This window comes from Arthrobacter sp. NPDC080082 (genome assembly GCF_040686595.1).
Taxonomy (GTDB): Bacteria; Actinomycetota; Actinomycetes; order Actinomycetales; family Micrococcaceae; genus Arthrobacter.
Genome location: NZ_JBFBKQ010000005.1, coordinates 342,906 through 430,532, shown reverse-complemented (window position 1 = coordinate 430,532; position 87,627 = coordinate 342,906). Strand labels below are relative to the sequence as shown.

The following is an 87,627-nucleotide window of genomic DNA, read 5'->3' as shown; positions in this document are numbered from 1 at the left end:
CGTCCGGCCCGTGATGGTGAGCGTCGCAGTTTCGGTGGTGACCGGGATCGGAAGCCGTTTGGTGATCGTCCGGCCCGTGATGGTGAGCGTCGCAGTTTCGGTGGTGACCGGGATCGGAAGCCGTTTGGTGATCGTCCGGCCCGTGATGGTGAGCGTCGCAGCTTTGGTGGTGACCGGGATCGGAAGCCGTTTGGTGATCGTCCGGCCCGTGATGGTGAGCGTCGCAGCTTTGGTGGTGACCGGGATCGGAAGCCGTTCTCCGGCGGAGACAACCGCAAGCCCTTCGGCGACCGTGAGGACCGCCCGGCCCGCGGCTTCGACCGCGGCGACTCCGGCCCGCGCCAGTTCGGCCGCGACCGCGCGGAGGACCGTCCGGTCCGCCAGCCCAACGCCGCCGACCTGCGCAGCGCCAACCGCCCCGACCGGGACCGTTCGCCCGAAATCGACGAGGACGTCACGGGCAAGGAACTGGACCGCGGCACGCAGCACCAGATCAAGACCCTCGAGGACAACAGCGCCACCTGGGTGGCCCGCCACCTGGTCATGGCCGGGCGCCTGATCGACGACGAGCCGGAGCTGGCCTTCCAGCACGCCCTCGCCGCCAGCCGCCGCGGCGGCCGCCTCGCCGCCGTCCGCGAAGCAGTGGGCCTTACCGCCTACTCCGCCGGACACTACGGCGAAGCCCTGCGCGAATTCCGCACCTACCGCCGGATCAGCGGCTCCAACACCCATCTGCCCGTCATGGCCGACTGCGAACGCGGCCTGGGCCGTCCGGACCGTGCCCTCGACATGGCCCGCTCGGAGGAAGCCAAGGACCTGGACGCCCCCGGCAAGGTGGAACTCGCCATCGTGGCCGCCGGCGCCCGCACCGACCTCGGCCAGCTGGATGCCGCCGTCTCCGAGCTGGAGATCCCGCAGCTGGACATCAACCGCGCCTTCTCCTACAGCCCCCGCCTGTTCCGCGCCTACGCGGACGCGCTGACGGCCGTGGGCCGCGAAACCGAGGCCGCCAAGTGGCAGCGCCAGGCCGTGGTGGCCGAGAACGCCCTCGGCCTCGGCGTCGACGAGGAACCGGACATCATCGACCTCGGCTGGGACGAGGAAGAGGAGGCCCGCGAGGAGCAGCGCCGCCGTCGCCTCCTGAAGGAGCAGGCCGACCGCCAGGCAGGAATCACCTCTGACGAGGCCCCGCGGGCCGCCAGCGCCGCCGCGGTCGCCGGCCTGCCGGAGAACGCCGAAGGCCGGGCCGACGACGTCGACGCAGGTTCCGACGACGAGGAGACCGGCTTTTTCGAGTCCGACGACGCCGAATCCGACGAGGATTCGGTGGAAGCCGACGAGCTGGCCGGCCACGAAGACAACACCGGCCACGAGGACCACGCCGGCAACCGGGACCACACGGAGGACTAGGCCCCGATGGACCACGACTGGCTGATCTCGCGCTTCGACGCGCTCCTTTCGGACCTCGACGGGGTCGTCTACGCGGGACCGCACGCCATCCCCGGTGCCGTCGAGGCGCTGGGACGGCTGGCGGGGATCGGCGTCGGGCTGGGCTACGTGACGAACAACGCGTCGCGCAGCCCCGCCGAGGTCGCCGCCCACCTGCGTGAACTGGGCGCGCCCGCCGAGGATGAGCAGGTAGTCAGTTCCTCGCAGGCCGCCGGTGAACTGCTGGCCGCCAAGCTGCCCCCGGGCTCCCGCGTCCTCATCACCGGCGGCCCCGCCCTCGCCCGCGAGATCGAACTCGCGGGCCTGGTACCGGTCCGCAGCCAGGCCGACGAGCCCGTGGCCGTCGTGCAGGGCTTCCACCCGGACCTGGGCTGGAAGGACCTGGCCGAGGCGGCCTATGTCGTCGCCGCCGGCGCCCTCTGGGTGGCCACCAACACGGACTTGTCGATCCCGCAGGCCCGCGGCATCGCCCCCGGCAACGGCACCCTCGTGGCCGCCGTCGCCTCCGCCACCGGCAGCACGCCGCTGGTCGCGGGCAAACCCGAGGCGCCGCTCTTCCACACCGCCGCCAAGCGGCTCGCCGCGGACCGGCCCCTGGTGGTCGGCGACCGCCTCGACACGGACATCCTCGGCGGCAACAACGCCGGATTCGCCACCGTCGCGGTCCTGACCGGCGTCGACACCCGCGAGAGCATCCTCGCCGCACGGGCAGCCGAACGCCCCGGCTACCTGATCGAGGACCTCAACGGACTCTTCCAGCCCTACCCGGACATCGAGCACGACGGCGGGGCAGGGTTCCGCTGCGGCGCCGCCACCGCCGTCGTGGACGGCACTGTCCTGCGCATCACGGGGGACCCCGCGGACCTCGATGCCTGGCGCGCCGGCTGCGCCGCGTGGTGGGCGGCCACCCCGGAGGCCGCCACCGCCCAGGCGCCGGAGCTGCACTGGACCGGTCACTAGACTGGAAGGCATGATCGAATCGCCCCGCCCCGCCGAGCCCGCACCTGCGGGCGCACCCGGCGTCGGTGACATCCAGCCGGACTGGCCCGAGCGCACGGCGGACGCACCGCTGGCCGCCGACCCCGCCGTCGAGGCGCTGCTCGAACCTCTGGACACGCTCGCGCACCTGCCGGTAGCCGACCACGGCGACGTCTACGCGGCCCTGCACGACGCGCTGGCCGACGCCCTGAATGAGGACGTGACGGGGGAGGCCCGCACGTGACCCGGCTGGATCAGGCGCTGGTCAGCCGCGGACTCGCCCGCTCCCGCACCCACGCGGCCCGGCTGATCGCCGACGGCAAGGTCAGTTCGGCGGGCACCGTCCTGGCCAAGGCCTCGCAGCAGGTGGATGACGCGACCGGCCTGGACGTCGCCGCCACCCCGGGGGATGACTACGTCAGCCGCGCCGCGCACAAGCTCGCCGGCGCCCTCGACGCCTTCCCCGCCGTCGCCGTCGAGGGGAAGCGCTGCCTCGACGCCGGCGCCTCCACGGGGGGCTTCACCGAGGTGCTGCTGCGCCGGGGTGCGGCGCACGTGGTGGCGGTGGACGTCGGCCACGACCAGTTGGTCCCGCAGATTCGCAAGGACCCGCGGGTCTCCGTGCACGAGGGCCTGAACGTCCGGTACATGACCCCGGAGACCATCGGAGGGCCGGCCGCGCTCACCGTCGCGGACCTGTCCTTCATCTCCCTGACCCTGGTGGTGGCGCCGCTGGCCGCCTGCACCGAACCCGGCGGGGATCTGGTCCTGATGGTCAAACCACAATTTGAGATCGGCAAGGACCGACTGGGCCGTACCGGCGTCGTCACCTCCGAACGGGAACGGCGCCTCGCCGTCGAAAAGGTGGCCGCCGCGGCCCTGGACGCTGGACTGGAACTGGCCGGGCTGGCTCAGAGCCCCCTGCCGGGGCAGGACGGAAACGTCGAGTACTTCCTGTGGATAAAACGCGCGATCCGGGCGGACCTGCCTAAGATCGAGGAGCGGGACGCGGCCCTGGCCGCGCTCCTTGGAACCATCTGGACCTAACCAGCAGCCCATGCAGCAATCGAAGCAGTAGAAGGCGGAACCTGATGAGCAGGCGTGTCCTCATCCTTGCCCACACCGGCCGCGAGGACTCCCTCAAGGCCGCCTGGGACGCGTGCGCCATGCTGCACGCCGCAGGCATTGTGCCCGTGATGCAGAAGTCCGAACTCGGCGACATGGTACGTTTCTACGGCCGGCTGGACCAGCCCGTGGAGGTCCTGCACGACCACGTGAAGCTGCACGACGTCGAACTCGTCATGGTGCTCGGCGGTGACGGGACCATCCTGCGCGCCGCGGAACTGGTGCGCGAGGTGGACGTGCCGATGCTGGGCGTGAACCTCGGGCACGTGGGCTTCCTGGCCGAGAGTGAGCGCGCAGACCTCGCCCAGACCGTGGACTGGATCGCCAGCCGCCAGTACACGGTGGAGGAGCGGATGACGATCGACGTCCAGGTGTGGGTCCGGGGCCAGAAGATCTGGCACACCTGGGCGCTGAACGAGGCGGCGATCGAGAAGGGCAACCGCGAACGGATGCTCGAGGTGGTCACGGAGGTGGACGAACGCCCCCTGACCTCCTTCGGCTGCGACGGCGTCGTCCTCGCCACCCCTACCGGCTCCACCGCCTACGCCTTCTCCGCCGGCGGCCCCGTGGTATGGCCCGAGGTGGAGGCACTGGTCATTGTCCCGATCAGCGCCCACGCCCTGTTCGCCAAGCCGCTGGTGGTCTCGCCCCGCTCCCGGCTGGCCGTCGAGATCCTCGGCCGGACGGACGCCCAGGGCGTGCTCTGGTGCGACGGACGGCGGTCCGTGGACCTGCCCCCGGGCGCCCGCGTGGAGGTCACCCGATCCGCCACCCCGGTCCGGCTGGCACGCACCCACCAGACCCCGTTCTCCGGCCGCCTGGTCAGGAAGTTCGAGCTTCCCATCCAGGGCTGGCGCGGCCCGGTGCCGCAACCGGACGCCATCCCCACCGGCCCGATGCCCGTGGTGCGCACGCCACGGCCCATGCCGCTGCCCGACCCCACCGATCCCTCGACTGCGAAGTGACCCATGCTTGAAGAACTGCGAATCCGCGACCTCGGTGTCATCACGGACGCCACCCTCCCGCTCGGCCCCGGCCTGAGCGTGGTGACCGGCGAGACCGGTGCCGGCAAGACCATGGTGGTCACCGCCGTCGGCCTGCTCCTCGGTGCCCGGTCCGACGCCGGAGCCGTGCGCAGCGGCGCCAAGAGCGCCTCCGCCGAGGCGGTCCTCAAACTCGACGCCGGCCACGCCGCCGTCGAACGCGCCCGTGAGGCCGGCGCCGAGGTCGAGGAGTTCGACGGCGGCGCCGAGCTGATCCTGGCCCGGAGCGTCGGTGCCGACGGGCGCAGCCGCGCCTACCTGGGCGGCCGGACCGCCCCCGTAGGGGTGCTCGCCGAGATCGGTGGCGCCCTGGTGGTGGTCCACGGACAATCCGACCAGATCCGGCTCAAGAGCGCCGTGGCGCAGCGGGAAGCGCTGGATAAGTTCGCGGGGGAGCCGCTCGCCAAGACGCTCGCCGCCTACCAGCAGCTCTACACCCACTGGAAGGGCAACCAGGCCGAGCTGGACGAGCTGCGCAACGCGGCGCGGGAACGGCTCCGCGAGGCCGAATCGCTGGAGGCCGCTCTGGCCGAGATAGACGCCGTGGAGCCGCAGCCCGGCGAGGACGAGGCCCTCAAGGCCGAGGCGGTCAAGCTCGCCAACGTCGAGGAGCTGCGGATCGCCGCGAGCACCGCGCACCAGGCCCTGATCAGCGAGGACTTCGGCGAGGAAGCCGACGCCACCACGCTGGTGGACGCCGCCAAACGCACCCTGGAACACGTTGCCGAGCACGACGCCGAGCTCGGCTCCGCGGCCGCCCGGCTGGCCGAGGTGGGCTTCCTGCTCAACGACATCGCCGGCGAGCTTGCCAGCTATCAGGCCGGCCTCGACACCGAGGGCCCCGAACGGCTCGCCGAGATCGAGGACCGCCGCGCCGCGCTGGCCGCACTGGTGCGCAAATACGCGCCGAGCATCGACGAAGTGCTGGTCTGGGCCGACCAGGCGCGGGAACGCTTCACCGAGCTGCAGGACGACTCGACCCGGATCGAAGCCCTCGAGGCCGACGTCGTCCGCTCCGAGGCCGAACTGACCAAGCAGGCCGCGGCCATCAGCAAGGCTCGCAAGAAGGCGGCCAAGGACCTCGCCGCCCGTGTCAGTGCCGAGCTGACCGCCCTGGCCATGGCCGACGCCACGCTGGTGATCAATATCGAAGCCGGGGACGGCCTCGGGCCCTACGGCGCCGACGAGATCGCGTTCCTCCTCCAGCCGCACTCGGGCGCCCCCGCCCGCCCGCTCGGCAAGGGCGCCTCGGGCGGTGAACTCTCCCGGGTGATGCTTGCGATCGAGGTGGTGCTCGCCGCCGTCGACCCGGTCCCCACCTTCGTCTTCGACGAGGTCGACGCCGGCGTGGGCGGCCGCGCCGCCGTCGAGATCGGCCGCCGGCTGGCCATGCTCGCCCGGCACGTCCAGGTCCTGGTGGTCACCCACCTGCCCCAGGTGGCGGCCTTCGCCAACCAGCACATCCGTGTCACCAAGACCTCCGTCCGGGGATCCGACGGCGCCACTGCCACCGGGTTCACCTCCAGCGACGTGCAGCTACTGGACGAGTCCGAGCGCGTCCGCGAACTCGCCCGCATGCTGGCCGGCCAGGAGGACTCCGAGTCGGCCCGCGCACACGCCCAGGAACTGCTCGACGACGCGAAACTCCTGCCGCAGCAGGCGTGACCCCGCGCGCCGCTGGGATGACCATCACAGCGGCGCGATTCGGACCCTCAGAAGACCGATTTGATGATAGGCTCAAATTCCGTGGTGCAGCGATCAAATTCCCGTGTAAATTCCCGGTTCCCGGGCTCGTCCAAGACGACCAAACACATCTTCGTCACCGGCGGTGTGGCGTCCTCGCTCGGAAAGGGTCTGACGGCTTCGAGCCTCGGCCACCTCCTGCGGGCGCGCGGCTTGTCTGTAACTATGCAAAAGCTCGATCCCTATCTGAATGTGGATCCGGGCACGATGAACCCCTTCCAGCACGGCGAAGTCTTCGTGACCGACGACGGCGCCGAGACCGACCTCGACGTCGGGCACTACGAGCGCTTCCTCGATGAGAACCTCGAGGGTTCCGCCAACGTCACGACGGGCCAGGTCTACTCCACCGTGATCGCCAAGGAACGCCGCGGCGAGTACCTCGGCGACACCGTCCAGGTCATCCCGCACATCACCGACGAGATCAAGCGCCGCATGCGGCTGCCCGCCGAGGGCAAGAACGCCCCGGACGTCATCATCACCGAGATCGGCGGCACGGTCGGCGACATCGAGTCCCAGCCGTTCCTCGAGTCCGCCCGCCAGGTCCGCCAGGACATCGGCCGGAACAACGTCTTCTTCCTGCACGTCTCCCTGGTCCCGTACATCGGACCGTCCCAGGAACTGAAGACCAAGCCGACGCAGCACTCCGTTGCCGCGCTCCGCTCCATCGGTATCCAGCCCGAGGCGATCGTGATCCGCTCGGACCGCGAGGTGCCCCAGGCGATGCGCGACAAGATCGGCCGGATGTGCGACGTCGACCTCGACGCCGTCATCGGCTGCCCGGACGCTCCGAGCATCTATGACATCCCCAAGACGCTGCACTCCCAGGGCCTGGACTCCTACATCGTCCGCGCGCTGGACCTGCCGTTCAAGGACGTCGACTGGACCAGCTGGGACACCCTGCTGGAGGCCGTCCACAACCCCAAGCACGAGGTTGAGATCGCCCTGGTCGGCAAGTACATCGACCTGCCGGACGCCTACCTGTCCGTGACCGAGGCGCTGCGCGCCGGCGGCTTCGCGAACAACACCAAGGTCAAGATCCGCTGGGTCCCCTCGGACGAGTGCGACACCGAGGCCGGCGCCAAGAAGGCCCTGGCCGGCGTGGACGCCATCTGCGTTCCCGGCGGCTTCGGCATCCGCGGCCTCGAAGGCAAGCTCGGCGCGCTGAAGTTCGCCCGCGAAACCAAGCTCCCGGTCCTGGGCCTGTGCCTGGGCCTGCAGTGCATGGTCATCGAGTACGCCCGCAACGTCGTCGGCCTCGAGGGCGCCTCCTCCTCCGAGTTCGAGCCGGACTCCAAGTACCCGGTCATCGCCACGATGGAAGAGCAGCTGGACATCGTTGACGGCAAGGGCGACCTGGGCGGCACCATGCGCCTGGGCCTGTACGAGGCCAAGCTGGACGAAGGCTCGGTCGTGGCCGAGACCTACGGCACCACCAAGGTCAGCGAACGCCACCGGCACCGCTACGAGGTCAACAACAAGTACCGCGACCAGATCGCGGCGCAGGGCCTGGTCTTCTCCGGTACCTCCCCGGACGGCAAGCTGGTGGAGTACGTGGAGCTTCCGCGCGAGGTGCACCCGTACTACGTCGCTACCCAGGCCCACCCGGAGCTCAGCTCCCGGCCGACCCGCCCGCACCCGCTGTTCGCGGGCCTGGTCCGGGCCGCCCTGGACCACCAGCACGGCGACCACCAGCAGGGTACCGCCAAGCCGGCGGCAAAGGCCGCGGCGCAGGCCAAGTAACACCAACTACATCAAAGGACGGCGCGATGCCCGGAATGTCTGAGACCCATGATGCTGCACGGCAGGTTTCAGATGAGCCGAGCCCGCGCCGTCTTTTGTCGTCCGAGAAGGTCTACGAGGGCCGGATCTGGGACGTGGTCAGCGACAGCTTCCAGCTGAATGACGACGGCGACGCCCTGACCCGGGACTACATCGACCACCCAGGCGCGGTGGCCGTGCTGCCGATGAACGACGACGGCGAGATCCTCCTGATCAAGCAGTACCGGCACCCGGTGGGCATGGCGCTGTGGGAGATCCCGGCCGGGCTGCTCGACGTCGAGGGCGAGGACTTCGTGGCGGGCGCCGCCCGGGAACTCGCCGAGGAAGCCGATTTGGTGGCCGCGGAATGGAACGTGCTGGCCGACTTCTTCAACTCGCCGGGCTCCTCCAGTGAGGCGATCCGGATCTACCTGGCCCGCGGGCTGAGTGACGTGCCCGGCCACGAACTGCACGTCCGCACCGACGAGGAGGCCGAGATCGAGCTGCACTGGCTGCCACTCGACGCGGCCGTCGCGGCGGTGCTGGAGGGGCGCCTGCACAACCCGTCCGCCGTCGTCGGCATCCTGGCCGCTGCCGCCGCCAAGGCCGACGGCTTCGACCGGCTCCGGCCCGCGGACGCGCCCTGGACGGCGCACCCAAGCCAGCGCGGATGACCGGCCTGCTGGCGGCGGAGCCTCCCGCGCAGACTGCCTTCACTGCCCACCCGGCGGCACCTGCAGCCGGGGGCGCCACCATGGACGCCCCCCGGGGGAGTGCAGCCCGGCCGCCCACCGCCGTCGACCGCGCCATCACCGACTACCTGCAGCACATGGGGGTCGAACGCGGACTGGCCGCCAACACCCTGTCCGCGTACCGGCGGGACCTGGCCCGCTACGCGCGGCACCTGGCCGCCGCGGGGCGCAACCGCCCCGAGGACATCACCCGGCGAGACGTCACCGCCTTTGTCCAGGCCCTCTCCGACGGCTCCGACGGCGGGACCGCGCTGGGCGTCCGGTCTGCCGCCCGCAGCGTCGTCGCGGTCCGGGGGCTGCACAAGTTCTGGGCCCTGGAGGGCCTCACCCCGACCGATCCCGCCAGCGACGTCCACCCGCCGATGCCCGGCAAACGGCTGCCCAAGGCCATCACGGTGGACGAGGTGACCCGCATCCTGGAGGCGGCGGGTACGGACACCGCCACCGGCCTGCGCGACCGGGCAATGCTGGAATTCCTCTACTCCACGGGTGCCCGCATCAGCGAGGCGGTCGGACTGGACGTGGACGACATCGCACTGGCCGGGAGCGCTCCCGACGAGGGCGGGGGGCCGGCGATCGTGCGCCTCTTTGGCAAGGGCTCCAAGGAACGGCTGGTGCCGCTGGGGTCCTACGGTTCCCGCGCGCTGGACGCCTACCTGGTGAGAGGGCGGCCGCTCCTGGCGGCCAAGGGCAAGGGCACGCCGGCGCTGTTCCTCAACGCGCGCGGCGGACGGATCAGCCGCCAGAGCGCCTGGACCATCCTGAAAACGGCTGCCGAGAGGGCCAACATCACCAAGGACGTTTCCCCGCACACGCTGCGGCACTCCTTCGCGACCCACCTGCTGGAGGGCGGCGCCGACGTCCGCGTGGTGCAGGAACTGCTGGGGCACGCCTCGGTCACCACCACGCAGGTCTACACCCTGGTCACGGCCGACACGCTGCGCGAGATCTATGCCGCCGCACACCCGCGCGCCCTGGGCTAGTCTGCCGGGCTTTTCCAGACGTTGCGGCACTGCGCCTGATTGTCGACACGCCCGTGTGTAAGGATCCGGGCGCCCCGGGACACTGATTGGGTAGAACCACGTCATCGATTGTTCGGGGGAAACATCATGTTGGCTGCGAAGGAGCAGGCATTCATTGAGCTGCATGACCAGCACGCCGCCCGTGTCTACGGCTACATCGCCCGCCGCATCAACGACGCCCACCGGGCCGAGGAGCTCGCCGCGGACGTCTTTCGCATCGCCTGGGAGAAACAGTTGCCTGAACCGCCCGGCATCGGCTGGCTCCTGGCAACCGCACGCAACGTCCTCGGCAACGAATACAAGGGCCGCCGACGTCGGCAGGAACTGTTCGAACGCCTCGCCGAGGAGGCGCGCACCGATGACGTCACCACCGCCGGCGACCAGCGCTCCGTCGTAGCAGCCGTGCTGATGAAACTCCGGGACAAGGACCGCGACATCCTCATGCTGACTTACTGGGAGGATCTCAGCGGCGCCGAACTGGCCGCAGCCCTCGGCTGTTCGGTCTCGGCCGCCGGCGTCCGGCTGCACAGGGCCCGGCGTGCCTTCGCGAATGCCGCACCCGCCCACCTGATGACAGAACGGAGAGACTAGCCATGGACCGCATCGAACAGCTCATGAAGGACATCAAGCCGTCGGTCACGGTCCCGGACCGCGGGGTCCTCCGCTCGGAGGTGACGTCCACGGACCCGAACGTGGTCACAATGCCGCGGGCCGCCTCCGCGCACCGCGAGGCCACCCGGCGACGCCGTACCAGGATTGCCGCCGTGGCAGTTGCCGGCCTCGCCGCCGCGGCGGTGGCAGGAGCCGTCGTCGTGGGCGGGAACTTCCCGACGGCGCCCGGACCCGCGCTGCCGGTGCCGGCCGGGCCGAACATCACGATCAGTGAGAGCGCCCCCGCCACGCCGTCGCCGTCGCCTGCTTCACCGACGCCGTCGCCGACGTCTCCGGTGCCGGCTACCCCCAGCCAGACCGCCCCGCCCAGCACCGGGGGAGTGGCCTGCACGCCGGCGAACATCGACCAGCTGCGAAACGACCGACAGCCCACAATCCTGCCGATCCCCGCCGCGGAGCAGCGGTACTACACCGTGCTCGGCTGCGCCGACGGTTGGCTCGCCTACGTGATCTCCGATGAAGGCGGGCAGGCACTCAAGCTCGACGGCGGGAACGCCTGGTTCCGGCTCGCCAAACTCCAGAATGGCCGCTTCCTCTGGGATGTCCGCCAACCCTCGGCCACGGTCTACAACTGGGAGTTCCAGGCGCTGAACAACCAGGGGCTGACGGCGCAGCAGGCCATGGACAAGGAGTTTGCCGAGAAGGGGATCCCGGTCACTCTGCGGCCGCAGTTGGTCGGTGAAGGCCCGGCCGGCAAATAGAGGCGCCCGGAGAGCAGCTACTAGGCTGAAACCATGACAGCCGCACCGGTGACCCTCTGCTTCGCCCTCCGGGACACGCCCGACGGGACGGAGGTGCTGCTGGGCCTGAAGCGGACCGGGTTCGGGCTGGGAAAAATTGTGGGCATCGGCGGCCACGTCGAACCCGGGGAGACCGACGCCCAGGCTGTCGTCCGCGAGGTTTTCGAGGAAACCGGGCTGATCGTTGCCGAACCCGACCTCAGCCACGCAGGCCTCGTGGAGTTCGTCTTCCCGGCCCGACCCGAGTGGAACATGTCCTGCCGGCTCTTCACCACCCGGCGCTGGGACGGCGAACCCGCCGAGAGCCGCGAGATCACCCCGGAATGGTTCAGCACCACGGACCTGCCCCTCGAACGCATGTGGCAGGACGCCGAACACTGGCTGCCGCCGGCGCTCTCCGGCGAGACGATCGACGTCGTCGTCGTCCTGAATGACGACAACGAAACGGTGGCCTCCGTCCGCTACCCCGATGAGCAAGGGAAGGGTACGCAGGGGGCCGCCGGGGCGCAGCGCTAACACGCTTCCCGCCGGGAAACGATGCCGCCCGGCGGGGCGAGACCGGCAGTCATTCGGCGGGCCGGTAGCCTAGGCGTGAAAATGCCGGATCCGCCGGCACCTGATCCGCGCACCCTGGAGGCCCGGCATGAGCGGCAACAACCTTCACCTCCCCGGCGACGACGACGGCGACTATCCCGACTCTGCAGACCGCGGGGACTCTCCGGGCGACGCCCGACGGCGCTGGCCCTTGGCCGCCGCCGTCGTCGTGATCGCCCTGGCGGCCGTGGGAGGCGGCGTAGCCGTCGCAGCGACCATGGGGTCCAAGGCGCCCGCGGCAGCCTCGTCACCGGCGCCCTCCGAAACCCCGACGACGCCCGCCCCCGCGCTGTCCACCAGTGCCGCGGCGGCCCCGTCCCAAACGGCAACACCCACCGCCACGGCCACGACCCCGGCCGCAGCAAACACCCAGCCGCCCACGGACGCCGCCGCCGAATGGCGGACGTTCACCAGCGCCGACCGCCGGATCAGCTTCGAGTACCCCGGAACCTGGACGGCGACGCAGGCCCCGCCCGCCAATACCGGATCGACGGACGTGGAGGTCGCCGACGAATCCGGCGTGATCGTGGCATCCCTGCACTCCGGACCGTCGGGCGGCGTCGGGGGAGCCTGCGAGGGGCCGGTGCCCTACACCGTCCTCGACTCGGTCAACGTCGACATTCCGTACCAGCCGACCAAGGGGTCAGTGAGCCCGAGATTCGCCTTCCGCGCCCTGCAGGAAGCCGACCACGTCACGGCGTCCTACGGGCTCACCAGCTCCCCGGCCGGCCAAAACGGCAGCACCTGCATGTTCTACAACATCGTCAGCGGGCCCTCCGACTCGCCGCTCTTCTCCTTCGCGGACGCCTACCAGGTGAACACCGGAGTCCAGCAGCAAATCCCCGGCCACAAGGGCCCCAAGTCGTTCCCCACGATGGCCGACGCGCGGGCCTACATGCAGAGCGCCGAGTACCTCAACGCCAAGCGCATGATCACCTCGCTGAAGGTCACCCAGGGCTAGCCCCGGCGCCCCACCCGAAACTCCGCCAAACACAGCGGCCCGGCCACCCACGAAGGGGTGGCCGGGCCGCTGTCTTTGCTTTACCGCTTGAGGCGGGGAAGCGGGACGGGAGTTACGGCACGTGCCGCTCTTCCACGCCGTTGTATTCGCTCAGCGGGCGGATCAGGGAGTTCGAGTCGAGCTGCTCCATGATGTGCGCCGTCCAGCCGGTGATCCGGCTGGCGACGAACAGGGGAGTGAACGTCGGGGTGTCGAAGCCCATCAGGTGGTAGGTCGGCCCTGCCGGGTAGTCGAGGTTCGGCTTGATGGCCTTGGCCTCGTCCATGGCGGTTTCCAGCCCGTTGTACAGCCCCAACAGCTCGGGCCGACCGTAGTGCGCGATCATCTTGTCCAGCGCCGCCTTCATGGTCGGGACGCGCGAGTCACCGTGCTTGTAAACGCGGTGGCCGAAGCCCATGACCTTCTTCTTCTTGGCCAGGGCATCCTCCATCCAGGCCTTGGCCCGGGCGGCGGCCTCCTCCAGCGACTCTTCCTGGCGGATGCCGATCTCGTCGAAGGTGTGCATGACGGCCTCGTTGGCGCCGCCGTGCAGCGGTCCCTTGAGCGCCCCGATCGCCCCGGTCACGGCCGAGTGCAGGTCCGAGAGCGTCGAGGTGATCACGCGCGCGGTGAAGGTCGAGGCGTTGAAGGAGTGCTCCGCGTACAGGATCATCGAGACGTTGAACGCCTCCACGACTTCCTGGACCGGCTCCTCGCCGAACGCCATCCAGAGGAAGTTGGCCGAGTAGCCGAGGTCGTCGCGGGGCTCCACTGGTTCCTGCCCGTGCCGGCGGCGCTGGTCATACGCCACCACAGCCGGCATCGCGGCGAACAGATCCACGGCCTTGGCCATGTTGGCCTCCCGGGAGGAGTCCTCCGCCAGCGGGTGCCGGGCGCCCAGTACCGACGCCGCCGTCCGGCAGACATCCATCGGGTGCGCCGTGACGGGAAGGGCGTCGATGACGGTCTTCAGCACCGGGTCCAGTGCACGTCCGGCGCGCTCCTTGGCGGTGAACTCCGCCAGCTGCCCATCGGTCGGCAGCTCGCCGTTCCAGAGCAGGTAGGCCACCTCCTCGAAGCTGCACTTGGCGGCCAGCTCCTGGACGGGGTAGCCGCGGTACAGCAGCGAGTTGGTTTCCGGGTTGACCTTGGACACCGCGGTGTAGTCCACCACGACGCCGGCAAGGCCCTTTTTGATCTCGTTGTCAGCCATGCTGAACTCCTTTGTTCCTAACGCCTGTTGTCCGGCCGGGGCCGGCGGTCCGGTGGGGTGTCAGATGCCGGGGATCTGGAAATTGAACACCCCGGTGTCGAAGCGGTTGTAGGCCTCGTAGTCCACGAGGTCGTACAGCCGTGCACGGGTCAGCATGTTGGGAACCTGTGCCTCCTGGGTGCCGTCTGATTTGATCGTCTCCAGAGTACGCTCCGCCGCGCCCATGGCACTACGAAGCAGGGTCACCGGGTAGATGATCATGTTGACGCCGACGCCGGCCAGCTCGTCCACCGTGAACAGCGCGCTCTTGCCGAACTCGGTCATGTTCGCCAGGATCGGCACGTCCACGGCGTCGCGGATGGCCTGGAACTCGGAGAGATCCTTCATGGCCTCGGGGAAGATCGCGTCGGCACCGGCCTCCACCAGGGCCTTGGCGCGCTGCTGGGCAGCCTCCAGGCCGTCGGTGGCGCGGATGTCGGTGCGGGCCATGATCAGGAAGTTCGGGTCCCGGCGGGCGTCGGCCGCGGCGCGGATCCGCTTGGTGGCGGTGTCCAGGTCCACGACGTTCTTACCGTCGAGGTGGCCGCAGCGCTTCGGGTTGAACTGGTCCTCGATGTGCAGGCCGGCCAGGCCGGCGTTCTCGAGTTCCTGCACGGTCCGGGCGACGTTCATCGGCTCACCGAAGCCGGTGTCCGCGTCCACGATCGAGGGCAGGTCCGTCATCCGGGCGATCTGCCCGGCCCGGGTGGCCACCTCGGTGAGCGTGGTCAGCCCGATGTCCGGCAGGCCCAGGTCGTTGGCCAGGACGGCGCCGGAGATGTACACGCCGGCAAAGCCCTTCTCCTCGATCAGCCGCGCCGAGAGCGGGCTGAACGCGCCGGGGAACTGCGCGATGGTGCCGGAGGAGAGCAGCTCGCGGAAACGGATCCGCTTCTGCTCCGGCGTGGTCTTCGAGTACAGCATTAGAAGAGTCCCTTCGGTGCGGCCGCCAGGTCGATCACGCCGTCGGCGGCCTTGATGTTCAGCTGGTCCAGCTCACCGGCGGCGAGCTCGGGCAGGCGGGCGGCTGCGGCGAGGAAGCGCTCGATCTCTTCCTCGGCCACCAGGCCCGCGGCGAGGGTGCGGAACTTGTTCACGTACTGCTCGCGGGCGAACGGCCGGGCGCCGAGCGGGTGGGCGTCGGCGACAGCGATCTGGTCGGTAATGACGGTGCCGTCCTTGAGCGTGATCTCCACCGAGCCGCCGAAGGCTTTCTCGGCGATGTCCAGGCTGTGGTACCGGCGGGTCCATTCGGGATCCTCCACCGTGGTGACCTTGTGCCAGAGTTCCACCGTGTCCGGCCGGCCCGCACGCTCGGGGGAGTAGGAGTCCACGTGGTGCCAGGTCCCGTCCTGCAGGGCGACGGTGAAGATGTACGGAATGGAGTGGTCCAGGGTTTCCCGGCTGGCGGTGGGGCTGTACTTCTGCGGGTCGTTCGCGCCGGAGCCGATCACGTAGTGCGTGTGGTGGCTGGTCTTGATCAGGACGGACTCGACGTTGGCCGGGTCCGTGACCTCCGGGTGCTCGCCGTGTAGCTTGCGGGCCAGGTCGATCCAGGCCTGCGCCTGGTACTCGGCAGAGTGCTCCTTGGTGTACGTGTCCAGGATGGCGCGCTTGGCCTCGCCCTCCTCGGGCAGCGGCACCAGGTAGTCCGCGGTGGGGCCGTCCAGCATCCAGGCGATGACGCCGTCTTCGCCTTCGTAGATCGGCACAGGGGAGGTCTGGCCGCGCATGGCGCGGTCTGCGGCCTCGACGGCCATCTTGCCGGCGAACGCCGGGGCGTGTGCCTTCCAGGTGGAGATCTCACCCTTGCGGGACTGCCGGGTGGCGGTGGTGGTGTGCAGGCCCTGGCCGACGGACTGGAAGATGGTCTCGACGTCGAGGCCCAGCAGGGTGCCGATGCCGGCGGCGGCGGAGGGGCCCAGGTGGGCGACGTGGTCGATCTTGTGCTTGTGCAGGCAGATGGCCTTGACCAGGTTGACCTGGATCTCGTAGCCGGTGGCGATGCCGCGGATCAGGTCGCGGCCGCTGGAGCCGACGTGCTGGGCGACGGCCAGGATCGGCGGGATGTTGTCGCCCGGGTGGGAGTACTCGGCGGCCAGGAAGGTGTCGTGGTAGTCGAGTTCGCGGACGGCCACGCCGTTGGCCCAGGCGGCCCATTCGGGGGAGACGCGCTCCTCGATGCCGAAGACCTTGGAACCCTTGCCGCCGGTGCTGGGGCCGTGGGTAAGGGCCTGGGCACGGGCGGCCACGATCGGCGCGCGGTTCAGCGAGGCGATGGCCACGGAGGCGTTGTCGATGATGCGGTTGATCACCATGTCGGTGACCTCGTCGGTGACCTCCACCGGGTCGGCGGCGACCTTGGCGATCTTGTAGGCCAGCTGGTCCTCGCGGGCCAGGTTTTCCTCGCTCTTGTAGACGCGGACGTGGTGTTCCTTGACCATGGTGCTCCTTCTGAGGGGTCCGTACCTAGTGCGGTACGTGGGTTGCTTTGACGTGGGAAAGACTGCGGTGCAGGTGAAGCGTGGTGGCGGCCTCGGCCAGCCGGGGGTTGCCCGCGGCGATGGCCTCGGCGATCGCCGCGTGCTCGGCGGCGGCGGCGGTGAGGCGTGCGGCGTCGTCGGCAGCGAGCCGGCGCACCCGGACCAGGTGCACGCGCAGGCTGCGCATCGCCTGGGCCAGGTAGGCGTTGGAAATGGCGGCGTCGACGGCGGCATCGAGCCGTCCGACAAGGTCGTAGTAGTCGTGCCGGGCGGGGTCGGCGCCGTTGATCAGCTCCGGCGCCCGCAGCAACTCGCGCTGCAGCCCGGCGAAGACGGCCTGATCGCCGCGTTCGGCGGCCAGCGCCGCGGCCTTGCCTTCCAGGGTTTCGCGGAGCTCGAAGAGTTCGTCGATGTCCTCCAGCGAGATGTCGGTGACGACGACGCCGCGGCCGCCCGCCGTCGTCGTCAAACCCTCCGCGGTGAGCCGGCTCAGCGCCTCCCGCAGCGGGGTCCGGGAGACGCCCAGGCGCTCGGACTGCTCCACCTCGGCGAGAACCGTGCCGGGAGCCAGCCGCCACTCGATAATGTCGTCGCGGAGTGCCGCATAGGCCCTGTCGCTGGCGCGCATGTTGCTCTCCTTCCTCACCGAATCCCCACCAGTGTATACACAGACTGCTTCGCATCCAAGCATTTCGGGAGAAAATCCCGATTACCCCCGTCTCTTGTATACAAAACCCTTGTGAGCTTTCGAGCATCCGTCTAGCATGGTCTGCATCACAATGTCGTGGAACGGGAGAACGCCATGGACAACGCCGGCAACTCGGAGACCTCGGAACGCAGCTCCGACACCAGCAGCTCGGAAGAACGCAACACTTCCAGCTACGGGAGCAGCTATGCGCGCAGCATGGACCAGCCGGAGGACTTCTGGCTCGACGCGGCCCGCAAGCTCGACTGGGGCGTCCCGCCCACCCGAGCCCTGGATTCGAGCCGCGCCCCGCTGTACGCCTGGTTCCCCGACGGCGAACTGAACACCTGCTTCAATGCCCTGGACCGGCACGTGGCCGCAGGCCACGGCGACCGAACGGCGCTGATCTATGACTCCGCCATGCTGGGCCTCCGGAAGAGCTTCACCTACGCCGAGCTGACGGACCAGGTGGCGCGGTTCGCGGGCGTCCTCCGCGCCCGGGGCGTGGGCCGCGGGGACCGGGTGGTCATCTACATGCCGATGATCCCCGAGGCGGCCATCGCCATGCTCGCCACGGCCCGGCTGGGCGCCGTCCACTCGGTGGTCTTCGGCGGCTTCGCGCCCAAGGAGCTCGCCGCCCGCATCCGCGACGCCGGCCCGGCCGCCGTCGTCACCGCCTCGGGCGGCATCGAGCCTGCCCGCCGGATCGAGTACCTGCCGGCCGTCGCGGAGGCGCTGGAGCTCGCCGGAACCCCGGACACCCCGGTGCTGGTCAAGGCCCGGGACGGCTTCGCCGACACCGCCGCGAACCACGGCGGCTGGCTGGACTGGGACACCGAGCTGGCGGCCGCCGAACCGGCGGCTCCGGTCAACGTCAAGGCCACGGACCCGCTGTACATCCTCTACACCTCCGGCACCACCGGCACCCCCAAGGGCGTGGTGCGGGACAACGGCGGCCACGCCGTCGCCCTGAGCTGGACGCTGGAGAACATCTACGACGTCGGCCCCGGCGACGTCATGTGGACCGCCTCCGACGTCGGCTGGGTGGTGGGCCACTCCTACATCGTCTACGGTCCGCTGCTGGCCGGGGCCACCACCGTCATGTACGAGGGGAAGCCGGTGGGCACCCCGGACGCCGGCGCCTTCTGGCGGGTGATCCAGGAGCACAAGGTCAACGTCCTCTTCACGGCCCCGACGGCGCTGCGGGCCATCCGCAAGGCCGACCCGGAGGCGGACCTGCTGAAGAACTACGACATCTCCAGCCTGCGGACCCTGTTCGCCGCGGGGGAGCGACTGGACACGGACACCTTCCATTGGGCCACCCGGGTTCTGGAGGTGCCGGTGGTGGACCACTGGTGGCAGACCGAGACCGGCTGGGCCATCTGCGCGAACCCCCGCGGCATGGCCGAACTGCCCATCAAGGCCGGGTCCCCGAGCGTTCCGATGCCGGGCTTCCGCCTGCGGGTCCTCGACGGCGCGGGGGAGGAAGTGGAACCGGGAACGGAGGGGAACATCGTCCTGGGCCTGCCGCTGCCGCCGGGCACCCTGGCCACCCTCTGGCGCAACGACGACCGGTACGTCTCCTCCTACCTGCAGGCGTTCGAGGGCTACTACGCCACCGGCGACTCCGGCTACCGGGACGAGGACGGCTACCTCTTCGTGATGGGCCGCACCGACGACATCATCAACGTGGCCGGCCACCGGCTCTCCACCGGGGCGATGGAGCAGGTGATCGGCCAGCACCCCGCGGTCGCCGAATGCGCCGTGATCGGCCTGGCCGACCCGCTCAAGGGCCAGCGGCCCAGCGGCTACGTGGTCCTCAAGTCCGGCGTCGACATCCCCGGGGAGGTGCTGGCCAAGGAGCTGGTGGCCCTGGTCCGGCGCGACATCGGCGCCGTGGCCGACTTCAAGCACGTCACCGTGGTGGAGGCGCTGCCCAAGACCCGCTCGGGCAAAATCCTCCGCAAGACCATGCGGCAGATCGCCGACGGCGAGGACTACGTGGTGCCCTCCACCATCGAAGACGCGGGCGTAATCGAGCAGCTGCTGGACACCCTGCGGCCCGACGCTGCGCGGTCCTGAACAGCGCGGTCCTGACCAGCGCGGTCCTGAACTGCGGTTCCTAGGACGCCGGCCGGCTCCAGCGGTATTCGTTCTCCGGCCGGCCCGGCGCGCCGTAGCGGGCCGTGCGGGCCACCGTCCCGGCGTCGGCCAGGTACTCCAGATAGCGGCGGGCGGTTACCCGGGACATGCCCAGGGCCTCCATCACCTCGCTGGCGGACACGGCCCCGGCCTGGCGCTTCATAAACTCCTGCACCGACTCCAGGGTGGAGGACGAGAGGCCCTTGGGCAGCGGCAGCTCCGAGGGGGCGCGCAGGCTCGCGAACGCCTGGTCCACGTCGCTCTGCGAGGCCCCGGTCCCTGGTCCGCCGGCAGCGGGGGAGGCCAGCTGTTCGCGGAACTGCCGGTAGCTGCGCAGCTTGTCCGCGAAAGTGGCGAAAGTGAAGGGCTTGATCAGGTACTGCACGACGCCGGTGGCCACGGCGCTGCGGACGATGTTCAGTTCACGCACGGCGGTGATGGCGATGATGTCCGCGAAGAGCCCGGCGGTGCGCATCCGGCGGGCGATGTCCAGGCCGTGCAGGTCCGGCAGGTTCATATCCAGCAGGACCAGCTCCACCGGCTGGCCCGCTGCGTTGAGCTCCGTCAGCAGGCGCAGGGCCGACTGCCCGTCCGGGGCGGATCCGGCGAGGGTGAAGCCCTCCAGCCGGCCGATGTACGCGGCGTGCGCGGCGGCCGCGATCGGCTCGTCCTCGACGACGAGCACACGGATCTCATTCATGGTGTCCCTCTGCAATACCGGCCGCCGCGTTCCCCGCGGCCTGCCCCGTCGGCAGGCTGACCCGGAACAGCGCCCCGGCCGGGCTGGTGATTGTCATGGTACCGCCCAGCCGCCGGACCGCCTGCCGGACCAGGGCCAGGCCCAGCCCGCGGCCGAAGGGCCCGGGCTCCTTGGTGCTGAAGCCGTGCCGGACGACGTCGTCCACCGCCGCCGGGTCGATGCCGGGCCCACTGTCCTCCACGGTGATCTCCAGGGCTTCCGGTGCGGCGGTGAAGCTCAGCTCCACCAGCCGCGGCGGGGGAGCGTCCGCGGCGGCGTCGATCGCGTTGTCCAGCAGGTTGCCCAGGATGGTCACCAGGTCCTGCACGGCCAGTCCGGTCACGGCGGTGGAGCCGGCCGTGGTGAGGATCAGTTCCACGCCGCGTTCGTGCGCCTGGGCGGACTTGCCCATCACCAGCGCCGCCAGTACCGGCTCCTCGATGGAGCCCACCAGGTCATCGGTGAGCCGCTGGGACAGCTCCAGGTCCTTGGTGGCGAAGTCCAGCGCCTCGGCGTCCCGGCCCAGCTCCATCAGCGAGACGATGGTGTGCAGCCGGTTGGCGTGCTCGTGCGTCTGGGCCCGCAGCGCGTCCGAGAGCGTCCGCATGGTCTCCAGCTCGCTGCCCAGGGACTCGATCTCGGTCCGGTCCCGGATGGTGGCCACCGTCCCGAAGACCGGCCGCCGCGACGACCCCCGCTGCCGCCGTACCCCCCGCGATGCTGCCAGCGGCCCCGGAGCGGGACCCACCGCGGGGCCCTGATTGACCACCAGCACGCGCTCGCCGGTGAGGTGGATTTCGTCCTGGGCCACCCGCCCGGACCGGAACAGTTCCCGCAGGCTCGGCGCCAGCGGCAGCTCCGCCAGCGTGGGGGCGTCGGCCGGCCGGGCGACACCGCCCCGGTCCGCGCTGTGGTTTGCGCCGGGGTTTGCGCTGCGGGTGATGCCCAGGGCGGCACCGCCGTCGGCGTCCACCGCCGCGTCCGCGGGCCGCGGCGGCACGCCCAGCAGCGCCGCCGCCTGGTCGTTGTACATCACCACCCGGCCGCGCGGGTCGATCAGGATCACGCCCTCACGCACCGAGTGCAGCACGGACTCGTAGTAGGCAAACAGCTGGGCCAGCTGCTCCGGGCCCCAGCCCCGGGTCACGCGCCGCAGGTACCGGCCCAGCAGCCAGGACGCCACCGAGCCCCCGGCCAGCAGCGCCGCCGCGATCACCAGCAGGGCCGGCAGCCGGCCGGAGAACGCCACGTCCACCGTTCCCACGGTCACGCCCGCGGCCACCAGCGCCTTGACCGTGCCGTTGGCGTCCTTGACCGGGGCGATCGTGCGCACCGAGGGGCCCAAGGTGCCGGCCATGATCTCGGTGAAGACCCGGCCCTGCAGCGCGGCATCGATTGACCCGATGTACGGTTTGCCCAGCTCCTCGTCGCGGGGGTGGGTCCAGCGGGTCCGGTCCGGGGCCATGATCGTGATGAAGTCGGCCTGGGCGTCCCGCATCACCTCCATGGCGTACGGCTGCAGCAGCGCCGACGGGTTCGGCGCCGCGGCGGCCTGCAGGACCAGCGGGTTGTCCGCCACCGCGGTGGCGATCCCGGCCATCCGCCGACCGGCTTCCTGGTACGCGTGGTCCCGCGCGTCCACATAGGTGGCGGTCCCGACGACGGCGGTCAGCGCCAGCATGAACAGCAGATGGGCCACGAACAGGCGCCGGGCGATGCTCCAGTGGTGGATCAAAGTGCACCCTCCATGACCAATATGAACGCAACGGTGATGCGCGTCACTCCGTACCCAATGATGGAGGAACACGCAGAAAGGACGGATGCGTCCACGGACAGCATCGACGTCCAGCCTATCCAAGGAGAAATACCATGGCCTCTCAACGAGGAGAGTCAGCGGCAACGGCCGCGGCGCCGGTCAAGCGCAAGGGGCTGGACAAGTCCCACTACCTGTACATCGCGGTCATCGTGGCCGTCGTCCTCGGCGCCGTCGTCGGCCTGATGTTCCCCGAGGTCGGAAAGTCCCTCAAGCCCCTCGGCGACGGGTTCATCAAGCTGATCAAGATGATGATCGCCCCGGTCATCTTCTGCACCATCGTCCTGGGCATCGGCTCCATCGCCAAGGCGGCCACCGTCGGCAAGGTCGGCGGCCTGGCACTGGGCTACTTCATCGTCATGTCCACCTTCGCCCTGGCCATCGGGCTGGTCGTCGGCAACCTGATCCACCCGGGCACCGGCCTGAAGCTGGCCCCGTACGATCCGAACAAGAAGGCTGCCACGGACAGCACCGTCGACTTCCTGCTCGGCATCATCCCCGGCGATATCCCCGTCCTGCCGACCCTCCTCGCCGCCATCCTGGTCGGCTTCGCGCTGCAGAAGATGGGCACCCAGGGCGCCCCGATCCTCAAGGCCATCGGCCACGGCCAGGCCCTCGTCTTCCGCATCCTGATCATGATCATGTGGCTCGCCCCGGTAGGTGCCTTCGGCGCCATCGCCGCCGTCGTCGGCGCCACCGGCGTCCAGGCCATCATCAGCATGGCCACCCTGATGGTCGCCTTCTACATCACCTGCGCCGTGTTCATCGTCGTGATCCTCGGCGGCATCCTGCAGGTCGTCTCCGGCGTCAACATCTTCCGCCTGATGAAGTACCTGGGCCGCGAATACCTGCTGATCTTCTCCACCTCCTCCTCCGAGGCCGCCCTGCCCCGCCTGATCGCCAAGATGGAACACCTCGGCGTGTCCAAGCCGGTCGTCGGCGTCACCGTCCCCACCGGCTACTCCTTCAACCTGGACGGCACCGCGATCTACCTGACCATGGCCTCCCTCTTCGTCGCCAACGCCATGGGCACCCCGCTGGACTTGGGCGCCCAGGTCTCGCTGCTGATCTTCATGATCATCGCCTCCAAGGGCGCAGCCGGTGTCACCGGCGCCGGCCTGGCCACCCTGGCCGCCGGCCTCCAGGCCCACCGTCCGGAACTGCTCGGCGGCGTCGGCATGATCGTCGGCATCGACCGGTTCATGTCCGAGGCCCGCGCGCTGACCAACTTCACCGGCAATGCCGTCGCCACCATCCTGATCGGCACCTGGGTCAAGGAGATCGACGGCGGCCAGGTGGAGCGCGTCCTCTCCGGCGCCGTCCCGTTCGACGAGCAGACCATGATCGCCGGCCACGTGGCCGGCGAACCGGCCGGCGAAGCGGCCGCAGAGTCCGCCCGCCAGCAGGTGCCGGCCAACGCCTAACCGGCTGCCGCACCCGCAACGCATCACCGCGAAACCGCCCGGACGCCCCGCCGCGTCCGGGCGGTTTCGCGTCCCCGGCCCGGCCTCCCCGCGGCAACCCTCGACCTCTACCAGAAGGTCAAGGCGCGCAAAACGGCGGTTGTCAAGGTCCGTCGAATACCGTGTCGGGGGCTGTAACCTTGGGAGGAATAACGATCGCCGCCGATGAACCGCGGCGGGATCGGGCAGCAAATATCACCGTCATCGAAAGTGTGGATAGATACGTGAGCAGCGAACAGGGGTCAGCCACCCTGGAAGGCACCGGACTCGACCTGGACGACGCCGTCATGGGGCCCACCGGGCGTCCCCTGCGTGAGTTCCCTGAGCCCGCGCCGCTGTCCTCCCACGGCCCGGCCCGCGTCATCGCCATGGTGAACCAGAAGGGCGGCGTCGGTAAGACGACGTCCACCATCAACCTGGCCGCGGCCCTGGCCGAGTACGGCCGCCGCGTCCTGCTGGTGGACTTCGACCCGCAGGGTGCGCTGTCCGCCGGCCTCGGCACCAACCCGCACGAGCTGGACCTGACGGTCTACAACGTCCTGATGGACCGCAAGGTGGACATCCGCGACGCGATCCAGAAGACCGGCGTCGAGAACGTGGACCTGCTCCCGGCCAACATCGACCTCTCCGCCGCCGAGGTGCAGCTGGTCAACGAGGTGGCCCGCGAACAGGTCCTGGACCGGGCACTCAAAAAGGTCGAAGACGACTACGACGTCGTCCTGATCGACTGCCAGCCCTCCCTTGGCCTGCTCACGGTCAACGCCCTCACCGCCGCACACGGCGTCATCATCCCGCTGATCTGCGAGTTCTTCGCCCTCCGCGCCGTGGCGCTGCTGGTCGAGACCATCGACAAGGTCCAGGACCGGCTCAACCCCCGCCTGCAGGTCGACGGCGTCCTCGCCACCATGTACGACGCGCGGACCCTGCACGGACGCGAGGTCATCGCCCGGCTGGTGGAAGCCTTCGGTGACAAGGTCTTCGAAACCGTCATCAAGCGCTCCATCAAGTTCGCCGACGCCACCGTCGCCGCGGAACCGATCACCAGCTACGCCGGGAACCATGCCGGCGCGGACGCCTACCGCCGCCTGGCCAAGGAACTGATCTCGCGCGGCGGCGCGCCCTAGGCACCGTGACGGCGACGCTCACCGCGCCGGAGGAGCTGTCACCGGCGGCGAAGAAGCCCGGCTTCGAGGTCCGGCTGGCCAACTTCACCGGCCCCTTCGACCTGCTCCTGGGCCTGATCTCCAAACACCAGCTGGACATCACCGAGGTGGCGCTGGCCACCGTCACCGACGAGTTCATCAAGTACACCCGGAAGCTCCAGGAGCAGGGGGAGGACTGGGCCCTGGACGAGGCCAGCGAGTTCCTGGTGGTGGCGGCCACCCTGCTGGACCTCAAGGCCGCCCGGCTGCTGCCCGCCGGCGAGGTCGAGGACGCCGAGGACGTGGCGCTCCTGGAAGCCCGGGACCTGTTGTTCGCCCGGCTGTTGCAGTACAAGGCCTTCAAGCACGTCGCCGGCCTGCTCGGCGCCACCCTGGAACAGGAGGCGCAGCGCTACCCCCGCCAGGTGGCCCTCGAGGAACACTTCGCCGCGCTGCTGCCGGACCTGGTCTGGAAGCACACCCCGGCCCAGTTCGCCGCCCTCGCCGGCGCCGCGCTGACCCCCAAGGCCGCCGCACCCACCGAGGTGGGCCTGGCGCACCTGCACGGCAGCCCCGTCAGCGTCCGGGAACAGGCCGAGATCCTCGGGCTGCGCCTGCGGCAGGGCCGGCCGCTGACCTTCCGGGCCCTGACCGCCGACGCCGAATCCACCCTGGTGGTGGTGGCCCGCTTCCTGGCCCTGCTGGAGATGTTCCGCGACAAGGCGGTCTCCTTCGACCAGCTGCAGCCCCTCGGTGAACTCTCCGTGCACTGGACGGCCGCCGACCCCGAATGGAACAGTGCGGCCCTGAGCGAGGAATACGAGGACCAGCCATGACCACCGGACCAGAGACTCGCCCCGGACCGGCTGGCACCCCCGCCGGACAGCCGGACCCGGGAACCCCCGACGTCGCGGATCTTCCCGGCGGCGTCCGCGCCGCGCTGGAGGCCGTGCTGATGGTGATCGACGAACCGGCGACGGCGGCGCGGCTCGCCGCGGGCCTCGGCCAGCCCGTCGACGTCGTCGAGGACCTGCTCGAGGACCTGCGGCGGGAGTATAACGGCTATACTGGAAGTTCCCCGGATGTGGCCACAGCCCCCCGGGGTTTCGAATTGCGGAACATCGCCGGTGGCTGGCGGATCTATTCCCGGGCCGAATTCGCCGACGTGGTTGGCGGATTCGTGCTCGAAGGCCAGACGGCCAGGCTGACGCAGGCGGCGCTCGAAACGCTCGCCGTGATCGCCTACCGGCAGCCCGTATCCCGGGCCAGGGTCTCGGCAATTCGAGGCGTCAACGTCGACTCCGTGGTGCGGACGCTCGTGCAGCGCGGACTGATCGAGGACTCGGGACATGATCCCGAATCCGGGGCAGTCCTCTACCGCACCAGCTCGTATTTCCTGGAACGGATGGGGATCGGGTCGGTGGCGGAACTGCCCCAGCTCTCCCCGCACCTTCCCGGACTCGAGGGCATCGCGGAGTACTACGACGCCGGACGCATGTAACAGCACCACACACCAGCGGGCAGCCACGCAGCCTGCGCACAGATTTCACCATAACGAAGGACGGGTCATGACACAGGCGGGACGCCAGGGTTCACCACGTAACGGTTCGGGACGGACCGGAGCCGGCAACAAGGCCGGACACAACACACCGCGCAGCCAGGGAGCCGGCGGCGCCGGCCGCGGCCAGCGCGACGCCGGCAAGGGCGGCTTCTCCGGCGGAGCTGACCGCGGCTTCAAGCGGCCCAAGCCCCGCGAGGAAGCCTTCATTGACCCGGACCTGAACCCGGGTCCGGCGGAGCCGGGACAGCGCGGCGGCAAGCCCGCGGCGAAGAAGCCCGGAGCCCGCAAGCCCGGCGCCGGCAAGGCGCCGGGCACCCCCGGCGCCGTGAAGCCCAAGGCCCGCATCGGGGCCGGCGCCGCCAAGGCCACCGGCTCGAAGGCCTTCGGCAGCGAACGCTTCGGCCAGAACCTCGGCCCGGTCCGCAAGCCCGCCCGCAAGCGCGGCCCGCGCGGCGCCGTGCCGCAGTCCGAGCTGCACGATGCCGACGGTGTCCGCCTGCAAAAGGTCATGGCCTCCGCCGGCGTGGCCTCCCGTCGCGTCTGCGAAGAGATGATCGCCGAGGGCCGGGTCGAGGTGGACGGCCACGTCGTCACCGAACTGGGCATGCGGGTGGACCCCGCCACCTCCGTGATCCACGTCGACGGCCTGCGCATTCAGCTGGACGAAAACATGGTCTACATGGTCTTCAACAAGCCCAAGGGCGTTGTCTCCACCATGGAAGACCCGGACGGCCGGCCGTGCATCAGCGACTTCGTCCGCAACCACCACGGCGAGCGGCTCTTCCACGTGGGCCGGCTGGACGTCGCCACCGAGGGCCTGCTGCTGCTGACCAACGACGGCGAACTGGCCAACCGGCTGACGCACCCCTCCTACGAGGTGCCCAAGACCTATCTGGTCCAGGTCCGCGGCCCGTTCCCGCAGGGCGTCGGCGCCCAGCTGAAGGCCGGCGTCGAGCTGGAAGACGGCATGGCCTCGGTGGATTCGTTCCGGCTGGTCGACTCCACCCCGGGCCACGTGCTGATCGAGGTGGTCCTGCACTCGGGGAAGAACCGGATCGTTCGCCGCCTCTTCGACGCCGTCGGTTTCCCCGTGCTGCGCCTGGTCCGCGTCAAGGTCGGCCCCATCGGCCTGGGCGACCAGCGCCAGGGCAGCATCCGCAACCTCGGCAAGCAGGAAGTCGGCCACCTGCTGGCATCCGTGGGGCTGTAAGCATGTCCGCTTTCCGCACCCACGGCCGCGGGCACCTCAACGGCCCCGTGGTCGTCGTGGGCACCGGGCTGCTGGGCACCAGCATCGGGCTGGGCCTGCGCGGCCGCGGCGTCCCGGTGTACCTGACCGACCCCTCGCCGACCAACCAGGCCGTCGCCGTCGACATCGGCGCCGGCCTGCCGCTGGAGCGGCTCGAGGGGGAGGCCCCGGAGCTCGTCGTCGTGGCGGCCCCGCCGGACGTGACGGCCGACGTCGTCGCCCGCGCCCTGGCGGATTACCCGGACGCCACCGTGGTGGACATCGCCAGCGTCAAGGCGGGCATCCAGGCCGAGCTCCGCGACCGCGGGGCCGACCTGGGCCGCTACGTCGGCACCCACCCGATGGCCGGCCGGGAGAAGTCCGGGCCGGTGGCCGCGCGCGGCGAACTCTTCACCTCCATGCCGTGGGTGCTGTGCCCGACGCCGGAGACCCGGCCCGAGGCCCTCACGACGGCGCGCACGCTGGCGGGCGACCTCGGCGCCGTCGTCGCCGAATTCGACGCCCAGGAACACGACGACGCGGTGGCGCTGGTCTCGCACCTGCCCCAGGTGATGTCCTCGCTGCTGGCCAGCCGGCTGCAGGGCACGCCCCTGCACGCCCTCTCCCTCGCCGGGAACGGGCTCCGGGACACCACCCGGATCGCCGCCAGCGACCCGACGCTGTGGGTGCAGATCCTCGGCGCCAACGCCGGGCCCATGGTGGGGCTGCTGCACGGTGTCCGGGAGGACCTGAACCGCCTCATCGGCACCCTGGAGAACCCCACCGCGCCCGGCGCACGGCTGGACCTGGCGCAGCTGATCAGCGAGGGCAACGCCGGCCAGGCCCGCATCCCGGGCAAGCACGGCGGGCCGCCGCAGGCCTACTCCTGGCTCACCGTCCTGGTCGACGACACGCCCGGGCAGATCGCCCGGCTGCTCACCGAGATCGGCGAGATCGGCGTCAACCTCGAAGACCTGCGCCTGGACCACTCGTCCGGCCAGAACGTGGGCATGGTGGAGATCTCCGTCCTGCCCAACAAACACGAAATGCTCATCGAAGCCCTCAACGACCGCGGATGGCGGGTACTCCAGTAATGACCCAGGAAACAGCAGCAGTAGCGACGGACGTGGTCCGTCCCGGCAAGAGCCTCGTCGTCGCCATTGACGGGCCCTCCGGGTCGGGCAAGTCCAGTGTCAGCAAGGAGGTGGCCCGCCGGCTCCGGCTGGCCTACCTGGACACCGGCGCGATGTACCGGGCCCTGACCTGGTACTGCCTCGACGCCGGGACCGACCTGGCCGACGGGCAGGCCGTCGAGGACGCCGCCGAAGTCCTGGACCTGGACATCAGCACCAGCGCGGGGGAGGAGTACGTGCGCGTGGGCGGCGTGGACATCACCGACGCCATCCGTGAACCCTCCATCTCCGCCGCGGTCAGCGCCGTCGCCACCAACCTGGGCGCCCGCACCGAACTGATCCGCCGCCAGCGCGCACTGATCGACAAGCACCACCGCCGCATGGTGGTGGAGGGCCGGGACATCACCACCGTCGTCGCGCCCAACGCCGAGGTGCGGATGCTGCTGACCGCCAGCGAGGAGGCCCGGCTGCGCCGCCGCGGCCTGCAGCTGGGCGGCACCCAGAACGCCGAGCAGCTCGCCGCCCAGGTGACGGCGCGGGACGCCAAGGACTCCACCGTGGTGAACTTCACCCGGGCCGCCGACGGCGTGGTCACCCTGGACTCCTCGGACCTGGACTTTGAGCAGACCGTCGACGCGGCCCTCGGGATCGTGCGCCGGGTCGTTGAGCACGCGCCCTTCACCCGTGACTGAGCGCGCGGCCGCGGTCCCCGGACGCCTGTTCCTCACCGGAACCATGGCCTGGAGCCGCCCCGTGGGCTGGGCGCTGGACCACCTCGTCTACCGGACCACCGTCAGCGGACGGGCCAACGTCCCGCAGGCCGGCCCGGTGATCTTCGCCGGGAACCACATCAGCTACCTCGACGGGCCGGTGATGTTCGGTGCCGCCCCGCGGCCGATGCACATCCTGGTCAAGCAGGAGATGTTCGGCGGCGTCCTGGGCCGGGTGCTGACCGCCGCGGGCCAGCTGCCCGTGGACCGGTCCGGGGACCGGGCGGCGCTGCAGCGCGCCAAGGCCATCCTGGACGCCGGATCCTGCGTGGGCATCCTCCCCGAAGGCACCCGGGGGAGCGGCCAGGCGGCAGCGATCAACAACGGGGTGGCCTGGCTGGCGCTGAACTCGGCGGCCACCGTCATCCCGGTCGCCATCCTCGGAACCCGCACCGGCGACGAACACCTCAACACCGTGCCCCGCCCGGGCCGCCGGCTGCACGTCAGCTTCGGCCCGGCGTTGACCGCGGACCGCAGGCCGGGGGAGACCGGGCGTGCTTCAATGGACAGGGTGGGAACCGGGATCCGTGCTGCGCTGGCGCGGCACGTCCAGGACACCATCCAGGCCAGCGGACACCGCCTGCCCGACGCGGAAACAGCAAGCGCCGGATCAGCAGCACCGCAATCAGAACCACCGCATGAACGCCAGACAGCAGTAGCCGGAGAGCCGGCAGATCACCACCTAAGGAAAGTGCAATGAGCGATACGACTCAAACCTCCGGCAACTTCGGCGCCGGCGAAGACGAATACACGCCCACCGGCACGGACCAGGTGGCGGAGAACCTCGCCGCCCTGGACGACGACGAGGCCGACCTCCGCGCCGCGTCGCTGCGCGCCGGCCTGGAGGACTACGAGCTCGACGAGGACGACGCCGCCCTGCTCAGCGGCGACTTCGACGACGAGGATTTCGACGGCCCGCTGAAGCTGGACCCGGTCCTGGCCATCATCGGCCGCCCGAACGTGGGCAAGTCCACGCTGGTCAACCGCATCCTGGGCCGCCGCGAGGCCGTCGTCGAGGACACCCCCGGCGTCACCCGCGACCGGGTCATGTACTCAGCGCACTGGAACGGCCGCAACTTCACCCTGGTGGACACCGGCGGATGGGAGCACGACGCCCGCGGCATCCACGCCCGCGTCGCCGAGCAGGCCGAGATGGCCGTGGAACTGGCCGACGCCGTGCTCTTCGTGGTGGACTCCGCCGTCGGCGCCACCGCCACCGACGAGGGCGTCATGAAGATGCTCCGCAAGTCCAAGAAGCCGGTCATCATGGTGGCCAACAAGGTGGACGACTTCGCCCAGGAAGCCGACTCGGCCGCGCTCTGGGGCCTCGGCTTCGGCGAGCCCTACCCGGTCTCCGCCCTGCACGGCCGTGGCGTGGCAGACCTGCTGGACCACGTGATGGATGTCCTGCCCGAGTTCTCCACCATCGAGGGCCTGGAACGCAGCGGCGGCCCCCGCCGCATCGCGCTGATCGGCCGCCCGAACGTGGGCAAGTCCTCGCTGCTGAACAAGCTGGCCGGCTCCGAGCGCGTCGTCGTGGACAACACCGCCGGCACCACCCGCGACCCGGTGGACGAATTCATCGAGCTCGGCGGCCGCACCTGGCGCTTCGTGGACACCGCCGGCATCCGACGCCGCCAGCACATGGCCCAAGGCGCCGACTTCTACGCTTCCCTGCGCACCCAGAGCGCGCTCGAAAAGGCCGAGGTCGCCGTCGTGCTCCTCGCCGTGGACGAGGTGCTCAGCGAACAGGACGTCCGCATCCTGCAGCTGGCCATCGAATCCGGCCGGGCGCTGGTGCTGGCGTTCAACAAGTGGGACCTGCTGGACGACGAACGCCGGATCTACCTTGAGCGCGAGATCGACCGCGACCTGGCCCACGTGGCCTGGGCCCCCCGGGTGAACATCTCCGCCAAGACCGGCTGGCACAAGGACCGCCTGGTTCCCGCCCTGGACACGGCGCTGGAAAGCTGGGACAAGCGCATCCCCACCGGCCGGCTCAACGCCTTCCTCGGCGAACTCGTGGCAGCGCACCCGCACCCGGTCCGCGGCGGCAAGCAGCCCCGCATCCTCTTCGGCACCCAGGCCTCCAGCCGTCCGCCGAAGTTCGTCCTCTTCACCACCGGGTTCCTGGACCCGGGCTACCGCCGCTTCATCACCCGCCGCCTGCGTGAAACCTTCGGCTTCGAGGGCACCCCGATCGAGGTCAACATGCGGGTCCGGGAAAAGCGCAGCAAGAAGCGTTAATTCGGACACATCGGAGGGAAAAGTGCCCGTGGCGGCGGCGAAATGTCACGGGCACCCTCCGGAATCGTGTAAGCTTTTCAAGGTGGTTCGGCCGGACTGCTCAGTGAATACGGCAGGGAGAAATCCCTCCGGAGCCACGGAGCGGAGAACGACGGAACCAGCGGGCTGTAGCGCAGCTTGGTAGCGCACTTGACTGGGGGTCAAGGGGTCGCAGGTTCAAATCCTGTCAGCCCGACCAACAGAAAAAACCCCGTCCTTGCCGGAAACGGCAGGGGCGGGGTTTTCTGCTTTCCCGGGTAACCCGCCGCGGCGCGGGCTGCTCCGGGGGCCGGTTACTTCAAGAAGCGCGAGGTGCGCCTGTCCGCGAGGATTTTCCCCTTCGTCTGGCAGGTGGGGCAGTACTGCAGGGCCGTGTCCGCGAAGGAGACCTCCCGGACGGTGTCCCCGCAGACCGGGCACGCCTCCCGGGCGCGCCCGTGCACCCGCAGGTGGGTCCGCTTCGTGTCCTTGAGCTCGGCCGGCGGCTTCCCGGCGGCCTCCGCCACGGCCGCGCCGAGCACCTCATGGATCGCCCGGTAGAGGCGTTCGACGGCGTCGCGGTCCAGGGACGCGGCGATCGCGAACGGGGAGATCCGTGCCGCGTGCAGGATCTCGTCGCTGTAGGCGTTGCCGATCCCGGCCATGATGCTTTGGCTGCGCAGCACTCCCTTGACCTGCTGGGAGTGGGCGGCCAGGATCGCCGCGAGCGATTCGACGTCGAAATCCTTGCCCAGCGGGTCCGGCCCCAGCGCCGCGATCCCCGGAACCTCGGCCGGGTCCCGGACCAGGTACACGGCCAGGCTCTTGCGGGTCCCCGCCTCGGTCAGGTCCACGTCCACGGGACCGGCGCCGCCGGTCAGGGACAGCCGGACCGCGATGTGCCCGCCGCCGCGCTTGAGTACGGCCCCGGTGGGTGCCTCCGTCATCCGGACCCAGCCGGCGCGGGCGAGATGGAAAACCAGGAACAGCCCGTCCGCCTCCACCGCCACGAACTTCCCGTACCGCCGGACGCCCGTCACCGTGCGGCCCTCGAGCGCGCTGATCGGGGGATCGGCGGTCTTCAGCACGGCGAAGGAGACCACCTGGATGCCGGCGACCTCGCAGCCGGCCAGACGGGCGGCGAGGAAGTCCGCCAGCGCCGCGACTTCGGGCAGTTCAGGCATGGGCTAACACGTTCCATTCCGGTGCAGGGGCGGCCATGGCCCCATCATGCCAGAGACCTCCCGGGCCGGTGCCGATATGCCTATACTTTCAGCGGCGGCCCGTTCCTCCGGCCGCCGCATCTCCAGCGCTGGACCCAATGCTTGACCCCAGTGGATTCACCCGAAGTGCTTGACCAGTAGTGCTTGACCCGACGAAAGGCCCGTCATGAGCATCATTCCCGAAGACCTCTCCTACACCGCCGAACACGAGTGGGTCACCGCCCCCAACGCCGACGGCGTCGTCCGGGTGGGCATCACGGATTTTGCCCAGGACGCCCTCGGCGACGTGGTCTACGCCCAGATGCCGGAGGTGGGCACCAAGCTCACCGCCAATGACGTCGTCGGCGAGGTCGAATCGACCAAGAGCGTCAGCGACATCTACGCCCCGGTCAGCGGCGAAGTGGTGGCCCGGAACGAGGCGCTGGACACCGATTCGGCCCTGATTAACTCCGATCCTTACGGCGAGGGCTGGCTGCTGGAAATCAAGCTGGCCGAGGCCGACGCGGTCGAGTCGCTGCTCAGTGCATCGGAGTACGAACAGCAGGTAGGCTAAAGGCAAGGCCGCCCGGCCCTGCCGCTGGAGACAGCTGCCGGACGGCGGACCGACTACCGGATCTGCCAGGCTTTTCCGGACGGCATGCGTTGTTTGCAGGGGGGAACCTGCAACGAATCAGGAGGATTCAATGGTTGGGCACGGACAGAACGACACCGGTGAATACGGCACGGGTGGAGTGAAAGCCTCGGAGACCACCTCGATCCACCTCACCCCGGTCCGCGACGAGCCGACGATCGCCCCGAAGGTTTCGACCGAGGAGCGCACCGCGATCGAATCGCTGCCGGCAGGTTCGGCTCTGCTGATCGCGCACAGCGGTCCCAACAGCGGTGCCCGCTTCCTGCTGGACTCGGACGTCACCACCGCCGGCCGGCACCCCGACGCCGACATCTTCCTCGACGACGTCACGGTGTCCCGCCGCCACGTCGAGTTCCGCCGCACCCCCCGCAGCTTCGAAGTGGTGGACACCGGCAGCCTGAACGGCACCTATGTCAACAACGACCGCGTCGACGCCGTGGAACTCAAGTCCGGCAACGAGGTGCAGATCGGCAAGTTCCGCCTGACCTTCTACCTGAGCCCTGTCCGCACCGCAGGCAACGTCTGATATCGGAGTACTTTCCGGTGGCCATGGCACAAGCCGAACGGCGCGGACCCCAGGTTTTGAACATCGGGGAGGTCCTGGGGCAACTCAGTGACGACTTCCCGTCCATGACCGCGTCGAAAATCAGGTTCCTTGAGGAAAAGGGACTCATCAACCCGCAGCGGACCCCCGCGGGGTACCGGCAGTACTCGGAGAACGACGTCGAGCGGCTCCGTTTCGTGCTGGCGCTCCAGCGCGACCAGTATCTGCCGTTGAAGGTGATCAAGGATTACCTCGACGCGATCGACCGCGGCGAACGCCCGGACAACCTTCCGCCCGGCGTCACCGTCTCGCCGCGGATCGTCTCCGACGAGCTCGCCTCCGAGTTGAACAACCGGGTGCGCCGGCTCAGCGAGGAGCAGCTGCGGACCGAATCCGGGGCGAGCGTCCCGCTGTTGGAGTCCCTGCTGAGCTACGGGCTGATCGGCCACGTCAACGGCCAGTTCGACGAGCACGCCCTGCAGGTGGCCAAGGCCTGCGTCCAGCTGGAAAGCCACGGCCTTGAACCCCGCCACCTGCGCCCCTTCCAGGCCGCCGCGGACCGGGAGTTTGGCCTGGTGGAACGCGCCGTCGCCACCCTCACGTCCCGCAAGGACGCCGCCTCGCACGCCCGCGCCGCCGAGGCGGCCCGGGAAATCAGCGACCTCTGCCTCTCGCTGCACCGGGCTCTGGTCCAGGACCGCATCTCGAGGATGGACATCTGATGATTGAGGTCGAGATCGTAGGCGTTCGGATCGAACTGCCCTCCAACCAGCCGCTCGTGCTGCTCAAGGAGATGCATGGCGAACGGCACGTGCCGATCTGGATCGGCACCCCCGAGGCCAGCGCCATCGCCCTGGCCCAGCAGGGCGTCGTCCCGCCGCGGCCGATGACCCACGACCTGCTGATCGACGTCGTCGAGGCGCTCGACCACACGATCGTCAGCGTCAACATCGTCGCCGTGGAGGATAACGTCTTCTACGGCCAGCTGCAGTTCGAGGACGGCACCACGGTCAGCTCGAGGGCATCCGACGCCCTCGCCCTGGCGCTGCGCGCCAAGTGCCGGATCTGGTGCGCCGACGCCGTCATGGATGAGGCCGGCGTGCGGATCACCGAGCATGATGAGGGTGAGGACACGGAGCCGGGTCCCGCCGTCGACGAAGAGGGGGAGATGCGCCGCTTCCGGGAATTCCTGGACGACGTCGAACCCGAGGATTTCGCGGGCTGACCCCGCCGAAGTCTCAAGTTGAGGTCGAAACTTTCGACACGCCCCGGCTATAGCCCCAACGTCTTTGACCTGAGGGGCCGGTCAGCCTAACGTCAGAGATACAAGTTCCCATTGCAGACAACAGGTGCGCACGTCACACTGGACTGAGCAGCCGGACCCGAACGGCGCGGATCACTCCCGCGCCGGGACGGCCCGACGGCGGCAGGAAAGCGCGCTAAGGCTGTAATTCCCCGCGGGAGCTCAGAATGAGGAGGATCCACGTGAGTCCGAAAGGCGACGCAGGCGAGCTCAAGCAGGCCTCGACGGCAGGTGTTGCCGTGCCCGCTACCGGCGCGCAGGGCCTGCTCTTCACCGAGGACCTCCCCGTCCTGGACGAAGATGCCGGCTACCGCGGACCGACCGCCTGCAAGGCCGCCGGTATCACCTACCGCCAGCTTGACTACTGGGCCCGCACCGGACTGGTGGAACCCGCCGTCCGCGGCGCCGCCGGTTCCGGCTCGCAGCGGCTCTACGGCTTCCGCGACATCCTGGTCCTCAAGGTCGTCAAGCGTCTCCTGGACACCGGAGTGTCCCTGCAGCAGATCCGCACCGCCGTCGAACACCTGCGTGAACGCGGTGTGGAGGACCTGGCCCAGATCACCCTGATGAGCGACGGCGCCAGCGTCTACGAATGCACCTCTGCCGACGAGGTCATCGACCTGGTCCAGGGCGGCCAGGGCGTCTTCGGCATCGCCGTCGGCCGGGTCTGGCGCGAGGTGGAGGGCAGCCTCGCGGCCCTTCCCAGCGAGCACGCCGCCGACCAGTCCTTTCCCGACGACGAACTGAGCAAGCGCCGGGCGGCCCGCAAGACCGGCTGATTCTTTCCCTTCAGACACAGAAGCGCGGGGCCACCAGGTGGCCCCGCGCTTCTTTCGTTTAATCGGCCCCCGGCGGGGAAAGCGTCAGCGGCTGCTGCGGTCCCGGACCCGGCCCGCGCCGACGAGTTCGCCGCGGTTGCCCAGCAGGTTCGCCAGCAGTTCGTCGAAGAGGCCGGCGGCGCTCTTGGCCGAGTCGCCCGGCCAGGAGTGCACGGCGTGGGCGGCACCCTGGATCTGCTGCCAGTTGGCCTGTTCCGGGATGTGCGGGGTGAGCAGCAGCTCGCCGAACATCGAGTCCATCTCGGAGAGGCGGAAGGCGTGCTCCGCCGAGCCCGTGCGGACCCGGTTGGCAACGATGCCGGCCGGCATGAGCCCGGGGGCAAACTCCTGGCGGAACAGCTGGATGGCGCGCATGGTGCGCTCGGTGCCGGCCACGGAGAAGAGGCCGGGTTCGGCCACCAGGGCCACCTTGTCGCTGGCGGACCAGGCCATCCGGGTGAGGCCGTTGAGGGACGGCGGGCAGTCGATCAGGACCAGCTCGTACCGGTCGGCGCCGGCCAGGACGGTGGAGAGGCGGCGCAGGTCGCGGCGGCCCAGGTCCGGGCGGTCGTAGATGCCGGTGTAGGCGGAGCCGACGGCGACATCCAGAATGGATTCTTCGCTGTTGCCGGCGCGGGTTCCGGCGGTGGCGTTACCGCGCTCCAGCCAGCCGCTGGGGACCACGTTCTCGGCCAGGCGGGCGCGGCGCGGGGACTTCAGCATGCGGCCGATGTCCAGCTGCTCGCCGGCGCGGACGCCCAGGGCGGTGCTGGCGTCGGCGTGCGGGTCAAGGTCGACCACCAGGGTGGGGATGCCGGCGGCGAGGGCGGCCGAGGCCAGCCCGGTGGTCACCGATGTCTTGCCGACTCCGCCTTTGAGGCTGCTGATGCTGACTACGTGCACTTGAAAACCAATACCTAACGCCGGTTGCCGAGACTGGGTCATGCCGGCCCGTGCGTTCCTCCGGGCCGGGGCGGACATGCGCCACCCACCTACCCATCATAGGCGGCGGCGCACAATAAACCCGCCTCATCCACCCCGGCAGAGGCGGAAGTCCGGTCCCTCGGGCCGCGCCGCAGCCCACGGATGAGTCCGTGCCCCGGGCCGTGTCTTCGCTGCTCCCCGGCCGCGGAACAACCCCGTGCCGGAGGGCGGCGGACGCCGTCTGCCGCTTCCCGGGCACATGACGGATAATTCTGTGATGACGGCCACAATGATTTGTGTTGGCCGCCACCGTCTTAGAAACTGTGACCACTTACCGAACCGCCCGCGAAGATGCAGGGAGAAGTATGTTTTCCAAGATTCTGGTGGCTAACCGCGGCGAAATCGCGATCCGCGCCTTCCGTGCCAGCTACGAGCTGGGAGCCAAGACCGTTGCGGTGTTTCCCACCGAGGACCGCAACTCGATCCACCGCCAAAAGGCCGACGAGGCTTACCTGATTGGCGAGGAAGGCCACCCGGTCCGCGCCTACCTCGACGTCGACGAGGTGGTCCGGGTCGCCAAGGAGGCAGGCGCCGACGCCATCTACCCCGGCTACGGCTTCCTCTCGGAAAACCCCAACCTGGCCCGGGCCGCCGCGGACGCCGGAATCACCTTCGTGGGCCCGCCCGCCGAGGTCTTGGAACTGGCCGGCAACAAGGTCGCCGCCCTGGAGGCCGCCCGCAAGGCCGGCGTCCCGGTCCTGAAGTCCAGCAAGCCGTCCAAGGACGTCGACGAACTGATCGCCGCCGCGGATGAGATCGGTTTCCCCGTCTTCGCCAAGGCCGTCGCCGGCGGCGGCGGCCGCGGCATGCGCCGCGTCGACACCCGGGAGGCGCTGCCCGAGGCCCTGCAGGCCGCCATGCGCGAGGCGGACGCCGCATTCGGCGACCCCACCATGTTCCTGGAGCAGGCCGTCCTGCGGCCCCGCCACATCGAGGTGCAGATCCTGGCCGACGCCGAGGGCAACGTCATGCACCTGTTCGAGCGCGACTGCTCCATCCAGCGCCGCCACCAGAAGGTCATCGAGATCGCCCCGGCGCCGAACCTGGACGAGGGCATCCGCCAGGCCCTCTACCGTGACGCCGTGAAGTTCGCCAAGGCCTTGAACTACGTCAACGCCGGCACCGTCGAATTCCTGGTCGACACCGTGGGGGACCGGGCAGGCCAGCACGTCTTCATCGAGATGAACCCGCGCATCCAGGTCGAGCACACCGTGACCGAGGAAGTCACCGACGTCGACCTGGTCCAGGCCCAGCTGCGCATCGCCTCCGGCGAGACGCTCGCGGACCTCGGCCTCTCGCAGGACACCGTCCGGCTGCGCGGCGCCGCCCTGCAGTCCCGCATCACCACCGAGGATCCGGCCAACGGCTTCCGGCCCGACGTCGGAAAGATCACCGGCTACCGTTCCGCCGGCGGCGCCGGGGTCCGGCTCGACGGCGGCACCGTGTACTCCGGCGCCGAGATCAGCCCGCACTTCGACTCCATGCTGGTCAAGCTCACCTGCCGCGGCCGCGACTACCCGACCGCCGTCGCCCGCGCCCGCCGGGCCCTGGCCGAGTTCCGCATCCGCGGCGTCTCCACTAACATTTCCTTCCTCCAGGCCGTCCTGGACGACCCGGACTTCATCGCCGGCGACGTCGCCACGTCCTTCATCGACGAGCGTCCCGAGCTACTCAAGGCCCGCGTCTCCGCGGACCGCGGCACCAAACTGCTGACCTGGCTGGCCGACGTCACCGTCAACAAGCCCAACGGCGAGCTGACCGTGCACACGGACCCTGCCGACAAGCTGCCCGCGCTGCCCGATTCCGAGGCCCGCCCCGGCTCGCGCCAGCGGCTGCAGGAACTCGGTCCGGAGGGCTTCGCCCGCGCCCTGCGCGAGCAGAACGCCGTCGCCGTCACGGACACCACCTTCCGCGACGCGCACCAGTCGCTGCTGGCCACCCGGGTGCGCACCCGCGACCTCGTCGCCGCCGCCCCCGCCGTGTCCAAGCTGCTGCCCGAGCTGCTCTCGGTCGAGGCCTGGGGCGGGGCGACCTACGACGTCGCCCTCCGCTTCCTCGGCGAGGACCCCTGGGACCGGCTGACGGCCCTGCGCAAGGCGCTGCCCAACGTCTGCCTGCAGATGCTGCTCCGCGGCCGGAACACGGTGGGCTACACCCCCTACCCGGAGGAGGTGACGGTGGCGTTCGTCAACGAGGCGGCGAAGACCGGCATCGACATCTTCCGCATCTTCGACGCCCTCAACGACGTCAACCAGATGGCCCCGGCCATCCGCGCCGTCCGCGACACCGGGACCGCCGTGGCCGAGGTGGCGCTTTGCTACACCTCGGACATGCTCGATCCCGAGGAGAAGCTCTACACCCTGGACTACTACCTGGAGCTGGCGCAGAAGATCGTCGACGCAGGGGCGCACATCCTCGCGATCAAGGACATGGCCGGCCTGCTGCGTCCGGCAGCCGCGGCCAAGCTGGTCACCGCCCTGCGGGAACGCTTCGACCTCCCCGTCCACCTGCACACCCACGACACCGCCGGCGGCCAGCTGGCCACCCTGATGGCGGCCGCGGACGCCGGGGTCGACGCAGTCGACGTCGCCTCCGCCTCCCTGGCCGGCACCACCAGCCAGGTTGCCGCCTCCGCCCTGGTCGCGGCCCTCGCGCACACGCCGCGGGACACCGGCCTGGACCTGGACAGCGTCTGCTCCCTGGAGCCCTACTGGGAGGCCGTCCGCCGCGTCTACGCCCCGTTCGAGTCGGGCCTGCCCGGCCCCACCGGCCGGGTCTACCAGCACGAGATCCCCGGAGGCCAGCTCTCCAACCTGCGCCAGCAGGCCATGGCGCTGGGCCTGGGTGAGCGCTTCGAGGCCATCGAGGACATGTACACCGCGGCCGACCGCATCCTCGGCCGGCTCGTCAAGGTAACGCCCTCCTCGAAGGTGGTCGGCGACCTCGCCCTGCACCTGGTGGGCCTCAACGCCGACCCGGCTGACTTCAACGAGAACCCGCAGAAGTACGACATCCCGGACTCCGTGATCGGCTTCCTCTCCGGCGAACTCGGCGACCCGCCCGGTGGCTGGCCGGAACCGTTCCGCACCAAGGCCCTGCAGGGCCGCAGCGTCAAGGTCCGGGACGTGGAGCTCAGCGCCGAGGACAGCGCCGCGCTCAAGGGCGACTCCAAGACGGTGCAGCAGACCCTCAACCGTCTGCTCTTCGCCGGGCCCACCAAGGACTACCAGAAGAGCGTCGAGACCTACGGCAACCTCTCGGTCCTGGATACCCGCGACTACCTCTTCGGCCTGCAGCGCGGCGCCGAGCACGAGATCGAGCTGGAGAAGGGCGTCCGCCTGATCGCCTCGCTCGAGGCCGTTTCCGAACCCGACGAGAAGGGCATGCGCACCGTGATGTGCACCCTGAACGGCCAGTCGCGGCCCGTCGTGGTCCGCGACCGGTCCGTGGTCAGCAACGTCAAGGCCGCCGAGCGCGCCGATGCCTCCCAGCCGGGCCAGGTGGCAGCACCGTTCGCCGGCGCCGTCACCCTGACCGTCAAGGCCGGGGACAAGGTGAACGCGGGCGACACGGTGGCCACCATTGAGGCGATGAAGATGGAAGCCTCCATCACGACGCCGGTGGCCGGCACCGTGGCACGGCTGGCGGTCGGCGCCGTCGAACAGGTCCAGGGCGGGGACCTGCTGCTGGTCATCGGGGAGTAGGACCCACGCACCAGAAAGGGCTCCTCCGGCTGACGCCGGGGGAGCCCTTTCTGGTTTCTGGTTACCGGTTGCTGGCCACCGGCTGCTGTGGCCGGTGCGCCCGCGGCTCAGGCATGCGTGGGGCGCCTGGCCGCGTACATCTCCTCGATGACGGCGTCGAAGTCCTTGAGGACCTGGGCGCGCTTGACCTTCATCGAGGGGGTCAGGTGGCCCGAGGCCTCGGTGAAGTCCGAGGGGACGATGCGGAAGGACTTGATCGCCTCGGCCTGGGAGACCGACTGGTTGGCCCGGTTGATCAGCTCCTGGACCGCGGCGTGGACCGCCGGGAGCTCCGCGGCCTCGGCCACGCCGGACGCGGACAGGTTGTGGCGCTGCAGCCAGCCCGGGAGGGCCTCCTCGTCCAGGGTTACCAGGGCGCCGATGAACGGGCGGTTGTCGCCCACCACCAGCACCTGGGAGACCAGGGCGTCGGCCCGGATCTGGTCCTCGAGCAGTGCCGGGACCACGTTCTTGCCGCCGGCGGTGACGATGATTTCCTTCTTCCGGCCGGTGATGGTCAGGAAGCCCTGGTCATCGAGCTGGCCGATGTCGCCGGTCCGGAACCAGCCGTCGATGAACGCTTCATCCGTCAGGTCCGGCCGGTTGAAGTAGCCGCGCATCACGCAGACGCCCTTGGCGAGGATCTCGCCGTCGTCGGCGATCTTCACCGCGTTGCCCGGGATGGGCGCCCCGACGGTGCCGATCTTGATCAGCGAGGGCGTGTTGACGGTGACCGGGGCGGTGGTCTCGGTCAGGCCGTAGCCCTCAAGGATCTGCAGGCCGATGCCCTGGAAGAAGTGGCCCAGCCGGGCGCCCAGCGGGCCGCCGCCGGAGACCGCGTGGGCCACCTGGCCGCCCATGGCGTCGCGGAGCTTGCCGTAGACCAGCTTGTCGAAGAGGGCATGCTTGGCGCGCAGTATCAGCCCCACCTTCCCGTCCTGCCGGGCCCGGGAGTATGCAATGGCGGTCTCCGCGGCGCGGTGGAAGATGGCGCCCTTGCCGCCGTCCTCGGCCTTGGTCAGGGCCGAGTTGTAGACCTTCTCGAAGACCCGGGGGACGGCCAGGATGAAGGTGGGTTTGTAGCTCTGCAGGTCCGGCAACAGGTTCTTGATGTCCGGGGTGTGCGCCACGGTCACGCCGGCCGCCACGGCCAGGACCGAGATAAACCGGGCGAAGACGTGCGCCAGCGGCAGGAACATGATGGTGCGGGCGTCCTCGTTGACGGTCAGGCCCAGGGAGGTGGCCAGCACGTTGTCGGAGAGTTCCACGAAGTTGCCGTGGGTCAGCTCGCAGCCCTTGGGCCGGCCGGTGGTGCCCGAGGTGTAGATGATGGTGGCCAGGTCGGCGAGTCCGGCGCTTGAGCGGCGCTGCTCCAGCTCCTCGTCGCTGATCCCGGCGCCGGCGGCGCGGACCTCGTCCAGGGCCTCGCCCTCGAGCTGCCAGACGTGGCGGAGTGCGGTCAGGCCCTCGGAGGTGGCGGCCTGGCGGATGATGTCCTCGTGGTGTGCGGACTCGCCGAACGCGGCGACGGCGCCGGAGTCGCCGAGGTTCCAGGCGACCTGGGAGGGGGAGGAGGTCTCGTAGATCGGCACCGACACGGCTCCGGCGAACCAGATAGCGAAGTCGATCAGGGACCATTCGTAGCGGGTGCGGGACATGATGCCCACCCGGTCGCCGGCGCCCACACCGCTGGCCATCAGGCCCTTGGCGAGGGCGGAGGCGTCGGCCAGGAACTCGGTGGCGCGGATGTCCTGCCACTGCCCGGCGGCGTCGAGCCGGGAGAACAGTGCAGGGTTGGACTGCTTCGCCGCCTGGCGCAGCACCAGGTCGGTGATGTTTGTCTCCGGCGGGACGGTGACCAGGGGCGGGACAATAATTTCTCGCACGATAGCTCCTTTGATATCCGTAAACCCCCGAGGGGTACGACTAAGACTAGTACGCGGCCCTCTTACGGGTGTGGCGCACTTCACCTACTGGCCAGTAACTTTACGGCCGGCGGGGGCCTAATGCCACCCGGCGGGCCTCCCGGCGGTCCGCGCCGCCCCGGGACGGTGGGGCGGCTGGCCCTAGAATGAGGAGCGATGCACACTCCACTTCCGGGCCCGCAGCCGGCCCCGTCCCGCCGGAGCCCCATGTGGCGGCACCGGACCACACGCCGCCCGGGCGCCGAGCCGGCAGGCCGCTTCCGCGAACACCTCCGGCTGGGCCGCAAGGGCCTGGCGATCGGCATCGACATCGGCGGCACCAAGGTGGCGGCGGGCGTGGTCGACGCCGAGGGCAGGATCCTCAAGCAGGCGCGGCGGTCCACCCCCGGCAACGACCCCCGCGCCGTGGAGCAGGTGATCGTGGAGCTGGTCGAGGAGCTGGGCCAGGGGCACCGGATCTGGTCCGTAGGCATCGGCGCCGCCGGCTGGATGGACCTCGACGGCGCCACCGTGCTCTTCAGCCCCCACCTCGCCTGGCGGAACGAGCCGCTGCGGGAGAACCTGCAGCGGCTGCTGCGCCGGCCCGTGCTGCTGACCAACGACGCCGACGCCGCCGGCTGGGCCGAGTGGCGCTTTGGCGCCGGCCGCGGGGAGGACCGGCTGGTCTGCATCACCCTGGGCACCGGCATCGGCGGGGCGATGGTGATGGACGGCCGGCTGGAACGCGGACGCTTCGGCGTCGCCGGCGAATTCGGCCACCAGATCATCCAGCCCGGCGGCCACCGCTGCGAATGCGGAAACCGGGGTTGCTGGGAACAGTACGCCTCCGGGAATGCGCTGGGCCGCGAGGCCCGTGAACTTGCCGCAGCCAACTCCCCGATGGCGCAGGAACTGCTCAAGGCCGTCGGCGGCCGCGTCGGGGACATCACCGGCGTCACCGTGACCGAACTGGCCAAGGCCGGGGACCCCACCGCCCGTGAACTGCTGGAGGACGTAGGTGAGTGGCTTGGCCTGGGCCTGGCCAACCTGGCCGCCGCCCTGGACCCGGGGACCTTCGTGATCGGCGGCGGGCTCTGCGATGCCGGCGAGCTGCTCGTCGGCCCGGCCCGCACGGCCTTCGCCCGCAACCTCACCGGGCGGGGCTTCCGCCCGGCGGCCCGGATCGAGCTCGCGGCGCTCGGCCCCAACGCGGGCCTGATCGGCGCCGCCGACCTGTCCCGGGTCAGCAGCCGGATGCGGAGCTAGCGGTACCGCGCCGGGGCACGTCAGACCCGGGCGCCGTCGTCGTACTCGTCTTTTTCGTGCGGAAGCTTGGTGATCAGGTAGACCACGGACACCGCGAACGCGGCCACCATGCCGATGATCGCCAGCAGCGGGGCCGAGCGCCAGAACATCACCGAGAGCAGCAGGGCAATCGGACCGCCCACCGCGCCGATCCACGCCAGCATGGTCAACGGGTCCGTGTCCGAGAGTTTCGGCGGCTCCTCCGGCACGAACTCGCCGTCCCCGTCGTCGGCCTCGTAGTCCCGCGGCCCGCTGCCCGCCGCGCCGCCCGGTGCGGGGGCAGACCCCGGGGCTGATCCGGGTCCCGGCGCGGCCAGGCCCAGCGGGTCGAAGTCGCTAAAGCGCCGCGGCCCGGCAGGATCCCCGGCGGCTCCGGTGCCGGCGCCACCCTTGCCAAAGCCGTCTCCATCCGTCTTTTGACCGCCGGTCCCATCGGCGCCAGTTTTTCCCCCGGCTGTCTCTTCTCCGCCTGTCTTTTCCCCGCCTGCGGCGGGTTCCGGAGTCAGGCCCGAATCGGTCTGCTCCAGCCGCGCCACCAGGTCCAGCCAGACGGCATCGTCCTGGTTCGCGCCGGAATCCGGGTCCGGGGACTTGGGATCGGAATGCGTCATCTGCCGTTTCTTCCTTGGCTGCTGCTGGCGCCCGGTTCGTGGGCTGCCACGATCGAGCGGATGAATTCGGCCGTGCCGCTGAAGATCTGCGGCGCGTCGTTGTCCATGGTAGCCACGTGGTAGCTGTTCCTCAGCGGCACCACCTCCAGCGGGGCGTTGACCAGTCCACGGCGCAGCGCCGTCATGCTGGCCTCCGAGACCACGTGGTCCACCGTGGAACGGTAGACCCGCACCGGGGCGGTGACGCGGGGGAGCAGCCGCACCGTGTCCTTGAACATCTTGTTCAACTCGTAGGCGGCCGCCACCGGGGTGCGGGCGTAGGCGCCCTCGTCGACGCCTTCCTTGAGGATGTCCCCGGCGATCGCCGGTGTGCTCTTGAGGACGAAGCGCAGGAAGCCGGCCAGCGGGGCGCGGGGATCGTCGATCACCAGGCCCGGGTTGACCAGCACGGCGCCCGCCACCGGGTGGGTGGCGGCCAGCCGCAACGCCAGCGCCCCGCCCATCGAGAGTCCGGCCACCACCACGTGGTCGCATTCTTCCGCCAGTTCCAGGTAGGCGGCCTCCAGGCCGGCGTGCCATTCCTGCCAGCGCGTCCGGGCCAGCTCCTGCCAGCTGGTGCCGTGGCCCGGCAGCAGCGGCATCCGCACGGCATAGCCTTCCCGTGCGAGGGACTCTGCCCACGCCCGGACACCGTGCGGGCTGCCGGTGAAGCCGTGGGACACCACCACGCCGACGCTCGGACCCTCCCCGCTGAAGGGGTGGCTGAACGGCGAGTGGTCGGGCGCTGGCGTCATGGCTGCTCCGGGGTTCCTGAGGGGGCGGGGGTGTGGTCCTGGAAGAAGCGTAGCGAGCGTTCGAAGATCAGTGGCGCATCGACATCGAGGGTCGCCACGTGTCCGCTGTCCGGCAGCCGCACCACCTCCGGCGCGGACGGGCCCAGCCGGCGCTCGAGCAGGGCCAGCGAGGAGGCCGGCACCACGGCGTCGGTGTCCGATTTGAACACCAGGGCCGGCGCGGTGACCGAGGGCAGTTCCCGGAGCGTGGTCGAGAAGAGCTTGCGCAACTGGTGCACGGCCTGCAGCGGCGTGAGCGAGTAGTCGCCGTCGTCGGTGGCTGCCGCCGTCGACTCCGCCTCCTGCAGCGGAACGGTGGTGCGCTGCAGATATTTGAGGACGCCGACGTAGCGGACGCGCCGGTCGTAGAAGCTCAGCCCCGGGTTGACGACGGCGACTCCGGCCACCGGGTTCCGGGCGGCGGTGCGCAGCGCGATGGTCCCGCCCATGGACAGGCCCGCGACGAAGCAGGTACCGGTGGTGGCGGCCAGTTCCCGGTAGGCATCCTCGAAGGCGCCGTACCATTCCAGCCAGCTCCGGCGCGCGAGATCCCGCCAGTTCGTGCCGTGTCCGGGAAGCAAGGGAACGCTCACCGCGTAGCCAGCGGCGGCAAGGTGTTCGGCCCACGGCAGCACGCTCAGCGGGCTGCCTGTGAAGCCGTGGCAGATGGCCACGCCGGTGCGCGCGTTCGCGCCGTGGCCGGGGTAGGAGAAAGCGGCAGGCCGGGAGGAGGTACTGCTGTCGCTCATGAGCCCATCGTGTCACTGTTCGGGACAAAACTCACTAGAGTAGGGTGTCATTGAAGTCCTGGCCGGACCCGAGGAAGGGCCGGCCAGACGCCTGCCGGAGAGGTACACCACGTGTTTTATTGGTTCATGAAGACGTTCGTCCTCGGACCGGTCCTCAAGACGCTCTTCCGGCCGTGGGTCAAGGGCCTGGACAACGTTCCCGCCAGCGGCGCCGCGATCCTTGCCTCCAACCACCTCTCCTTCTCCGATTCCATCTTCATGCCCCTGATGGTGCCCCGGCCGGTAGTGTTCCTGGCCAAGTCCGAGTACTTCACCGGCAAGGGCGTCAAGGGCAAGCTCACGGCCGCCTTCTTCCGCCTGACCAACCAGCTGCCGATGGACCGGTCCGGGGGAGCGGCCTCCGCCCAGTCACTGAACGCCGGCATGGACGTGCTGAAGAACGGCTCGCTGCTGGGCATCTACCCCGAGGGCACCCGCAGCCCGGACTCGCGGCTGTACCGCGGCAAGGTGGGCGTGGCCCGGCTGGCGCTGCAGGCCCGGGTCCCGGTGATCCCGGTGGCGATGATCGGCACGGACAAGGTCCAGCCGATCGGCAAGCGGGTCCCCAACATCCGCCGGATCGGCATGATCTTCGGCGAGCCGATGGATTTCAGCCGCTACTACGGCATGGAGGACGACCGGCTCATCCAGCGCTCCGTGACGGACGAGATCATGTACGAGCTGATGAGACTCTCCGGGCAGGAGTACGTGGACGAGTACGCCGCCGTCGTCAAGCTCCGGCTCGCCGGCAAGGCCACCGAGGCACCCACGCAGGAGGCCGGCCCGGGCCCGGAGGCGCCGGGAACAGTGTGACGGGAGGGGCCCGGACTTTGACGCCCCGGCGCCGTTGAACCGCTCCCGGCGAACTATCCTAGGAGGGTGACTGAGCTATCCGCACCCTCCACGTCCCCTCTCACCTCCTCCCCGATGCCGGGCGCCCCCGTGGCCCCCGCGTTCGCTGCCGGCGCCTTCGCCGGCATCTCCCAGAGCGGGGCGGCCAACTATCCCGGGCTGGACGACTGGCGGAAGCTCCCGGCCTCCCAGCAGCCCACCTGGTCCGACCCGGCCGTCTTCGAGGCCTCGGTCAAGGAGCTCTCCGTGCTGCCGCCGCTGGTGTTCGCCGGCGAGGTGGACATCCTCCGGGAACGGCTCGCCGCCGCGGCCCGGGGCGAGGCGTTCCTGCTCCAGGGCGGTGACTGCGCCGAAACCTTCGAGGCCGCCACCGCGGACAAGATCAGCGCCCGGGTCCGGACCATCCTGCAGATGGCCGTGGTGCTTACCTACGGCGCGGCCATGCCCGTGATCAAGATGGGCCGGATGGCGGGGCAGTTCGCCAAGCCGCGGTCCTCCAACGACGAGACCCGCGACGGTGTGACCCTCCCGGCCTACCGCGGCGACATCGTCAACGGCTACGACTTCACCCCGGAATCCCGCGCCCACGACGCCGGCCGGATGCTGAAGGCGTACCACACCTCGGCGTCGACCCTGAACCTGATCCGGGCCTTCACCCAGGGCGGTTTCGCGGACCTCCGCCTGGTGCACCAGTGGAACAAGGGCTTCACCGAGAACCCCGCGCACGCCCGCTACGAATCGCTCGCCCGCGACATCGACCGGGCCATCAAGTTCATGTCCTCCTGCGGCGCGGACTTCGAGGCGCTCAAGCGCGTGGAGTTCTACGCCAGCCACGAGGCGCTGCTGCTGGACTACGAACGGGCCCTGACCCGCATCGACTCCCGCACCGGCCTGCCGTACGACACCTCCGCGCACTTCCTCTGGATCGGGGAGCGCACCCGCGAGCTGGACCACGCCCACGTGGACTTCCTCTCCCGGGTCCGCAACCCCATCGGCGTGAAGCTCGGCCCCACCACCACGGGTGACGACGCGCTGCGGCTGATCGACAAGCTGGACCCGAACCGCGAACCGGGCCGCCTGACCTTCATCACCCGCATGGGCGCCGGCAACATCCGCGAGAAGCTGCCGCCCATCGTGGAGCGCGTCACCGCCTCCGGCGCGCAGGTCCTGTGGGTCACGGACCCGATGCACGGCAACACCGTCACCTCCCCGAACGGCTACAAGACCCGCAACTTCGACGACGTCATCGACGAGGTGCGCGGCTTCTTCGAGGTCCACCACGGCCTCGGCACCGTGCCGGGCGGCCTGCACGTGGAGATGACCGGCGACGACGTGGCCGAGTGCCTGGGCGGCGCGGACCCGATCGACCAGGACGCCTTCCTGGACCGCTACGAGTCGGTTTGCGACCCCCGCCTGAACCACATGCAGTCCCTCGAGATGGCGTTCCTCGTGGCCGGATCCCTCGCCAAGCGCTAGGACACGCCCAGCTTCAACGCAAGGACCCCTGGCCGCCGGATGGCGGCCGGGGGTCCTTGCGCTTGAGTCCCCTGGGGCGGTCTTGCCGGCTAGACCACGGTCAGGGTGATGGTGGATCCCTCCGGGACACTCCGGTTGACCGGGTCCTGGGCCCGGACGGTGCCGAAGAACCCGCCCAGGATGTTCTCCACCTGCACCTTGAAGCCGAGTTTCTCCAGCGCGTCGCGGGCCTCCTTGGCCTGCTTGCCCACGAAGCTGGGCACGTCCACCATCCGCGGCCCCTTGGAGATGGTCAGGGTGACCGAGCCGCCGCGGGTGAGGGTGGCGCCGCCGGCGGGGTCCTGGCTGACGACGGCGCCCTTGGGCACCGAGCGGTCGAAGACGGGTTCGGGGGCGACGACGGGTTGCAGCCCGGCGGCCTGCAGGGCCTTGGCGGCGGCATCCTGGTCCTTGCCGCGCACATCCGGAACCGGGATGGGCTGCGGGCCCTTGGAGACTGTCAGGCCCACCGGGGTGCCGTGCTTGGCGGGCGTGCCCTTGGCCGGTTCCTGCGCCAGCACGGCACCGGCCGGGGCGGAGTCGTCGAAGGTCTGGGTGACCGGACCGAGGGCCATGCCGGCGCCGTTGAGCGCCGTCTTCGCCTCGTCCAGGGACTTGCCGGTCAGCCCGGGCAGCGGGAAGAGCTCCGGGCCCTTGGAGACGGCCAGGGAGACCGGTTCGAACTTGCGGATCACCTTGCCGGCCGGGGGTTCCGAGCCGACCACCAGGCCGGGGGAGACGCTGTCGTCGTAGACGTCCCGGGTGGTCGAGTTGAAACCGGCCGTCCGCAGCAGGGCCTGGGCCTCGGCGACGGTCTTGTTGCCCACCTGCGGCACGGTGCCGGGCGAGCCGGGACCCATCCCGAAAAACCACCCGGCTCCGGCGGCGAGCACCGCCACCAGCACCAGCACCACGATCCAGACCAGGCCGCGGCGGCGGGGGTTGCCGGGCCGCAGGGTGCGGCTGGGCTTGGCGGCGGCGCGCTGCCGGGCCTTCTCCTCGTCCCGGTCCAGCTTGCGCTGGGCGCGCTTGCTGGCCGGCGGCGCGGCGGCGTCACCGGCCCAGGCCTCCGCCCCGAAACCGGAGCCGCTGTCGCCGGAGTCGCCGTAGGGCGAGTCGCCGTCGTCGGAGTCGCCGGGGGCGGTCAGCGGGCCGAAGCCACCGGCGGCGGCTCCCCGGGCCGGCGGACGGGACGTTCCCGGGATCACGGTGGTGGGGTTGCTGCCGCCGCGGCCGATCACCTCGGTGGGCTGCGGAATGGCGCCGAGGAACTCGGTGTGCGCCCCGCCGTCGCCGGCAGCAGCGCCCCCAGCGGCACCGGCGGCCGTACCAGCAGCTCCGGCCGCGGCAGCGGGCAGCGCGGGGGAGAGGGGACGGGCGGCGGGCGGTTGCAGGTCGAGTTCGGCGTCGCTGAGGTTGGTCCGGATGTGGCGCAGCTCGGAGAGCAGGGCCTGCCCGTCCACCGGGCGCTTATCGGGGTCGTTGGCGGTGCACCACTGCACCAGCTCATCGATTTCCCCGGCCAGTCCCGGCACCAGGAGCGAGGGCGCGCCCACGCTGGAGTTCACGTGCTGGTAGGCCACCTGGATGGGAACCTCGCCGTCGAACGGCTGGCGGCCGGTGAGCATCTCGTAGAGCATGATGCCCAGGGAGTAGATGTCGCTGCGGGCGTCGGCCTGCCGGCCCATCACCAGCTCGGGGGAGAGGTACGCCACCGTGCCGATCAGCGCCCCGGTGCTGGTCGACGTCGTAATGGCCCGCGCGAGGCCGAAGTCACCGATCTTGATCCGGCCGTCGTCGGCGATCAGGACGTTCTCCGGCTTCACGTCACGGTGGATCAGCCCGGCGGCGTGCGCGGCGGCGAGGCCCTCAACCACGGGGTCAATGTAGGCCAGGGCCAGTCGCGGCGTGAGGGCGCCGCGTTCCTTGAGCATGTCCCGGAGCGTGTGGCCCTTGATGTACTCCATGACCAGGTAGGCCAGCGGGCCGTCCTCGCCCTGGTCCAGCATGCCCACCACGTGCGGGTGGGAGAGCCGGGCCGCAGCCTTTGCCTCCCGGCCCAGGCGGTCCAGGAACTGCGGGTCGCCGGCCATGTGCGGGTGCAGGACCTTGAGCGCCACGTCCCGCTCCAGGCGGCGGTCCGTGGCGAGGTAGACGGTGGACATGCCGCCCCTGGCCAGCTTGGAACGAACCAGGTACCGGTTGTCCACGAGGGTCCCGACGAGAGCATCCGAAGTGTAGTCCTGCACCATTCGATCCTACGTTCTGCACAGAAACGGGCCCGGATTGACATGCAATCCGGGCCCGTATCGTTACGCGACGGAGGGCTCAGCCCCGCGCGAAGCCGGGGTCAGCTGAACTGCTGCTGCAGCCGCTTGATGGACGCGACGTACGCCTTGGTGTCGTCGTACATGCCGTTCTTGCTCACCGAGTACTGGCCCTGGTAGTAACCGGCGATCGCGGTGTCCAGGTCCTTGCTGGTGCGGACCAGCTGGCGGATGATGGCGACGCCGGCCGTGGCGTTGTCGTACGGGTCCAGCAGGTTCAGCTTGCGGCCCACCAGGTCCGAGGCCCACTGTCCCGAGGACGGGATGACCTGCATGGTGCCAATGGCATTGGCGGGGGAAACCGAGCGCTGGTTGAAGCTGGACTCCTGGAAGGCGAAGGCCATGGCCAGGGACGGGTCGACGCCCATCCGGCGCGCGGTGTCCGCGACGATCTGCTTCATCTGCGCGGTGCTGGGCACCGGTGAGGCGTTCAGGATCGCCTTGTTCGCGTTGGCGGAGCTGACCACGGCCTCCGGGTAGCTGAAGCCGAGGAAGGTGCTCGGGACCAGCGGCGTGACCGTGGCCGGCGGCGTGCTGGAGCTCGGGTTGACCGTGGTGGAGGAACCCGCGCCCGGGATGACCAGCTTGTTGCCCGGGTAGATGATGCTGCTCATGGTCAGCCGGTTCGCCGAGAGGATGTCGGCGAGCTTCACGCCGTTCTTAGCCGCGATACCGGAGAGGGTGTCGCCGGACTTCACGGTGTAGGAGCCGGAGGCGGGGGCCGGTGCCGGCGCGGACGGCGCGGGGGCTGCCACCGGTGCGGGGGCCGCCGGTGCAGGGGCGGCGGGGGCGGAACCGCCGCCCACCTTGATCTGCTGGCCCGGGTAGATGATCGAGCGCATGTTCAGCCCGTTCCAGTTCAGGACATCGGAGAGCTGGACGCCGCTGCGGGCGGCGATCGCGCTGAGGGTGTCGCCGGACTTCACGGTGTAGGACTGGCCGCCGGCGGGAGCGGGTGCCGGGGCCGACGGCGCGGCGGGAGCCTGGGGGGAGGCGACCGCGTTGCCGCTGAGCTTGATCTTCTGGCCCGGGTAGATGATCGTGTTCGGCTGCATGTTGTTCAGTGACAGGACCTGGTAGGTGTCCAGGCCGAACTTGCCGGCGATCGCGCTGACGGTATCGCCGCGGGCAATCGTGTACTCGGCCGGGGCCGGCGCCTGGGCCGGCTGGAATGCCGCCGGGATGGTGGTGGAGACGGCGGCGGCCGGGATAATCGCGGACGGCAGGGCCTGGGCGGTGAGCCCGGCGGCCTGGGCCTTCATGGCGGCGGCCAAGGTGGCCGGGATGGCGCGCGGCCGGGATTCCGCGGCGGCCGGCTGGGCGATCGCCAGCGAAGACAGGACGACGGCGGGCAGGGCCGCCGTCGTGGCCGCGATCAGCGGGAGGCCGGGCCTAGGGGTTGGCTTCGGCGCACGGGACGTCGTCATGGGAAAGATCCTCTTCTCAGCGGCGAACGCTGCAGGTCAGGCCGGTGTTACTGGTGTTACCAGTGTGACTCTAGATACCCCAGTTACAAATGTGATCTATGTGAATCTCTCATGAATTGGGAAATAGCACAAGAACGGTTTGACATTCCGTAAAACCGTTTTGTGGGTGTGTCGTGGACGGGTGCTGCGGAGCGGGGTGAATTACCGTCCGGGACGCGGCTGACTAGGCGCAATACGTCCCGACATGGCACTCTTGACGCGTGAGTAATGTAGAAAGCCTTGTAGGCGAATGGCTGCCCCTGCCCGATGTTGCCGAGCTGCTGAATGTCTCCATCACTAAGGTTCATGCGCTGCTGGACGAGCGTGCGCTGGCGGCGATCCGGGTTGGAGAGCGCCGCATCCGCTCCGTGCCCGCGGCATTTATCCAGGACGGCCACGCGGTGGAAAGCCTCAAGGGCACCATTGTGGTCCTCTCCGACGCCGGTTATTCGGATGAGGAATTGATTACCTGGCTGTTCACCGCGGACGAATCCCTGCGCGGCCGTCCGATCGACGCCCTCCGGGAGGGCCGCAAGACCGAGATCCGCCGGCGCGCCCAGACAATGGCCTGGTAGCGGACCGCAGGTTTCCGGATCCACTTTCAGCGTCAACGGCGAAGGCCGTGCCCGGGGCAGTCACTCTGCCCGGGGCACGGCCTTCGCTTTTTTGTTGCCGCTGCTGTTGCCGCTGCTGATGTCGGTGCTGCTGCTGTCGCCGTTATTGCCGCTAACGCGCGTCAGGCCGCGCGGCTGACGGCGGCCTCGGCGAGCCGTCGCAGGGCCGTCTTCGGCAGCTCGTCCAGTTCCAGCGACTCCAGCGCGCCGAAGGCGGCCTGGCCGAATTCCTCGATCAGCGTCTCGGTGGCCTGCAGGGCCCCGCACTCGACGATGATGCGGCGGATCTCCTCGACGTCGTCGTCCCCCAGACCCGGACTGCCCAGGCGGGCGTCGATGAACCCGGACTCCTCGGGGGTGGCCATCTCCAGGGCGAAGGCCACCAGAACGGTGCGCTTGCCCTCGCGGAGGTCATCGCCCGCGGGCTTGCCGGTGGTCACCGGGTCGCCGAACACGCCCAAGACGTCGTCGCGCAGCTGGAAGGCCTCTCCGAGCGGCAGGGCGAAGGCCGAGTACCCGCGCAGCAGGGCATCGGTGGCGCCGGCAAGCGCACCGCCCAGTGCCAGCGGATGCTCAGTGGAGTATTTTGCGGACTTGAACCGGATGATGGACTGCGCCCGGCTGACGGCCCCGGCCCGGTCGCGGCGCGGCCCGGCGACCTCCTCGAGGATGTCCAGGTACTGGCCCGCCATGACCTCGGCGCGCATCAGGTTGAAGATGAGCCGGGCCCGGCTGCCGGCGGCGGCGCGGTTGCCGATCTCGGTGAAGGATTCCTCGCTGAAGGACAGGCACAGGTCGCCGGTGAGGATGGCGGCGGCGTGGCCGAAGCGTTCGGGATCGAGGGCCCAGCCCTGCTCGCCGTGCAGTTCACTGAAGCGGCGGTGCACGCTGGGGCCGCCGCGCCGGGTGTCGGAGCGGTCAATGATGTCGTCGTGGATCAGCGCCGCGGCCTGGAACAGCTCCAGCGCCGAGCCCGCGGTGATCACCTCGGCGGAGGCGGCGTCTCCGCCGGCGCCCCGCCAGCCCCAATAGCACATCAGCGCCCGGAGCCGCTTGCCACCGGTGACCAGGTTGGAGATGGACCCCATCAGGGGGTCGATGTCCGGCGAGATGGTTGACATGATCGCGGCCCGCCCCGTCAGGAACTCGGTGAGCTTCCCGGCCACGGCGGCAACGTAGGCGGCCTGTTCGTCCCGGAGTTGTTCGGCCAGGCTCACTTGACGGACCCGGGGGCGACGTTGGCGCCGATGGTGAAGGTGGACACCCCGGAGGCCTCGACGACGGCGAGGTTAACGGTCTCGTTGTCGCCCCGGACGAAGTCCTTGGACGCCACGGCGCCGACCTTCTCGCCCGGGACGGCCTTGAACCCCTGGCCCTCCAGCTGCTGGGTGTAATAGGCCACGACGTCGGAGGACGGCGCAGATACCTTGCCCACCAGGGCGACGGTGGCGGGGGAGCCGGTCTTGTCGAAGCTGCTGGATTCCACCTTGGCGTTCGGCATCAGCGGCAGGAGCTGCTGCGGGAAGCCGGCCACCAGGGCACCCACGGTGGCGGAGGTGCCCGGCGTGGCGGACGGGCTCGGGGAGGCGGTGACGGAGGCAGTGGCGGTGGGTGCCGGAGCGGCCGCCGAGGATGCGGCCGGCGTTCCCGCCCCGGAGGTGCAGGCCGTCAGGGCCAGCAGGGCCCCTGCCGCGGCGACTGCGGCCACGGCCCGTGTACGCTCTCCAATTACCTTCACGAAGACATTCCTCCTGGTGTTGATGCCGGATCCAGCCTCCAGTTTAGTCAGGCCCTGCGGCTAGGATTGATCCGGTGGGGCAGGAGAGCGGCAGCAGTGCCGGAACGGGCAGCGGATCATTCGGCGGAACGGCGTTTAGCGCGGATGCGCTGCGTGAGCTGCGCGGCAGCAGCATCCTGCACGTGGACATGGATGCCTTCTTCGTCTCGGTGGAGCTCCGGACCCGGCCCGAACTCAAGGGCAAGCCGGTGATCGTCGGTTACCCCGGGGAACGGTCCGTCGTCCTCTCTGCCTCCTACGAGGCACGCAAGTTCGGCGTCAAGTCGGCCATGCCGATGGCCCTCGCCGCACGGATGTGCCCGGCCGCGGTCATCATCGAACCCCGCCACAAGCTCTACTACGAAGTGTCCGGGCAGATCATGGCCATCTTCGGCTCGATCACCGACCTGGTGGAACCGCTCAGCGTCGACGAGGCGTTCCTCGACGTCGGCGGCGCCATCCGCCGGCTGGGCCCGCCACGGGAGATCGGCGCCCTGATCCGACGCCGGGTCTCGGCCGAGCTAGGCATCACCGCCTCCGTTGGCATCGCCGCCAGCAAGTTCGTGGCAAAGATTGCCTCCACCCGCTGCAAGCCGGACGGGCTGCTGCTGATCGCCCCGGAGGAGACCGTGCCCTATCTCCACACCCTGCCGGTCAACGCGCTCTGGGGCGTGGGCGCCAAGACGGTCGAGGTCCTGGCCCGAATGGGGATCCGCACCGTGGCCGATGTTGCCGCCACCCCGCTGCCCTCGCTGCGGAAAATCCTCGGCGCAACCGGCGAACACGTCCACCGGCTCTCGTGGGGCATCGACCCGCGGCCGGTCACACCGGTCCGGCTGGAGAAGAGCATCGGCGCAGAGGAGACATTCGCCGTGGACACCACCGACGCGGCCCTGCTGCACCGCGAGCTGCTGCGCCTCTCCCACCGGACCGCGGGACGGCTCCGGAGCGCCGGGATGCACGCGCGGACCGTCGCGCTCAAGCTGCGCTACGCCGACTTCTCCACCATTACCCGTAGCCGGACCGTCAGCACCCCGCTGGACAGCGCCCAGCTGCTCTACGGCGTGGCGGTGCAGTTGCTCGACTCGGTCGGGGACCGCCCCATGGCCGTCCGCCTCATCGGCATCCGGGCCGAACAGCTGGAGGAGGCCGCGCAGGCGCCGCTGCAGTTGAGCCTCGACCGGCGGGACGACAACTGGCGCGCCGCCGAGCAGGCCCTGGATAAGGTGACCCGGAAATTCGGCGCCAGCTCGGTCCTTCCGGCCCGCCTGCTGGACCCGTCGCCGGGTACGGACTGACCACGCGGCGGAGACCCGGACGGGGCGTTGCCGGAGGACTTTCGGCGTCTTTCAGAACGGGCCCCGACAAACTATCCTTATTTATACGTAGATTTCGAACGGCTGGATGGAACGTTCGGACTGCCGGCTGTGTCAGGGGAAGCGGCCGTGAACGGCCTCGAGGGTGCCAGTCGTCCGATGGTGGACGACGGGAACCGACGGGGAGTTCCGGACGTTGGGCAGGTAGGACAGGGCCGCGTCAGATCCGGACGTTGGCCGATTAAAGGAGGTCGTGATGCCGCTCTCGGAGCACGAACAGAAGTTGCTTGAGCAACTTGAGAAGCAGCTGCACGAGGACGATCCCAAGTTTGCCAGTTCCATGGGATCGGACCCGGTCCGCTCCTGGTCCACCCGGCACCTGGTGATCGGAATCCTCGGCACCCTCGCCGGCGTCCTCCTGCTGTTGCTCGGCGTCTCGTTGCAGAACATCATCGTCGGGGTCCTCGGCTTCGTGGTGATGGGCGGCGGCGTCTATTACGCCACCATGCGCAACGGCGGCGTCAAGGCCAAGACCGGGGGAGCACCCCGCAAACCCGGCAAGCCCCGCAGTTCATTCATGAGCAACCTCGAGGAACGCTGGGAAGAACGGCACCGCGGCGGGGACGCCTGACCACAGACCCTGCTCCACTCCGCTCCACCGGCACCGCCTCCACTTCACACCACCGGTACCCGGTTTCCGCGACCAAGGCCCGCTTCGGCGGGCCTTTCGCCTTTTAACCCACCTTTTGGTCCCCACCCGGCCCCTTTTGCCCTCCACCGCGCCCCACTTTGGCTCCTTCCCTTTGTTGGCGCGGGACACCGCCAGAAAAAATGTGTCGAAATTGTGGCCAAAAGGCCGGAATGTCGTTGACGGGGGAGTGAAGTGGAGTAATGTGGAGCGCGTAAGAGGGTAGTGGCAGCACAGGGGACGTTCGGCTTCCAAGAACAGACGGGTGGTGGGCCGTGTTTCTCGGCACTCATTCACCACGCCTGGACGAGAAGGGCCGCATCATCCTGCCGGCAAAGTTCCGCGAGGAACTGGCCGGGGGGCTGGTTCTCACAAGGGGCCAGGAACGTTGCATCTACGTCTTCAGTGAGGCGGAATTCGGCCGGGTTCACGAGCAGATGCGGGAGGCTCCACTGTCCTCCAAGCAGGCCCGTGACTACATCCGCGTTTTCCTCTCTGGAGCCTCGGACGAGGTACCTGACAAGCAGGGGCGCGTGACGATTCCGCCGGCGCTCCGGGAGTACGCAGGACTCGGCAGGGAGCTGGCCGTCATCGGCGCCGGCACCCGCGCGGAGATCTGGGACGCCCAGGCCTGGAACGAGTACCTGGCTGAGAAGGAAACCGCCTTCTCGGAAACCGACGACGCCATCCCGGGGATTCTCTAGCCCCCGGTGCCGCAGCCGCACCACCGCTTCTTGATCGAGATCTCCAGCCGCCCATCCCGCACCCACCTGGCTCACTTCCCCGGAGCCAGGCGGACCGCAGGATAGGCGCGGATGGGGATCTGGACCAAGAAGCACCCCTCCAGTACCGCCAACCCAGGAAAGGACGCAGGCATGAGTGACGACTCAAACCAGGCGAAGCCTACGTCCGAACGCCATGTACCGGTCCTCAAGGACCGGTGCATCAATTTGTTGGCCCCGGGATTCGACGCGGCCCGGCGCCGGGGCGAGACGCCCGTCGTCGTGGACGCGACGCTCGGGATGGGCGGCCACTCGGAAGCGATGCTGCAGCGGTTCCCGGACCTGCACCTGATCGGCATCGACCGGGACGAGGAAGCCCTCGCCCTGGCGGGGGAGCGGCTCGCCCCGTTTGCCGACCGCACCGACCTGGTCCACGCGGTCTACGACGAGATCGCCGAGGTGATCGAGGACCTCGGCTTCAGTGAGGTCCACGGCGTCCTGATGGACCTCGGAGTCTCCTCCCTGCAGCTGGACGAACGGGACCGGGGCTTCGCCTACTCCTTCGACGCGCCGCTGGACATGCGGATGGACACCAGCCGCGGGATCACCGCGGCCGACGTCGTCAATACCTACAGCGAAGAGGACCTGGTCCGGATCATCCGCAAGTGGGGCGAGGAGAAGTTCGCCGGCCGGATCGCCAACCGGATCGTCGCCGCCCGCGCCGAGCGTCCCTTCACCACCACCGCCCAGCTGGTCGACACCATCCGCGCCGTCGTCCCCGCCGGTGCCGCAAAGTCCGGCGGACACCCGGCCAAGCGGACCTTCCAGGCCCTGCGCATCGAGGTCAACGAGGAACTCGACGTGCTGGAACGCGCCATCCCCGCCGCCGTGGCCTCGATCGCCCTCGGCGGCCGGGTCGTCGTGATGTCCTACCACTCGCTGGAAGACAAGATCGTCAAGTCCGTCTTCCAGGCCGGCTCGAAGTCCTCCGCGCCCCTGGGCTTCCCGGTGGAGCTCGAGGAGCACAAGCCGGAACTGAAAACCCTGACGAAGGGCACCGAGGTGCCCACCGCCGCCGAAATCGCCGAAAACCCACGCGCAGCCTCCGCCAGGCTCCGCGCCGTGGAACGCATCAAAGCCAGGAGAGACGCATGAGCGCTGCCGCCGCCACCACGTACCCCGTGTCCACCGCTGCGACGGCGCGAGCACTGCCGGAACTCCAGCCGGGGCAGCCGGCCCGGAAGAACCGCACCCCGCTCTCGGTGGTCCGGTCCGTTCCGCGACGCCGCCGGGCACCGTTCGTCGTCATGTGCTTCGGCCTGCTGGCCCTGGCCCTGATGGCCGTGCTGGTGCTGAACATCTCCGTCTCCTCCGCCCAGTACCAGCTGGTGGAACTGCGGGCGAAGCAGAACACGCTGACCAAGCAGAACCAGGACCTCACCCAGCAGGTGCAGAACTACGACGCCCCGCAGAACCTGGCCGCCAAGGCCACGGAGCTGGGCATGGTGGCCTCCACCGCCAAGGGCCAGATCGACCTGTCCACGCTTTCGGTCACCGGCAAGGCCAAGCCCGCGGCGAAGTCGGACGCGCCCTCGGCCGTGATCGCCGCCCCGGCCATCGCCGGCCAGGTCGCCGTCGTCCCCGCGCCGTCCGCCCAGGATCCGCTCGCCAACCGCAAGCCGGCCGACAGCACCGCCGCCGCGGCTTCCGCCACCGACGCCGCCGCGAAGACCGCGGCCGACGCAGCCGCGGCAGCCAAGCAGGCGGCGGAACAGGCGGCAGCCAAGGCCGCCGCGGCCGCGCCCGCCGTCGAACTGCACGGCGGCTCCATCCCGGCGCCGGCCCAGAAGACCCCCGGCAAGTAGCCCCGGCCGGTAACGGACAGGACCACCCCGCACCGCCGACCAGCAAGGAAGTACCGTGGCGCAGAACACCGGCAAGGCACGCTCATCCCGGACCTCGAGCGCCACCCGGCGGCTGCGGATCGGGCTCTGCCTGATGCTCGCTCTGCTGCTGGTGGTGGGCGCCAAGCTCTTCCTGGTCCAGGGCCTGGACATGGGCGGCATGGCCGAGGCGGCACTGAAGAACCGGCTCACGCCCACGGTGCTTCCGGCCGAGCGCGGCAAGATCCTCGACGCCTCCGGCAACGTCCTGGCCAGCAGCGTCATCCGGTACAACGTGGTGGTGGACCAGACCGTCAACACCACCACCGCCACCTTCCCCCGGCTCGAGACGGTGGACGGCAAGGACACGGTCGTCAAGATCCCGCGGGACCAAGGCATCGAGGAACTCGCCAACGTCCTCGGCATGAAAAAGGACGACGTCAAGAATGCCCTGACCGGCACCCAGCGCTACTACATCGTGGCCAAGGACATCCGGCCCGACGTCGAGGACCGGATCTCCAAACTGCAGATCCCGGGCCTGGCCTCGGAGGGCACCAGCAAGCGCGTCTACCCCAACGGCTCGGTGGCCGGCGGGATCGTCGGCTTCCTCAAGGACGGCACGACCGGCCAGGCCGGCCTCGAACAGACCCAGGACGACGTGCTGAAGGGCACCCCGGGCAAGCGCGTCTTCGAGATCGGCGCCGACGGCCTGCGCATCCCGGTGGGTGTGGACCAGCTGACCCCCGCCGTCAACGGCAAGGACGTCAAGCTGACCCTGAACTCGGACCTGCAGTACTTCGCCCAGCAGGCCATCCAGAGCCAGAAGGATAAGCTCAGCGCCGAGTGGGGGATCATCGTCATCTCCGACGTGAAGAACGGCAACATCATCGCCATGGCGGACACCAACGCCCCGGACCCCAACGACCCGGGCAAGGTTGACGCCAAGGACCGCGGCGTCCGCGCCGTCACCGCCGCCTACGAGCCCGGCTCGGTGGAGAAGATGATCACCGCCGCCTCGGCGATCGAGGAGGGCACCTCCCACCCGCTGGACACCTACACCGTCCCGCCGACCTACACCGTGGACGGGCAGACCTTCTCCGACGCGTTCGAGCACGGCACCGAGCAACGGACCCTCGCCGGGATCGTGGGCTACTCGATGAACACCGGCACCGTGATGGTCGGCCAGAAGCTGAGCAAGGAAAAGCGGCACGACTGGCTGCAGAAGTTCGGCATCGGCGAGGCCCCGGACATCGGCCTGCCCGCCGAAACCCCCGGCATCCTCACCCCCGCGGACCAGTGGGACGGCCGGCAGCAGTACACCGTCCTCTTCGGCCAGGGCGTGGCGCAGTCCACCCTGCAAACAGTGCGGGCCTACCAGAGCATCGCCAACGACGGCGTCATGCTCCAGCCCCGCCTGATCGACAGCTACATCGACCCGGACGGCCACGAGGAAAAGGTCCCCGCCAAGGACAGCCGGCAGGTGGTCAGCAAGGACACCGCCAAGCAGGTCCGGGACATCCTGGAGAGCGCCGTGACCGAGGGCGAGATCAAGGACGCGGCGATCGACGGTTACCGGGTGGGCGCCAAGACCGGCACCTCCGAGTCCCCGTGCGACGACGGCAAGCCCGGTTTCTGCGGCTACACGGCCTCCATGGTGGGGATGGCGCCGATGGACGATCCGCGGTTTATTGTTGAAGTGGTCCTGCAGCGGCCCAAGGGCAGCATCTACGGCATCACCAACGGGCCCGTTTTCCGGTCCGTGATGGGCCAGACGCTGCGGACCTACAACGTCCAGCCCTCCACCGGCGCGCCGGTCAGGCTGCCGCAGTACGCCAAGTAGCACACGAGACCACCAGCCAGCAGCACGTTATTCACGCAGCCGGGCCTGGGTGCGGGGCAATCCTCCGCGCGCAGCGCGCGCTGCCCGCACCACCGACGGAGAACCCCTTGTCAGACCCCACCGCCCAGGATCAGGCCGCCGAGAACGAGGGCCGGGCCGCCGCCGCGGCGTTCCGCCCGGCCGCCGTCGCCCCCGTGCCCCTGGAAACCCTTGGCGGCTGGATCGGCGTCGTGGTTCCGGGCGCCTCGGCCGCGGTCGACATCACCGGCATCTCGCTGAACTCCCGCTCGGTGCGGCCGGGGGACCTCTACGTCGCGCTGCCCGGTGCGACCCGGCACGGGGCCGACTTCGTCGCCCAGGCCGTGGATGCCGGGGCCGTCGCCGTGCTGACCGACGACGCCGGCGCGCGGCTGCTGGCGCTCTCAAACGACGTTCCCGTGCCCGTGCTGGTCACCCCCGAGCCGCGGGCCCTGGTGGGCAAGCTCTCCGCGCTGATCTACCGCAGCCGCCCCGAGCGGGCCACCGGGCAGGGCGTTGAAAGTCACGGCGCTGACAGCCACCGCACTGGAGAAGGCACCGCAAACCCGGCGCCGGCGCTGTACGGCGTCACCGGCACCAACGGCAAGACCACCACCACGTACTTCACTAACGCCCTGTTGCGCGCCCTGGGGCGGCGCCCCGGTCTGATCGGCACCATCGAGATCCTGGCCGGCGGCGAGCCGATCCCCAGCCTGCTGACTACCCCGGAGTCCACGGACGTGCACGCCCTGCTGGCGCTCATGCGCGAACGCGGCCTCGACGCGGCCTCCATGGAGGTCTCCTCGCACGCCATCGCCTTCCACCGCGTCGACGGGGTGGACTTCGACGTCGCCGGCTTCACCAACCTGACCCAGGACCACCTGGACCTGCACGGGACCATGGAGGAGTACTTCCAGACCAAGGCCCGGCTGTTCACGCCCGAACTGGCCCGCGCCGCCGTGGTCACGGTCGACGACGAATGGGGCCGCAGGCTCGCCGGCCTCGCCGCCGGGGCCGGCCTGCCGGTCACCACGCTGGCCACAAACGCCGGCACGGAACCCGACACCTCAGGGAATGACGCCGGCCCCGACGCCGACTGGACCGTCACCGGGACCACCCCGCGCGGGCTCGGCACCGACTTCGTGCTCCGGCACCGGAACGGCGCGGTCCTCACCGTCCAAACCGGCCTGCCGGGCGCCTTCAACGTCGCCAACGCGGCCCTGGCCACCGTCATGGTCCTGGCCGGCGGCGCCACCGTCGAGGAGGTGCAGGCCGCCCTCGACGCCGCCGACCCGTTCACCGTCGCCGTGCCCGGCCGCATGCAACTGGTCGCCACCGAGCCTGCCGCCGTCGTCGACTTCGCCCACAACCCCGACGCACTCGAACGCGCCCTCGCCGCCGTCCGCTCCCCGGAGCCCGGCTCCAAGGTGATCATCGTCTTCGGCGCCACCGGCCAGCGCGACCAGGGCAAGCGCCCCGCGATGGGCGCGATCGCCGCCCGACTGGCCGACGTCGTGATCGTCAGCGACGACGACCCGCACGACGAGGACGCCGCCGGCATCCGGGCCGACGTCCTGGCCGGCGCGCATGCCGCCGTCCGCGACGAGGCCCTGGCCAGCACCGTGCTTGAGGTCTTCCCCCGGGACGAGGCCATCCGCAAGGCCGCGGAGCTGGCCGCGCCGCACGACACCATCCTGGTGGCCGGCCGCGGGCACGAGGTCTGGCAGGAGGTCAAGGGCGTCAACCTGGCCCTCGATGACCGCGTGGAACTGCGCACCGCCTTGACAGCCCGGGGATTCACCGTTCTCGACGACCAGCGGATAGAGTCCTAAACCGAGATGATTGCATTTACCGCGGCGGAAATCGCCGACATAACCAACGGCCGGCTGGCCGCCGATCCGGAGCTCACGCCCGGGTCCGTGGTCACCGACTCCCGCGAAGCGACGCCGGGCTCCCTCTACGTGGCCAAGCCCGGTGAGGCCGCCGACGGGCACGACTTCGTCGCCGCCGCCTTCGACCGCGGCGCGGTCCTGGCGCTGGCCGAGCGCGACGTCTCCGACGCCGCCGGCAAGCCCTTCCCGGCCGTGATCGTCGAGGACGCGGTCCTTGCCATGGGCGCCCTCGCCGCCGAGGCCGTACGCCGGATCCGGCAGCACCGCGCCGCCGCCGGCGAGGACTTCACCGTGGTGGGCATCACCGGCTCCGCCGGCAAGACCACCACCAAGGACCTGCTGGCCGGCATCTTCTCCGGCTCCGGCGAAACCGTCGCGCCCCAGGGCTCCTACAACGGCGAGGTCGGCGTCCCGCTGACCGTCTTCAAGGCCGGCTTCGGCACCCGCTACCTCGTCATCGAAATGGGTGCCACCGGCGTCGGCCACATCACCTACCTCGCCGAAATGGTCCGCCCGGAGATCGGCGTCGTGCTCTGCGTCGGCACCGCCCACGCCGGCGAATTCGGCGGCGTCGAGAACATCGCCCGCGCCAAGGGCGAAATGGTCGAGGGCCTCTCGGCCGACGGCACCGCCGTGCTCAACCTCGACGACCCCCGCGTTGCGGCCATGGCCGCCAGGACCCAGGCCACCGTGCTGGGCTTCTCCGCCGAATCCGGGCAGACCGGCGCGGGCGTCCTCGCCACCAACGTCGAGCTCAACGCCGGCGGCAGCCCCGAATTCGACCTCGTGCTGCCCGACGGCGGCACGCACCACGTCTCCGCCCGCCTGATCGGCGCCCACCACCTGACCAACCTGCTGGCCGCCGCGTCCGCCGCGTTCGCCGCCGGCATCCCCGGCGCGCAGATCGCCGCGTCCCTCAGCAGCCAGACCGCCGCAAGCCGCTGGCGGATGGAACGCACCGAACGGGCCGACGGCGTCACCATCATCAACGACGCCTACAACGCCAACCCCGAGTCGATGCGGGCCGCGCTCCGCACCCTGGCCGACCTCGGCCGCGGCCGGCGCACCTGGGCCGTACTCGGCGCCATGCTGGAACTGGGCGAGGACTCCATCCGCGAGCACACCGCCGTCGGCACCCAGGTGGTCCGGCTCAACATCTCCCGGCTCCTGGTGATCGGCCGGGAAGCCCGTGCCCTCTACGTCTCCGCCGTCAACGAGGGTTCCTGGGGCGACGAGTGCATCTTCGCCGAGGACGTCGAGGAGGCCTTCGGGATCCTCCAGGCCGAGCTCGAACCCGGCGACCTGGTCCTCTTCAAATCCTCCAACAGCATTGGCCTGCGCCACCTGGGGGACCGGATAGCATTAGCTGCACCGGCGCCGGACGCCGCCCCGGGCACCGGCCCGGACGCCACCCCTGCCACCGACGGGAGCACCCTGCCGTGATCGCACTGCTGATGGGCTCCGGACTGGCACTGCTGCTGTCCTTCCTCGGTACCCCGCTCTTCATCCGCTTCCTGGTCCGCAAGGGCTACGGGCAGTTCATCCGCGACGACGGCCCCACCTCGCACCACACCAAGCGCGGCACCCCCACCATGGGCGGCGCCGTCGTGGTGGTGGGCGTGCTGATCGCCTACTTCGCCACGCACCTGGTGATGTGGTGGATGAACCCGGCCTCGCCGGGACCCACCGCCTCGGCCATGCTCCTGCTCTTCCTCATGGTGGGCATGGGCCTGGTGGGCTTCCTGGATGACTTCATCAAGATCTCCGCCCAGCGCAGCCTGGGCCTGAACGCCAAGGCCAAGCTCATCCTCCAGGCCGCGGTCGGCATCATCTTCGCCGTCCTCGCCCTGACCTTCCCGGACGAGAACGGAGTCACCCCTGCGTCGTACCAAATCTCCCTTGTCCGCGACATTCCCTGGCTCAACCTCGCCTTCGGCGGCACCGTGGTGGGAGCGATCCTGTTCGTCCTCTGGTCCAACCTGATCGTCACCGCCGCGACCAATGGCGTGAACCTCACCGACGGCCTGGACGGCCTCGCCGCCGGCGCCTCCGTGATGGTCTTCGGCGCCTACACGCTGATCGGGATCTGGCAGAGCAACCAGTCCTGCGGCTCGCCCCGGCAGGCCGGCGGCGGCTGCTACACCGTCCGCGACCCGCTGGACCTGGCCCTGCTGGCGGCCATCCTCAGCGCGGCCCTGGTGGGCTTCCTCTGGTGGAACACCTCCCCGGCCAAGATCTTCATGGGAGACACCGGCTCGCTCGCGATCGGCGGCGCCGTGGCCGGCTTCGCCATCCTGTCCCGCACCGAACTGCTGCTGGCCTTCATCGGCGGCCTGTTCGTCCTGATCACCCTCTCGGTCATCATCCAGGTGGGCTACTTCAAGATCACCAAGGGCAAGCGGTTCTTCAAGATGGCGCCGCTGCAGCACCACTTCGAACTCAAGGGCTGGGCCGAGGTCACGGTCGTGGTCCGGTTCTGGATCCTCTGCGGACTGTTCGTCGCCGCCGGCCTCGGCATCTTCTACGCGGAATGGGTGGTACTGCTGTGATCGGCACGATTCCCGAACCCCTCGCCAGCTCGCCCCGGCTGGACGGGCTCACCAGCTGGGACGCCGACTGGGCCGGCCTGCGCGTGGTGGTGACCGGCATCGGCATCTCCGGCTTCGCCGCCGCGGACACCCTGATCGAACTGGGCGCACGCGTGGTGGTGGTGGACGCCGCCGAGACCCCCAAGGCCCTGGCCCAGGCGGACACACTGAAGATCGTCGGCGCGGCCGGCGTGCTGCTCGGCGAGGACGCCGTCAACTCCGTACCTACCGTGGACGGCCAGAAGCCGGACCTGATCGTCACGTCCCCGGGCTGGCGCCCGGACCAGGCCCTGCTCGCCGCCGCCGCGCGGGCGCACATCCCCATCTGGGGCGACGTCGAACTCGCCTGGCGGGTCCGCGTCCGTGAGGGCCGCAAGACCGCCGACTGGATCACCATCACCGGCACCAACGGCAAGACCACCACGGTGGGCCTGACCGAGTCGATGCTGCAGGCCGCCGGCCTGAAGGCGATCGCCGTCGGCAACGTGGGCACCCCCATCCTGGACGCGCTGCGCGACCCGGTGGACTACGACGTCTTCGCCGTGGAACTCTCCAGCTTCCAGCTGCACTGGAGCCACTCCATCTCCCCGGTGGCCAGCGTGTGCCTCAACGTCGCCGAGGACCACGTGGACTGGCACGGCTCCTACGACTCCTACCTCGCGGACAAGGCCAAGGTTTACGAACGGACCCAGAAGGCCTGCGTCTACAACGCCGAGCAGATCGAGACCGAGCGGATGGTCGAGGACGCCGACGTCGTCGAGGGCTGCCGTGCCGTCGCCTTCACCACCCTGACCCCGGCGATCAGCATGGTGGGCGTCGTCGAGGGCCTCCTCGTCGACCGCGCCTTCATCGCCGAACGCAAGGACAGCGCCGCCGAGCTCGCCGCCATGAGCGACCTCGGACCGGTGGCCCCGCGGCACATGGTGGCCAACGCCCTCGCCGCGGCCGCCCTGGTCCGGGCCTACGGGGTGGCGCCCGCCGCCGTCCGGGAGGGCCTGCAGAACTACCTCCCGGGAGACCACCGCATCCAGCCGGTCGCGAAGCAGGGCGGGGTGCTCTGGATCAACGACTCCAAGGCCACCAACCCGCACGCCGCTGCCGCCTCGCTGGCCGCGTTCGAGCACGTCATCTGGATCGCCGGCGGCCTGTCCAAGGGTGTGAATTACGACTCACTGGTGCGCGACAACGCCGCCAGGCTCAAGGCCGTGGTGCTGATCGGGGCCGACTCCTCGGACCTGCTGGCCTCGCTCGAGCGACACGCGCCGGATGTCCCGGTGATCGGCCACGCCAAGGGTGAGACTGAAAAGGAGCAGACTGCCGGACCGGCCGACGCCGACGCAGCCCCCTCGCCGATTTTTGGCGAGACTGTGATGGCCCAGGCCGTAGCGTCCGCCGCACAGCTGGCCGCCCCGGGGGACACTGTGCTCCTGGCCCCGGCAGCTGCGTCCATGGATCAGTTCTCTTCCTATGCTCACCGTGGCGACGCCTTCATCGAAGCTGTCCGCGAGCTCGTGGAAGGGCAGGCTCAGACCACCGAGGAGTAGCAATGGTCAGCACGCCCACCCGTCCCGCCACGGCAATCTCCGGCGGCACGGCCGCCGCCGGCCGCCTCCGCGGCTGGTACCGGATGTTCTGGTCCGCCCTCGAGGGCAACGGCCGGTCCCGGAACGGCTCCACCTACTACCTGATCCTTGGATCGACGCTGGCGCTCACGGCGATCGGCATCATGATGGTCCTCTCGGCCTCCAGCGTCGAGTCCATCGCCGCGGGGGAGTCACCCTATTCGGCGGCGCTGAAGCAGGGACTCTTCGCGGCGATCGGCGTCTTCGTCATGTTCGTCCTCTCCCGGGTGAACGTCGTCTGGCTCAAGCGCTTCGCCTGGCCGGCCATCTTCCTGGCCATCCTCCTGCTGGGCTTGGTGCTCCTGATCGGCCGCAGCACGTTGGGCAACCAGAACTGGATCGACGTCGGCCCCTTCACCTTCCAGCCCTCCGAGGCCGCAAAGCTGGCGCTGGCGCTCTGGATGGCCACGGTGCTGAACCGCAAGGCCGCGTTCCTCAGCCAGTGGCGGCACGTGGTTGTCCCCGTGGTATTCCCCGGCGCCGCCGCCATCCTGGGCCTGATCCTGGCCGGCAACGACCTCGGTACCGCCATGATCATCATGATCATCATGGCCGCCGGGCTGTTCTTCGCCGGGGTCCGGCTGTACCTGTTCGGGATCGCCGGCGTGGCGCTGGCGATCGGCACCGCCGTCCTGGCCGTGACCAGCCCCAACCGCATGTGCCGCATCCTCTCCTGGACCGGGCAGACCTGCTCCGACGGCTCGGACCTGAACTACCAGTCCACCAACGGCCTCTACGGACTGGCCTCCGGCGGCTGGTTCGGCGTGGGCCTGGGCCAGAGCCGGCAGAAATACAGCTGGATCCCCGAGGCCCATAACGACTTCATCTTCGCGATCATCGGCGAGGAACTCGGCCTCATCGGCACGATCGTAGTCCTGATCCTCTTCGCCGTCCTCGGCACCGCGATCTACCGCGTGGTGGTGGCCCAGCAGGACCTGTTCCACCGCGTCCTGGCCGGCGCCATCATGGTCTGGCTGCTGGGACAGGCAACGGTCAACATGGCCGTCGTTACCGGCCTGCTGCCCGTGATTGGCCTGCCGCTGCCGTTCATCTCCTATGGCGGCTCGGCGCTCCTCATGTCCCTCAGCGCCGTCGGCGTCGTCCTGTCCCTCGCACGGGCGCAGATGGCGCCGGACATGCAGCCCAAGGGTCTGCTCCGCTTCGGCCCCGCCGGGTTCACCCGGATCCTGCGCCGCAGGGTCGTGGCCCGGCGCGAGGGGGAGACGACGACGACGGCGACGGCGCCCGCCAAGTTCTCCACGGCGAGGCCTGCCGCCGCCAAAGCGGCCGCCCCCGCAACAGCCACCCGCAAGCCCCCGGGGACGAAGCAGGCAGACACTAAGCAAGCCGGCACGAAGCAAGCCGGCGCGAAGCCCGCCAGCCCGACCCCGACGGCGCCGGCCACCCGGCCCGCCGGCACCCGGACCCCCAGCCCCAAGAACCCCGCACGGAAGCGTACCCAGACCTGATGAAGACCCCACCGCCCCTCTCCGTCGTCCTGGCCGGCGGCGGCACCGCCGGCCACATCAGCCCGCTGCTGGCGATCGCCAACGCCGTCAAGGAGGCACGGCCGGACGCCGCCCTGCTGGCCGTCGGCACCCCCGGCGGCATGGAAACCCGGCTTGTGCCCGCCGCCGGGCTGGACCTCGCCACCGTGGACCGCGTGCCCTTCCCGCGCAAGCCGTCCAAGGCGCTCCTGCAGCTGCCGGGCAAGCTTGCCGGCGCCGTCCGGCAGGCCGGCGTCATCCTGGACGACGCCCGGGCCGATGTACTGGTGGGCGTCGGCGGCTACGTCTGCACTCCGCTCTACCTTGCGGCGTGGCGGCGAAAGATCCCCATCGTGGTCCACGAGGCCAACACCCGCCCGGGCCTGGCCAACCGGGTGGGCGCCCGCCTGAGCCGGCACGTCGCCGTTGCCTTCGCGGCCACCAGGCTGCGCGGCGCCCGCCACGTCGGCATGCCCATGCGCCGCGAGATCTCCGGGCTGGACCGGGCCGGCGCGCGCGCCGCTGCCCGCTCAGCGCTGGGTCTGGAGCAGGACAAGCCCACCCTGATCGTCACCGGGGGTTCCTCCGGCGCCCAGAGCATCAATCGGGCGATCGCCGCCGCTGCGGACGCCCTCGGCGCCGCCGGCATCCAGACGCTGCACATCACCGGCCGGGACAAAGCCGTCCACGACGCCCGGGGCCGCCTCCTCGAGGCACCGGGTTACCGCCAGGTCGAATACATCGACGGCATGGAACTCGCCTACGCCGCCGCCGACCTGCTGCTGGCCCGCGCGGGTGCCGCGACCGTCTGCGAGGTGGCCGCCGTCGGGCTCCCCGCGGTGTTCGTGCCGCTGCCCATCGGCAACGGCGAGCAGGCCCTAAACGCCGCCGGACTGGTCGACGCCGGGGCGGCGCTGCTGGTCGACGACGCCGCCTTCGACGCCGCGTGGATCACCGGCACCATCCTCCCGCTCCTGGGCGACCCGGCGCGGCTGGACCGGATGGCGCACGCGGCGGAGCAGTTCGGCATCCGCGACGCGGACCGGCGGATGGCCGCCCTGGTGCTCGAGGCCGCCGGCGCGGACACTACACATCCGGACCCGACCACAGACCCCACGACGCAGGACAAGCAGTGACCGGCACGGCAGGAAGCGGTAAAGCAATGGCACAGGAAACCGGCACCGGCCAGGCGGCCAAACGCACCCAGGAGTCGCTGGGGCGGGTCCACTTCATCGGCATCGGCGGCGTCGGCATGTCCGCCGTCGCCCGCATCATGGTGGCCCGCGGCGTGCCCGTCAGCGGCTCCGACGCCAAGGACCTACCGGTGATGGCCGACCTCGCCGCCGCCGGCGCCCGGATCGCCGTCGGCTACGACGCGGCAAACCTCGGCGACGCCCAGACCGTGGTGGCCGGGTCAGCGATCCGCGCCGACAACCCCGAACTGGCCGCCGCCAGGGCCGCCGGGCTCCCCGTGCTGCACCGCTCCGAGGCCCTAGCCGCCGCCATGGCCCGGGACACCGCCGTCGCGGTCGCCGGCACCCACGGCAAGTCCACCACCACCTCCATGATCACCGTGCTGCTGCAGGGCGCCGGCCTGGACCCCTCCTTCGCCATCGGCGCGAACGTCCCGGCGCTCGGCGTGAACGCCGCCTCCGGGTCCTCGCCGGTGTTCATCGCCGAGGCGGACGAATCCGATGCCTCATTCCTGAACTACCGCCCGCAGATCGAGGTGGTCACCAACGTCGAACCGGACCACCTGGACCACTACGGCACCGCCGAGGCCGTCTACGAATCCTTTGACCGCTTCACCGCCCTGCTTCCGGCCGACGGCCTGCTGGTCGCCTGCGCCGACGACGACGGCGCCCGGGACCTCGCCCGGCGCACCCGCGAACGCGGCACCACCCGCGTGCTCCTCTACGGCACCTCCCCGGAGTCCGACGTGATCCTGCACGACGGCGGCCGTGGCGCCCTCACGCTGGAGACCGTCACCGGACGCTACGACGTCGAACTCCAGGTCCCCGGCCGGCACAACGCGCTGAACGCCGCCGCCGCCTTCGCCGTGGCGCTGGAGCTGGGCGTCGCGCCGGAGGCCGCCGCCGCCGCGCTGGGAAACTTCACCGGCGCGGCCCGCCGCTTCGAGTACAAGGGCGAGGGCTGCGGCGTCCGCGTCTACGACGACTACGCCCACCACCCCACGGAGGTCCGCGCCGCCCTGGCCGCGGCCCGCTCGGTGGCCGGCGATCACCGGGTCCACGTGCTCTTCCAGCCGCACCTGTTCTCCCGGACCCGGGAATTCGCCCGGGAGTTCGCCGAGGCCCTCAACGCCGCGGACACCGCCTGGGTCCTGGACATCTACCCGGCCCGCGAAGACCCCATCCCCGGGGTCACCAGCCAGCTGATCGCCGACCACCTGGGCCCCAACGGGCACTTGGTGGGACCCGGCGCCGACGCGGTCCAGGCCGTGCTGGCCGCCGCAGGCCCCGGCGACATCGTCCTCACCGCCGGCGCCGGCGACGTCACCGCGTACGGGCCGCTGCTGGTGGAGGCGCTCACCGCCGGGATCCCCGGTGCCTAGCTCCCGCCGGCCCGGCTACCCGCCCGCGCCGCGCAGTTCGACTCAGCGTAGTTCGACTCAGGGCAGCCCAAACCAGGGCAGTTCGGGCCGGGACGGCGCCCCGGCGTCCCGCCCCGGCGTCATCTCGGCGACGAAGTCGGACCAGGGACCGGGCACGTCCGCGAGCCCGGCGCCGGAGCCGGCGCCCGGCAAGGTCCTGGCCTTCCCCGAACCGAAGGCCCGGCGGCGGCGCCGGATCGTCCTCGGCACCATCGCCGTCGTCGCGGTCCTGATCGCGGGGGTCATCGCCGCCGCCGTCTATTCGCCGTGGCTCGCAGTCCGCACGGTGACCGTGCAGGGCACCAGGATGCTCAGCCAGGACCAGATCCAGGCCGCGCTGGCACCGCTGCAGGGCAAGCCCCTGCCCCAGGTCAGCGACCGGGACGTCACCGCGCTGCTGCAGCCTCTGGTGCAGGTCAAGTCCGTGACCAGCCAGGCCCGGCCGCCGTCGACCCTGCAGGTGACCATCGTCGAGCGTGTCCCGGTGGCCCTGCTCAAGCAGGGCGAGGCCTTCCAGCTGGTGGACCCGGACGGGGTTCCGCTCGGAACCGCGCCGGATGCCGCGGCGGTGAAGCTTCCCGTCATCGACGGCGGGGGAGGGGCGCTGCCGCAGGACCTGTTCCACGCCATCACCGGCGTACTCGGCGCGCTGCCGCCGGACATCCTCGCCCGGCTCTCCGACGCCTCCGCCAAGTCCGTGGACGCCGTGGAACTGAAGCTCGTGGACGGGCAGACAATCGTCTGGGGGAACGCGGGGGAGAAGGACCTCAAGGCCCGGGTCCTGGCCGCCCTGCTGAAGGCGCCGGCGGACCCCAAGAACCCGGTCAAGGTCTACGACGTCAGCGTCCCGCGCCACCCCGTCACCCGCTGACGGCCGGCCGGGGAGATTCGCCATTTAGCCGGTATTAGCGCGACACGCTGAGCCGGTCATTGAATGTCCCCGGCCTAGCCAATAGCGTTCCAACTACGAGTTAGTTGACATAACTATAACCCTCAAGTCGAAGGTTAAGGTTAGCCTTTCAAGCTGGACTCCATCAGATTTCGCAATAGAACACGAACAAGGGACACGTAACGTGGCAGCTCCGCAGAATTACTTGGCCGTCATCAAGGTCGTCGGCATCGGCGGCGGTGGCGTGAACGCAGTCAACCGCATGATTGAGGTGGGACTTCGCGGCGTCGAATTCATCGCAATCAACACCGACGCGCAGGCGCTGCTGATGTCCGATGCCGACGTCAAGCTCGACGTCGGACGCGAGCTGACCCGTGGTCTCGGAGCCGGCGCGAACCCCGAGGTGGGCCGCCAGGCCGCCGAGGACCACGCCGATGAAATCGAAGAGGTGCTCCGCGGCGCGGACATGGTCTTCGTGACCGCCGGCGAAGGCGGCGGCACCGGCACCGGCGGCGCGCCCGTCGTGGCCCGCATCGCCCGGTCCCTCGGCGCCCTGACCATTGGCGTCGTCACCCGCCCGTTCACCTTCGAGGGCCGGCGCCGCGCCGGTTCCGCCGAGGCCGGCATCGACGCCCTGCGCGACGAGGTCGATACCCTCATCGTCATCCCGAACGACCGGCTGCTCTCGATCAGCGACCGCAACGTCTCGGTGCTGGACGCGTTCCGCTCCGCCGATCAGGTGCTGCTCTCCGGTGTCCAGGGCATCACGGACCTGATCACCACCCCCGGCCTGATCAACCTCGACTTCGCCGACGTCAAGTCCGTCATGCAGGGCGCCGGTTCGGCCCTGATGGGCATCGGCTCGGCCCGCGGCGAGGACCGTGCCGTCAAGGCAGCCGAGCTCGCCATCGCCTCGCCGCTGCTGGAGGCCTCGATCGACGGCGCCCACGGCGTCCTGCTCTCCATCCAGGGCGGGTCCGACCTGGGCCTGTTCGAAATCAACGAGGCGGCCCGCCTGGTGCAGGAGGTCGCGCACCCGGAGGCCAACATCATCTTCGGCGCCGTGATCGACGACGCCCTCGGCGACGAGGCCCGCGTCACCGTCATCGCCGCCGGCTTCGACGACGTCAAGGCGACCTCGCCGTCGATGGACCAGTCCCAGCCGGCCCCCGTGCGTCAGGCCGCACCGGCTCCCGCCCCGGCCCAGGCTCCGGCCTCCGCCCCGGCGCAGCCGATGCACGCCGGCGTCGGCGCTTCGGGCCTGAGCAGCTGGGGCCAGCAGCGTCCCGCCGCCGTACCCGCCGATTCGGGCTTCGACGTGGACCTGCCCTCGGTCGTGGAGCCGGACCTGTCCGGCCGCCACTCCGATGACCTGGACGTCCCCGACTTCCTGAAGTAGGCCACCGGCACCACCCGCAGTACCCAGCATGGCACCGCCCCGGCGGTGCCATGCTTCGTTGCGGGCGGGTACCGTGGTGGGAGCGGAGGACATCCGCTCACGAAAGACAGCAACAACCGGAACAGTGGTGAGATACGTGTTTTCCTGGCGGGCAGAGGTGAGCCCCGGCGTGTGGGTTGCCTTCACGAACGCGGCGGCCGGCAACCTGGCCCTGCACGTCGGCGACGACCCCGCCGAGGTGCGCAGGCGACGGCAGGACCTCGCGGCGGAGGCCGGCGTGGGCCCGGACGGGTTCTCCTTCATGAACCAGGTGCACGGCAACGACGTCGCCGAGATCCCCGCGGACGCCGGCCAGGGTGCCGCGCCCACCGCCGACGCCCTGGTCTCTGCCGGCGCGCCGCTGGCCGTGATGGTGGCGGACTGCGTGCCGGTCGTCCTCGTGGGGGAGCGGGCCGCGGAGGACGGCGCCGGAGCCCCGGCCCCCGTCTTCGGCGTCGCCCACGCCGGCCGTCCGGGCACCGCCGCCGGGGTCGTCCCCGCCGCCGTGGACCGGATGCGCGCCCTCGGTGCCGGGACGATCCGGGCCTGGATCGGCCCCTCCGTCTGCGGCCGCTGCTACGAGGTGCCCGCGGAGCTCCGCGAGGAGGTGGCCGCCGCCGTCCCCGCCACCTGGACCACCACCGTGCAGGGAACCCCCGGGCTCGACCTCCCCGCCGGGGTGCGGAGCCAGCTCGAGGCCGCCGGCGTCGAGGTCATGTACAACGGAGGCTGCACGCTCGAAGACCCTGAGCTCTTCTCCTACCGCCGGGACGCCTCCATCGGGCGCTTCGCCGGCCTGGTCTGGGCCGCGGCATGAGCGGAGCACCGGCCCCGGATCCCGGGGCGGATCCCCGCACCGCGCAGCTCTCCGAACGGCTCACCGCCGTCCGCCGGCGCATCGCCTCGGCCGCGGAGGCCGCCGGCCGTGGTGCCGACCTGCCCCAGCTGATCGTGGTCACCAAGTTCCACCCCGCCGCCGACGTGGCACGCCTGGCCTCCCTGGGCGTCACCGACGTCGGCGAAAACCGCGACCAGGAGGCCGCGGAGAAGGCGGCCGAACTTTCCGCCCTGGCCCTCCGCTGGCACTTCATCGGCCAGCTCCAGACCAACAAGGCCAAGTCCGTGGTCCGCTACGCCGCCGCCGTACACTCCGTGGACCGGCCGCAGCTGGCAACCGCCCTCGCCAAGGCAATCGCCGTAGAACAGGGCAGCACCGGCCGGGACGACCTCGACTGCTTCATCCAGGTCAGCTTGGCCGACGACGCCGACGGCAACCGCGGCGGCGCGCTGCCCGCGACTGTGCCGGAGCTCGCCGCCCAACTCGCCGACGCGCCCGGCCTTCGGCTGGCCGGCGTCATGGCCGTCGCACCGCTCGGCGCACCGCCCGAACCCGCGTTCGAAAAACTCGCCGGCATCGCCGCGGCGCTGCGCGCAGACTTTCCGCAGGCCAGCGGCATTTCCGCGGGAATGAGCCAGGACCTGGAGGCCGCGATCCGGCACGGGGCGACACACCTGCGAATTGGCTCCGATATTCTCGGTCCGCGTCCGGCCGTGCGGTAGGTTCAACGTATTGGAAGGTAATGGCGGGGCAATACTGACACGATTAGGAGTGGACCCATGGCTGGCGCTCTGCGCAAGACAATGATCTATCTTGGGCTCGCCGACGGCGATGAACACTACGAGTCTGACCATCACACCCCGCACAAGGATGAGGACGAACCTATGGAGCACGACCGCGAGGAGCGCCGCGCCCCGGCCCCCGTCCGCGAAGCCCCCCGGGAAGAGCCCTATGCCGCCGAAGAGGAATACCGCGCACCCGTGACACCCATCAAGCGAGCGGCCGCCAGCCGCGAAGAGACCTCCGGCCTCCGGCAGATCACCACGATCCACCCGCGGTCCTACAACGACGCGAAGCTGATCGGTGAGAGCTTCCGCGACGGCATCCCGGTGATCATGAACGTCACGGACATGGGGGAGGCGGACGCCAAGCGGCTGGTCGATTTCTCCGCCGGACTGGTCTTCGGCCTCCGGGGCAGCATCGAACGGGTCACCAACAAGGTGTTCCTGCTCTCGCCCTCCTACGTCGAGGTGATCGGCGACGACAAGAAGGCCAGCGAGACCACGGCCTCCTTCTTCAACCAAAGCTAGTCCCTGATTCCGGCGGGGCGGCCAGGCAGGATCACCTGCCCGGCCGCCCCGCCGGAATTTTCGTGTTGAAATAGAAGCGCACCCCCCGGCCAGGACACTGCGGTATCCGGAACGAACATGGAGAACTGAACTAACTCATGGGAATTGTTTTCGGGCTGATCTATATCGCGCTGCTGCTCTTCTTTGTCGCGCTGATCGTGCGCCTGGTTTTCGACTGGGTCCAGATGTTCGCGCGCAGCTGGCGTCCCCGCGGCGCGGCGCTGATCACCGCCCACGCGGTGTACGCCGTGACGGACAAGCCGCTCAAGCTGCTGCGCCGGATCCTCCCGCCGCTCCGGCTGGGCGGGATTTCCCTGGACCTTGCCTTCCTGGTCCTCTTCCTGGCGGTCTCGATTGCCATGGGAGTAGCCAGGTCACTGACCTACGCGACGGCCGTCGCCATCTGACGCGGCCCGCGGACAGCACCATCATCAGATAAAAACTCCGGTCCAACACTGCGGTGTTGAATTAGAGGAACCAGACCATATTTAGGTACCGTAGTTTTGACGGCCGGAAGGCCTCCTGACTAACTAGACCAACGAGGTGACCAGATGGCTTTGACGCCAGAAGACGTTGTCAACAAGCGCTTTCAGCCGACCAAGTTCCGCGAAGGATACGACCAGGACGAGGTTGACGACTTCCTGGACGAAATCGTCGTCGAACTCCGACGCCTGAACCAGGAAAACGACGAGCTCCGTAAGAAGCTCGCCGAGGCCGGTTCCGGCACGGCTGCGGCCCCCTCCGCGGCCGCACCCGTCGTGGAAAAGGTCCCCGCACCCGTCAAGGCCGAGCAGGATGACCGCGCCAAGGCCGAGGCCAAGGCCAAGGCCGAAGCCGACGCAAAGGCCGCCGAAGCCGCGAAGAAGAAGGAAGCCGAAAAGGCTCCCGCCCCCGCCGCTGCGGCCCCCGTCGCCGCCTCCGCCTCCGCGGAATCCGCCGCCGGCCTGCTGGCCATGGCGCAGCAGATGCACGACAAGCACATCGCCGACGGCGAGCAGCAGCGCGACAAGATCATCGCCGAGGCACAGATCGAAGCCAGCAGCCTGGTCAACGACGCGCAGGAGAAGTCCCGCAAGATCCTGGGCGCCCTCGAGCAGCAGCGCTCCGTCCTGGAACGCAAGGTCGAGCAGCTCCGCGGCTTCGAGCGCGACTACCGCTCCCGCCTGAAGGCCTACATCGAGGGCCAGCTGCGTGACCTGGACGCCCGCGGTTCCGTCGCGGCCCCCGAGGTCGAAGCGAACTAGTCGAAGCGGACCACCAGCTTCAGCACGTATTCTGAAAGCCGGTGGCTGAGGACTCCTCGGCCACCGGCTTTCTGCATGTGGCATGACCGGAACCGGAACGAAAGCACTATGACGAACGCACCAACCCCCGCCGTCCCCCGGGACGCACCCGCCCGCAGGCCGCGCCGCGCGCTCCTGCTCTCCCTGTTCGCGGGCTTCGCCGTGTTCGCCTACGTCTTCGACCAGCTCACCAAGCTGTGGGTCACCTCCACCATGATCGAGGGGCAGCGGACCCCGGTCCTGCCCCCGCTGCTGCACTGGTATTACATCCGGAACTCCGGCGCCGCGTTCTCCATCGGCGAGAACGTCACCTGGGTCTTCACAATCATCATGGCCGCCGTCTCCGTGACCATCCTGCTGCAGCTGCGCAAGCTCGGCTCCGCTTGGTGGGCGCTGGCGCTGGGCCTGCTGCTCGGCGGCGCCCTGGGCAACCTGACCGACCGGCTCTTCCGCGACCCGTCCTTTGGCATGGGCCACGTGGTGGACTTCATCCAGCTCCCCAACTTCGCCATCTTCAACATCGCCGACTCCGCGGTCGTGTCCTCCGTGGTGATCATCTGCCTCCTGACCCTGCGCGGCATCCCGCTGGACGGCGTCCGGCGGCGCGAGGAAGCCCACGACGGCGACGAGCACGACGCCGACAAGGATGATGCCGACAAGCACGACGGCGGCAACCATGTCTGAACCGGCAGCCGGCGCGGCCCGGCACTACACCGTCCCCGAGGAGCTCGCCGGTGCCCGCATCGACGCGGGGCTGGCCCGCCTCATGGACATCTCCCGGTCCCAGGCCGCGGCGTTGATCGCCGAGGGACACGTCAGCACCGGCGGCAAGCCGGTCGGAAAGTCGCTGAAGCTCAGCGCCGGCGCCGGACTCGACGTCGTCGTCCCGGACCGCAGGGACCCCCTGGAAGTGGTGGAGGAAGTCGTGGAAGGCCTCACAATCCTGCTCGACGACGATGATTTCGTCGTGATCGACAAGCCCGTCGGCGTCGCCGCGCACCCCTCGCCCGGCTGGGTGGGGCCCACGGTCGTCGGCGGCCTCGCCGGCGCCGGGTACCGGATCTCCACCTCCGGCGCCACCGAACGCGCCGGGATCGTGCACCGGCTCGACGTCGGCACCTCCGGGGTCATGGTGGTCGCCAAGACCGAGGACGCGTACACCAAGCTCAAGCGGGCCTTCAAGGACCGCACCGTGGACAAGGTCTACCACGCCGTCGTCCAGGGCCTCCCGGACCCGCTCGCAGGCACCATCGACGCACCCATCGGCCGCCACCCGGGCCACGACTGGCGCTTCGCCGTCGTCGAGGACGGCCGCGACTCGGTCACCCACTACGAGGTCCTCGAGGCGTTCGGCAAGGCGTCCCTGGTGGAAGTGCACCTGGAAACCGGGCGCACCCACCAGATCCGCGTGCACTTCTCAGCGCTCCGCCACCCCTGCGCCGGAGACCTGACCTACGGCGCCGACCCGCGGCTGGCCGCCACCCTGGGCCTGACCCGGCAGTGGCTGCACGCCCGGCAGCTCTCCTTCGACCACCCCCGGACGGGGGAGCGGGTCACCGTCACCAGCGACTACCCGCAGGACCTGCAGTACGCGCTCGAGGTCCTCGCCTCCGGCAACGCCTGACGCCCACCGTCCGTGCCCGGCACTAGAATGAACCGGTGACTTCCAGCAACAATTCGTTCGTCCATCTCCACAACCACACCGAATACTCCATGCTGGACGGCGCCGCCCGGCTCGGGGAACTGTTCGATGAGACCGGACGGCTGGGCATGCCGGCGCTGGCCACCACGGACCACGGCTACCTGTTCGGCGCCTTCGACTTCTGGAAGCGCGCCACCGACGCCGGCATCAAGCCGATCATCGGCGTCGAGGCCTACGTCACGCCCGGCACCGCCCGCACGGACAAGACCAGGGTGCGCTGGGGCGAGGAAAACCAGCGCAAGGACGACATCTCCGGCGGCGGCGCGTACACGCACATGACGCTGCTGAGCTATAACAACACCGGCATGCGGAACCTCTTCCGTGCCTCCTCGATCGCGTCCCTGGACTCCGTCTTCGGCAAGTGGCCGCGGCTGGACCGGGAGCTGCTGAACACCTACTCAGAGGGGCTCATCGCCACCACCGGCTGCCCCTCCGGCGAGGTGCAGACCCGGCTCCGGCTGGGCCAGTACCGGGAGGCGTTGGAAGCCGCCGCCGAGTTCCGCGACATCTTCGGCGCGGAGAACTACTTCTGCGAGCTGATGGACCACGGCCTGGACATCGAGCGCCGCGTCACCGGCGACCTGCTGCGCCTGGCCAAGGAACTGAACCTCCCGCTGGTGGCCACGAACGACCTGCACTACACCCACGAGCACGACGCCAAGGCCCACGAGGCGCTGCTGGCCATCCAGTCCGGCTCCACCCTGCTCGAACCCACCTACGACAACGGCGGCTCGCGGTTCGCTTTCTCCGGCAGCGGCTACTACCTGAAGTCCCCGCAGGAGATGCGCGAGCTCTTCCGGGACCACCCGGACGCATGCGACAACACCCTGCTGATCGCCGAGCGCTGCGACGTCTCCTTCAACACCGGCGCCAACTACATGCCCCGCTTCCCCTGCCCCGAGGGCGAGGACGAGACCTCCTGGCTGGTCAAGGAGGTGGACAAGGGCCTGCACTACCGGTACCCGCAGGGCATCCCGGACAAGGTCCGCGCCCAGGCCGACTACGAACTCGACGTCATCACCTCGATGGGCTTCCCGGGCTACTTCCTGGTGGTCGCGGACTTCATCAACTGGGCCAAGAACAACGGCATCCGCGTCGGCCCCGGCCGTGGCTCCGGTGCCGGTTCCATGGTGGCCTACGCCATGCGCATCACCGACCTGGACCCGCTGCACCACGGCCTGATCTTCGAACGGTTCCTCAACCCGGACCGCGTCTCCATGCCCGACTTCGACGTCGACTTCGATGACCGCCGCCGGTCCGAGGTGATCGACTACGTGACGAAGAAGTACGGTGACGAGCGCGTGGCCATGATCGTCACCTACGGCACCATCAAGACCAAGCAGGCGCTCAAGGACTCCTCCCGCGTGCTGGGCTACCCGTTCAGCATGGGCGAGACCCTGACGAAGGCGCTGCCCCCGGCGGTCATGGCCAAGGACATCCCGCTGGCGGACATCCAGAACCCCGAGGCCAAGCGCTACGGCGAGGCCGGGGACTTCCGGCAGTTGATCGCCACCGATCCGGAGGCCGCCAAGGTCTTCGAGACCGCCCTCGGCATCGAGGGCCTGAAGCGCCAGTGGGGCGTGCACGCCGCCGGCGTCATCATGTCCTCGGACCCCATCATCGATGTCATCCCGATCATGCGCCGCTTCCAGGACGGCCAGGTCATCACCCAGTTCGACTACCCGACGTCCGAGGGCCTGGGCCTGATCAAGATGGACTTCCTGGGCCTGCGGAACCTGACGATCATTTCCGACGCCCTGGAAAACATCAAAATGAACCGCGGGGTGGACCTGGACCTGGAATCCCTGGCCCTGGACGACGCCGCCTCCTACGAACTGCTGGCCCGCGGTGACACCCTGGGCGTCTTCCAGCTCGACGGCGGGCCCATGCGGTCACTGCTGAAGCTGATGAAGCCGGACAACTTCGAAGACATCTCCGCCGTCCTGGCCCTCTACCGCCCGGGCCCGATGGGCGCCAACGCGCACAACGACTACGCGCTGCGCAAGAACGGCATCCAGCCGGTCATCCCCATCCACCCGGAGCTGGAGGAACCGCTCGCCGAGATCCTCGGCGGCACGTACGGCCTGATCGTGTACCAGGAGCAGGTCATGGCCGTGGCGCAGAAGCTCGCCGGCTACAGCCTGGGCCAGGCCGACATCCTCCGCCGCGCCATGGGTAAGAAGAAGAAGTCGGAACTGGATAAGCAATTCGCCGGCTTCTCCCAGGGCATGCAGGACAACGGCTACTCCATGGACGCCGTGAAGACCCTCTGGGACATCCTGCTCCCATTCTCCGACTACGCCTTCAACAAGGCCCACTCGGCCGCCTACGGCGTGATCTCCTACTGGACCGCCTACCTGAAGGCCCACTACGCCCAGGAGTACATGGCGGCGCTGCTTACCAGCGTCGGCGACGACAAGGACAAGTCGGCCATCTACCTGAACGAGTGCCGCCGGATGGGCATCACGGTGCTGCCGCCGGACGTCAACGAGTCCGCGTTGAACTTCACCCCGGTGGGCAACGACATCCGCTTCGGCATGGGCGCCATCCGCAACGTCGGCGCCAACGCCGTCGACGCCATGGTGGCCGCCCGCGAACGCGAGGGTGCCTTCACTTCCTTCAAGGACTTCCTGATGAAGGTCCCGGCCGTGGTCTGCAACAAGCGCACCATCGAATCGCTCATCAAGGCCGGCGCCTTCGACTCGCTGGGACACCACCGGCGCGCCCTCGCCATGGTCCACGAAGAGGCGATCGACTCCGTCATCACGCTCAAGCGCAACGAGGCCATCGGCCAGTTCGACCTGTTCGCCGGGATCGAGGACACCGAATCGGAGTCCTCGCTCAGCATCGACATCCCGGACCTGCCCGAATGGGAGAAGAAGGACAAGCTCTCCTTCGAGCGGGACATGCTGGGCCTCTACGTCTCGGACCACCCGCTGCAGGGCCTGGAGGGCGTCCTGACCCAGCACGCGGACCAGTCCATCACCTCGATCATCGCCGAGGACGGCCCGCACGACGGCGCGATCATCACCATCGCGGGCATGATCACCTCGCTGAGCCGGCGGATCGCCAAGGCCAGCGGCAACGCCTACGCCCGCGCCGAGATCGAGGACCTCGGCGGCTCGGTGGAGGTGATGTTCTTCGGCCAGGTCTACGGCCCCATCGCCTCCGTCCTGGCCGAGGACCTGATCGTCGTCGTCAAGGGCCGCCTGCAGCGCCGGGACGACGGGGCCATCGCGGTGAACTGCATGGAACTCTCCGTGCCGGACCTCAGCGAGGGCCTGGACGGGCCGCTGGTGATCACCATGCCCACGCACAAAGCCACCGAGGCCGTCGTGAACGAACTCGGCGAGGTCCTGAAGACCCACCGGGGCAAGTCCGAGGTGCGGCTGCACCTGCACGGCGACTCACGGGTGGAGGTGATGGGCCTGCCGGTGCACCTGCGGGTCAACCCGAGCCCCTCGCTCTACGGCGACCTCAAGGTCCTCCTCGGGCCCACGTGCCTGGACGGGTAAGGACTCAGATCTCGTAGTCCAGCGGCACCGGCTGGGAGTAGGCGCCGCCGTGGTAGAGCAGCGGCACCGAGGCTCCGCCGACCGCGCCGTCGACCACTTCGACGACCACGACGGCGTTGTTCTCGAAGGACAGGCGCATCTGGATCTTTCCGATCAGCCAGCCGGAGACGTCCTTGAGGACCGGGACCCCGTGCGGTCCCTCCTCCCAGTGGTCGCCCTCGAAGCGGTCCCGTCCGCGGGCGAAGCGGTCGGCCAGGGTCTGGTTCTCCAGGCCCAGCATGTGAACGCCGATGTAGCTGGAGTTGGCGACGGCGGGCCATGAACTGGACGTCCGGGCCATGTTGAAGGTGAACCGGGGCGGCTTGGCCGACAGCGACGCCACCGAGGTGGCCGTGAACCCGTAGGGAGCCCCGTTGTAGCTCGCGGTGATGATGGCGACGCCCGCGGCGTGCCGGCGGAACATTTCCTTGAACGTTCCCTCGAAGGGCTCTTCGGCTGACGACACGGTGGTCCATCTCCCTGCTGTGGTGCGGCTGTTGCTGGTGCCAGCGTATTCCCGCAACGCCCGACGGCGGTATTCGGCCGGTCGCGGGGCGCCGCGCGGCGTCATCCTGGCCCGGCCGGCGTGCCGGAGGGCGCGGAATCCTGGGTTAAGGTTTGTTGCATGACACAACCCGCGGTGCACCCGCCCGTCGACCCCCACGGCTCCGGCGCCGCGCCCACCGACGGCACACCCGGGAATACCGCCGGCACCGGCGGGACAGGATGGGGCGACGGCGCTGACACCCCCACGCCCAGGCGCCGGCGGGTGCCGTGGCGCGGACTGCTGGTCATCGCCCTGGCCGGGATCCCGGTCGGGCTGCTCTGGTGGGCTCTGGCGCCCACCGGCCTGAACCTGATCAGCCGTGACCCGGCGCTGGCCAGCGGCAGCAACCCCTCCACCTGGCTGCCCCGGGACCTGGTCCTGGCCGGGCTGTACCTGGCGGCCGGCTGCGTCGGCGGGATCCTGGCCGCCGGCAGCAAGCCGGCCAGCCTGCCGCCGCTGACCGTCATCGGTGCCGTCGCCGCGGGCGCCGTCGGTGCCCTCCTGGCGTGGGGGACCGGCGTCCTGGCCGGCGCGGTCTTCACCCCGGCCGGGGACACCTCCGCCAGTGCCAGCATCGCCTTCTCGCTACGGGCCTACGCCGTGCTGCTGGTCTGGCCCGCGGCCACCGCGCTGTCCATCTTCGTCGCCTCCCTGTTCGGCCACCCTGACCAGGAGCCGTAAAATAGGCGGGTGACTTCCTCTGCCGACCGCCCCGCGTCCCTGGTACCCGCCTCCACCGGCCTCGATTTCCGGACCGTGGACGTCCGCGGGCGGCAGCTGACCCTCGCCGGCCTTCGCGCCGCCGTCCCGCGGGCCCAGCACGGCACCGTGGCCGACGCCGAGGGCAAGGTCCAGGAGATCATCGCCGACGTCCGGGGCCGCGGCCTCGCCGCGCTGAGCGACCTGGCCAAGCGGTTCGACGGCGTCGAGCAGTCCCACCCGCGGGTGCCCGCAGAGGCCCTGCAGTCCGCGCTGGACGGCCTGGACCCGGAGGTGCGCGCCGCGCTGGAGGAATCCATCCGCCGCGCCCGGCTCTTCGCCGACGCCCAGCGTCCGGCCAACACCGACGTCGCCCTCGGCGACGGCGCGGTGGTCAGCCAGAACTGGGTGCCGGTCTCCCGCGTGGGCCTCTACGTTCCCGGCGGCCTGGCCGTCTACCCCTCCTCGGTGATCATGAACGTGGTCCCGGCGCTGGCCGCCGGCGTTCCCTCGATCGCGCTGGCGTCCCCGCCGCAGAAGGACTTCGGCGGCCTGCCGCACCCCACCATCCTCGCCGCCGCCGCGCTGCTGGGCATCGATGAGGTCTACGGGATCGGCGGGGCGCAGGCCATCGCCGCCTTCGCCTACGGCGTCCCCGCGGACGGCTCCCCGGCGGACGCATCCGACACCGCCCTGCCCGGCATCGACCCGGTGGACGTCGTCACCGGCCCGGGGAACATCTTCGTCGCCACCGCCAAGCGCCTGGTCAAGGGCGCTGTCGGCATCGACTCGGAGGCCGGCACCACCGAGATCGCGATTCTGGCCGACGCCACCGCCCACCCCGGGCTCGTGGCCGCGGACCTGATCAGCCAGGCCGAGCACGACCCCAAGGCCGCCTCGGTCCTCATCACCGACTCCGAGGATCTCGCCGCGGCCGTGCGCCGGGAGCTCGACACCCAGGCCGCCGCCACCAAGCACAGCGCCCGCGTCCGGGAAGCCCTCTCCGGCCCGCAGTCCGGCGTCGTCCTGGTCGAGGACCTGGAGCAGGGAATCGCCGCCTGCGACGCCTACGCCGCCGAGCACCTGGAAATCATGACCTCGGATGCCGCCGCCGTCGCCGCCCGGATCCGCAACGCCGGCGCCATCTTCGTGGGCGACTACAGCCCGGTCAGCCTGGGCGACTACTGCGCCGGGTCCAACCACGTGCTGCCCACCAGCGGCACCGCGGCCTTCTCCTCGGGCTTGAACGTCACCACCTTCCTGCGCGCCATCCAGGTCATCAACTACGACCGGGCCGCGCTGGAGGTCGTCAGCCGGCACATCGTCAGCCTGTCGGTGGCCGAGGACCTGCCGGCGCACGGCGAGGCCGTGACCGCCCGGTTCGCCAACCACAACATGTAGTAATTACAGGCTTGTTATTCGCCCAGATCTAGTCGTAGACTGAATCCGGAAGCCCCGCCAGCGGTGCTTCCTTCCGGAGTTGCGGCAGGAAAGGAAGAGACGTGTATTGCCCGTTCTGCCGTAATCCTGACTCCCGCGTGGTGGACAGCCGCATCGCCGACGACGGCTCGGCCATACGCCGCCGCCGCCAGTGCCCCGAATGCGGCCGCCGCTTCACCACCGTGGAAACCACCAGCCTCACCGTGATCAAGCGGTCCGGCGTGGGCGAGCCGTTCAGCCGGAGCAAGGTCATCAATGGTGTCCGCAAGGCCTGCCAGGGCCGGCCGGTGACAGAGGACGACCTCGCCATGCTGGCACAGGAGGTCGAGGAGACCATCCGCGCCGCCGGCGCCGCCGAGATCGAGGCCCACGAGGTGGGCCTGGCCATCCTGAACCCGCTGCAGCGCCTCGACGAGGTCGCCTACCTGCGGTTCGCCAGCGTCTACCAGGCATTCGAATCCCTCGAGGACTTCGAGTCCGCCATCGCCCTGCTCCGCCACGAGGCGGAGACCAAGGGGTTGGAGGGCCAAGGCCTCGACGGAAAACCGGCCCAGAAGAGCCCGCTCTAGGCACCCACAGACTCCGGTGGTGGCAACGGAGGGGAAGCCGCAGCCACCACCGGCTCCACAGTGAGATCCGAAAAAGAAGAACCGGCCCGCAGTTGGACAACTGCGGGCCGGTTCTTTGTTTCTGGCGCGGGTCTTACTGCCTGAGCAGAGTAGCGGGCTACTTGGCCAGCTTGTGCGTCAGCGCCACCTCAATGGCCGCGCCCACGATGCCGGCGTCGTTCTTCAGCTCGGCGGGAACGATCGGGGTCCGCAGCGACATGTGCGGCAGGTACTCGTCCGCGCGCTTGGAGATGCCGCCGCCGACGATGAACAGCTCGGGGGAGAAGAGGAACTCCACGTGCGAGAAGTAGCGCTGCAGCAGAACGCTGTATTCGGTCCAGCTCAGGCCGTCGCGTTCGCGGGCGACGGCGGAGGCCTTGCTCTCGGCGTCGAAGCCGTCGATCTCCAGGTGGCCGAGCTCGGCGTTGGGGACCAGCTTGCCGTTGAAGATGAACGCGGAGCCGATGCCGGTGCCCAGGGTGATCACCAGGACGGTGCCGTCGACGCCCTTGCCGGCACCGTAGCGGGCCTCGGCGAGGCCGGCGGCGTCGGCGTCGTTGATGACCTCCACCGGGCGCCCCAGCTTGGCGGTGAGCAGCGCGTCGATGTCCAGGTTCAGCCACGCGTGGTCGACGTTGGCGGCGGAGTGGACCACGCCGTGCTGGATGATGCCCGGGAAGGTCACGCCGACGGGGCTGTCGGCCTCCGGGGCGTCGGAGCGCTTGGACAGCTCGGCCACCACCTGGGCGACGACGTCGGCCACCGCCTCCGGCGTCGAGGGCTGCGGGGTCGGAACCCGGAGCCGGTCGCCCACCAGCTTGCCCCTCTTCAAGTCGACGATGCCGCCCTTGATACCGGTGCCGCCGATATCAATGCCGATCAGCGGGGCGTTCTTCTTCGACTTGTCGTCCTTCTTGGCCAATGTGTGTCCGTTCGTGGCTGGGGGCAGGGGCTGGTGACGCGCGCTGCGCGGCTCGTGCTGAAAAGGTGGTGCGGGGACTGCGGGTCAGGGGAGGGTGAGGACGTCGGCGCCGGAGTCGGTCACCAGCAGCGTGTGTTCGTACTGCGCGGTGCGTTTCCGGTCGCGGGTCACCACGGTCCAGTCGTCGGCCCACATGTCCCACTCGATGGTGCCGAGGGTGAGCATGGGTTCGATGGTAAAGACCATACCCGGCTCGATCACGGTGTTGTAGGCGGGCGCGGCGTCATAGTGCGGGATGATCAGGCCGGTGTGGAATGCCTCGCCCACGCCGTGGCCGGTGAAGTCGCGTACCACGCCGTAACCGAAGCGCTTGGCGTAGGAGGCGATGGTCCGGCCGATCACGTTGATCTCCCGTCCCGGGGCCACCGCGCGGATTGCCCGGCGCAGCGACTCCTCGGTGCGTTCCACCAGCAGCCGGGACTCCTCGTCGACGTCGCCCACCAGGAAGGTGTGGTTGGTGTCGCCGTGGACGCCGCCGATGAACGCGGTGATGTCGATGTTCAGGATGTCGCCGTCCTGGACCACGGTGCTGTCCGGGATGCCGTGGCAGATGACCTCGTTCAGCGAGGAACACAGCGACTTCGGGAAGCCCCGGTAGCCCAGCGTGGAGGGGTAGGCCTTGTGGTCAAGGAGGAACTCGTGGCCCACCCGGTCCAGTTCGTCCGTGGTGACGCCCGGTTCGATGTGCTTGCCCACCTCGACGATCGCCTGGGCGGCAATTTTGGAGGCGACGCGGATCTTCTCGATGGTCTCCGCGGACTTCACCTCGGACCCGGTGAATTTCGCCGGCGCGGGCTTCCCCACGTACTCCGGACGCGGAATCGACGCCGGCACGGCA

The 87,627-nt window shown here is 69.9% G+C and carries 78 protein-coding genes, 1 tRNA gene and 1 pseudogene (1 of these 80 cut by a window edge); 60 read left to right on the top strand and 20 right to left on the bottom strand.

Annotated elements, in window-relative coordinates; genetic code table 11:
* On the bottom strand, positions 1-591 hold a 591-nt coding region (locus AB0O44_RS13045; protein ID WP_364137936.1), incomplete at its 3' end, for a hypothetical protein.
* Between AB0O44_RS13045 and AB0O44_RS13040 the strand changes: the two genes are divergently transcribed.
* The 13 genes from AB0O44_RS13040 to AB0O44_RS12980 all read left to right on the top strand — a co-directional run bounded on the left by AB0O44_RS13040 (position 526) and on the right by AB0O44_RS12980 (position 12,837).
* Positions 526-1,410, top strand: coding sequence for a hypothetical protein (locus AB0O44_RS13040; protein ID WP_364137934.1), 885 nt, complete (start codon positions 526-528; stop codon positions 1,408-1,410). The two genes, AB0O44_RS13045 and AB0O44_RS13040, sit on opposite strands and share 66 nt — an antisense overlap.
* A gap of 6 nt (positions 1,411-1,416) precedes the next feature.
* A complete protein-coding gene (locus AB0O44_RS13035; RefSeq protein ID WP_364137932.1) occupies positions 1,417-2,409 on the top strand; it encodes an HAD-IIA family hydrolase in 993 nt (330 codons plus the stop codon).
* A gap of 10 nt (positions 2,410-2,419) precedes the next feature.
* Entirely contained in the window at positions 2,420-2,671 is a 252-nt protein-coding gene (locus tag AB0O44_RS13030) for a hypothetical protein (RefSeq protein WP_364137930.1), read from the top strand.
* Positions 2,668-3,474, top strand: a complete 807-nt coding sequence (locus AB0O44_RS13025) for a TlyA family RNA methyltransferase (protein WP_364137928.1) — start codon at positions 2,668-2,670, stop codon at positions 3,472-3,474. Before AB0O44_RS13030 ends, AB0O44_RS13025 begins: the two co-directional genes overlap by 4 nt.
* Positions 3,475-3,518: 44 nt before the next feature.
* Positions 3,519-4,517, top strand: coding sequence for an NAD kinase (locus tag AB0O44_RS13020; RefSeq protein WP_290258243.1), 999 nt, complete (start codon positions 3,519-3,521; stop codon positions 4,515-4,517).
* A gap of 3 nt (positions 4,518-4,520) precedes the next feature.
* Entirely contained in the window at positions 4,521-6,260 is a 1,740-nt protein-coding gene (gene recN / locus AB0O44_RS13015) for a DNA repair protein RecN (RefSeq protein ID WP_364137926.1), read from the top strand.
* Positions 6,261-6,323: 63 nt separating this feature from the next.
* Positions 6,324-8,078: a CTP synthase gene (locus AB0O44_RS13010; protein WP_364137924.1), complete on the top strand. Its 1,755-nt coding sequence runs from the start codon at positions 6,324-6,326 to the stop codon at positions 8,076-8,078.
* 26 nt (positions 8,079-8,104) lie between these two features.
* A complete protein-coding gene (locus AB0O44_RS13005) occupies positions 8,105-8,770 on the top strand; it encodes an NUDIX hydrolase (protein ID WP_364137922.1) in 666 nt (221 codons plus the stop codon).
* 80 nt (positions 8,771-8,850) lie between these two features.
* On the top strand, positions 8,851-9,831 hold the full coding sequence (gene xerD / locus AB0O44_RS13000; protein ID WP_364137968.1) for a site-specific tyrosine recombinase XerD: 981 nt from the start codon (positions 8,851-8,853) through the stop codon (positions 9,829-9,831).
* Between the two features lie 126 nt (positions 9,832-9,957).
* Complete coding sequence (locus AB0O44_RS12995; protein WP_290258238.1) at positions 9,958-10,461, top strand: sigma-70 family RNA polymerase sigma factor; 504 nt, start codon at positions 9,958-9,960, stop codon at positions 10,459-10,461.
* Positions 10,462-10,463: 2 nt separating this feature from the next.
* A complete protein-coding gene (locus AB0O44_RS12990; protein ID WP_364137920.1) occupies positions 10,464-11,243 on the top strand; it encodes a hypothetical protein in 780 nt (259 codons plus the stop codon).
* Positions 11,244-11,276: 33 nt separating this feature from the next.
* Complete coding sequence (locus AB0O44_RS12985) at positions 11,277-11,798, top strand: 8-oxo-dGTP diphosphatase (RefSeq protein WP_364137918.1); 522 nt, start codon at positions 11,277-11,279, stop codon at positions 11,796-11,798.
* A 127-nt stretch (positions 11,799-11,925) separates the two neighbouring features.
* Positions 11,926-12,837, top strand: a complete 912-nt coding sequence (locus AB0O44_RS12980) for a hypothetical protein (RefSeq protein WP_364137916.1) — start codon at positions 11,926-11,928, stop codon at positions 12,835-12,837.
* Between the two features lie 112 nt (positions 12,838-12,949).
* Here AB0O44_RS12980 and AB0O44_RS12975 read toward each other — a convergent pair whose 3' ends face one another.
* The 4 genes from AB0O44_RS12975 to AB0O44_RS12960 are packed head-to-tail and all read right to left on the bottom strand — an operon-like array spanning position 12,950 to position 17,239.
* Positions 12,950-14,089: a bifunctional 2-methylcitrate synthase/citrate synthase gene (locus AB0O44_RS12975; RefSeq protein ID WP_364137914.1), complete on the bottom strand. Its 1,140-nt coding sequence runs from the start codon at positions 14,087-14,089 to the stop codon at positions 12,950-12,952.
* A 60-nt stretch (positions 14,090-14,149) separates the two neighbouring features.
* Positions 14,150-15,052, bottom strand: a complete 903-nt coding sequence (gene prpB, locus AB0O44_RS12970; RefSeq protein WP_364137912.1) for a methylisocitrate lyase — start codon at positions 15,050-15,052, stop codon at positions 14,150-14,152.
* Entirely contained in the window at positions 15,052-16,572 is a 1,521-nt protein-coding gene (locus AB0O44_RS12965; RefSeq protein ID WP_364137910.1) for an MmgE/PrpD family protein, read from the bottom strand. Before AB0O44_RS12965 ends, prpB begins: the two co-directional genes overlap by 1 nt.
* Positions 16,573-16,597: 25 nt before the next feature.
* A complete protein-coding gene (locus AB0O44_RS12960; RefSeq protein ID WP_364137908.1) occupies positions 16,598-17,239 on the bottom strand; it encodes a GntR family transcriptional regulator in 642 nt (213 codons plus the stop codon).
* A gap of 156 nt (positions 17,240-17,395) precedes the next feature.
* Between AB0O44_RS12960 and AB0O44_RS12955 the strand changes: the two genes are divergently transcribed.
* Positions 17,396-19,378 carry a propionyl-CoA synthetase gene (locus AB0O44_RS12955; protein ID WP_364137906.1) on the top strand — a complete coding sequence of 661 codons (1,983 nt, stop codon included), beginning with the start codon at positions 17,396-17,398 and terminating at the stop codon, positions 19,376-19,378.
* Between the two features lie 40 nt (positions 19,379-19,418).
* Here AB0O44_RS12955 and AB0O44_RS12950 read toward each other — a convergent pair whose 3' ends face one another.
* Together AB0O44_RS12950 and AB0O44_RS12945 are read right to left on the bottom strand one after the other, a co-directional pair.
* A complete protein-coding gene (locus AB0O44_RS12950) occupies positions 19,419-20,138 on the bottom strand; it encodes a response regulator (RefSeq protein WP_364137904.1) in 720 nt (239 codons plus the stop codon).
* Complete coding sequence (locus AB0O44_RS12945) at positions 20,131-21,912, bottom strand: ATP-binding protein (protein WP_364137902.1); 1,782 nt, start codon at positions 21,910-21,912, stop codon at positions 20,131-20,133. Before AB0O44_RS12945 ends, AB0O44_RS12950 begins: the two co-directional genes overlap by 8 nt.
* Before the next feature lie 134 nt (positions 21,913-22,046).
* On the opposite strand from AB0O44_RS12945, the gene AB0O44_RS12940 reads away from it, so the two are divergent.
* The 10 genes from AB0O44_RS12940 (at position 22,047) to AB0O44_RS12895 (ending at position 31,772) form a co-directional block, all read left to right on the top strand.
* A complete protein-coding gene (locus AB0O44_RS12940) occupies positions 22,047-23,414 on the top strand; it encodes a cation:dicarboxylase symporter family transporter (protein ID WP_364137900.1) in 1,368 nt (455 codons plus the stop codon).
* Positions 23,415-23,677: 263 nt separating this feature from the next.
* Positions 23,678-24,577, top strand: coding sequence for an AAA family ATPase (locus AB0O44_RS12935; protein WP_364137898.1), 900 nt, complete (start codon positions 23,678-23,680; stop codon positions 24,575-24,577).
* A gap of 5 nt (positions 24,578-24,582) precedes the next feature.
* On the top strand, positions 24,583-25,431 hold the full coding sequence (locus tag AB0O44_RS12930) for a ScpA family protein (RefSeq protein ID WP_290258225.1): 849 nt from the start codon (positions 24,583-24,585) through the stop codon (positions 25,429-25,431).
* Positions 25,428-26,096 (top strand): SMC-Scp complex subunit ScpB, encoded by a 669-nt coding sequence (locus AB0O44_RS12925; protein WP_364137896.1) that lies wholly within the window; start codon positions 25,428-25,430, stop codon positions 26,094-26,096. The genes AB0O44_RS12930 and AB0O44_RS12925 overlap by 4 nt, the downstream gene beginning before the upstream one ends.
* A gap of 67 nt (positions 26,097-26,163) precedes the next feature.
* Positions 26,164-27,366: a pseudouridine synthase gene (locus tag AB0O44_RS12920; RefSeq protein ID WP_364137894.1), complete on the top strand. Its 1,203-nt coding sequence runs from the start codon at positions 26,164-26,166 to the stop codon at positions 27,364-27,366.
* 2 nt (positions 27,367-27,368) lie between these two features.
* Positions 27,369-28,478, top strand: a complete 1,110-nt coding sequence (locus AB0O44_RS12915; protein ID WP_364137892.1) for a prephenate dehydrogenase — start codon at positions 27,369-27,371, stop codon at positions 28,476-28,478.
* The gene (gene cmk, locus AB0O44_RS12910; RefSeq protein ID WP_290258221.1) at positions 28,478-29,209 is read left to right on the top strand and encodes a (d)CMP kinase; all 732 of its coding nucleotides are present in this window, start codon (positions 28,478-28,480) and stop codon (positions 29,207-29,209) included. The genes AB0O44_RS12915 and cmk overlap by 1 nt, the downstream gene beginning before the upstream one ends.
* Before the next feature lie 43 nt (positions 29,210-29,252).
* A complete protein-coding gene (locus AB0O44_RS12905; RefSeq protein WP_364137966.1) occupies positions 29,253-29,987 on the top strand; it encodes a lysophospholipid acyltransferase family protein in 735 nt (244 codons plus the stop codon).
* Complete coding sequence (gene der / locus AB0O44_RS12900) at positions 29,984-31,534, top strand: ribosome biogenesis GTPase Der (protein WP_364137890.1); 1,551 nt, start codon at positions 29,984-29,986, stop codon at positions 31,532-31,534. Before AB0O44_RS12905 ends, der begins: the two co-directional genes overlap by 4 nt.
* A 161-nt stretch (positions 31,535-31,695) precedes the next feature.
* Positions 31,696-31,772, top strand: a tRNA-Pro gene (locus tag AB0O44_RS12895).
* Positions 31,773-31,866: 94 nt separating this feature from the next.
* Here AB0O44_RS12895 and AB0O44_RS12890 read toward each other — a convergent pair.
* A complete protein-coding gene (locus tag AB0O44_RS12890) occupies positions 31,867-32,736 on the bottom strand; it encodes a DNA-formamidopyrimidine glycosylase family protein (RefSeq protein WP_364137888.1) in 870 nt (289 codons plus the stop codon).
* Positions 32,737-32,941: 205 nt separating this feature from the next.
* On the opposite strand from AB0O44_RS12890, the gene gcvH reads away from it, so the two are divergent.
* From gcvH to AB0O44_RS12865, 5 genes are all read left to right on the top strand, one after another.
* A complete protein-coding gene (gene gcvH / locus AB0O44_RS12885) occupies positions 32,942-33,328 on the top strand; it encodes a glycine cleavage system protein GcvH (RefSeq protein ID WP_290258217.1) in 387 nt (128 codons plus the stop codon).
* 130 nt (positions 33,329-33,458) lie between these two features.
* Positions 33,459-33,932 carry an FHA domain-containing protein gene (locus AB0O44_RS12880; RefSeq protein WP_364137886.1) on the top strand — a complete coding sequence of 158 codons (474 nt, stop codon included), beginning with the start codon at positions 33,459-33,461 and terminating at the stop codon, positions 33,930-33,932.
* A gap of 23 nt (positions 33,933-33,955) precedes the next feature.
* Positions 33,956-34,672: a MerR family transcriptional regulator gene (locus tag AB0O44_RS12875; RefSeq protein ID WP_290258215.1), complete on the top strand. Its 717-nt coding sequence runs from the start codon at positions 33,956-33,958 to the stop codon at positions 34,670-34,672.
* Complete coding sequence (locus tag AB0O44_RS12870) at positions 34,672-35,175, top strand: bifunctional nuclease family protein (protein WP_364137883.1); 504 nt, start codon at positions 34,672-34,674, stop codon at positions 35,173-35,175. Before AB0O44_RS12875 ends, AB0O44_RS12870 begins: the two co-directional genes overlap by 1 nt.
* A gap of 260 nt (positions 35,176-35,435) precedes the next feature.
* Positions 35,436-36,032, top strand: coding sequence for a MerR family transcriptional regulator (locus tag AB0O44_RS12865; protein ID WP_290258212.1), 597 nt, complete (start codon positions 35,436-35,438; stop codon positions 36,030-36,032).
* An 84-nt stretch (positions 36,033-36,116) separates the two neighbouring features.
* On the opposite strand, the gene AB0O44_RS12860 is transcribed toward AB0O44_RS12865, so the two are convergent.
* Positions 36,117-36,974, bottom strand: a complete 858-nt coding sequence (locus tag AB0O44_RS12860; protein ID WP_364137881.1) for a ParA family protein — start codon at positions 36,972-36,974, stop codon at positions 36,117-36,119.
* A gap of 386 nt (positions 36,975-37,360) precedes the next feature.
* Here AB0O44_RS12860 and AB0O44_RS12855 point away from each other — a divergent pair, with 386 nt between their 5' ends.
* Entirely contained in the window at positions 37,361-40,759 is a 3,399-nt protein-coding gene (locus AB0O44_RS12855; RefSeq protein ID WP_364137879.1) for a pyruvate carboxylase, read from the top strand.
* A gap of 107 nt (positions 40,760-40,866) precedes the next feature.
* On the opposite strand, the gene AB0O44_RS12850 is transcribed toward AB0O44_RS12855, so the two are convergent.
* Positions 40,867-42,684, bottom strand: a complete 1,818-nt coding sequence (locus AB0O44_RS12850; protein WP_364137877.1) for an AMP-dependent synthetase/ligase — start codon at positions 42,682-42,684, stop codon at positions 40,867-40,869.
* 195 nt (positions 42,685-42,879) lie between these two features.
* Here AB0O44_RS12850 and AB0O44_RS12845 point away from each other — a divergent pair, with 195 nt between their 5' ends.
* Positions 42,880-43,968, top strand: coding sequence for an ROK family glucokinase (locus tag AB0O44_RS12845; RefSeq protein ID WP_364137875.1), 1,089 nt, complete (start codon positions 42,880-42,882; stop codon positions 43,966-43,968).
* A gap of 20 nt (positions 43,969-43,988) precedes the next feature.
* Here AB0O44_RS12845 and AB0O44_RS12840 read toward each other — a convergent pair whose 3' ends face one another.
* The 3 genes from AB0O44_RS12840 to AB0O44_RS12830 are packed head-to-tail and all read right to left on the bottom strand — an operon-like array spanning position 43,989 to position 46,200.
* Positions 43,989-44,618 carry a hypothetical protein gene (locus tag AB0O44_RS12840; RefSeq protein ID WP_364137873.1) on the bottom strand — a complete coding sequence of 210 codons (630 nt, stop codon included), beginning with the start codon at positions 44,616-44,618 and terminating at the stop codon, positions 43,989-43,991.
* Positions 44,615-45,412: an alpha/beta fold hydrolase gene (locus AB0O44_RS12835; protein WP_364137871.1), complete on the bottom strand. Its 798-nt coding sequence runs from the start codon at positions 45,410-45,412 to the stop codon at positions 44,615-44,617. Before AB0O44_RS12835 ends, AB0O44_RS12840 begins: the two co-directional genes overlap by 4 nt.
* Entirely contained in the window at positions 45,409-46,200 is a 792-nt protein-coding gene (locus AB0O44_RS12830) for an alpha/beta fold hydrolase (RefSeq protein WP_364137869.1), read from the bottom strand. Before AB0O44_RS12830 ends, AB0O44_RS12835 begins: the two co-directional genes overlap by 4 nt.
* 111 nt (positions 46,201-46,311) lie before the next feature.
* On the opposite strand from AB0O44_RS12830, the gene AB0O44_RS12825 reads away from it, so the two are divergent.
* Both AB0O44_RS12825 and AB0O44_RS12820 read left to right on the top strand, forming a co-directional pair.
* On the top strand, positions 46,312-47,052 hold the full coding sequence (locus tag AB0O44_RS12825) for a lysophospholipid acyltransferase family protein (protein ID WP_290258203.1): 741 nt from the start codon (positions 46,312-46,314) through the stop codon (positions 47,050-47,052).
* Between the two features lie 66 nt (positions 47,053-47,118).
* Entirely contained in the window at positions 47,119-48,567 is a 1,449-nt protein-coding gene (locus tag AB0O44_RS12820; protein ID WP_290258202.1) for a class II 3-deoxy-7-phosphoheptulonate synthase, read from the top strand.
* 89 nt (positions 48,568-48,656) lie between these two features.
* Here the strand turns inward: AB0O44_RS12820 and AB0O44_RS12815 are convergent, their stop codons facing one another.
* Entirely contained in the window at positions 48,657-50,858 is a 2,202-nt protein-coding gene (locus AB0O44_RS12815) for a PASTA domain-containing protein (RefSeq protein WP_364137866.1), read from the bottom strand.
* Positions 50,859-50,956: 98 nt separating this feature from the next.
* A complete protein-coding gene (locus AB0O44_RS12810; RefSeq protein ID WP_364137864.1) occupies positions 50,957-52,360 on the bottom strand; it encodes a LysM peptidoglycan-binding domain-containing protein in 1,404 nt (467 codons plus the stop codon).
* 260 nt (positions 52,361-52,620) lie between these two features.
* Here AB0O44_RS12810 and AB0O44_RS12805 point away from each other — a divergent pair, with 260 nt between their 5' ends.
* Positions 52,621-52,974, top strand: a complete 354-nt coding sequence (locus AB0O44_RS12805) for an Rv2175c family DNA-binding protein (protein ID WP_290258198.1) — start codon at positions 52,621-52,623, stop codon at positions 52,972-52,974.
* A 161-nt stretch (positions 52,975-53,135) separates the two neighbouring features.
* Here AB0O44_RS12805 and AB0O44_RS12800 read toward each other — a convergent pair whose 3' ends face one another.
* Positions 53,136-54,230 carry a polyprenyl synthetase family protein gene (locus AB0O44_RS12800; protein WP_364137862.1) on the bottom strand — a complete coding sequence of 365 codons (1,095 nt, stop codon included), beginning with the start codon at positions 54,228-54,230 and terminating at the stop codon, positions 53,136-53,138.
* Positions 54,227-54,751, bottom strand: coding sequence for a hypothetical protein (locus tag AB0O44_RS12795; protein WP_290258196.1), 525 nt, complete (start codon positions 54,749-54,751; stop codon positions 54,227-54,229). The genes AB0O44_RS12800 and AB0O44_RS12795 overlap by 4 nt, the downstream gene beginning before the upstream one ends.
* A 149-nt stretch (positions 54,752-54,900) precedes the next feature.
* Between AB0O44_RS12795 and dinB the strand changes: the two genes are divergently transcribed.
* The 23 genes and pseudogenes from dinB (at position 54,901) to dnaE (ending at position 82,474) form a co-directional block, all read left to right on the top strand.
* Positions 54,901-56,088: a DNA polymerase IV gene (gene dinB, locus AB0O44_RS12790; protein ID WP_364137964.1), complete on the top strand. Its 1,188-nt coding sequence runs from the start codon at positions 54,901-54,903 to the stop codon at positions 56,086-56,088.
* A gap of 274 nt (positions 56,089-56,362) precedes the next feature.
* Entirely contained in the window at positions 56,363-56,737 is a 375-nt protein-coding gene (locus AB0O44_RS12785; protein ID WP_290258195.1) for a DUF3040 domain-containing protein, read from the top strand.
* A 332-nt stretch (positions 56,738-57,069) separates the two neighbouring features.
* Complete coding sequence (gene mraZ / locus AB0O44_RS12780; protein WP_290258194.1) at positions 57,070-57,498, top strand: division/cell wall cluster transcriptional repressor MraZ; 429 nt, start codon at positions 57,070-57,072, stop codon at positions 57,496-57,498.
* 171 nt (positions 57,499-57,669) lie between these two features.
* Positions 57,670-58,671, top strand: coding sequence for a 16S rRNA (cytosine(1402)-N(4))-methyltransferase RsmH (rsmH, locus tag AB0O44_RS12775; RefSeq protein ID WP_364137859.1), 1,002 nt, complete (start codon positions 57,670-57,672; stop codon positions 58,669-58,671).
* The gene (locus tag AB0O44_RS12770) at positions 58,668-59,381 is read left to right on the top strand and encodes a hypothetical protein (RefSeq protein ID WP_364137857.1); all 714 of its coding nucleotides are present in this window, start codon (positions 58,668-58,670) and stop codon (positions 59,379-59,381) included. The genes rsmH and AB0O44_RS12770 overlap by 4 nt, the downstream gene beginning before the upstream one ends.
* 55 nt (positions 59,382-59,436) lie before the next feature.
* Entirely contained in the window at positions 59,437-61,239 is a 1,803-nt protein-coding gene (locus tag AB0O44_RS12765) for a penicillin-binding protein 2 (RefSeq protein ID WP_364137855.1), read from the top strand.
* 107 nt (positions 61,240-61,346) lie between these two features.
* Entirely contained in the window at positions 61,347-63,089 is a 1,743-nt protein-coding gene (locus AB0O44_RS12760) for a UDP-N-acetylmuramoyl-L-alanyl-D-glutamate--2,6-diaminopimelate ligase (RefSeq protein ID WP_364137853.1), read from the top strand.
* A gap of 6 nt (positions 63,090-63,095) precedes the next feature.
* Positions 63,096-64,592, top strand: a complete 1,497-nt coding sequence (gene murF, locus AB0O44_RS12755) for a UDP-N-acetylmuramoyl-tripeptide--D-alanyl-D-alanine ligase (RefSeq protein WP_364137851.1) — start codon at positions 63,096-63,098, stop codon at positions 64,590-64,592.
* Complete coding sequence (mraY, locus tag AB0O44_RS12750; protein WP_364137849.1) at positions 64,589-65,698, top strand: phospho-N-acetylmuramoyl-pentapeptide-transferase; 1,110 nt, start codon at positions 64,589-64,591, stop codon at positions 65,696-65,698. Before murF ends, mraY begins: the two co-directional genes overlap by 4 nt.
* Positions 65,680-67,281 (top strand): UDP-N-acetylmuramoyl-L-alanine--D-glutamate ligase, encoded by a 1,602-nt coding sequence (gene murD, locus AB0O44_RS12745; RefSeq protein ID WP_364137847.1) that lies wholly within the window; start codon positions 65,680-65,682, stop codon positions 67,279-67,281. Before mraY ends, murD begins: the two co-directional genes overlap by 19 nt.
* A 2-nt stretch (positions 67,282-67,283) precedes the next feature.
* Positions 67,284-68,522: pseudogene (gene ftsW, locus AB0O44_RS12740) on the top strand (putative lipid II flippase FtsW); the annotation flags it as partial.
* Between the two features lie 305 nt (positions 68,523-68,827).
* Entirely contained in the window at positions 68,828-69,982 is a 1,155-nt protein-coding gene (murG, locus tag AB0O44_RS12735) for an undecaprenyldiphospho-muramoylpentapeptide beta-N-acetylglucosaminyltransferase (RefSeq protein WP_364137845.1), read from the top strand.
* 26 nt (positions 69,983-70,008) lie between these two features.
* On the top strand, positions 70,009-71,421 hold the full coding sequence (gene murC / locus AB0O44_RS12730) for a UDP-N-acetylmuramate--L-alanine ligase (RefSeq protein WP_364137843.1): 1,413 nt from the start codon (positions 70,009-70,011) through the stop codon (positions 71,419-71,421).
* A complete protein-coding gene (locus AB0O44_RS12725) occupies positions 71,414-72,331 on the top strand; it encodes an FtsQ-type POTRA domain-containing protein (RefSeq protein WP_364137841.1) in 918 nt (305 codons plus the stop codon). The genes murC and AB0O44_RS12725 overlap by 8 nt, the downstream gene beginning before the upstream one ends.
* A gap of 202 nt (positions 72,332-72,533) precedes the next feature.
* Positions 72,534-73,748, top strand: coding sequence for a cell division protein FtsZ (ftsZ, locus tag AB0O44_RS12720; protein ID WP_364137839.1), 1,215 nt, complete (start codon positions 72,534-72,536; stop codon positions 73,746-73,748).
* 136 nt (positions 73,749-73,884) lie between these two features.
* Positions 73,885-74,604, top strand: a complete 720-nt coding sequence (locus AB0O44_RS12715; RefSeq protein ID WP_364137837.1) for a polyphenol oxidase family protein — start codon at positions 73,885-73,887, stop codon at positions 74,602-74,604.
* On the top strand, positions 74,601-75,347 hold the full coding sequence (locus AB0O44_RS12710; RefSeq protein ID WP_364137835.1) for a YggS family pyridoxal phosphate-dependent enzyme: 747 nt from the start codon (positions 74,601-74,603) through the stop codon (positions 75,345-75,347). Before AB0O44_RS12715 ends, AB0O44_RS12710 begins: the two co-directional genes overlap by 4 nt.
* A gap of 57 nt (positions 75,348-75,404) precedes the next feature.
* Positions 75,405-75,935: a cell division protein SepF gene (sepF, locus tag AB0O44_RS12705; protein ID WP_290258180.1), complete on the top strand. Its 531-nt coding sequence runs from the start codon at positions 75,405-75,407 to the stop codon at positions 75,933-75,935.
* Between the two features lie 137 nt (positions 75,936-76,072).
* Entirely contained in the window at positions 76,073-76,381 is a 309-nt protein-coding gene (locus AB0O44_RS12700) for a YggT family protein (protein WP_290258179.1), read from the top strand.
* Between the two features lie 144 nt (positions 76,382-76,525).
* Positions 76,526-77,218 carry a DivIVA domain-containing protein gene (locus AB0O44_RS12695; RefSeq protein ID WP_364137832.1) on the top strand — a complete coding sequence of 231 codons (693 nt, stop codon included), beginning with the start codon at positions 76,526-76,528 and terminating at the stop codon, positions 77,216-77,218.
* Positions 77,219-77,326: 108 nt separating this feature from the next.
* Positions 77,327-77,941: a signal peptidase II gene (gene lspA / locus AB0O44_RS12690; protein ID WP_364137830.1), complete on the top strand. Its 615-nt coding sequence runs from the start codon at positions 77,327-77,329 to the stop codon at positions 77,939-77,941.
* Positions 77,934-78,881 (top strand): RluA family pseudouridine synthase, encoded by a 948-nt coding sequence (locus AB0O44_RS12685; protein WP_364137828.1) that lies wholly within the window; start codon positions 77,934-77,936, stop codon positions 78,879-78,881. The genes lspA and AB0O44_RS12685 overlap by 8 nt, the downstream gene beginning before the upstream one ends.
* A 35-nt stretch (positions 78,882-78,916) precedes the next feature.
* A complete protein-coding gene (dnaE, locus tag AB0O44_RS12680) occupies positions 78,917-82,474 on the top strand; it encodes a DNA polymerase III subunit alpha (RefSeq protein ID WP_290258173.1) in 3,558 nt (1,185 codons plus the stop codon).
* Positions 82,475-82,478: 4 nt separating this feature from the next.
* Here dnaE and AB0O44_RS12675 read toward each other — a convergent pair whose 3' ends face one another.
* Positions 82,479-82,937: a flavin reductase family protein gene (locus tag AB0O44_RS12675; protein ID WP_290258259.1), complete on the bottom strand. Its 459-nt coding sequence runs from the start codon at positions 82,935-82,937 to the stop codon at positions 82,479-82,481.
* A gap of 201 nt (positions 82,938-83,138) precedes the next feature.
* Between AB0O44_RS12675 and AB0O44_RS12670 the strand changes: the two genes are divergently transcribed.
* From AB0O44_RS12670 to nrdR, 3 genes are all read left to right on the top strand, one after another.
* Positions 83,139-83,741 (top strand): hypothetical protein, encoded by a 603-nt coding sequence (locus tag AB0O44_RS12670; RefSeq protein ID WP_364137826.1) that lies wholly within the window; start codon positions 83,139-83,141, stop codon positions 83,739-83,741.
* Between the two features lie 9 nt (positions 83,742-83,750).
* Positions 83,751-85,160: a histidinol dehydrogenase gene (gene hisD / locus AB0O44_RS12665; protein ID WP_364137824.1), complete on the top strand. Its 1,410-nt coding sequence runs from the start codon at positions 83,751-83,753 to the stop codon at positions 85,158-85,160.
* A gap of 101 nt (positions 85,161-85,261) precedes the next feature.
* Complete coding sequence (gene nrdR / locus AB0O44_RS12660) at positions 85,262-85,768, top strand: transcriptional regulator NrdR (RefSeq protein ID WP_364137822.1); 507 nt, start codon at positions 85,262-85,264, stop codon at positions 85,766-85,768.
* A 157-nt stretch (positions 85,769-85,925) separates the two neighbouring features.
* Here nrdR and ppgK read toward each other — a convergent pair whose 3' ends face one another.
* Both ppgK and map read right to left on the bottom strand, forming a co-directional pair.
* The gene (gene ppgK / locus AB0O44_RS12655; RefSeq protein ID WP_290258169.1) at positions 85,926-86,729 is read right to left on the bottom strand and encodes a polyphosphate--glucose phosphotransferase; all 804 of its coding nucleotides are present in this window, start codon (positions 86,727-86,729) and stop codon (positions 85,926-85,928) included.
* Between the two features lie 84 nt (positions 86,730-86,813).
* Positions 86,814-87,627: the 3' portion of a type I methionyl aminopeptidase gene (map, locus tag AB0O44_RS12650; RefSeq protein ID WP_364137820.1), read on the bottom strand. Its footprint extends 65 nt past the window's final position; 814 of the gene's 879 nt are visible here — the last part of the coding sequence; its start codon lies beyond the right edge, outside the window; it ends in the stop codon at positions 86,814-86,816.

Bases quoted from the DNA above. Each gene is read 5' to 3' on its own strand.
- AB0O44_RS13035 (WP_364137932.1), top strand. From the start codon at position 1,417: ATGGACCACGACTGGCTGATCTCGCGCTTCGACGCGCTCCTTTCGGAC.
- AB0O44_RS13030 (WP_364137930.1), top strand. From the start codon at position 2,420: ATGATCGAATCGCCCCGCCCCGCCGAGCCCGCACCTGCGGGCGCACCC.
- AB0O44_RS13020 (WP_290258243.1), top strand. From the start codon at position 3,519: ATGAGCAGGCGTGTCCTCATCCTTGCCCACACCGGCCGCGAGGACTCC.
- recN (WP_364137926.1), top strand. From the start codon at position 4,521: ATGCTTGAAGAACTGCGAATCCGCGACCTCGGTGTCATCACGGACGCC.
- AB0O44_RS13010 (WP_364137924.1), top strand. From the start codon at position 6,324: ATGATAGGCTCAAATTCCGTGGTGCAGCGATCAAATTCCCGTGTAAAT.
- AB0O44_RS13005 (WP_364137922.1), top strand. From the start codon at position 8,105: ATGCCCGGAATGTCTGAGACCCATGATGCTGCACGGCAGGTTTCAGAT.
- xerD (WP_364137968.1), top strand. From the start codon at position 8,851: ATGGACGCCCCCCGGGGGAGTGCAGCCCGGCCGCCCACCGCCGTCGAC.
- AB0O44_RS12995 (WP_290258238.1), top strand. From the start codon at position 9,958: ATGTTGGCTGCGAAGGAGCAGGCATTCATTGAGCTGCATGACCAGCAC.
- AB0O44_RS12990 (WP_364137920.1), top strand. From the start codon at position 10,464: ATGGACCGCATCGAACAGCTCATGAAGGACATCAAGCCGTCGGTCACG.
- AB0O44_RS12985 (WP_364137918.1), top strand. From the start codon at position 11,277: ATGACAGCCGCACCGGTGACCCTCTGCTTCGCCCTCCGGGACACGCCC.
- AB0O44_RS12980 (WP_364137916.1), top strand. From the start codon at position 11,926: ATGAGCGGCAACAACCTTCACCTCCCCGGCGACGACGACGGCGACTAT.
- AB0O44_RS12975 (WP_364137914.1), bottom strand. From the start codon at position 14,089: ATGGCTGACAACGAGATCAAAAAGGGCCTTGCCGGCGTCGTGGTGGAC.
- prpB (WP_364137912.1), bottom strand. From the start codon at position 15,052: ATGCTGTACTCGAAGACCACGCCGGAGCAGAAGCGGATCCGTTTCCGC.
- AB0O44_RS12965 (WP_364137910.1), bottom strand. From the start codon at position 16,572: ATGGTCAAGGAACACCACGTCCGCGTCTACAAGAGCGAGGAAAACCTG.
- AB0O44_RS12960 (WP_364137908.1), bottom strand. From the start codon at position 17,239: ATGCGCGCCAGCGACAGGGCCTATGCGGCACTCCGCGACGACATTATC.
- AB0O44_RS12950 (WP_364137904.1), bottom strand. From the start codon at position 20,138: ATGAATGAGATCCGTGTGCTCGTCGTCGAGGACGAGCCGATCGCGGCC.
- AB0O44_RS12940 (WP_364137900.1), top strand. From the start codon at position 22,047: ATGGCCTCTCAACGAGGAGAGTCAGCGGCAACGGCCGCGGCGCCGGTC.
- AB0O44_RS12925 (WP_364137896.1), top strand. From the start codon at position 25,428: ATGACCACCGGACCAGAGACTCGCCCCGGACCGGCTGGCACCCCCGCC.
- AB0O44_RS12920 (WP_364137894.1), top strand. From the start codon at position 26,164: ATGACACAGGCGGGACGCCAGGGTTCACCACGTAACGGTTCGGGACGG.
- AB0O44_RS12915 (WP_364137892.1), top strand. From the start codon at position 27,369: ATGTCCGCTTTCCGCACCCACGGCCGCGGGCACCTCAACGGCCCCGTG.
- cmk (WP_290258221.1), top strand. From the start codon at position 28,478: ATGACCCAGGAAACAGCAGCAGTAGCGACGGACGTGGTCCGTCCCGGC.
- AB0O44_RS12905 (WP_364137966.1), top strand. From the start codon at position 29,253: ATGGCCTGGAGCCGCCCCGTGGGCTGGGCGCTGGACCACCTCGTCTAC.
- der (WP_364137890.1), top strand. From the start codon at position 29,984: ATGAGCGATACGACTCAAACCTCCGGCAACTTCGGCGCCGGCGAAGAC.
- AB0O44_RS12890 (WP_364137888.1), bottom strand. From the start codon at position 32,736: ATGCCTGAACTGCCCGAAGTCGCGGCGCTGGCGGACTTCCTCGCCGCC.
- gcvH (WP_290258217.1), top strand. From the start codon at position 32,942: ATGAGCATCATTCCCGAAGACCTCTCCTACACCGCCGAACACGAGTGG.
- AB0O44_RS12880 (WP_364137886.1), top strand. From the start codon at position 33,459: ATGGTTGGGCACGGACAGAACGACACCGGTGAATACGGCACGGGTGGA.
- AB0O44_RS12875 (WP_290258215.1), top strand. From the start codon at position 33,956: ATGGCACAAGCCGAACGGCGCGGACCCCAGGTTTTGAACATCGGGGAG.
- AB0O44_RS12870 (WP_364137883.1), top strand. From the start codon at position 34,672: ATGATTGAGGTCGAGATCGTAGGCGTTCGGATCGAACTGCCCTCCAAC.
- AB0O44_RS12855 (WP_364137879.1), top strand. From the start codon at position 37,361: ATGTTTTCCAAGATTCTGGTGGCTAACCGCGGCGAAATCGCGATCCGC.
- AB0O44_RS12845 (WP_364137875.1), top strand. From the start codon at position 42,880: ATGCACACTCCACTTCCGGGCCCGCAGCCGGCCCCGTCCCGCCGGAGC.
- AB0O44_RS12840 (WP_364137873.1), bottom strand. From the start codon at position 44,618: ATGACGCATTCCGATCCCAAGTCCCCGGACCCGGATTCCGGCGCGAAC.
- AB0O44_RS12835 (WP_364137871.1), bottom strand. From the start codon at position 45,412: ATGACGCCAGCGCCCGACCACTCGCCGTTCAGCCACCCCTTCAGCGGG.
- AB0O44_RS12830 (WP_364137869.1), bottom strand. From the start codon at position 46,200: ATGAGCGACAGCAGTACCTCCTCCCGGCCTGCCGCTTTCTCCTACCCC.
- AB0O44_RS12815 (WP_364137866.1), bottom strand. From the start codon at position 50,858: ATGGTGCAGGACTACACTTCGGATGCTCTCGTCGGGACCCTCGTGGAC.
- AB0O44_RS12810 (WP_364137864.1), bottom strand. From the start codon at position 52,360: ATGACGACGTCCCGTGCGCCGAAGCCAACCCCTAGGCCCGGCCTCCCG.
- AB0O44_RS12785 (WP_290258195.1), top strand. From the start codon at position 56,363: ATGCCGCTCTCGGAGCACGAACAGAAGTTGCTTGAGCAACTTGAGAAG.
- rsmH (WP_364137859.1), top strand. From the start codon at position 57,670: ATGAGTGACGACTCAAACCAGGCGAAGCCTACGTCCGAACGCCATGTA.
- AB0O44_RS12770 (WP_364137857.1), top strand. From the start codon at position 58,668: ATGAGCGCTGCCGCCGCCACCACGTACCCCGTGTCCACCGCTGCGACG.
- murF (WP_364137851.1), top strand. From the start codon at position 63,096: ATGATTGCATTTACCGCGGCGGAAATCGCCGACATAACCAACGGCCGG.
- murD (WP_364137847.1), top strand. From the start codon at position 65,680: ATGGGTGGTACTGCTGTGATCGGCACGATTCCCGAACCCCTCGCCAGC.
- murG (WP_364137845.1), top strand. From the start codon at position 68,828: ATGAAGACCCCACCGCCCCTCTCCGTCGTCCTGGCCGGCGGCGGCACC.
- murC (WP_364137843.1), top strand. From the start codon at position 70,009: ATGGCACAGGAAACCGGCACCGGCCAGGCGGCCAAACGCACCCAGGAG.
- AB0O44_RS12710 (WP_364137835.1), top strand. From the start codon at position 74,601: ATGAGCGGAGCACCGGCCCCGGATCCCGGGGCGGATCCCCGCACCGCG.
- sepF (WP_290258180.1), top strand. From the start codon at position 75,405: ATGGCTGGCGCTCTGCGCAAGACAATGATCTATCTTGGGCTCGCCGAC.
- AB0O44_RS12700 (WP_290258179.1), top strand. From the start codon at position 76,073: ATGGGAATTGTTTTCGGGCTGATCTATATCGCGCTGCTGCTCTTCTTT.
- AB0O44_RS12695 (WP_364137832.1), top strand. From the start codon at position 76,526: ATGGCTTTGACGCCAGAAGACGTTGTCAACAAGCGCTTTCAGCCGACC.
- lspA (WP_364137830.1), top strand. From the start codon at position 77,327: ATGACGAACGCACCAACCCCCGCCGTCCCCCGGGACGCACCCGCCCGC.
- AB0O44_RS12685 (WP_364137828.1), top strand. From the start codon at position 77,934: ATGTCTGAACCGGCAGCCGGCGCGGCCCGGCACTACACCGTCCCCGAG.
- AB0O44_RS12675 (WP_290258259.1), bottom strand. From the start codon at position 82,937: ATGTTCCGCCGGCACGCCGCGGGCGTCGCCATCATCACCGCGAGCTAC.
- AB0O44_RS12670 (WP_364137826.1), top strand. From the start codon at position 83,139: ATGACACAACCCGCGGTGCACCCGCCCGTCGACCCCCACGGCTCCGGC.